The sequence below is a fragment of the Micavibrio aeruginosavorus ARL-13 genome, assembly GCF_000226315.1.
In the GTDB taxonomy this organism is placed as follows: Bacteria; Pseudomonadota; Alphaproteobacteria; order Micavibrionales; family Micavibrionaceae; genus Micavibrio; species Micavibrio aeruginosavorus_B.
Window position 1 is genome coordinate 2,355,349 of sequence record NC_016026.1, and the last position, 115,343, is coordinate 2,470,691.

104 protein-coding genes and 1 tRNA gene (2 of these 105 only partly in view) are annotated in these 115,343 nt (G+C 55.8%); 44 read left to right on the plus strand and 61 right to left on the minus strand.

Features of this window, described 5'->3' with window-relative positions; genetic code table 11:
- Positions 1 to 650, minus strand: partial view of a ribonucleoside-diphosphate reductase subunit alpha gene (locus MICA_RS11215; RefSeq protein WP_014103883.1) — the 5' portion only. The gene continues 1,183 nt to the left of window position 1, outside the view; only the first 650 of its 1,833 coding nucleotides appear in the window; its start codon is at positions 648 to 650; its stop codon lies beyond the left edge, outside the window.
- A 627-nt stretch (positions 651 to 1,277) separates the two neighbouring features.
- Here MICA_RS11215 and MICA_RS11225 point away from each other — a divergent pair.
- On the plus strand, positions 1,278 to 1,844 hold the full coding sequence (locus MICA_RS11225) for an AAA family ATPase (RefSeq protein WP_014103885.1): 567 nt from the start codon (positions 1,278 to 1,280) through the stop codon (positions 1,842 to 1,844).
- A gap of 80 nt (positions 1,845 to 1,924) precedes the next feature.
- Positions 1,925 to 3,364 (plus strand): pyruvate kinase, encoded by a 1,440-nt coding sequence (gene pyk, locus MICA_RS11230; RefSeq protein ID WP_014103886.1) that lies wholly within the window; start codon positions 1,925 to 1,927, stop codon positions 3,362 to 3,364.
- Positions 3,365 to 3,601: 237 nt separating this feature from the next.
- On the opposite strand, the gene MICA_RS12275 is transcribed toward pyk, so the two are convergent.
- Positions 3,602 to 3,766 carry a hypothetical protein gene (locus tag MICA_RS12275; protein ID WP_187287634.1) on the minus strand — a complete coding sequence of 55 codons (165 nt, stop codon included), beginning with the start codon at positions 3,764 to 3,766 and terminating at the stop codon, positions 3,602 to 3,604.
- Positions 3,767 to 3,841: 75 nt separating this feature from the next.
- Here MICA_RS12275 and MICA_RS11960 point away from each other — a divergent pair, with 75 nt between their 5' ends.
- The 4 genes from MICA_RS11960 to MICA_RS11250 all read left to right on the plus strand — a co-directional run bounded on the left by MICA_RS11960 (position 3,842) and on the right by MICA_RS11250 (position 10,219).
- A complete protein-coding gene (locus tag MICA_RS11960) occupies positions 3,842 to 6,364 on the plus strand; it encodes a tail fiber domain-containing protein (protein ID WP_014103887.1) in 2,523 nt (840 codons plus the stop codon).
- Positions 6,365 to 6,370: 6 nt separating this feature from the next.
- Positions 6,371 to 7,633 (plus strand): WD40/YVTN/BNR-like repeat-containing protein, encoded by a 1,263-nt coding sequence (locus MICA_RS11240; protein WP_014103888.1) that lies wholly within the window; start codon positions 6,371 to 6,373, stop codon positions 7,631 to 7,633.
- 194 nt (positions 7,634 to 7,827) lie between these two features.
- The gene (locus MICA_RS11245; protein WP_148260478.1) at positions 7,828 to 8,931 is read left to right on the plus strand and encodes a beta propeller repeat protein; all 1,104 of its coding nucleotides are present in this window, start codon (positions 7,828 to 7,830) and stop codon (positions 8,929 to 8,931) included.
- A 10-nt stretch (positions 8,932 to 8,941) separates the two neighbouring features.
- Positions 8,942 to 10,219 carry a hypothetical protein gene (locus MICA_RS11250; RefSeq protein ID WP_014103890.1) on the plus strand — a complete coding sequence of 426 codons (1,278 nt, stop codon included), beginning with the start codon at positions 8,942 to 8,944 and terminating at the stop codon, positions 10,217 to 10,219.
- Between the two features lie 3 nt (positions 10,220 to 10,222).
- On the opposite strand, the gene MICA_RS11255 is transcribed toward MICA_RS11250, so the two are convergent.
- Complete coding sequence (locus MICA_RS11255) at positions 10,223 to 11,083, minus strand: histidine phosphatase family protein (RefSeq protein WP_187287635.1); 861 nt, start codon at positions 11,081 to 11,083, stop codon at positions 10,223 to 10,225.
- Between the two features lie 251 nt (positions 11,084 to 11,334).
- On the opposite strand from MICA_RS11255, the gene MICA_RS11260 reads away from it, so the two are divergent.
- The 4 genes from MICA_RS11260 to MICA_RS11275 all read left to right on the plus strand — a co-directional run bounded on the left by MICA_RS11260 (position 11,335) and on the right by MICA_RS11275 (position 17,397).
- A complete protein-coding gene (locus tag MICA_RS11260) occupies positions 11,335 to 12,414 on the plus strand; it encodes a ribonucleotide-diphosphate reductase subunit beta (protein ID WP_041794101.1) in 1,080 nt (359 codons plus the stop codon).
- Positions 12,415 to 12,596: 182 nt separating this feature from the next.
- On the plus strand, positions 12,597 to 14,561 hold the full coding sequence (locus MICA_RS11265) for a tail fiber domain-containing protein (RefSeq protein ID WP_014103893.1): 1,965 nt from the start codon (positions 12,597 to 12,599) through the stop codon (positions 14,559 to 14,561).
- Between the two features lie 146 nt (positions 14,562 to 14,707).
- On the plus strand, positions 14,708 to 16,888 hold the full coding sequence (locus MICA_RS11270) for a tail fiber domain-containing protein (RefSeq protein WP_014103894.1): 2,181 nt from the start codon (positions 14,708 to 14,710) through the stop codon (positions 16,886 to 16,888).
- Positions 16,889 to 16,968: 80 nt separating this feature from the next.
- Positions 16,969 to 17,397, plus strand: a complete 429-nt coding sequence (locus MICA_RS11275; RefSeq protein WP_014103895.1) for a hypothetical protein — start codon at positions 16,969 to 16,971, stop codon at positions 17,395 to 17,397.
- 50 nt (positions 17,398 to 17,447) lie between these two features.
- On the opposite strand, the gene MICA_RS11280 is transcribed toward MICA_RS11275, so the two are convergent.
- On the minus strand, positions 17,448 to 18,083 hold the full coding sequence (locus MICA_RS11280; RefSeq protein ID WP_014103896.1) for a hypothetical protein: 636 nt from the start codon (positions 18,081 to 18,083) through the stop codon (positions 17,448 to 17,450).
- A gap of 387 nt (positions 18,084 to 18,470) precedes the next feature.
- Here MICA_RS11280 and MICA_RS11285 point away from each other — a divergent pair, with 387 nt between their 5' ends.
- Both MICA_RS11285 and MICA_RS11290 read left to right on the plus strand, forming a co-directional pair.
- Positions 18,471 to 19,229, plus strand: a complete 759-nt coding sequence (locus tag MICA_RS11285) for a PhoH family protein (protein WP_014103897.1) — start codon at positions 18,471 to 18,473, stop codon at positions 19,227 to 19,229.
- Between the two features lie 155 nt (positions 19,230 to 19,384).
- Complete coding sequence (locus MICA_RS11290) at positions 19,385 to 20,011, plus strand: SCO family protein (RefSeq protein WP_014103898.1); 627 nt, start codon at positions 19,385 to 19,387, stop codon at positions 20,009 to 20,011.
- Positions 20,012 to 20,037: 26 nt separating this feature from the next.
- Here the strand turns inward: MICA_RS11290 and MICA_RS11295 are convergent, their stop codons facing one another.
- A complete protein-coding gene (locus MICA_RS11295; RefSeq protein WP_236619906.1) occupies positions 20,038 to 20,307 on the minus strand; it encodes a hypothetical protein in 270 nt (89 codons plus the stop codon).
- A 269-nt stretch (positions 20,308 to 20,576) separates the two neighbouring features.
- On the opposite strand from MICA_RS11295, the gene MICA_RS11300 reads away from it, so the two are divergent.
- Positions 20,577 to 21,875 carry an OmpP1/FadL family transporter gene (locus MICA_RS11300; protein WP_014103900.1) on the plus strand — a complete coding sequence of 433 codons (1,299 nt, stop codon included), beginning with the start codon at positions 20,577 to 20,579 and terminating at the stop codon, positions 21,873 to 21,875.
- Between the two features lie 90 nt (positions 21,876 to 21,965).
- On the opposite strand, the gene MICA_RS11305 is transcribed toward MICA_RS11300, so the two are convergent.
- The 10 genes from MICA_RS11305 to MICA_RS11350 form a co-directional block, all read right to left on the minus strand.
- Complete coding sequence (locus MICA_RS11305; protein ID WP_014103901.1) at positions 21,966 to 22,523, minus strand: thioesterase family protein; 558 nt, start codon at positions 22,521 to 22,523, stop codon at positions 21,966 to 21,968.
- 3 nt (positions 22,524 to 22,526) lie between these two features.
- Positions 22,527 to 22,829, minus strand: coding sequence for an SCP2 sterol-binding domain-containing protein (locus MICA_RS11310; RefSeq protein ID WP_014103902.1), 303 nt, complete (start codon positions 22,827 to 22,829; stop codon positions 22,527 to 22,529).
- Between the two features lie 50 nt (positions 22,830 to 22,879).
- On the minus strand, positions 22,880 to 23,527 hold the full coding sequence (locus MICA_RS11315; protein WP_236619907.1) for a 2OG-Fe(II) oxygenase: 648 nt from the start codon (positions 23,525 to 23,527) through the stop codon (positions 22,880 to 22,882).
- Positions 23,528 to 23,694: 167 nt separating this feature from the next.
- Complete coding sequence (locus tag MICA_RS11320) at positions 23,695 to 25,488, minus strand: acyl-CoA dehydrogenase C-terminal domain-containing protein (protein WP_014103904.1); 1,794 nt, start codon at positions 25,486 to 25,488, stop codon at positions 23,695 to 23,697.
- 31 nt (positions 25,489 to 25,519) lie between these two features.
- On the minus strand, positions 25,520 to 26,533 hold the full coding sequence (locus MICA_RS11325; protein ID WP_014103905.1) for a cytidine deaminase family protein: 1,014 nt from the start codon (positions 26,531 to 26,533) through the stop codon (positions 25,520 to 25,522).
- 2 nt (positions 26,534 to 26,535) lie between these two features.
- A complete protein-coding gene (locus MICA_RS11330) occupies positions 26,536 to 26,835 on the minus strand; it encodes a hypothetical protein (RefSeq protein ID WP_014103906.1) in 300 nt (99 codons plus the stop codon).
- Positions 26,836 to 26,841: 6 nt separating this feature from the next.
- Positions 26,842 to 27,636, minus strand: a complete 795-nt coding sequence (locus MICA_RS11335; RefSeq protein ID WP_014103907.1) for a hypothetical protein — start codon at positions 27,634 to 27,636, stop codon at positions 26,842 to 26,844.
- Positions 27,637 to 27,651: 15 nt separating this feature from the next.
- Complete coding sequence (locus MICA_RS11340; RefSeq protein WP_236619908.1) at positions 27,652 to 30,060, minus strand: 3-hydroxyacyl-CoA dehydrogenase/enoyl-CoA hydratase family protein; 2,409 nt, start codon at positions 30,058 to 30,060, stop codon at positions 27,652 to 27,654.
- A gap of 330 nt (positions 30,061 to 30,390) precedes the next feature.
- Complete coding sequence (locus MICA_RS11345) at positions 30,391 to 31,689, minus strand: hypothetical protein (RefSeq protein WP_014103909.1); 1,299 nt, start codon at positions 31,687 to 31,689, stop codon at positions 30,391 to 30,393.
- 236 nt (positions 31,690 to 31,925) lie between these two features.
- Positions 31,926 to 33,053, minus strand: a complete 1,128-nt coding sequence (locus MICA_RS11350; RefSeq protein WP_014103910.1) for a thiolase family protein — start codon at positions 33,051 to 33,053, stop codon at positions 31,926 to 31,928.
- Positions 33,054 to 33,347: 294 nt separating this feature from the next.
- Between MICA_RS11350 and MICA_RS11355 the strand changes: the two genes are divergently transcribed.
- A complete protein-coding gene (locus MICA_RS11355) occupies positions 33,348 to 33,776 on the plus strand; it encodes a TIGR02300 family protein (RefSeq protein ID WP_014103912.1) in 429 nt (142 codons plus the stop codon).
- Positions 33,777 to 34,742, plus strand: coding sequence for a 50S ribosomal protein L11 methyltransferase (locus MICA_RS11360; RefSeq protein WP_014103913.1), 966 nt, complete (start codon positions 33,777 to 33,779; stop codon positions 34,740 to 34,742).
- A 200-nt stretch (positions 34,743 to 34,942) separates the two neighbouring features.
- On the opposite strand, the gene MICA_RS11365 is transcribed toward MICA_RS11360, so the two are convergent.
- The 9 genes from MICA_RS11365 to MICA_RS11405 form a co-directional block, all read right to left on the minus strand.
- Positions 34,943 to 39,757 carry a hypothetical protein gene (locus tag MICA_RS11365; protein ID WP_014103914.1) on the minus strand — a complete coding sequence of 1,605 codons (4,815 nt, stop codon included), beginning with the start codon at positions 39,755 to 39,757 and terminating at the stop codon, positions 34,943 to 34,945.
- 9 nt (positions 39,758 to 39,766) lie between these two features.
- A complete protein-coding gene (locus MICA_RS11370; RefSeq protein ID WP_014103915.1) occupies positions 39,767 to 40,558 on the minus strand; it encodes a hypothetical protein in 792 nt (263 codons plus the stop codon).
- A 219-nt stretch (positions 40,559 to 40,777) separates the two neighbouring features.
- Positions 40,778 to 41,434 carry a hypothetical protein gene (locus tag MICA_RS11375; protein WP_014103916.1) on the minus strand — a complete coding sequence of 219 codons (657 nt, stop codon included), beginning with the start codon at positions 41,432 to 41,434 and terminating at the stop codon, positions 40,778 to 40,780.
- Positions 41,435 to 41,588: 154 nt separating this feature from the next.
- Positions 41,589 to 43,979, minus strand: coding sequence for an ankyrin repeat domain-containing protein (locus tag MICA_RS11380; RefSeq protein ID WP_014103918.1), 2,391 nt, complete (start codon positions 43,977 to 43,979; stop codon positions 41,589 to 41,591).
- A gap of 167 nt (positions 43,980 to 44,146) precedes the next feature.
- A complete protein-coding gene (glmS, locus tag MICA_RS11385; RefSeq protein WP_014103919.1) occupies positions 44,147 to 45,976 on the minus strand; it encodes a glutamine--fructose-6-phosphate transaminase (isomerizing) in 1,830 nt (609 codons plus the stop codon).
- A 17-nt stretch (positions 45,977 to 45,993) separates the two neighbouring features.
- On the minus strand, positions 45,994 to 46,392 hold the full coding sequence (locus MICA_RS11390; protein WP_148260480.1) for a hypothetical protein: 399 nt from the start codon (positions 46,390 to 46,392) through the stop codon (positions 45,994 to 45,996).
- Positions 46,393 to 46,439: 47 nt separating this feature from the next.
- Positions 46,440 to 47,798, minus strand: a complete 1,359-nt coding sequence (gene glmU, locus MICA_RS11395) for a bifunctional UDP-N-acetylglucosamine diphosphorylase/glucosamine-1-phosphate N-acetyltransferase GlmU (RefSeq protein ID WP_014103921.1) — start codon at positions 47,796 to 47,798, stop codon at positions 46,440 to 46,442.
- Between the two features lie 195 nt (positions 47,799 to 47,993).
- Entirely contained in the window at positions 47,994 to 48,863 is an 870-nt protein-coding gene (locus MICA_RS11400; protein ID WP_014103923.1) for a DUF3108 domain-containing protein, read from the minus strand.
- Positions 48,856 to 49,821 (minus strand): GNAT family N-acetyltransferase, encoded by a 966-nt coding sequence (locus tag MICA_RS11405; RefSeq protein WP_014103924.1) that lies wholly within the window; start codon positions 49,819 to 49,821, stop codon positions 48,856 to 48,858. The genes MICA_RS11400 and MICA_RS11405 overlap by 8 nt, the downstream gene beginning before the upstream one ends.
- A gap of 30 nt (positions 49,822 to 49,851) precedes the next feature.
- On the opposite strand from MICA_RS11405, the gene dapD reads away from it, so the two are divergent.
- Both dapD and dapE read left to right on the plus strand, forming a co-directional pair.
- Complete coding sequence (gene dapD, locus MICA_RS11410; RefSeq protein ID WP_014103925.1) at positions 49,852 to 50,706, plus strand: 2,3,4,5-tetrahydropyridine-2,6-dicarboxylate N-succinyltransferase; 855 nt, start codon at positions 49,852 to 49,854, stop codon at positions 50,704 to 50,706.
- A 24-nt stretch (positions 50,707 to 50,730) separates the two neighbouring features.
- Positions 50,731 to 51,858, plus strand: a complete 1,128-nt coding sequence (dapE, locus tag MICA_RS11415; protein WP_014103926.1) for a succinyl-diaminopimelate desuccinylase — start codon at positions 50,731 to 50,733, stop codon at positions 51,856 to 51,858.
- On the opposite strand, the gene truA is transcribed toward dapE, so the two are convergent.
- Positions 51,855 to 52,625 (minus strand): tRNA pseudouridine(38-40) synthase TruA, encoded by a 771-nt coding sequence (gene truA, locus MICA_RS11420; protein WP_014103927.1) that lies wholly within the window; start codon positions 52,623 to 52,625, stop codon positions 51,855 to 51,857. The genes dapE and truA overlap by 4 nt on opposite strands.
- Before the next feature lie 91 nt (positions 52,626 to 52,716).
- Here truA and MICA_RS11425 point away from each other — a divergent pair, with 91 nt between their 5' ends.
- Together MICA_RS11425 and MICA_RS11430 are read left to right on the plus strand one after the other, a co-directional pair.
- Positions 52,717 to 53,457, plus strand: coding sequence for a hypothetical protein (locus tag MICA_RS11425; RefSeq protein ID WP_041794105.1), 741 nt, complete (start codon positions 52,717 to 52,719; stop codon positions 53,455 to 53,457).
- A complete protein-coding gene (locus MICA_RS11430; protein ID WP_014103929.1) occupies positions 53,454 to 54,203 on the plus strand; it encodes a hypothetical protein in 750 nt (249 codons plus the stop codon). The genes MICA_RS11425 and MICA_RS11430 overlap by 4 nt, the downstream gene beginning before the upstream one ends.
- Before the next feature lie 3 nt (positions 54,204 to 54,206).
- On the opposite strand, the gene fmt is transcribed toward MICA_RS11430, so the two are convergent.
- The 3 genes from fmt to rmuC are packed head-to-tail and all read right to left on the minus strand — an operon-like array spanning position 54,207 to position 56,961.
- Positions 54,207 to 55,163 carry a methionyl-tRNA formyltransferase gene (gene fmt, locus MICA_RS11435; protein ID WP_014103930.1) on the minus strand — a complete coding sequence of 319 codons (957 nt, stop codon included), beginning with the start codon at positions 55,161 to 55,163 and terminating at the stop codon, positions 54,207 to 54,209.
- 1 nt (position 55,164) lies between these two features.
- The gene (gene def, locus MICA_RS11440) at positions 55,165 to 55,698 is read right to left on the minus strand and encodes a peptide deformylase (protein ID WP_014103931.1); all 534 of its coding nucleotides are present in this window, start codon (positions 55,696 to 55,698) and stop codon (positions 55,165 to 55,167) included.
- Between the two features lie 51 nt (positions 55,699 to 55,749).
- Entirely contained in the window at positions 55,750 to 56,961 is a 1,212-nt protein-coding gene (gene rmuC / locus MICA_RS11445) for a DNA recombination protein RmuC (RefSeq protein ID WP_014103932.1), read from the minus strand.
- Positions 56,962 to 57,016: 55 nt separating this feature from the next.
- On the opposite strand from rmuC, the gene MICA_RS11450 reads away from it, so the two are divergent.
- Positions 57,017 to 57,721: a hypothetical protein gene (locus tag MICA_RS11450; RefSeq protein ID WP_014103933.1), complete on the plus strand. Its 705-nt coding sequence runs from the start codon at positions 57,017 to 57,019 to the stop codon at positions 57,719 to 57,721.
- Positions 57,722 to 57,724: 3 nt separating this feature from the next.
- Here MICA_RS11450 and yihA read toward each other — a convergent pair whose 3' ends face one another.
- The 5 genes from yihA to rpmH form a co-directional block, all read right to left on the minus strand.
- Positions 57,725 to 58,366, minus strand: a complete 642-nt coding sequence (yihA, locus tag MICA_RS11455) for a ribosome biogenesis GTP-binding protein YihA/YsxC (RefSeq protein ID WP_014103934.1) — start codon at positions 58,364 to 58,366, stop codon at positions 57,725 to 57,727.
- Positions 58,363 to 60,288, minus strand: a complete 1,926-nt coding sequence (yidC, locus tag MICA_RS11460; RefSeq protein WP_014103935.1) for a membrane protein insertase YidC — start codon at positions 60,286 to 60,288, stop codon at positions 58,363 to 58,365. Before yidC ends, yihA begins: the two co-directional genes overlap by 4 nt.
- Positions 60,289 to 60,482: 194 nt before the next feature.
- Positions 60,483 to 60,740, minus strand: coding sequence for a membrane protein insertion efficiency factor YidD (gene yidD / locus MICA_RS11465; RefSeq protein ID WP_014103936.1), 258 nt, complete (start codon positions 60,738 to 60,740; stop codon positions 60,483 to 60,485).
- A complete protein-coding gene (gene rnpA, locus MICA_RS11470; protein WP_014103937.1) occupies positions 60,737 to 61,144 on the minus strand; it encodes a ribonuclease P protein component in 408 nt (135 codons plus the stop codon). The genes yidD and rnpA overlap by 4 nt, the downstream gene beginning before the upstream one ends.
- 58 nt (positions 61,145 to 61,202) lie before the next feature.
- Positions 61,203 to 61,337: a 50S ribosomal protein L34 gene (gene rpmH / locus MICA_RS11475; RefSeq protein ID WP_014103938.1), complete on the minus strand. Its 135-nt coding sequence runs from the start codon at positions 61,335 to 61,337 to the stop codon at positions 61,203 to 61,205.
- Positions 61,338 to 61,677: 340 nt separating this feature from the next.
- Here rpmH and MICA_RS11480 point away from each other — a divergent pair, with 340 nt between their 5' ends.
- Positions 61,678 to 62,295 carry a hypothetical protein gene (locus MICA_RS11480; protein ID WP_014103939.1) on the plus strand — a complete coding sequence of 206 codons (618 nt, stop codon included), beginning with the start codon at positions 61,678 to 61,680 and terminating at the stop codon, positions 62,293 to 62,295.
- Positions 62,296 to 62,431: 136 nt separating this feature from the next.
- Positions 62,432 to 63,178, plus strand: coding sequence for an outer membrane protein (locus MICA_RS11485; RefSeq protein ID WP_014103940.1), 747 nt, complete (start codon positions 62,432 to 62,434; stop codon positions 63,176 to 63,178).
- Here MICA_RS11485 and MICA_RS11490 read toward each other — a convergent pair whose 3' ends face one another.
- Positions 63,179 to 63,529: a P-II family nitrogen regulator gene (locus MICA_RS11490; RefSeq protein ID WP_014103941.1), complete on the minus strand. Its 351-nt coding sequence runs from the start codon at positions 63,527 to 63,529 to the stop codon at positions 63,179 to 63,181.
- A gap of 83 nt (positions 63,530 to 63,612) precedes the next feature.
- Between MICA_RS11490 and MICA_RS11495 the strand changes: the two genes are divergently transcribed.
- On the plus strand, positions 63,613 to 64,911 hold the full coding sequence (locus MICA_RS11495; RefSeq protein ID WP_236619909.1) for a UbiH/UbiF/VisC/COQ6 family ubiquinone biosynthesis hydroxylase: 1,299 nt from the start codon (positions 63,613 to 63,615) through the stop codon (positions 64,909 to 64,911).
- Between the two features lie 6 nt (positions 64,912 to 64,917).
- Here MICA_RS11495 and MICA_RS11500 read toward each other — a convergent pair whose 3' ends face one another.
- The 11 genes from MICA_RS11500 to MICA_RS11550 form a co-directional block, all read right to left on the minus strand.
- Positions 64,918 to 66,042: a hypothetical protein gene (locus tag MICA_RS11500; protein WP_014103943.1), complete on the minus strand. Its 1,125-nt coding sequence runs from the start codon at positions 66,040 to 66,042 to the stop codon at positions 64,918 to 64,920.
- 21 nt (positions 66,043 to 66,063) lie between these two features.
- Positions 66,064 to 66,438: a hypothetical protein gene (locus MICA_RS11505; protein WP_014103944.1), complete on the minus strand. Its 375-nt coding sequence runs from the start codon at positions 66,436 to 66,438 to the stop codon at positions 66,064 to 66,066.
- Between the two features lie 118 nt (positions 66,439 to 66,556).
- The gene (locus tag MICA_RS11510) at positions 66,557 to 67,033 is read right to left on the minus strand and encodes a hypothetical protein (protein WP_014103945.1); all 477 of its coding nucleotides are present in this window, start codon (positions 67,031 to 67,033) and stop codon (positions 66,557 to 66,559) included.
- Entirely contained in the window at positions 67,033 to 70,023 is a 2,991-nt protein-coding gene (locus tag MICA_RS11515) for an icmB (protein ID WP_014103946.1), read from the minus strand. Before MICA_RS11515 ends, MICA_RS11510 begins: the two co-directional genes overlap by 1 nt.
- 214 nt (positions 70,024 to 70,237) lie before the next feature.
- Entirely contained in the window at positions 70,238 to 70,786 is a 549-nt protein-coding gene (locus MICA_RS11520) for a type IV secretion protein DotN (RefSeq protein WP_236619910.1), read from the minus strand.
- Positions 70,787 to 71,008: 222 nt separating this feature from the next.
- Positions 71,009 to 71,407, minus strand: coding sequence for a hypothetical protein (locus MICA_RS11525; protein WP_014103949.1), 399 nt, complete (start codon positions 71,405 to 71,407; stop codon positions 71,009 to 71,011).
- 37 nt (positions 71,408 to 71,444) lie between these two features.
- Entirely contained in the window at positions 71,445 to 72,536 is a 1,092-nt protein-coding gene (locus MICA_RS11530; RefSeq protein WP_041794639.1) for a hypothetical protein, read from the minus strand.
- Positions 72,537 to 72,788: 252 nt separating this feature from the next.
- Positions 72,789 to 74,072, minus strand: a complete 1,284-nt coding sequence (locus MICA_RS12435; protein ID WP_014103951.1) for a hypothetical protein — start codon at positions 74,070 to 74,072, stop codon at positions 72,789 to 72,791.
- Between the two features lie 105 nt (positions 74,073 to 74,177).
- Positions 74,178 to 75,587 carry a DotG/IcmE/VirB10 family protein gene (locus MICA_RS11540; RefSeq protein ID WP_014103952.1) on the minus strand — a complete coding sequence of 470 codons (1,410 nt, stop codon included), beginning with the start codon at positions 75,585 to 75,587 and terminating at the stop codon, positions 74,178 to 74,180.
- On the minus strand, positions 75,577 to 76,710 hold the full coding sequence (locus tag MICA_RS11545; protein WP_014103953.1) for a DotH/IcmK family type IV secretion protein: 1,134 nt from the start codon (positions 76,708 to 76,710) through the stop codon (positions 75,577 to 75,579). The genes MICA_RS11540 and MICA_RS11545 overlap by 11 nt, the downstream gene beginning before the upstream one ends.
- A gap of 161 nt (positions 76,711 to 76,871) precedes the next feature.
- Positions 76,872 to 77,651, minus strand: a complete 780-nt coding sequence (locus MICA_RS11550; protein WP_014103954.1) for a type IVB secretion system apparatus protein IcmL/DotI — start codon at positions 77,649 to 77,651, stop codon at positions 76,872 to 76,874.
- A 272-nt stretch (positions 77,652 to 77,923) separates the two neighbouring features.
- On the opposite strand from MICA_RS11550, the gene MICA_RS11555 reads away from it, so the two are divergent.
- The 4 genes from MICA_RS11555 to MICA_RS11570 all read left to right on the plus strand — a co-directional run bounded on the left by MICA_RS11555 (position 77,924) and on the right by MICA_RS11570 (position 83,984).
- Complete coding sequence (locus tag MICA_RS11555; protein WP_014103956.1) at positions 77,924 to 79,270, plus strand: hypothetical protein; 1,347 nt, start codon at positions 77,924 to 77,926, stop codon at positions 79,268 to 79,270.
- 11 nt (positions 79,271 to 79,281) lie between these two features.
- A complete protein-coding gene (locus MICA_RS11560) occupies positions 79,282 to 80,481 on the plus strand; it encodes a hypothetical protein (protein ID WP_014103957.1) in 1,200 nt (399 codons plus the stop codon).
- A gap of 168 nt (positions 80,482 to 80,649) precedes the next feature.
- Entirely contained in the window at positions 80,650 to 82,923 is a 2,274-nt protein-coding gene (gene flgK / locus MICA_RS11565) for a flagellar hook-associated protein FlgK (protein ID WP_014103958.1), read from the plus strand.
- A gap of 17 nt (positions 82,924 to 82,940) precedes the next feature.
- A complete protein-coding gene (locus MICA_RS11570; RefSeq protein WP_014103959.1) occupies positions 82,941 to 83,984 on the plus strand; it encodes a flagellin in 1,044 nt (347 codons plus the stop codon).
- Positions 83,985 to 84,032: 48 nt separating this feature from the next.
- Here the strand turns inward: MICA_RS11570 and MICA_RS11575 are convergent, their stop codons facing one another.
- The 8 genes from MICA_RS11575 to MICA_RS11610 form a co-directional block, all read right to left on the minus strand.
- Positions 84,033 to 85,469, minus strand: a complete 1,437-nt coding sequence (locus MICA_RS11575; RefSeq protein ID WP_014103960.1) for a toxin co-regulated pilus biosynthesis Q family protein — start codon at positions 85,467 to 85,469, stop codon at positions 84,033 to 84,035.
- Between the two features lie 195 nt (positions 85,470 to 85,664).
- Positions 85,665 to 85,967, minus strand: a complete 303-nt coding sequence (gene icmT / locus MICA_RS11580) for an IcmT/TraK family protein (protein ID WP_014103961.1) — start codon at positions 85,965 to 85,967, stop codon at positions 85,665 to 85,667.
- Between the two features lie 89 nt (positions 85,968 to 86,056).
- On the minus strand, positions 86,057 to 87,220 hold the full coding sequence (locus MICA_RS11585) for a type IV pilus twitching motility protein PilT (protein WP_014103962.1): 1,164 nt from the start codon (positions 87,218 to 87,220) through the stop codon (positions 86,057 to 86,059).
- Positions 87,199 to 88,044 (minus strand): type IV secretion system DotC family protein, encoded by an 846-nt coding sequence (locus tag MICA_RS11590; RefSeq protein ID WP_014103963.1) that lies wholly within the window; start codon positions 88,042 to 88,044, stop codon positions 87,199 to 87,201. Before MICA_RS11590 ends, MICA_RS11585 begins: the two co-directional genes overlap by 22 nt.
- 3 nt (positions 88,045 to 88,047) lie before the next feature.
- Positions 88,048 to 88,566: a DotD/TraH family lipoprotein gene (locus tag MICA_RS11595; RefSeq protein ID WP_014103964.1), complete on the minus strand. Its 519-nt coding sequence runs from the start codon at positions 88,564 to 88,566 to the stop codon at positions 88,048 to 88,050.
- A 202-nt stretch (positions 88,567 to 88,768) separates the two neighbouring features.
- Entirely contained in the window at positions 88,769 to 89,185 is a 417-nt protein-coding gene (locus tag MICA_RS11600; RefSeq protein ID WP_014103965.1) for a lytic transglycosylase domain-containing protein, read from the minus strand.
- A gap of 14 nt (positions 89,186 to 89,199) precedes the next feature.
- Complete coding sequence (locus MICA_RS11605) at positions 89,200 to 90,201, minus strand: hypothetical protein (RefSeq protein WP_014103966.1); 1,002 nt, start codon at positions 90,199 to 90,201, stop codon at positions 89,200 to 89,202.
- A gap of 352 nt (positions 90,202 to 90,553) precedes the next feature.
- The gene (locus tag MICA_RS11610; RefSeq protein ID WP_014103969.1) at positions 90,554 to 91,414 is read right to left on the minus strand and encodes a thioredoxin fold domain-containing protein; all 861 of its coding nucleotides are present in this window, start codon (positions 91,412 to 91,414) and stop codon (positions 90,554 to 90,556) included.
- A 163-nt stretch (positions 91,415 to 91,577) separates the two neighbouring features.
- On the opposite strand from MICA_RS11610, the gene MICA_RS11615 reads away from it, so the two are divergent.
- From MICA_RS11615 to MICA_RS12510, 9 genes are all read left to right on the plus strand, one after another.
- A complete protein-coding gene (locus MICA_RS11615) occupies positions 91,578 to 92,153 on the plus strand; it encodes a LemA family protein (protein ID WP_014103971.1) in 576 nt (191 codons plus the stop codon).
- Between the two features lie 12 nt (positions 92,154 to 92,165).
- The gene (locus MICA_RS11620; protein WP_014103972.1) at positions 92,166 to 93,200 is read left to right on the plus strand and encodes a M48 family metallopeptidase; all 1,035 of its coding nucleotides are present in this window, start codon (positions 92,166 to 92,168) and stop codon (positions 93,198 to 93,200) included.
- Between the two features lie 108 nt (positions 93,201 to 93,308).
- Complete coding sequence (locus tag MICA_RS11625; protein ID WP_014103973.1) at positions 93,309 to 94,022, plus strand: Bax inhibitor-1/YccA family protein; 714 nt, start codon at positions 93,309 to 93,311, stop codon at positions 94,020 to 94,022.
- 214 nt (positions 94,023 to 94,236) lie between these two features.
- On the plus strand, positions 94,237 to 95,889 hold the full coding sequence (locus MICA_RS11630; RefSeq protein WP_014103974.1) for a sigma-54-dependent transcriptional regulator: 1,653 nt from the start codon (positions 94,237 to 94,239) through the stop codon (positions 95,887 to 95,889).
- A 220-nt stretch (positions 95,890 to 96,109) separates the two neighbouring features.
- Positions 96,110 to 96,185, plus strand: a tRNA-Ala gene (locus MICA_RS11635).
- A gap of 164 nt (positions 96,186 to 96,349) precedes the next feature.
- Positions 96,350 to 97,588, plus strand: a complete 1,239-nt coding sequence (locus MICA_RS11640; RefSeq protein WP_014103975.1) for a tyrosine-type recombinase/integrase — start codon at positions 96,350 to 96,352, stop codon at positions 97,586 to 97,588.
- A complete protein-coding gene (locus tag MICA_RS11645; RefSeq protein ID WP_041794109.1) occupies positions 97,578 to 98,222 on the plus strand; it encodes a hypothetical protein in 645 nt (214 codons plus the stop codon). Before MICA_RS11640 ends, MICA_RS11645 begins: the two co-directional genes overlap by 11 nt.
- A gap of 103 nt (positions 98,223 to 98,325) precedes the next feature.
- Positions 98,326 to 98,502, plus strand: coding sequence for a helix-turn-helix domain-containing protein (locus tag MICA_RS12085; RefSeq protein WP_014103978.1), 177 nt, complete (start codon positions 98,326 to 98,328; stop codon positions 98,500 to 98,502).
- Positions 98,503 to 98,505: 3 nt separating this feature from the next.
- A complete protein-coding gene (locus tag MICA_RS12510) occupies positions 98,506 to 98,892 on the plus strand; it encodes a winged helix domain-containing protein (protein WP_407635801.1) in 387 nt (128 codons plus the stop codon).
- 818 nt (positions 98,893 to 99,710) lie between these two features.
- Here the strand turns inward: MICA_RS12510 and MICA_RS11665 are convergent.
- Together MICA_RS11665 and MICA_RS11670 are read right to left on the minus strand one after the other, a co-directional pair.
- A complete protein-coding gene (locus MICA_RS11665) occupies positions 99,711 to 100,055 on the minus strand; it encodes a S24 family peptidase (RefSeq protein WP_049782154.1) in 345 nt (114 codons plus the stop codon).
- Between the two features lie 67 nt (positions 100,056 to 100,122).
- Positions 100,123 to 100,464, minus strand: a complete 342-nt coding sequence (locus MICA_RS11670) for a hypothetical protein (RefSeq protein ID WP_041794111.1) — start codon at positions 100,462 to 100,464, stop codon at positions 100,123 to 100,125.
- Positions 100,465 to 100,569: 105 nt separating this feature from the next.
- Here MICA_RS11670 and MICA_RS11675 point away from each other — a divergent pair, with 105 nt between their 5' ends.
- Entirely contained in the window at positions 100,570 to 100,809 is a 240-nt protein-coding gene (locus MICA_RS11675) for a helix-turn-helix domain-containing protein (protein ID WP_014103979.1), read from the plus strand.
- Between the two features lie 124 nt (positions 100,810 to 100,933).
- Here MICA_RS11675 and MICA_RS11680 read toward each other — a convergent pair whose 3' ends face one another.
- Both MICA_RS11680 and MICA_RS11685 read right to left on the minus strand, forming a co-directional pair.
- A complete protein-coding gene (locus MICA_RS11680) occupies positions 100,934 to 104,650 on the minus strand; it encodes a LamG-like jellyroll fold domain-containing protein (protein WP_014103980.1) in 3,717 nt (1,238 codons plus the stop codon).
- A 299-nt stretch (positions 104,651 to 104,949) separates the two neighbouring features.
- Positions 104,950 to 105,441 (minus strand): DUF4402 domain-containing protein, encoded by a 492-nt coding sequence (locus tag MICA_RS11685; RefSeq protein WP_014103981.1) that lies wholly within the window; start codon positions 105,439 to 105,441, stop codon positions 104,950 to 104,952.
- A 258-nt stretch (positions 105,442 to 105,699) separates the two neighbouring features.
- Between MICA_RS11685 and MICA_RS11690 the strand changes: the two genes are divergently transcribed.
- From MICA_RS11690 to MICA_RS11710, 5 genes are all read left to right on the plus strand, one after another.
- Positions 105,700 to 105,828 carry an entericidin A/B family lipoprotein gene (locus tag MICA_RS11690; RefSeq protein WP_014103982.1) on the plus strand — a complete coding sequence of 43 codons (129 nt, stop codon included), beginning with the start codon at positions 105,700 to 105,702 and terminating at the stop codon, positions 105,826 to 105,828.
- Between the two features lie 73 nt (positions 105,829 to 105,901).
- Positions 105,902 to 106,258 (plus strand): hypothetical protein, encoded by a 357-nt coding sequence (locus tag MICA_RS11695; RefSeq protein ID WP_014103983.1) that lies wholly within the window; start codon positions 105,902 to 105,904, stop codon positions 106,256 to 106,258.
- Between the two features lie 165 nt (positions 106,259 to 106,423).
- Positions 106,424 to 107,704, plus strand: coding sequence for an O-antigen ligase family protein (locus MICA_RS11700; protein ID WP_041794647.1), 1,281 nt, complete (start codon positions 106,424 to 106,426; stop codon positions 107,702 to 107,704).
- A 92-nt stretch (positions 107,705 to 107,796) separates the two neighbouring features.
- Positions 107,797 to 108,231 (plus strand): SseB family protein, encoded by a 435-nt coding sequence (locus MICA_RS11705; RefSeq protein ID WP_014103985.1) that lies wholly within the window; start codon positions 107,797 to 107,799, stop codon positions 108,229 to 108,231.
- A complete protein-coding gene (locus tag MICA_RS11710) occupies positions 108,218 to 108,733 on the plus strand; it encodes a hypothetical protein (protein ID WP_236619911.1) in 516 nt (171 codons plus the stop codon). The genes MICA_RS11705 and MICA_RS11710 overlap by 14 nt, the downstream gene beginning before the upstream one ends.
- Positions 108,734 to 108,779: 46 nt before the next feature.
- Here the strand turns inward: MICA_RS11710 and MICA_RS11715 are convergent, their stop codons facing one another.
- From MICA_RS11715 to MICA_RS11725, 3 genes are read right to left on the minus strand one after another with little or no spacing between them, the layout of a single operon-like run.
- Complete coding sequence (locus MICA_RS11715) at positions 108,780 to 109,967, minus strand: PrnB family protein (RefSeq protein WP_014103987.1); 1,188 nt, start codon at positions 109,965 to 109,967, stop codon at positions 108,780 to 108,782.
- A 35-nt stretch (positions 109,968 to 110,002) separates the two neighbouring features.
- Complete coding sequence (gene mltA / locus MICA_RS11720; protein ID WP_014103988.1) at positions 110,003 to 111,226, minus strand: murein transglycosylase A; 1,224 nt, start codon at positions 111,224 to 111,226, stop codon at positions 110,003 to 110,005.
- Between the two features lie 53 nt (positions 111,227 to 111,279).
- Positions 111,280 to 112,050, minus strand: a complete 771-nt coding sequence (locus MICA_RS11725; RefSeq protein WP_014103989.1) for a Tim44/TimA family putative adaptor protein — start codon at positions 112,048 to 112,050, stop codon at positions 111,280 to 111,282.
- A gap of 151 nt (positions 112,051 to 112,201) precedes the next feature.
- Between MICA_RS11725 and MICA_RS11730 the strand changes: the two genes are divergently transcribed.
- The gene (locus MICA_RS11730) at positions 112,202 to 112,693 is read left to right on the plus strand and encodes an FxsA family protein (RefSeq protein WP_014103990.1); all 492 of its coding nucleotides are present in this window, start codon (positions 112,202 to 112,204) and stop codon (positions 112,691 to 112,693) included.
- 116 nt (positions 112,694 to 112,809) lie between these two features.
- Positions 112,810 to 113,319 carry a protein-export chaperone SecB gene (gene secB, locus MICA_RS11735; protein ID WP_014103991.1) on the plus strand — a complete coding sequence of 170 codons (510 nt, stop codon included), beginning with the start codon at positions 112,810 to 112,812 and terminating at the stop codon, positions 113,317 to 113,319.
- A gap of 182 nt (positions 113,320 to 113,501) precedes the next feature.
- Here the strand turns inward: secB and ftsH are convergent, their stop codons facing one another.
- A protein-coding gene (ftsH, locus tag MICA_RS11740) for an ATP-dependent zinc metalloprotease FtsH (RefSeq protein WP_014103992.1) crosses the window boundary here: on the minus strand, positions 113,502 to 115,343 show its 3' portion. 108 nt of this gene lie beyond the right edge of the window; 1,842 of the gene's 1,950 nt are visible here — the last part of the coding sequence; the start codon falls outside the window, past its right edge; its stop codon occupies positions 113,502 to 113,504.

A 115,343-nucleotide genomic window follows, 5' to 3' on the forward strand; every position in this document is an offset into this window, starting at 1 on the left:
TCCTTCTCAACAGCGTGCATAAAGCTGTTCGGGATGACGACAGCGTTGTGCATGTTCAACGCTTTGCGGTTCGGATCACCCCCGGTCGGACGGCGGATTTCGATGAACTCCTCGATCTCCGGGTGCCAGACGGGCAGATAGATCGCGGCGGAGCCACGACGCAAGGACCCTTGGGAAATGGCCTGAGTCAGAGAATCCTGCACCTTAATGAACGGAACGATCCCGGACGTTTTGCCATTGCGGCCCACTTTTTCACCAATGGAACGCACATTGCCCCAGTAGGAGCCAATACCGCCGCCACGGGCCGCCAGCCAGACGTTTTCATTCCACAACGCCACGATGTCTTCGAGGCTGTCGCCGGATTCGTTGAGGAAGCAGGAAATCGGCAAGCCGCGGCTGGTCCCGCCATTGGACAGGATCGGCGTCGCCGGCATAAACCACAGCTTTGAAATATAATCATAAATTCGCTGGGCGTGGGCGGAATCGTCACCGTAATACATGGCGACGCGCGCAAACAGGTCCTGGAAAGATTCTTCGGGCAGAAGGTAGCGGTCAACCAGCGTGGCCTTGCCGAAATCGGTCAGGTTGGCGTCCCGGGAACGGTCAATCTGGATACGGTTGCCTTGGGGCACTTGGGCGACGTCAAACATGGCATGCTACTCCTGTAAAATTTCAAAAACTCTCCCTCGGCCACCTTGGGGGTGGACACGGCGGGGCGGGCTGTCGGGGCTTGTTAGATAGTGTGGATAAAACCACTATCCATTGCGGTCATCACAAATACAGCCTACTACATGTCGTGGTTGCCACCAAGATGACAAAATTCCTAGTGTCCGCGACTGACCCCCGTAAACACACGCTAAAAACGCCCGTGGCCGTGTGAGTTCAAGTCCTAAAATGAGTCTTATGCAGAGTTTTTTTATCCCCAAAAACGAAATCATCTTTCACGAATATCGAAAGGCTGCATTCCATATCGGCACCACATCTTGTGTCCATCTGTGCCGCCAGCCACCTTCCGGAAAAAGACCCTGCCCGCGACAGCGCGGGCCGCATACCCCCGCAAATGACCGCTTAAGTCCCTGATCCACCACAGGGAAATCATGATTGATATGGGGTCAGACCGCCCCCCAATCCACCCCTGATTCGCCCCCGATTCGCGGGCAAAAACATCAATCTTTTCAATGCGATACAAAAGGCACGATTCGTATTTCTTGCCGGGGTCCGCGCCATGGGGGTAAGGTGCGGCCAGCATAAAACACTGAACGGAACGTGACTCGGCTATGGAAAAACACGGCTTTATGATTGCGATTGGCGGGCTGTCAGGATCAGGCAAATCGACGCTGGCCGGACGATTGGCGGCGGAAACCGGCGCGGTCTGGCTGCGGTCCGATTCCATTCGCAAGGAATTGTGGGGCGTGGACCCGCTGACCAAATTGCCGCCCGAGGCCTATAGCCGCGATTTCAGCACCAAGACCTACGAAACGCTGGCCAGCCGGATGGAAGAGAATTTGCGCGCCGGACGGATCGTGATTGTCGATATGAGCTTTGCCAAGCCCGTCGAGCGCCGGAGCTTCGCCAACCGGGCCACCGCCTGTGGCGCGGGATTCCACGGGATCTGGCTGGATGCCACACCCGATACGCTGAAAACCCGCGTCGATGCCCGGGTGGGGGATGTATCGGATGCCGATTCCACAATCGTGACCATGCAATTGGGCTTTGATCTGGGCACCATTGAATGGAGCCGGATCAACACCGACCGCCCGGCGGACAGCGTTTACCGTCTGGCTTGTGCCCTGCTGGGCGTGGACGGTCCCACCCCCATCCGCGCGATCAAGCTGGAACCATAAGATTTTTACGCCAATCGGGCCAAAACTTGATATAAAGCGGGCGTGATCTATCCCTGCACGAACCCCGTAAGGCTTTCGCTATGACCAGCACTGAAATCTGCCCCCTGATCCGTAAACGCCAGACCAAGATCGTCGCCACACTCGGCCCCGCATCGGCGAATATTGAGATGATCGAGAAACTGGTTCTGGCCGGGGTTGATGTGGTGCGGTTGAACTTCAGCCACGGCGAACACGCCGACCATGCCGCACGCGTGAAAATTATTCGCGGACTGGAAACCAAACTGGCCCGCCCCATCGCCATCATCGCCGATTTGCAGGGTCCGAAATTACGCGTTGGCCGATTTAAAGACGGGTCCATCACGCTGACCGCCGGGCAAAAACTGCGCCTCGATCTGGATAAAACCGAGGGCGATGACACCCGCGTCAATTTGCCGCACCCGGAAATCATCAACACGCTGAGCCCCGGCGCGTTCATCCTGTGCGATGACGGCAAGGTGCGGATGAAGATTATTGATAAGGGCGCGGATTTCCTGATCGCGGAAGTGGTCAGCGGCACGAAATTGTCGAACAACAAGGGCGTGAACGTACCCGGTGTGATTTTGCCCATTCCGGCCCTGACCGAAAAGGATCGCAAGGATCTGGTCGCAGCCCTTGATATGGGTGTGGATTGGGTCGCACAAAGCTTCGTGCAGCGCCCGGAAGATGTCGCCGAAGCCAAAAAACTGATCGGTGGTCGCGCCGCGTTGATGGCAAAGATTGAAAAGCCCTCCGCGATTGAATTGTTCGCCGGCATCCTCGATCTGGTCGATGGCATTATGCTGGCGCGTGGTGATCTGGGCGTTGAAATTCCGCCGGAAGAAGTGCCCGCCCTGCAGAAAAAAATCGTGCGGCAGGTACGCCAGTCCGGCAAGCCGATTATCGTCGCGACCCAGATGCTGGAATCCATGATTGAAAGCCCAGCCCCGACCCGGGCGGAGGCCAGTGACGTGGCCACCGCCGTGTATGACGGCACCGACGCCGTGATGCTGTCCGCCGAAACCGCCGCCGGGAAATATCCGATTGAATCCGTATCCATCATGGACCGTATTTGCCAGCACGTCGAAGCCGACGATCTGTACCGCCGCATTATGGATGCCGACCATCCGGATGCGGATACCGATGCGTCGGACGCGATCACCATTGCGGCCTGTCAGGTGGCACAGACAATCAACGCCGCCTGCATCACCAATTACACATCATCGGGATCGACCACGCTGCGTACCGCGCGCCAGCGCCCGGCGATGCCGATTTTGTGCTTGTCGCATTCGGCACAGACCACACGCCGTTTGATGCTGTCCTATGGCGTGCATGCCGTGTACACGCCGGACGTCACATCCTTCGCCGACGCGGTCAAGATGGCCACGGAACAGGCCGCGATTCAGGGGTTGGCAAAGAAAGGCCAACGCCTGGTCCTGACCGCCGGGGTGCCGTTCGGCACGCCGGGATCGACCAACGCGTTGCGTGTGGCCTGGGTTGAATAAGGGGGGTTGAATAAGGGCATTGAATGAGGACATTAACGCCTCATTAACCAAACCCGGAAAAATCCGCAGAATAAGACGGGTTTTTCCAAAGCCCCAATCCACCATTTCCGCACCGCGCATAAAAAAGCGCGGGATTCCCTGTAAATTTTGACAAAAACCAGACGGACCCGTACCATAGTATATGGTTTGCATGATGAGAATCATGTGATCCGGGGGGCACGGAAATCCCCGTTTGAATCAGCGGCTGGCATCGGTCGTGACTGGTTCCGCTTCCCGCGAAGCGTATACCAGAGATGCCCTCTCTTTTTTCTCGGGAGTGTTCTCGCGTATTTTTAAAAGGCCGGCCACTTTTTCTGTTCTTAACGTCTTCGGCCCATTTAAATCTGATTTCAAACGGATCATCAAAAACGACCTTTTCGCCCCCGCACGCGCTATGGCTTTTTGCCATGACGCATCACACCGGGGGGATATTTTTTGATGCAACGTCGTTTTGTGCTGCTTGCTTTGGCCAGTGCCGCGCTTTTCGTTCTGCCGCAATCCGCATACGCACAGGAAGCCCAGCCGGGCGATGCGTGTACCACCAACGGTGCGGTGCGATCGACCGGTGGCCCCGAACAAATGCCGCGCCGCATGTTGATTTGTAACGGCACAACGTGGCAAAGCGCACTGGAACAAACCACGGCCGGTGCCTCTCTCCTGCAAATTGGCAACGATACCGGATCGTGCACCACGGCCAAGCTGGGCCGGATGCGCTATAACGGCACATCGACATGGGAATATTGCAACGGATCGACATGGGCGGCATTGGGGAGCGGCGGGTCAGCCGCAGGCGCGGACCGGGAAATTCAATTTAATTCAGGGGGCGCGTTTGGTACATCCAGCACATTCAAATTGATGGCGGATGGTGATTTATTGTTGGCCGGACCATCCACCACGGGAATCGCAAGCGTTCCCGTATCCGGAAACGGAACGCGGATGTTCTTTGACTTCCAAACATCGGCATTCCGCGTGGGATCTGTAAGCGGCACACAATGGGATAATGCCAATATCGGAATCTTTAGTGTCGCGATGGGATTCGACGCAACAGCCAGCAACACTTTCGGTGTCGCAATGGGGGCTCAAACAACAGCCAGCGGCGTTTCCAGTACCGCCATGGGGTATAACACAATCGCCGCAGGCTCTCATAGCTTCGCCGCCGGCAGAGACGTCAACATAACCACGACAGGCAGTGGATCGTTTGGCTTTGGGCTAACAAACACAGCCCCAGCCATAAAACCGCAAGTATCCGGCGCGCAATCCTTTGGCATTTTCATGGGCAACCAGAACGCCGTGAATTTTTCCGCCGCAAACACGATGGGATTATTCGGCGGCAAGATGGTGATTGATTCTACCATTCCCGCCACCAATCTGGTCGCGGACACAGAACTGGAAATCGATGGCACATTGAAAATCGGCAGTGGCGGCGAAGCATGCGATGCCAGCCGCGAGGGATCGATTCAATATCTGGCCGCATCCGATACATTCCAGGTTTGCGCCACAGCCGGAAGCTGGACCGCGTTGGGCGGCGGCGGGTCAGCCGCAGGATCCGACCGAGAAATTCAGTTTAATAGCGGTGGACTGTTCGGAGCCAGCGCATCGTTAACATTCGATGGCACAGGTTTGTATAGCAAGGCTTTTTACGCAGACGCGACAGGAACAACGTACGATACTGCCGTCTCGGGGATAAGTGATGCTGACTATGGTGTAGGTATTTATGGCGAATTCGCGCACCCAACAAACTTAGGAACTGGCGTTCGCGGGAACGCCAGCAGCACCAATGGCAGAGGCGTCCAGGGCACAGCCTCAGCATCGACCGGACTGACCTACGGCGGCTATTTTGAAAGTGACAGTTCCACGGGCGTGGGCGTTTTCGGGATAGGGGGCGGGTATGGCATTAGAGGGGAGGCCACGAGCGCCACTGGATACGCAGGATATTTCTTCAACTCCGCCGATGGCTGGGGCGTCTATTCTGAGAATGATATGGGTCTGGCCTCCGGAAAATATCTCAACTGGGGATCGACGCGCGGTAGTACCGGTTACGGTATTCGCGACAACGCGGGAACGATCGAATGTAAAAATTCTGGTGGAGCATGGGCCGCGTGCGCAGGAAGTGGCGGTGCATCGCTGTCCGGTCTGACCGCGGCAACGGCGACCAACACAATCGCCAATGCCAACTTCACGCAAACATGGAACTGGGACACGCTGACAACGGGCAATGGTTTGGTGTTGAACTCAACATCATTGACGGATGGCAATATCCTGCGCGTTATCAACAGCAACACCACAGGCACCGGCGGTCCGATTTATGCCCAAACGAGCAGCACTGGCGCATTAAGCTACGGTGTAGGCGGCTTTGCGACCTCCACCACCGGCTTGAGCATAGGCCTTTACGGTTCCAGCACCAGTTCAAGCGGTAACGGTGTTCGTGGCAGTGCGGGATCAGGCACCGGCACAACATCTGGCGTTTACGGTAGCGCCTCCAGCACCAGCGGGCGCGGCGTATATGGCTGGGCCGCCGCTGCAACCGGCACAACATACGGCGTCTATGGCACATCCGCCAGCTCCGCCGGATATGGTGGATATTTCACCAATACGTCCACGGGCGTGGCCCTGCGGGCACAGGGTGATTTGGAATATACCGGGTCATTGCGTGACATGTCGGATATTCGGTTGAAGGACAATGTGAAGCCGTTGGATTCATCACTGGAAAAAATCACGCAACTGCAGGGTATTTCATTCACCATGAAGGACAGCAATACGCACGACACCGAATATGGTTTTTCGGCCCAGGATGTTCAAAAAATCTATCCCAACCTGGTCCACAAAGCCAACGATGAAGATGGCACATTGTCGATGAATTACACCGGATTGATCGCCCCGCTGGTCGAAGCCATCAAGGAACAGCAAAAAGAAATTGAAGTGCTGAAGGCCGAAATCGAAGCGTTGAAAGCCCGGGAATAAGGCGCGATGAAAAAAACGATCCTGTCCGTTGCTATCATGCTGTGCGTGCTGTCTTCCGCCAAGCCATCATGGGCCGCTGGGGAACAACCGGGTGATGCCTGCACCGTGGCCGGGGCGGTTGTGCGTGCCGCCGGACCCGATCAGGTGCCATATCTCACCTTGGTGTGCAACGGATCGACATGGGTATTGGCGGATGAACGCACAACAGCCGGGCGTAGCTTGTTCAGAGTTGGCAGCGACGCCACCGCCTGTGACGCCACAAAGGTGGGGCGAATAAGTTTTGTTGGGGGGGCGTGGACCTATTGCCACGATTCCAGCTGGAAAGCGATTGGGCTTCCGAATTGTGCAGCAGGGCAGGGTTTAACGCAGGGTGTGGCTGGTCCGGAATGTTGCCCGACAATGGGCTGGGCTGTGACCGCTCCGCCAGAGGCCAACAGCTGGTCCAATGTAACGTATGGAAACGGTTTGTTTGTTGCGGTTTCGACAAACGGTACAAACCGGATCATGACATCCCCCGATGGCGTTAATTGGACTGCGCGTGCAGCCCCAGAAAATTTGGCGTGGAATAGGATTTTTTTTGGTAACAATCTGTTCATTGTTACGACATCGTCCACCAGTAACCGGATCATGACGTCCCCTGATGGGGTGACGTGGACAGCGCGGACCGTTCCGCAAAGCAATAGTTGGCAAGGTGTAACGTATGGCAATGGTTTGTATGTTGCGGTTTCGTCAAATGGTACGAACCGTGTCATGACATCCCCCGATGGGGTGACATGGACGTTGCGGACGGCAGCCGCAGATAATGCGTGGATGGCGATTACCTATGGTGATGGATTGTTTGTTGCGACTTCGTCGAATGGGACAAACCGTGTCATGACATCCCCCAATGGGATTACATGGACATCCCGGTTTTTGCCGGGAACGGACCCGGCTGTATATTCTATAGCGTATGGCAATGGGCGTTTTGCGGGCGTCAGTTCTGGTGGTCGTGTTTTTACATCGACAGACGGGATAAACTGGTCACAGGCCACATTATCCGAAACGAATTTCCTTCGCTCGATTACCTTTAATGGGACTAAGTTTATTACCGTATCGAATAACGGAACCAGCAGGATTGCAACATCTGTGGATGGGGTAACGTGGCAATTGTATCAGGCCCCCGAAGCAAGCAATTGGATGTCTGTGACCAATGGTGGCGGAAAGGTTGTGGCCACGGCCACGTCCGGAACAAATACGATAATGTACTCCATTGATGTACCGTGTCCGTAATGGGAAAAGCGATGAAAATATTATTGCATGCTACGATGATAATAAGCCTTGCAGGATTTTCTTTGCACGCATACGCGCAGGAAGAACAGCCAGGATCCGCCTGCACACCATCAGGAAAAATTGTAGTAACCGGCGGCCCCGAACAAATGCCGCGCCGGGTGATGATTTGTAATGGATCAACATGGCGCACGTTTATGGAACAGAACACGGATGGAAAAAGCCTGTTCCAGGTGGACAATGACACCGGCAGCTGCACAGCGGCGAAGGAAGGCCGCCTGCGCTTTAACGACAGCACCAACCTCTGGTCCTATTGCCGCAGCGGATCATGGACCAACTTCACCACCCTGCCCACATGTGCGGTTGGGCAAGGATATGTCATGACCGGATCGGGTTGGGGATGTTGCCCAGAGGGCGGAACCACATGGACCAGCGGCAGCAATATTCCGGGCAGCAACGATCTTTTCCCGGGCGCGTTGACATACGGCAATGGATTATTTGTTTTGGTAGGGGAATCCTTTGTTGATTCCAATCATTTCAGAACCTCCCCTGATGGCATCACATGGACACCGCGCACAGCCCCGGATCCCGGCTGGGGCTGGCGCACCGTGACATACGGGAACGGGACATTCGTTGCCATTGGCGGATCATGGTCCGTGACCGACCTGACCAGTTCAACCGATGGCATTACATGGACGCCCCGAACATCACCCGCCAACAATTACTGGGCCGGCATCGCCCATGGCAACGGTTTGTTTGTTGCGGTTGGCTATAGCGGAGGAACCGAAGTGATCACATCCCCCGATGGCATCACATGGACAGAACGCACCGGAATCGCAGAGGAATGGATCGACGTGACCTATGGCAACGGCCTGTTCGTCGCCGTCGGGCGGACGGGAACCAACCGCGTCATGACATCGCCCGATGGGATTACATGGACCGCGCGCACAGCCGCAGAAAACAATGAATGGACATCGGTCACATATGGCGGCGGACAATTTGTGGCCGTCGCACAAACGGGAACCAACCGCGTCATGACATCCCCCGACGGCATCACATGGACCGCACGCACAATCGCCGCAGAGCAATGGCAAGACGTGACGTATGCCGCAGGGAAATTTATCACTGTGGCTTGGGCCGCCGGGCAAGAGATTGCGACATCAGAAGACGGTATTACATGGACCCTGCGCAACACACCAGGATACGAAGACTTTTTCCAAGTGGCCAGCAACAGTAGCACGCTTGTTTCAATTGGCCTGTATGGGGCCACAATGCGGTCCCCCATAGCGATTTGCCCATAAGGACAAGTTCATGAAATTAAAATTTTTTCACATCGCCCTGTTTTTGTCCGTGATCGGCGCCAGTACGTTCACTCAAGCCCAAGAAGCCCAACCCGGTGCCGCATGTTCCGGGGCGGGAACATCCACATGGACCGGCGGGCCGGAGCAAATTCCCGGACGATTGTTGATTTGCAATGGATCAACATGGCAAGCGGTGCAGGAAACGGCCAGCACAGGCCGCACATTGTTCCAGACCGATTACGATTCCGGCGCATGCGACAGCGCAAAAGAAGGCCGCCTGCGTTACGATAGCGCAAGCAATGCATGGAGCTATTGCTACAACAACGCGTGGGCGAACTTCGCCTCGGTGCCCACTTGCGCGATCGGTCAGGGATTAACCATGGCCGCCACAGGATGGAGTTGCTGTCCAAAAGTTGAATCAACATGGACCGGGCATTTATCAGCGGAAAACAACGCCTGGCGATCGGCCGTCTATGGTAACGGCATATTTGTGGCCGTAGCCAGTAGCGGCACAAACCGCGTCATGACATCGCCCGACGGCATAACATGGACCGCACGCGCAGCCGCAGAAGCCAACGTTTGGCGTAGCGTAACATACGGAAACGGATTGTTTGTCGCCGTAGCCAGCAGCGGTACAAACCGTGTCATGACATCACCCGACGGCATCACGTGGACCGCGCGCACGGCAGCGCAAGCAAATCAATGGTATAGCGTCACGTACGGAAATGGATTGTTTGTCGCCGTTTCCATCGACGGCACAAACCGCGTCATGACATCGCCCGACGGCATAACATGGACCGCGCGCAGCGCCGCGCAGGCGAACGTCTGGCTGTCTGTCACATATGGCGGGGGCACATTTGTCGCCGTTTCAAACGGCGGCACAAATCGTATCATGACGTCCACAAATGGAACAACGTGGACGTCCGGAAACGCACCTGGAAGCAGTTTATGGACATCCATCACCTATGGTAACGGAAGATTTGTAGCCGTTGCTCAAGCAAGCACGGCCGCTATGTACTCAACAAACGCCATCAGCTGGGCCGCTGGTACTTTGCCAGAATCCAACAACTGGCAAGGGTTGGCGTATGGGAATGGTATATTTGTAGCGGTTGCAGCAAACGGCACAAATCGCATCGCATCATCCATGGACGGCATTACATGGACATCGCATGCCGCCCCGGAAGCAACGTTCTGGGAGGATGTCAGTTTTGGCAACGGCGTGTTTGTTGGATTGTCATACGGCGGTACAAATCAAGTTATGAGATCGCCAGTTACATCCTGTAACTAATAATCAGCGCGAGCCGCCGTTCAGTCGATCCGGAAATTTTGGCAAACGCCCATCCGCAAATAACTTCACCTGTGACAACGGGTTGTTATTCGCGGCCATGCGGGATTCGCCGTCATAAATGCGGGTGATGGTCCAGTTGGGTTTTGTATTGGCGCCATTGCATTGGCAGGGGTCGGGTTTTTCGATCACGAACACATCGCAATTCCCCGGCGTTTTCAGATCATCATACGCCGATAACGGCAAATGGAACCACCGCATCATAAAGGCCTTGATCACGCCGCCATGCGCCACGATCATAATATCGTCGGTATCGTTTTTATCGTGGGCGCGATGCAAACTACCGATAAAGTCGGATGTGCGCATTTGCACCGCCATCGGTGATTCCCCAAAGGGGGGCGCGGACAGATAGGCGCTGTGCTTATGCACCTGGGTCGATAAGTGGGCCAGGGCCTGGGCAAATTTACGGCGCAAGAACCCCTTTTGCGCATCGATATAGGCCAGCGCGCCAAAACTGTGTTCCACCAAACGGGCATCTTCGCGAATTGTGTAATCCCCCGCCAGCGCATCATCCCCCATGCCGGTCAGAATGCCGGACAAGGTTTGCCGCGTGCGCAGGAAGGAACTGACATATATATGGGGCCATGACGGCGCATCGGGGGATTCGGACCCAACCCCGGAATGCCAAACATGCGGCCAGCGCCCCGGGCGGTTGCCGCGCGCCGGGTCATTGAACCAATCGCGCAGGAACACGCCCGCATCGCGGGCCTGGGTCCAGCCATTATCGGTCAATGACACTTGTGGGTCACCGATGCGGGAATAGGTGTTCCAATCCACGTTGCCTTCGGATTCGCCGTGTCTGATCAAAATGATACGCATGGCGGGCAGGATAATGGGTCAAAGACACTATGAAAAGCGCTATCATCTTATCCCCCGTTCTATCCCCGTCTTTTCCCCAGAATGTCTATATATAGTGTTTATCAATCAAAAAATTCACTATATATTGATTTTCGTGATGTTGTGGACGAGCGGGTGAAAAGACTCGGATTCCACGGCCAATCACGTCACAACTGTTTCTACGTCTTCTATCCAAACCGCCAGACCCAAGGAGTACCCTCATGGCCCAGAATGTTGCCACTCGCGCGCCCATTGACGATGTGACCAATGCCGCATCCCCGTTGTTGCAGGAACGCCATGTGTACAAACCGTTTTTGTACCCCTGGTGCTATGAGGCGTGGTTGACGCAGCAGCGCATCCACTGGATCCCGGAAGAGGTGCCGCTGGCCGAAGACGTGCGCGATTGGAAGAACAAACTGACCGCAGCGGAAAAAACCCTGCTGACCCAGATTTTCCGTTTCTTCACCCAATCCGACGTGGAAGTGAATAACTGCTATATGAAGCATTACAGCCAGGTGTTCGGCCCGGTTGAGGTGCAGATGATGCTGTCCGCCTTCTCCAACATTGAAACGGTGCACATTGCCGCATACTCCCACTTGCTGGACACCATCGGCATGCCGGAGATCGAATATTCCGCCTTCATGAAATACAAGGAAATGAAGGACAAATTCGATTACATGCAGGGCGCATCCATGGCATCCCGCCGCGACATCGCCAAAACCATGGCCATGTTCGGTGCCTTTACCGAAGGGCTGCAATTGTTTGCGTCTTTCGCGATCCTGATGAACTTCCCGCGCTTCAACAAAATGAAGGGCATGGGCCAGATCGTCACATGGTCGGTGCGTGATGAAACCCTGCACTGCCTGTCCATGATCAAATTGTTCAACGCGTTCATCGCGGAAAACAAAGATATCTGGGACGATGAATTGAAACGCGAAATCACCGAGTCCTGCAAAACCATTGTCGGGTTCGAAGATGCGTTCATCGACCTGGCGTTCGAGGGCGGCGAGATCGAAGGCCTGACCCCGCAGGAAGTGAAAAACTACATTCGCTATATCGGCGACCGCCGTTTGCAGCAGCTGAATCTGGACCCGGTCTTCGGGATTGAGAAAAACCCGCTGCCGTGGATGGACATTATGCTGAACGGGGCGGAGCACGCCAACTTCTTCGAAAACCGTGCGACGGAATATTCCCGCGCATCGACCGAAGGCGCATGGGAAGACGTGTTTGACGATTCCGTCTTCTCCGGCAATTACGGCAAGAAAATTGGCGGCAGCGACGGCGAAAGCTCCGCCGCGTAAGCCACACACAACACCATCGAACCCCCGCCCCACCCGGTGCGGGGGTTCTTTTTTGGCCCAAAATATCCTTAGGAACAGGCCGTAGGCGCTTGAAAAACACCCCTCTACCCTCCATTTCACTGAAACTGTCTAAAGTATAGTTCCCCTACGACCCGCCTCGAAAATGGGCCGCATGGAGTTTTATGAGTGTGTTTCGTTTATTTGTTCTGAGTACTCTTTCTGTTCTGGCGTTCTCGGTGCACGCCTCCCCCGCACACGCAGAGGCCCAACCGGGCGATGCCTGTACCATCAATGGCGCGGTTCAGGAAACCGGCGGCCCGGAACAGATGCCCCGCCGTACCCTGATCTGTAATGGCACCACATGGCAAAACGCGCTGGAGCAGACCACAGCAGGCGCGTCGCTCTTTCAAGTTGGCAATGATACCGGATCCTGCACAGCGGCCAAATTGGGCCGCATTCGCTATAACGGGTCGGCCACATGGGAATTTTGTAACGGGTCCAGCTGGATCAATATGGTTGGGGGAACGGCCCTGTCCGGCATAACATCCGCAACGGCGACCAACACCATTAACAACACCACCTACACCCAAAGCTGGGGTTGGAATGGGATTACCACACAAAACGGCCTGGAAATGGGATCCAACAGCCTGACCAGCGGTAGCCTGCTGGGCGTAGCCGTCACCAACAGCGCATCCACAGGCAATGCGATTGGTGTAGCCACAAACGCTACAGGTAATGGTGCCACAGCCATTCGCGCGATCAGCACGGGCACCAGCGGCGTCACCGCCGCCATATACGGCGAAAACGCCAGCACTGGTGGGGCTGGCATTTCCGGCCAAGCCACAGCCACATCAGGGACCAATTACGGCGGATATTTCCTGAACACCAGCAGCGGTGGATACGGGGTCTATGCCGCAAACACGGCAGCATCGGGGACCGCCTTCGGCATTCGCGGGGCCACCAGCAGCACAACGGGAATCGGTGTATCCGGCGCCGCCGTGGCCACCACGGGATTGAACTACGGCGTCCATGGAACCACCGCCAGCACAGGCGGACGCGGCGTGTTCGGCTCCGCAACGGCTACGACTGGGGCCACCTATGCCGTGTATGGCGTGAATCTCAGCACGGAGGGTCACGCCGTTGTGGGTCATTCAACAGCCACAACTGGCACGACATTTGGCGTCTATGGTGTGAATGAGAGCACCGACGGACGCGCCATTAACGGCACAGCCACCGCGACATCCGGTGTCAATTATGGCGTCCATGGGCGCAGTGACAGCGCCAGTGGCTTTGGCGGATATTTCGCCAACACGGCAAACGGCTGGGGACTATATTCGACCAACAATGTCGGATTGGGGGCCGGGATGTACCTCAACTGGGGCACGACACAAGGCACCGGTGGATATGGGTTACGTGACAATGCGGGCACCCTGCAATACAAAAACAGCGGCGGGGCGTGGACCAATATTGCCAGCGGCGGAGGGGGTGCGGCCCTGTCTGGATTGACGGCTGCCACAGCCGCAAATTCGATCAACAATGCCGCCTATGCACAGGCATGGGCGTGGAACAGTTTGGGAAATAACAACGGCCTGACCCTATCAACAACGGCAACCACAGGAACAGGGCGTTTATTATACATCAACGCATCGGGTTCCACCGGCCAAAACACTGCCTTGTACGCCCGAAATGCGGGCACGAATGGAGTCGCAATATTTTGTGATTCATATGATGATTATGGATGCCGCGCGACCGTCCAGTGGACATCCACATCTGACGCTCGCCTGAAAAAGAATATCGAACCCCTTAAAAACGAATATGGGCTGGATGCCATTATGCAGCTCAAGCCCGTCACCTATAACTGGAAAGAGAAACCGGACGATAGTAGAAAATCTCTCGGATTTATCGCGCAGGATGTAGAAAAAATCATCCCTGAAATCGTCGGTGAAGATTCCGCACCAAAAGAAATCACACTACCGGATGGATCGACAGAAACAATCGAAAACCCCAAAGCTGTTCAATACTCCGCCATAGTCGTCCCCTTGGTCAAAGCGGTACAGGAATTAAAGGCCGAAAACGACGCCCTGCACGCTCTCAATGCGGATTTGTTACGCCGGGTAGAGGCGTTGGAGGCCGCCGCGGAAAAATAGACAAACCAGACCTTTGGCCCACCAAACCTAACCCAAAGATCAGGCCCTAACACCTTGATTTCGACGAAAAACATATCATTTCAGTAAAGCATCTTTTTTGTGAATCCCTACAACCCGCCTCGAAAATGGGCCGCATGGAGTTGAGTGTGTTTCGTTTATTTGTTCTGAGTGCTGTTTCTGTTCTGGCGTTCTCGGTGCACGCCACCCCCGCACACGCCGAAGCCCAGCCGGGCGATGCCTGTACCATCAATGGCGCGGTTCAGGAAACCGGCGGGCCGGAACAGATGCCCCGCCGTACCCTGATCTGTAATGGCACCACATGGCAAAACGCGCTGGAACAAACCAGCGCGGGCGCGTCCTTGTTTCAGGTCGGGAACGACACAGGATCATGCACAGCGGCCAAGTTAGGCCGCATTCGCTATAACGGGTCCACCACGTGGGAATTTTGCAATGGGTCCAGCTGGATCAACATGGCCGCAGGCACGGCGATTTCCGGCCTGACATCCGCAACGGCGACCAAAACCATCAACAACACCACCTACACCCAAAGCTGGGGCTGGAACGGGATTACGACCCAGAACGGGTTGGAAATCGGGTCCAGCACACTGACCAGCGGAACCCTTTTGGGCGTATCGGTCAGCAACACATCATCCACTGGGCAAGCCCTGGGCGTTATTAACGCTGGCACCGGCACAAACGCCATGGCCATCTATGGTGAGGCCTCTGGATCCAGCGGCACCACATACGGTATTTATGGCCGCAGCAATAGCACGACCGGCCGGGGCGTCTATGGTGAAGCGGCCGCGACCACTGGTGCAAATTACGGCGTCTTTGGCACAACAGCAAGCACGTCCGGGACAGGCGTTCGGGGTTCAGCCACAGCCGCCACGGGCACAAATTACGGCGGACTTTTTGCAAGCGCAAGCACGACCGGATATGGAATTTTTGCCGAAACAACCGCCGCCACAGGCGCAAATTACGGCGGATATTTTTCGAACGCTAGCACAACCGGGTATGGTCTTTACGGCTTGGCCTACGCCACCACGGGCGCAAACTACGGTGTCTATGGCCGATCCGCGAGCTCCACCGGATATGGCGGATATTTCATCAACACGCACGCCAGTGGCGGATGGGGCGTATATTCCGCAGACGATATTGGCCTGGCCGCCAACATGTACCTCAACTGGGGCACCACGCGTGGCAGTGGCGGTTACGGTATTCGCGACAACGCCGGGACCATCGAATGTAAAAATTCCGGCGGAGCATGGGCGAACTGCGTCCAGACCAGCCTGGCCCTGAGCGCATTGACCGCCGCCACAGCAGCCAACACCATCAACAACGCCGCCAACACCCAGACATGGCAATGGAACAGCATGACCACGGGTGACGGGATGGTCATAACCTCCTCATCGGTAACCAGCGGTCAAGTGCTGACTGTATCCGCCACCAACACCGCCAATACAGGGCAGTCGATTTATGCATCCAACAACAGTACAGCCAACAACGCATCAGCCCTCTATGGATACGCGTCGGGCGCATCAGGGGCCCATAATGCCGTGGCTGGCGTGAATAACAGCACGACAGGGCGCGGCGTGGTCGGCAATGCCACCGCGACGTCCGGCGCGACAACGGGCGTCTATGGCGTTGTATCCAGCACGGCAGGCAAAGCCATTCACGGCAATGCGGTGGCGACAACCGGCGCAAATTATGGCGGCTATTTTGAATCGGACAGCACCGGCGGAACGGGCATTTTTGCATATGCCACAGCCACCAGCGGCGTGACCGCCGGCGGATCTTTCACCACGGCCAGCCCCCTCTCCCGCGCGGTGACCGCCAATGCGGCGGCAACGACGGGCGAGAATTACGGTGTGTATGGCCGGTCCGGCAGTTCATCCGGATTTGGCATTTATTGCGAAGCCGCCGCCAACGCCAATGGATGCGGTGGAAACCGGGCCTGGTATAACGCGTCGGATGAACGACTGAAAAAAGACATCGTCCCGTTGAGCGCCGATGAAGGTCTGGCCGCCATCATGCAACTCAATCCCGTGCATTATAAATGGCGTGATGCGCAGGCCGAAGATCAAAGCGAGATGGGTTTCATCGCGCAGGAGGTCGAGCAGGTTCTACCTGAGCTGGTCGGGATTGGACCGGATACCGAAATCACATCCGAAGACGGGGCCAAGGAAACCATCGAAGACGCCAAATCCATGAGCTATGCCACCGTGGTGGTGCCGCTGGTCAAGGCGGTGCAGGAATTGAAGGCCGAAAACGATGAATTGCGTGCCCGACTGGAAAAACTGGAAGCGCAGCAAGCCGCAACACCTTGATTTTCGGGCCTTTTAAACCCCGGCCGATCCTCACAAAAAAGTAAGAAATGCCCCCTATGATAACGGGGAAAGGATCTTGCATGCATCAGCACACCGATTTTAACCAGGTGGTCACACCGACACTACAAAGCCAGATGGGGCAATGGCGGATTTATCATTTGATGGATCACGGCCTGGAAGCCCATGTGTTCATCCCACGCGACAGCGACCATAAAGGCCTGCGCCCTGAACGCGTCGCTTTTGCCTCGACCGATGCCGGCCTGTCCGGGGGTAGCGAGGCGCATGATTTCAGCCACGATACGATGGACAAGGATGACCGTGTCTATCTGGCGCATAAAATGATGACGGCCATGCCGCAATCACGCGATCCGCTGGCCATTGTGTTTGTAAACGATCCATCCCGGTTTGATTTCGACAAAGATAAAACCGCACGTCTGATCAACGTTGAGCGCAGCATAGCCAAGAAAATCGCCGCCGGGGTGTATAAATTCTTTGCTCCACTAGGATAAAAACAAAAACCCCCGGATTGATCCGGGGGGTTTTTGTTGAATGTCACATTTTACGGCGCACGATTATAAAGCTGGGACACGATGGTATTTTGAACATGCTGGTTCAGCACATCGTCACTTAAGGTCCGGCCATCGGCACAATTTTTGAATTTCGATTGCAACAGCGACAGCGTATCCGACGCGGCCGGTACGGCACCGGCATTTTTTGCAATACCCGTTGTTTCACCAAATGTTTCAGCAATGCTGGTCAAATGGCATAAATCCGCATCATTCAAGCGCGCAACGCCATCGCGCCCCATGGATGCACCCATGGAAATCAATGCGCCATTGCGGTAAAAATCAATCTTGCTGTTGCTGCAGTCATTAAACGTGTCGGCATGGCGCCCTTCGTCGTTCAACGCATCGCCATTCATCAGTGCGTTCGCCTTCGCCACATGGCACACATCTTCCGGTGTCAATTTTTGTAACGCGTCGACGGAAAATTTTGTGCCCAGTGCGAGCAGGCCGAGCGCTTCGCGCCCCTGCGGCGTTTCTTTTTTCTGTTCGTTGAAAAAATGATCCGGCAGCAAAAAGCGGTCCAGCTTCGGCCCGGCGACATCATGGATCACATCGGTAAAGGAATACACCGACGCACCGAGCAAAATTGAACCCAGTACAGAACCCGCTTTTTTCAAGACACCCGCCATAACGCACACCTTAGTTATAAAGATCGTAGAGAGCCTCTGTTCCGAGGATAAAAGACCCTACCACACACTTTATAATTATGTCAAATAAATAATCTGTTTGGAGCCCGCTAAATCACTGATACCATAGATATTAAGGACCGAATCACCCCCCAGATAAGGAGGCCTATGCCCCGACTTCTGAATGGTTTCATTCCCGACCTGCCCCCGGCAAGCTCTCGCTTCGCCACAGACGGTTTCGGCCCTTTTTCCAAGTCCTTTTCTCCCCCCTTCACATCCCCCATTCCACCAATGCCCGATCAACCACGCTGTTGTTTCAACCGGGGTTGATTTTGCATGTCTTCTGCGTTTTCTCGTTCCCCCCACCTGAACCCCTGAAAGGAGTTCACCATGTCCAAGAAAGCCCGCAAAAACAGCAAACCCCACCTGCAGGCCATTAACAACGAAGGATACGGACACAAGAAAAATACCGCCGATATGGACTGGCACCCGCTGGATGAAGAAATCGACCGCGCGCGGGACAAAAAATTCGTCAAAAACGTCAAACCCCGATCTGCTGGCCAGGATGCATTGATGAAGGCCATTCAGGAAAAAAACCTGACTCTGGCCATCGGCCCTGCCGGAACGGGCAAAACCTATCTGGCGATTTGCGCTGCTGTTGATGCGCTGGAATCCGGTGCGGTGGAACGCATCGTCCTGTCCCGTCCCGCGATGGAGGCCGGTGAATCACTGGGGTTCCTGCCGGGTGACATGCACGAAAAAATGGCCCCGTACCTGCGTCCGCTGTATGACGCGTTGGGTGACCGCATGGGAGGCAAACGTGTGCGCCAGTTGATTCAGGACGGCACCATCGAAATTGCCCCGGTCGGTTTCATGCGCGGACGCACATTGAACAACGCGTTCGTGGTGATTGATGAAGCGCAGAACTGCACGTACTCGCAATTGAAAATGTTGCTGTCACGTTTGGGGTGGCATTCGACCATGGTGATTACCGGCGACCCCGACCAAAGCGATTTGCTGGACGGTATTTCAGGGTTGAAAGAAATTTCACACCGTCTGGAAGCCGTACCGAACATCAACGTTGTCCGATTACAGCAGGTGGATATCGTGCGCCACCCGCTGGTCGCAGAGATGCTGGACGTTCTGTAATACAATAACAGAACGCACCCACACCCCTTTCTGCGTTTCTAGCGTTGCTCGCGTTCGTGGCCCGGGAACCCCCTTCCCGGGCCACTTTTTATGGCTGATTGCTTGCATTTCAACGGTGGGCATGCTTTTTAAAATCACTGAAAAGGAGCCTGCTCATGTTGAAAAACCGCCTCGCCCGCCTTGCCCTGCTGTCCATCGCCGCCGTGGCGATTGGCGGTATCATTGCACTGATCCAGATCCAGAGTGCGCATGGCCCCACGCCGCAGGCCGCGGTAAAAAGTAACGGTGTGGCTGGCGCGGATATTGGTGGTCCCTTTGCCCTGACGGATCACAATGGTCAGCCCTTCACGGAAAAAAATCTGGCGGGCCACCCGACGCTGATTTATTTCGGCTTCACCTTCTGCCCGTCGATCTGTCCGACGGAATTGCAAAAGATGAGTGCGGCCCTGAAACTGGCGGATGCAGGCAAAGCTGAAAAAATTATGCCCGTCTTTATCACCATTGATCCGGATCGCGACACGGTCGCCGTCATGAAGAATTATGTTGCGCAATTTCATCCGCGCCTGATCGGATTGACCGGAACACAGGATGATATCAACACCGCCGCCCGCGCATGGCGCGTCTATGCGCAGAAGGTGCAGGATGAAACGATGAGCGAATACACCATGGACCATTCATCCTATATCTATCTGCAGGGGCCGGATGGCGGGTTGCAGGCGATTTTCGGCACGGACAGCACCGCCCGCCAAATTGCCGATGCCATCAATGCAAATGCGAAATAATTCACGCCTGTATTATCTGAGAGATTTTATGAATCCGAATCGTTCCCCGATTCGGATTCATTTTTTAAATCACACCGCACCCAGCACCAGGCCATATACAAAGCCAGCAAGATGGCCGCCGACACCATGTTTATGGCAACGACCAGCACCAGCACCGACCACATTGACAATGAATGCTTGATCGTGGCCAGCATCGTGTCATCCAGCGAAACAACAAACGCCGCGCAAAGCGCCAGCCCAAAAATCAACAAAACCGCGATTTTCAGCAAAGCGCGGCGCATACGATGGCGTTTCAAGGATGAAGGTGATGGCCCGTGTGATGTCATGACAGATGCAGTTTATCGCACATAAACCACGATGCAAAGCACGCACAATTTTCATATCGGCGCATGCCATAAATCTTGATGCGACGCCGCATAATCTATCCTGTTGCATGTGCAAAAAATCATTAGAATATATGAGTCTTCGACGCGTTTCGCGCCGTTTTGCACATCCGTCCGAATCGCTTATCCTGACATATCCGTTTTCGATATCCATGATTGTATAACAAGGGGAGCCCTAGACCATGTCACGTACAAAATTTTCGATCATCCGCACCGGCTTGATGGCCGCCGCCACATTGATTGTCGGCGCATCCGCCGCCAACGCGGCCGGTTTCTACATTCAGGAACAATCGGTTCGCGGTTTGGGTTCTGCCTTCTCTGGCTCCACCACAACATTGAACGACGCCAGCACGGTGTATTTCAACCCGGCCGGCATGACGCAATTGCCGGGCCTGCAGGCACAGGCGGGCGTGCACGTGATCATTCCCGATTCCAAAGTGAAGGACACAGGATCAACGGCTCCTCTAGGCATGACTCTGGGTGGATCAAGCGGCAATCCGTATGACCCAACACCAGTTCCGAATGGTTTTGTTTCCTATCAGGCAACTGATAATCTCTGGTTCGGTATTGGTGTAACAGCGCCGTTCGGTTTGGCAAGTGACTACGGCGATACATGGTTTGGCCGTTTTGACTCCACAAAAACAGAACTAGCCGTTATCGATGTGCAGCCGACTATTGCTTATAAAATCAATGAGATGTTTTCGATTGGTGCAGGCGTGAACATCCAGCACAGCGACGCAGATCTGCGTAACAGCGTGAACTTAGTGGGCCTCGGCTTAGGTGAAGGACAAAGCAAGCTAGAAGGAGATGATTTTGGGTATGGCTACAGCCTAGGAATTCAATTCCGCCCATGGGATCACACGACTTTTGGCCTGAGCTATAAATCCGAAGTTCACCATGAACTGGACGGCAAAATCGAGGTTAAACAGCTATCAACAGGCAACATTGTTGCATCACAAAGCAGCAATGGATCTGCAAAGCTCAACACACCGGACCACCTTACCTTCGGCGGATCTCATCAGCTAAATGATCGTTTGACCATTCAGGGGCAGGCCACTTGGTTCGGTTGGAGCAATTTTGACGCTATCACCGCCGTTCGTGACAGCGGTGCCGTTGCCTCAAGCGTTCAGCAAAACTATCAAAACACATGGGCGTTTGCCGTTGGTGCCGAATACATGGTCAACGACGCATGGACAGTACGTGGCGGTGTACAATTTGACGAAACACCAACCACAGACGAGTTTCGCACCAGTCGCACTCCAGATGGAGATCGCACATGGATTTCGGCCGGCGCAACCTATGCCCTGAATGAAAAAATCGATCTAGATATGGCTGGCACATATATCTTTGTTGAAGACGGAACCATCAACCTCCAACGTGGTGCAGCTAACCCAACCACAGGCGCTGGTGCAGGTAACATGCGCGCCAAAACAGAAGGCAGCGTCGGCATTCTGGCTCTCGGCATGACATACAAATTCTAATCCTTGAACGGATGATACATAAAAAGCCCCGGAAAAAATCCGGGGCTTTTTTAATGTCGGTTTTAATTTTACGACCGCATTACATTTTTATCATTCCGCCGTCACGCTGCGCAGGGCATCCTCAGCCTCAACCCAGCCACGCACATGATCGGGCATAGGCGGGCTTTTGAATTTCATGCCGATAATGCCCAGCAACTCTTCCGTAGGCACGGTGCGCTTGGCCACCTGATCATAAAACCCGCCTTTAACCAGTGCAATCGCGGCGACGGCTCCGGCCTTCTTCCCCTTGGTAATCACAAAACGCTGTTCCATATACACCCATTTCGGGTCCCAACAGATGACGCGCGTTTCCAGACGATAGGGTTCAAACGGAGCCAGTGAAATACGATAGCGCGTAGACACCGACGCCAGCACCGGGATAGCCTTGCGCTTGATCATCGCCCGCAACAGCCCGTTGCGCAGGATCAAATCAAACCGCCCCAGATCCATGATGGTCAGATAACGCCCATTGTTCATGTGCATATTGCTGTCCAGATCATTGGGCAGAACATTGAAGCGCAAGGATTGCACCGCCATCATATCCGTGATGCGCGGTTTAAAAAACAAACCACGAATAAGCAGAACCAGAAGACGGATATAAAGATTCATGATTTATCCCTCAAGCAGGGCATTCAGCTTCAGCGCCAGCCCCATCGACCCGGCCACTTTCAACTTGCCCATCATGAAGGCGATATTCGGGTCTTGTGATCCGTTCAAAAATCCGGCGAATGTCGCCAGCGCGCAGGTCAGCGTAACATCCGCGTCGGCATCATCATGGTTCACCACAGGCGGGCTTTGCGTTGTATCAACGAAAACAATCCCGTCATCGCCAAAATTAAATTTCACGCGGGCGTTCAGGCCCGGGGATTGGGCGATTTTTTGATTGATCTGATTGGTGGCTTCGTCGAGGTTCATGGCAGGCATCCATTTGCTAAAAAATGACAGATGCCCAATAAGATACGCTTTTACCGCAACGGATCAACCCGGTCTTCGCCGGATGGGTTGCACCGGAACCACCCGGCAATAGAATTACGCGGCCGCGCCGGGGGCAGGACTTCATGCGGGACATCCTCGCTCAAAAACACGGCCAGGGTTCCGGCCACAGGCAGCACCCGGGTGATTTCCCGGTCCTGATCCACCGCATCGTACAGCACCAGATGCCCGCCATCCGATTCCACCCAATCGGGGGTGAGATAGGTGACGGTGGAAACCACACGATTGCGTTCACCGTGCAGAGCGTCCACATGCTTGCGATAAAACCCGCCCGCATCATACCGGGCATAATGCGCTTCATATTCGAACAGACCCAAAATCAAACGGCGGTTCAAATCCAGCCGCAAACGCCCCATCAAATCCAGATAGGCCGCGGGCGCGAGATCGCGCCCGGCCAGCCACAACGTGCGGTCATTGCGGATCGCCGTTTCCACAGTTTGGGCCGCATCACGCCCGACAGCCGCCAAAGTCAGGCGCCCGGCTTCTTCCTGTGCGGCCAGATCGGCCAGAAGGGCCGTGCGTAAATTTTCGGGAACGTAATCGGGACATATGGACCAGCCTTGCACATAAAGGTCGTCCGCTATGCGGGCATTCAATGCCGCAATTTTATCATGATCCAATCGGAAAGCCGGTTCGGCATCGCCCAATTATAAAATTCCAATGACAAAATACTGGTCCACCCACGTGGACCGTTTTCATGAACATCATCACCACAGCGCCGGAAAAAGCGCAAGAGGCATAAAAAACCCGGGGTCGCGCCCCGGGTTCTTTCATTTATCGCGTTTTCTTAGAAGCCTGCGGCATCCAGCGCCATCACGCTATCCGCCCCGGCCATCGCCTGTTTAAAGCGGAAATCCGTTTCCGGCAGAATGCGGTCATAGAAGAACCGTGCGGTTTTCAATTTGCTGTCATAAAACTCCGCCTTATCACCTGCACCAGCGGCCAGTTTTTCGGTCGCAGCCTTGGCCATGCGAGCCCACATATAGGCCAGCGCGACGAGCGCAAACATCCGCAGATAATCCGATGCGGCAGCCCCCGCTTCGTTCGGGTTTTTCAGACCCTTTTGCGCCACCATCGCCGTGGCTTGCTGCAACTTGGCGAAAGCTTTGGCCAGCGGGAAGACAAAATCCTGCATCGCCGGATCGGCCTGGTTTTCTTCGATGAACTGACCCACCGGGTGGAAGAAGCGGCGCAAATAACGGCCGTAATTCGCGCTCATCTTCCGGCCGACCAGGTCCATGGCCTGAATGCCGTTGGTGCCTTCATACAGCAGGGAGATCCGCGCATCGCGCACATATTGTTCCACGCCATGTTCCCAGATATAGCCATGACCGCCATAAACCTGCACCGCCATGTTGGCGATTTCAAAGCCCATATCGGTTTGATACGCCTTCACAATCGGGGTCAGCAAAGCGACCAGATCATCGGCGGCTTCGCGTTGTGCCGGGTCCGGGTGGCGTTCGGCAATATCCAGATGCATGCCCGCCCAGTAGGCCAGCGCACGGCACCCCTCCGTCACGGCCTTGCCGGTCATCAGCATGCGGCGTACGTCCGGATGCACGATAATCGGATCCGCCGGTTTTTGCGGTTCCGCCGGACCCGTCAGCGCACGCATTTGCAGGCGTTCCTTGGCATAGTTCAGGGCGTTTTGATACGCGACCTCGGCAATGCCCAGACCCTGCATCCCAACACCCAGACGGGCGGTGTTCATCATGGTGAACATGGCGCGCATGCCCTTATGCGGTTCACCGACCAGCCAGCCGGTTGCGCCATCAAAGTTCATAACGCAGGTGGCCGAGCCCTTGATGCCCATTTTGTGTTCGATGGACCCGCAGGCCACGCCGTTGCGCGCACCAACATCGCCGTTATCCTTCGGCATAAATTTCGGCACGACGAACAGGGAAATGCCCTTCACCCCTTCCGGCGCATCCGGCAATTTCGCCAGAACCAGATGAATGATATTGCTGGTCAGATCATGTTCACCCGCGGAGATGAAAATTTTTGTCCCCGTAATCGCAAACGATCCATCAGAATTTGGAACAGCCTTGGTTTTGATCAGCCCCAGATCGGTGCCACAATGCGGTTCAGTCAAGCACATGGTGCCGGACCATTCCCCCGTGACCAATTTCGGCAGATAGGTCTGCTTCAACGCATCAGTGCCGTGCAAATGCAGGGCGTTATAGGCCCCTTCGGACAAGCCCGGGTACATGCCGAACGACATGTTGGCGGAACAGATCATTTCCTGCAAAACGAAATTCACGGTCGCGGGCATACCCATGCCGCCATAGGCCGGATCGGCGGCCAATGCAGTCCAGCCACCTTCGGTAAAGGCCTTGTACGCGTCCTTGAAACCGGAAGGCGTGCGCACAACGCCATTTTCGAATGTGCATCCCTCCTTGTCCCCCGACTGGTTCAACGGGAACAGGATATCCTGACAAATCGCGGCGCCGCCTTCGATGATCTGGTCGATCATGTCGGGTGTGGCTTCTTCATAGCCCGGCAGGGTAGAAAGTTTTTCAACCCCCAGAACATCGTTCAGAACAAAACGAATATTATCAAGCGGTGCGGTATAAACAGGCATTTCACAAGATCCTTCTCAGGTTAAAAACAAATCATGCCGCAGACAACAAAAGTCCGTTACGAATGCGGCGTGTTTCATGGTGCATACGCGGCGCTTCACGGCCCCAGTCGGCCAGCGTCAAGGTCAACCCATCCCCGTTCGCACAAAGATGCGTCACAGGAATAATGGATGACTTTGAAAATTCACTTAAAATTTGCAGGGCCGAAAGGGATAGCGGCATGATTTCATCATCGCGCAAAGGCCCCGCATCGCCGCCGCGTTCGGAAAACACGAATGCTTCGCTGACCGACCAGCCGGGTTTTTGCGATACATTGGCAATAGCCAAAGCGGCCTGCATTGCACTGAGGCCCGTAAAGACCGCATTTTCAACCTTGACCCCGGCGACATACGCCCCGTTATCGAGCGCCAGAATCACCGTTTGCGATGTATGGCTGGCATAATTCAGGGAGTTAAGATCAGCCGCCCAGGCGCGCAGAGCCGGAATGTCATGCGGGTCTTGACGCACCGCGCGGCGTGTAAGGCTGGCGACATCCTGATCCGGCGTAATTGTTGCAATCGCGCGAGATCGCAAGGCAGAAGATTCGGCGTTGAAATTATCAAAGCTGAATGAATCGGGCAGCAAATCATTCAGCGCCGTATCCACAACCCGACCCGACAGGGCGCAATTGCGCACGCGAATATCCGGTACACGCGCAATACCGGCCAATTGCTGGCGGCAATTGCCACAGCAATGCGCCACGATATCGCTTTCCGGCCCATCATGATCAACGCCACCAATAACCCAGGCAGATTCAATCGCCACATCCGGGCCCAGCGTGGTGATCAGGGCGGACAGCGCCCCTTCTTCTCCGTGAATGCTTAAACGATGTTCAATCGATTCCACATTCACGCCGGCAAAGCCCAAAAAACCGGACGATGTTTTAACGATCAGAATAGCCCCAACACGATAGCCGGATGACGGCGCATGCGCCTTCGTCCGCACATCGCGCAACCACGGCAGAATCGTTTTTTCATCCAGCGTCTGGAAAGACCGCACAAAATCCATGATCATTTATCCCGGTCGGCCAGCAGATCTTTGAGATGTTGCGCCACCCGATCCTTATCCATTTTCCGGATTTCATCGCGGGCTTTTTTACCGGCGGAACGATTTTTTTCTTCCAGCGCGGCGGCAATTTTTTGCAAGGTTTCTTCACCAATTTCGGCGCGGGCTTTGCGGGCGTTTTCCATCGCCTGTTCGCGCAATTTTATGCTTTCAGGGGACCGTTGCGGCGGCACACCGGGGGCCGATGGCGCATCACCGCCACCGCCTTTCTTGCCTTTGCTTTTGCCCTTCCTGAAGAAAACCATTGCGTATCAATAATCCACTTTGCGTAAAGCGCAGAGATTGGCGCGCGCCTGACAAAACGACAGCGCCGCCCCGTCCACACCCGTCACGGGCGCGGTGAGGGAGAATTGTTCGTTGTTCACAAACATCACCGGGTCAACCGGGTCATAGGCCACACCCAGAACGAAATACGTCATCATATCCTGCGGCGTCACGCCTGTTTGTGACACCAGCGCCCAATCGCATGTCGTCATGTTACAGGGCATAAAATTCTGCGCCCGATCGCGAACGATGGCCTCCAGCCCGGCCCGTTCGCGTTTTTGCGGGTTGGCCCAATACACATCGCGCGCCGGATCATGCAAGACCCACTGGCCGCTGGCCATATCCTTGGTTTCAACCATCGCGACAGAGGGAAAGCCAGGAGCATAACGGAACAATTCGACAATCCGCGCTTCAACCCCGGCCCGTTGCAGCATCAAACCCATCAGTTGGGCCGCAGTGGCCGGGTTGACCGCCGGGCGGATTTCACTTTTTTTATGGGCGTGCATTAACATGCCACCGATTGTGTCGACCCACGCCCCGCTATTGTCATTCAATGGTTTGGCCGGATCAATTTGCACATGGGCGGCAACAAATTGACGAATAATATCCGGCCACTGCGCGGGTGGGGTATCGGCGGGCATGGACGTTGCCATGAACAACGCATCCACGCCCTGATTCATACGTTCAGAATCCAGCTGCGCACCATAGCTTTTCAGCAGGATCAGCCCCAGCAGCGCCACCGCCCCGAGTATCAGCCCCCAAAAAATGATATGTTTTTTCATTCCTGGGCGCGATCCTTAGTTCCGAAGCGGCTTGCCAGTGGACAGCATGTGTTCAACACGGGCCTGTGTGCCCTCGTTCTTCACCAGCTTCATGAATTCATAAATTTCCAGTTTCAACAGATCCTGTTCACTGACCGGGGCGGTCCAATCAGCCTTGGCTCCACCGGACAACACCGCCGCAAGGTGATCGGACACGATCACATCATACGGTGTGGCCTTGCCCGATTTTTTGAAATCCGAAACAGCCATATCCAGCGCAACCTTGCCCGTCGGGCCCGGCAGACGGATGGATTCAACCGGCGTCGGTGCGGCGTAATTTTGTGCCATTTCCAAGGCCTTTTTCTTCGCATCGAACAACAAACGATCACGGTTCATGGTGATGCCATCGCGGTCGCGGAAATATCCGATTTCCTTGGCTTCGGTTGCGGATTTGGCCACGGTGGCCGTGCCAATCACCTCGAATGCTTTCCGCACCGCGCCCATCGGCGTGTTTTGCGGTGACATCCACAAACGGTCACCACCGCCAATGGCTTTCTTATACTGTTCGCGTTCCTTTTCCTGGAAGCGCAGGATCAATTCCTTGCATCCGCCCCAGCCGGGGATCAGGCCGACGCCAACTTCGACCAGACCGCAATAGGTTTCGGCATGCGCCTGCACATGATCGGCGTGCAGCAGGATTTCGCAACCCCCGCCCAGCGCCATACCACTCGGGGCCGCAACAACCGGGAACGGTGCGTATTTCAACGCCATATAGGCCTTCTGCCCGCCCGCGATCAGTTCCTCAATCTGCGGCCACAGACCGATATTCATGGCGAAGATTGCCAGACCAAGGTTTGCGCCAGCGGAGAAATGTGTGCCTTCGTTGTAAATAACCAAAGCTTTCCATTCACCTTTGCCATCGCCAATTTTTTTGATGGCGTGGTGGTACACATCGAATACATCATTATCCAGCGCGTTCATCTTGCCGGTAAATTCAACGCACAAAACGCCATCACCCACATCCCACAGGGCCGCGGACGATGATTTGTACAACGGTTTGGAATACAGCTTGATATCACGCAGCAACAAAACACCCTCGGCACGGACCACATCGTGATACGCCCCATCGGTGCCGAAATATTGCATCTTGCCGTTTTCAACGCGGTAGAACGACCCGCTGCCCACCTTCTGCACCAAGGCCGGAACGGTTTTTCCTTCGGCCTTCAGCGCATCGGCAAACCATTGCGCACCCAGCGCATCGATCATTTCAAACGGACCGAATTTCCAGTTATAGCCAAGGCGCATGGCTTCATCGACATCAGCGATGGAATCGGCAATATCCGGCACCAATGACGCGGCATAGGCCAGCGTATCGCGCAGCACAGCCCACGCATAACGCCCACCCGCATCATCGGTTGTGACAACGGCGCGCAAACCAGCTTTACCCGCATCGACGGAATCCAGACGCGGTTTATCGGATTTGTGGTAAGCGGATTCGCTGAAAGACGGCGCGGTGATATCGAATGCCTGTTTTTCTTTCTTCCCGCCTGCGGTGTCGAGGCGATAGAAACCACCCTTGCCCTTACGGCCCGTATAACCGGCGGCGATCATGCCCTTAATAAAATCAAAATCGCGTGCAATGCGACGATATTCATCACCCTCCGGCAACGTGGACAACAGCGATTGCGCCAGATGCGGCATCAAATCAATGCCGACCAGATCAATCAAACCGAACACACCCGTTTTCGGAATGCCCACCGGTTTCGACAACACGGCATCGGCCACTTCAACGCTGACCTTCTGATCCACAGCGTGGTTCAGGGACGCCTGCAGCCAGAATGTCCCAATCCGGTTGGCAATAAAGCCCGGCGTGTCGTGGCATTCCACAACGCCCTTGCCCAATTGGATATCGCAGAAATCGCGCACCAGTTTAATCGCGTCTTTACGCGTTTTCGGGCCCGTCACCAGTTCCAGCAAACGCATATAACGCGGCGGGTTGAAGAAGTGCGTGATCATAAAATCCTTCGCCAACGCATCACCAAACGGCTCCACCAGCAGATGCAGCGGAATGGTGGAGGTGTTGGAGGAAATAACGGAGCCCGGTTTGCGATGCGCCTGCAACTTTTCATAGGTTGCGTGTTTGATTTTCAAATCTTCCAGAACGACTTCGACGATCCAGTCGCAATCGGACAGCAGCGCAAGATCATCCTCCATATTCCCCGGCGTGATCAGCCTGGCATTGCGCTTGGACATAAACGGGGCCGGGTCGGCCTTCAGCATTTTGTCGATGGCGCCCTTGGCCAGCATAGACCGGTCCGCCGCATCTTTCGGGACGATGTCCAGCAACACCACCGGAATACCCGCATTGGCGATTTGCGCCGCGATGCCCGACCCCATAACACCCGATCCGATAACGGCCACTTTCTGGATGGAGGAATTGCTCATGATCTTGGTCCCTTTGGATGGATTGAGTTTCTTGAAAAAGCCAAACATGGTGTGCCGGTTCTGATGAAAAACGGTGGAAGGCGGGAGCGGCGCGAGAGATTCAAGCGCCGTGAATAAGATAGGCTGCGCCAGCCGGTTTGTACAGTCACGGCGCGCAAAAGACGTACGTCCTCTCGCTCTGAATATATTCCCTCCCCCAGAGGGGGAGGGTTTGGGTGGGGGGCGTGATGGTGGTTATTTTCCAGCAGTCGAGCCCCTCCCCCCGCCCCCTCCCTCTGGGAGGGGGAGAGGCAAGCTGGATGCAGAAATAGCTTACAAAAAAGCGGTTTTTTAGGACGCCGCGATGGATGATGCGGCAGATTGCGGAACGGTTGCCGATCCGGTTGCAGATGTATGGCCATCGGCCGCGTCATCCTCGCCTAAATCAGCCCCTTCAATCTCGATCTGTGCGACGTTTTTATGATAATCCCGTTGCAGGACACGGAACTCCTCGACCACCTTGGCACAGTCGCGCACAATCGTTGGCACCTCGCCAAAGAAGTTGTTTTGTAAATACCGGGTCCGGTTGATGACGGTCGATTCATATTCCCGCACCGCCCCCATATCCGCCAAAGGCCGGATCAACCCGGAGAGCATTTTCCGATAAAGCGTCATCAGGTTTTCCAGCGACCCAATCACCATCATCTTGTCACGCAAATGCGCCAGCGTCCCCAGCTTAAATTCCATATAGGGCAGGCTGTATTTCATAATGAATCCGTTGATTTTACGGATTTCCTGCGCCTGCGCCTCCATCACCAGCCCCAGTTCAGCCGCGCGCAGGAACAGGCGTTTTTCTTCATCCTGCAAATCCACCTGATGCTCATCATAAAAATTGATCAGGCGGGTCAGGGTCTGATCCAGCATTTGCCGGACGGCATCGGGCCGCTCGACCCCGAAACGCAATTTCCCTTCCTGCGCGGCCTTGGCCACGCTGCGGGCGCGCTTCATGTCGCCAATGCGTAAAGAGGCGCGCAAGGACCGTTCCATCGCCTCGGCCTCCACCGGACCGTACAGGGCATCCAACGACCGGGTCACAACAGCCCAGTCGCTTTCCATGCTGGCCAGTAAATCGCGGGCGGTGCCGAAACGCAGTTTATAGTCCAGCAATTCGGCTTTTCGCTTTTCGTACCGGGTCATCATCACCCCGGCATCCGCCGTCCATTTGATATTGCGGCCCGAAATATCCAGCGCTTTGGATTTATCGTTGCGGATCCCGTCCCGCACCAATGTGGTGAAACGGTTAATCTGCAGATAGGCGACGGCAAAATTGGTGATATTTCCCTGTAATCCGCGCAGGACGTTGCGCGCTTCGGCCTTCAGCCGGATGGCATCGGGATGGTCTTTGGCACGGCCGGGAATTTTCATCTGGGCCTTCACATCATGCGCGGCCCATTGCATGGCGTAATCGAAAAATTGCTGGAACAGGGTTTTGAGTTCTTGCTCCTGTGCTTTCACTTGCGCTTCGTCATAGCTTTCGGATGCCGTAGAGACGATGCTGTGCACTCGTTCCATAAAGCCCCGTTCAACCGCGTCAAAATCCGTTGCATCCGTCAAACCCAGAGATGTCAGCAATGTGACCACAGAACTCATACGCAGAAACCCCGCCTCTATCAGACATTTTCAAGCCCCCGCCCGCAGGGGGAGACGGGCCCTGTTGCACCGCCGCACTATTATGGTAAACGCTGGGTGTAAACATGATGTAAACGTTAACGCCGCGCCTTTGACTGAATTGTAAGGAAAACAGCCAAAAACAAGGCCGGAGGGTTGCCCCTCCGGCCTGAATTTTTGCATTTTGCATGCGCAAAAGGATAGGGTCGGATCTGGGCCTAGGCCGCTTCCAACACGATGGCCGTGCCCTGACCGCCACCGATACACATGGTGGCCAACCCGGTTTTGATGCCTTCACGTTGCATCAGGCTGGCCAGTTTGCCGGTGATCCGGGCACCGGATGCCCCCAGCGGGTGACCCAGCGCAATCGCGCCACCATCGATGTTCAGGCGGGATTGATCAATGCCCAGTTCCTTCACCACCGACAAGGATTGCGCGGCGAAGGCTTCGTTCAATTCAAACAGGCCAATATCCTTGATCGACAGGCCGGCACGGGCCAGCGCCTTTTGCGAGGACGGAACCGGACCGATACCCATGATTTCCGCCGCGCAACCGGATACGCCAATCGATTTGATCCGCGCCATAATCGGCAGGTTATGTTTGCGGGCATAGGATTCAGAGGTTACCAGCACCGCCGCAGCCCCGTCGGTCAACGGCGAAGACGTCCCCGCCGTCACCGTACCATCGGACAGGAAGGCCGGTTTCAGACCCGCCAGCACCTCAACCGTGGTTTCCGGACGGATAATACCGTCGGTTTTAATATCGCCAATCGGCACGATTTCCGCATCGAATTTGCCAGACGCAGCCGCAGCGGCGGCTTTCGCTTGCGAATTGGCAGCGAATTGATCCTGTTCACCACGGGTAATCTGGTACTTGCTGGCCAGGTTTTCGGCGGTTTCGCCCATGCTCATATAAGCCTGCGGGAAGGTTTTGGCCAAAGTCGGGTTCGGCATCGGGTTAAAGCCGCCCATCGGAATGCGTGTCATCGATTCAACACCGGCGCAGATGAAGACATCGCCAGCGCCCATGGCAATCGCCCCGGCAGCCATGTGGATCGCCGTCATGGACGAACCACAGAAACGGTTCATCGTTACACCACCCACCGACACCGGCAGACCGGCCAGCTGGACCACGATGCGCGCCAGGTTAAAGCCCTGTTCGGCCTCGGGGAAGGCGCAGCCCATGATCAGATCTTCGATATCTTCCGGCTTCACGCCCGTTTCTTTCACCAGCGCGCTGATCACGGCGGCGGCGATATCATCGGGACGCACTTTGGCCAGGGCGCCCTTGGTCGCCAGGTGCATCGGGCTGCGTTTAAAGCCACAAATTACGGCTGTTTCTGTCATGTTGTAACCCTCCGGATAGATGGGAAATGACCCCGGGAACCCGGAAACGGGTGGGGTGAGTCGGTTTGTCCGTCCCATACATTACAGGGATATAGGGCGTGAATCTACGGGTTTCGAGGGGGACGCATACACAACCTGTCCCATACTCAAATGGGGGGCGCTTTTCTCTTTGACATTCCGTTTGACTCCCGGGACAATTCCGGGCATCACCTATCCCTATCTGGGGAATACGGGAAATTACGAAAAAACCGCCCCGAACCCCGATCCGATTATTATTGAAGGAGACTGAAGTCAGTGGCCACAGCAACCGACAAAAAGGGCATGAAACGCATCTGCAACAGCTGCAGCGCCCGTTTTTATGATTTCAACAAACGTCCGGTGATCTGCCCGAATTGCGCGGCGGAATTTACCGGTGAAGTGAAGCTGAAGGCCCGCCGCAGCCGCGCCATCGCCAATGACGAAGGCCAAGTGAGCCCGGCCGCCGCCGCCGATGCGGATGATACAGCCGAAGAATTGGATGATGAGGACGAAATCGAACAGGAAGACGACACCGTCAGCCTGGACGAAGTCGAGGACATGGAAGAAGCCGACGCCGAAGATGTTGACGGCGACGATGAAGATATTGAGATCGATGACGATCTGGATATCGACGACGATCTGGACGATGATCTGGATGATGACGATTTCGATGACGACGATGAAGACGAGGACGACGAAGACTAAGTGTCTGACGCATCTCTTTATACCGTTACAATACGCCTTCCGGCTGGCCTGAGCGATGTTCAGGCCAGCCTTTTTGCTGATGAAGCCTTTGGCGGGGAACAGATTTCATCGTCGCTGGTTCGTGAAACCCCAGCATCGGAATCCGATCTGGGCGCTACGGCCTGGACCATGCAATGGTTGCTGGCGGGCATCGCCGACCCGGACGCATTGGCCACGCATTTGAACGATGCCGCCGCCATGTTTGATATGGCCGATATGATCAGTGTGACCCCGGCGGGTCTGGAGTGCGCAAGCGTTAATCCTGATACGAATTGGCTGGAACAATCCTATCGCGCGTTTCCGCCCTTTACCGTTGGTGGTTTTTATATTCATGGCAGCCATTCCACCGAACCCGCACCGGATGGGTTCCGCGCCCTGCAAATCGACGCCGCCACGGCGTTTGGGTCGGGTGAACATGGAACGACAGCCGGGTGCCTGTTGCTGCTGGAACACTTAAAGGCCGAAGGCATCACACCAAATCGCATTCTGGATATGGGATGCGGTTCGGGCATCTTGGGGATTGCCGCCTGGATGCTGTTTGATCGTCCGGTTATTGCCAGCGATATCGATCCCGAATGCATCCGCGTGACCGACCATCACGGCCAGATCAACCATGTCCCCGTATGGGATGAACAACCGACCACCACCGGCATGGCCACATGTGCGGGGGATGGATTCCGCTTGCCGCTGGTCCAAAACCACGCACCCTATACAATCGTGATTGCCAACATCCTGCCCGCACCGTTACTGGCCATGGCGAATGATCTGGTTGCGGCGATGGAAGACCATGGTTTCGTCATCCTGTCCGGGATTTTGAATGAGCAGGCGGATGAGGTTGAAGACGCCTATATCGCCCTCAATCTAAAACCCGTCACGCGCATGGTGCGCGGGGATTGGACGTCGTTGCTGATGCGGAAAAGTGTGTAATTCAAACCACGAATGAACACGAATCCACACGAATAAGAAGCTATAAAACCCCACAAATCGTCATTCCCGCGAACGCGGGAATCCATACGATCTATCCCCCTGGATACCGGCTTTCGCCGGCATGACGAAAACCAACATTTGTGTTTATTCGTGTCCATTCGTGGTTAAAAAAACGGGGCAAAAAATCACCCCGTTTTTCTTTATCCTAAATTCTGTTTCGGCGGCTTTGGTGTCCGCACCTTGGATTTGGCCAGCGGGCGCTGGTACGTGCCATAGGGGCGGTTATCATCCAGACCCAGCAGGCGGTAATCGTCCGCCGACAACGCCCAATCGGGATCATTGTTCGCGATTTTGGTCTTGATATCCTGAACCAGATTTTCGGTTTCTTTCAAGATTGCTTCGGCCAGCGCGCGGTCCTTTTTCGACTTACCGGCCATGCGCTCTTCCCAGTTTTCATGGGCGCGTTTGATTTGCATTTCCAGACGGCCCAGTGACACCGCATCCGTATCAATCAAACCATGAATACGGGCTTTTTCCTTGGCTTTTTCACGCGCCAGATCATCAGGGTGCAGATAGTTTTTGGTTTTGCCAAACAACTGCGCATGCTCGATTTGTGCGCGATACAGAACCGCGACATAACGCTCACGCACCTGAACCGAATGGAATTGATCCAGCGCATGGGCGCGTTCGCGGTTGATGCGGTCGGATTCCTTGGCGCTCGCAAATTCTTCGGCGCAGGGCACAAACAATTTTGCCAGTGCCTTGTCATGCGCGGACATCTCCATGAAGGCCGGGGAATAAACGCGCTCTTCCAATGTTTGTTTGCGATCAAAATCGGGGAAATGGCGGGCCATTTCCATCGCCCGCACCATATTCGCGGCCATTTCCGGGTTGCGTTCAATGAAGTGCTTGTTGGCCTTCATCTGCTCCAGCGACGCGCCACGGTTGGCACCGATGGCAATACCGCGTTCAACCGATGTCACCAGCGGCTGTTTGTTGATGCTGATAATTTCAAACGCTTTGTGCAGACGATGGTTCCGGTCGCTCATAATCTCGGCGATTTCCTGCGGCCCCATATGCATGAATTCTTTGGGATCGAAGTCGGACACGTTGAACAGCACCGCCTTGTTCGCATAGCGCCGTTCGGTGGACCGGCCCACATACACGCCGATATTTGCGCACGCCTTGTACGCCGTACGGTTGACGTAGGTCAGCAAATGGCGCGGATAGACCATGCCATTATGCGTACCGCCCAGGTATTTTTTCACCTCGGCCTTGTTCGCGTTCATGGTCATGCGGGTGTACAATTCCGGGTCAATTTCACGCATGAATTGATCCAGACGGCGTTCCATGATGACGTCGTTGCGCCCTTCGTGCGCCGCGCCGTCCTTCTTTGACACCAGATTGTTGGAAATCATCAACCCCTCGACCGTGAAATCCGGGAAGTCCGGATTTTCCGGCTTGCGGCGGACCTTGAACTTATCCGGGCGCAGATAGGCAAACATACGGGCCTTGTTGCGGATGTCGCTGCTGCGGATACCCCCGCTGCTCATCGGGAAATAGTTCAGATCCCCGGCGGCGAAGGCCAGTTGTTGCATCCACATATTGTCGGCGTTGAAGATGTTTGCGCCATCAACCATGGTTTTGATATGCACCACGCGCGGGGATTTCAATTCTTTCTTCTTCGTCGGGTCCAGAACATAATTGATTGTTTTCTGTTCATAGACATTCACGCCGTTATCACCCTTGGCCTTGCTGCGGCTGGCGTCTTCGGGTTTTTGTTCGGCATCGATGTACAGGCGCGACGTTGTAAACTCGTTGCCCTTCTCATCCTTGAACGAAACCTGTTTCGATTGTTCCAGGAATTCCTTGATCTTGAAATAGAACAGACGCGGCGGGAAAGCACCGTTCAGTTCGCCCGGATTGTTAAAGGCCCCTTTTGCATCGACCGGCGGCTTTTCATACAGCGCCGACGGCATCACATTGGTGGTCAGCAACGCGTCCAGATCCGGCAGGATCGTGCGCGGCAAAATCTGGTAATAGTTCGCCCATTTTTCATTGGCATCACCCAGCAGATCATACTGAACCGCAGCAAACTGGTGAATACCGGCATAACGGCCCAATTGGGTCGTTTCGGTATCGTAGGTAATGCCGCGCATAAAGCCATTCTGGATATAATAATCCGGCAGGGACATGGGCACGCGGCGTTGTTTCGGGTTCAAATTCGCCCCGTCGATATTCAGCACAGCATCATGTTGATCCCGTGCAGCGCGGCGCAGTTTCAGACGGTGTTTTTCATCACCATTATCTTCACGCGCGTCCGCGATTTCGCGGATCATGTCACCCACCGGGGTTTTGATTTCCGGCGGCACGATCTTGGTCAGATATTCAACATCTTCGCCACCACCAAAGTGCTGGTCCTTCGGACGCTTAATGGTGATGTAGGTCATCATTGATTTTTCCTGACCAATGATGGCGCAACCCTTTTCATCGGAAATCTGAATGACGTCCTGTTCGCTCGGGTTAATCGCGGTCATGCCGTGCTTGACCATCAGGGCGGCGCTGTGCGCCCGTTGCGGCACATCACCGTGCGTGGCCAGACCATACGGCGCACCGGCCATATCCATCATGCGTTCGACGTCTTCTTGCCCACCGTGGCCGGAGGCATGTTCAACCACATATTCGTAGCCACGGCGCTCCAGAAACTGGATCACTTCATTATAATGCTTTTCCGAACCCGGAATGCCCGTCTGGGACACAATGAATTTATAACGTTGCGGCGTGATGAAGCCGAGATTCTTCTGGTCCTTGTTCTCAATCAAACGGTTGAGAATGGACATTTGTTCGTTGTGCGTCCCGGTGACGACCAGACCATGGTGACGAATGTCGCCATTCAAGATCGCATTCACACCAACACCGGTCGGCGTGAAGTTCAAAATCCGGCGACCAAAGGCCTGACGCGCATGTTCTTTCAGGGTTTTGCCGTTTTTACGACCGATTTTTTCCAGCACTTTTTTGGTAAAGCGCAAGGACGCACCCAGCACAATCGTATCGCGATCGGTTTCGCCATAGGCGTCAGCGGTTGTCACCAAACGGGCCGCGTTCGTTCCGATATGCAGGGTGACGGGGGCCTTATCCGGTGATTCGTTGATAAATTTCACCATGCCTTTTTTCACGTCGTCTTCACGCTTGATCGGGCCGGTAAAGCTGGCGCGCGTGGAATCGACCGTGACCATCGTCGGCTTCAGCGCCGTGATGCGTTCGACATCGAACACCGGGTTGGATTCGACCGTCTGGTCGAACTTCGCGTCAGAATAATGGAACAACGAGCCCTTCGGCGTTTTTACGAATACCCAGTTGGTGGGCGCGGAGTGCGGGGTCCAGCCAAATTCGGCGGTGATGTGTTTGCTGATCTGCAATTCTTTTTTGCTGTCGATCAGGGAATCGATGACCGTCCATTTTTTCGGCATCCATTCCTTGGGCACATCGAGCTTTTTGCAAATATCTTCGATATGCATTTTCGTCGCGGCGTTGCAGATCACATGATCCATCACATACCCGGCCAACAACATATGTGGCACGCCGCCATTGTGGTCATAGTGCCAGTGCGTGATAAAGGTCGCCGCAGCCTGATATTTCGGTTTGTGTTTCGGGTTGTTGCGGTGGCGGTAATAATCGCCCGCGAACGCCATTTTCGCGTCATACCCGGTTTTATCGCGGTCCAGCGCCATAATCCCGACATCGCGCACCAGCGATTCGGTCACCAGCTTACCCTTGTCGTCGATATATTCGTAATGATCGGCGAAGCAGTTCGCACCCAAGCCGCGTTCACGGCCCGGCAAATGTTCGTTGGTCGGGTTGCCGCCCAGAATGCGCGTGGTGAAACGTGCGCCTTCTTCTTTCGTCAAGGCGGGCACGCCGCTGATGGCTTTTTGTGTGTTGGTGTAACCGATAATATCGCCCAGATCCGGTACAATACCATCCCGCACATCCAACATCGCGTCATGCGCGAAGTGCAGGATACGCACCATGTTTTTGTGATCGCTGACCCGTTGTTTACGGTCGCCAATCATCGCGGCGGACAATTCCACCAACCCCTTGCCCTTTTCACTGCGCACCGGGCGGAAGGACAATTTGACCAGGTTATGGTCCTGATAATCATGGCTGGCGGCCAAATCTTTCTTCGCCAGCGTCATTTCAACATTCGTATGATCGGCAGTTTCACCGCGCACCATTTCGGCCTGCAGGCTGTAGCGTACGGAATCCTTGTCGCCCCCGCTCACCGCGCCGCGTGTCGCCGCATGGAACAGCACCGGTTGACCCGGGCGAGCGGCATAACCCTGTTGGAAAAACCCGGTCACCGCCGGCACATATTGCGGCGGAATGCGTAAGGACCGCGTGATATTTTTGCGCCCTTCTTCATAGGCCAGACGGGCATTGCCATCCTTGTATGTGTTGGGCAAGGGTTTGATTTTCAAACCGGCATCCTTGGCAATATTGCCCAGCATCGGCATGCGTTGTTCCAGACGCAGCGTCTCCAAAACCTGCTGACAGGTTGTCACGGCGGCCGCCACCGCACGACGGTCATGCAGATTGATCGCCTCGCCCTGGACCACCAGTTCGGTGATCCGCATGACGTCCTTGCCCTTGTGCTTGGCCGGTTCGGCCTTCAGCGTCATAAAGGGGGTGGTGATGTTGTCACCGTTCGGGCGATGGACCCAATGTTCAATCGCGATGGCAATGGAACCATCCGTGGCCGGGTTCACATCAGCATGTACGCCGTGAATAGCCCCCTGTTCCGCATAGAACTTCACCCCGGCATAGCCGGACGGGCGGGATTCGTAATATTTCTGGGCATCAACACCGATTTCGATGGGGAAATAGCGCAGGTCAAAATCCGCCGCGCGTTCAAATATACGCCCCAAACTCATCACGGCCTTCGGAGTCTTTTTCACATCCCCGCTGTTCGCGTTGGGGATGTTGTCCTGATCCGGCGTGTTTGTGGTGTTGGTCATTGTTCCCGATTACTCCCCCAAGAAACGCTTGTCCCTGTGTATGCTTGTTATTTTTTCTGGCATACGGTCCTCGGATGCGGGTTGCCCCGTATCCATCACACATCCACCCGCCAATGTTCGTTCAGACAATCGCCGGTCCAGCATCTGTGTGCGGTTTGGGCGATCATACGCTGTTGCCAGTTTCGGCCCCAAAGTCGGGCGGCGCGACGGCACAGTCAGTTTTTTATTGTTCTGTTTCCCACCCGATCCCGATTCGCTGTCATTCAGGACATCATCCGACGTCCGGCGTAAATCGGGGTGCAGGCGGTGCAATTCCAAAATCCGTTCAAAATCAGGAACCTGATCCGCCTGGATCTGGTGCAGGAAGAATAGCGCGGCATTGACGGCGCGGGAAGAAATTTTTTCCGTAATTTTAATCGGCCGCGCCATGATTTTCAGGCTGACCACCGAGTGCGCAGGCACGGAAAACCGCCGCGCATCGAACACGATTTCCATAACCGGAAGGTCGGTCACCTGCCCCATCAAATCGTAATGCCACGAATCGATGCGCAACAGAACGGTGTTGGCCCCATCGCACGGCGCCCCGTTTTGATGCACGGCGTGACAGTTATGAATGGAATAGCCCAGACCCAGAATGGTGGATTCGGCAGAATCCCGCCGGGTCGCGGTGGCTTCAGGTTTTTGCAAAAACTCGAAGAGGGTCCACCCGGCAACCGGCCAATTCAGCCGCGCCGCAGGAATACAGATAGAATGGGCCTCACCCGTACCGGGCAGCGGCGTTATTTCGGTTCTGTAAGCCACTTTTACTCCTGCGCATCTTTTTGTTTTATTTATAAAAAGACGTGAAACCTGATGGCAGTGATAGGCATAAGAATTTTTTATTTCAAGACTGGTTTCCCACCCAATCTCGTGCAATAACTCTACCCTTCCCCCGACGCCCATACCATCCTGCGCCCGGTCTTATCCACAGGGCGGGATTTTGCATTTGCGTTATCGATGAATGGTTTATCGGGGAATGCGTTATCGCGGCAGGCGGCGATACAGGCCCAGCAGGTAGAGCAGCACGAAGTAATAGAAGCACAATTCCTGCATCTCACTCGTGCGTTCGAACAGATTGAGGCCCGCGCCTTCGACCACTTTATCCAGCAGATGCACACCAATCGCCAGCGCCGCCACCACCCACAGGGCCGATGACGGATAAAACGCATTGAAGCGCGCGGGCAAAGCCGCCGGACGAATTTTGCGCACCAGCGGAATAATCAAACCACCCACAGCCACACCAATCATCAGGATCAGACGCGGCTTCTGGTCCAGCCAGGCAGACGTGTTGTGCAGATTGGTTTCATTCTGGTCGTTCAGATGGGTCCAGAAATCCGGCGTGCCCCAGCCGACAAAATGCTGCCCCCAGCTGATTTCTTCACCCGCGACATAGACACAGCAAAATGCCGCAATCGCCACCCAGGCCGTCATCAGCAGATCCGCACGACGATCCATGCGCACAAAGGTCGCCAACGCCACCAGCACCGCGGCCACCAGCACCAGAAACTGCAAATTCTCATACAGCCCCAGTTCGCTATACATAAATTCCAGCGTCGGACGGTCCAGCAACCGCTCCGAAATAAACTGCCCCACGATCAGGACGGGGGGCAGGATGTAGAACCAGAATTTAGCGAGCATGGTGGGGAAACCTTCGTGCGGATCAGAGATATGCCATCTTAAAGAACAATACCGAACCGTTTCAACAGGAACGTCATGCCAAAATAAAGAATAATGGTCATAAAGCAGGATAAAACAGTCCTGCACAACTGGAGGCTACTGCGCGGTGAGCGCATTATTCCTTCTTATACTGACGAATAAGTGCACTAGCTCTTTTTTGCGCATTTTCCCAATTATGACCCTTTAATTCAGACGCAAGCCGCGTTTTTTCAGACTCATAGATTTCGCGCCGCCCATCGTCAGCCAAAATGGCAGCAACACTTACCCACGCATAAGCCTCCGCTGGATCTTTGATGTGACGGTAATATTCACTAAGATAAAAATACGCCATTATATATCCGTTAGCGCCCGCCTCTTTCAGCATTGATAATCCCTTCTCAGTTTGTGGGGCTCCACCATGTCCGCGAAAAAAATAATCAAAACCAAGCGTATAATACTTGCCAAGCAAGGCTGTAGCCGGCGCATATCCTTGCGCCGAAGACTTTTTCAGCCACTTCTCCACATGCTCGCCTCGATCCTTTAGGCTCTTCAAATTCAAATGTTGCAAATTTTGTTGATAAATCAGCTGATATTGGGCTTCCCTATCACCCGCTTCAGCCTTTTTCAACAAAGCTGTTAACTCTCCAGCGGACTGATTAAGTGGCTCTTTTCTTACGTCGAATTTCTTTACGTACTGTTCAATAACACGCGCATACTGATCGCGGTTCAAACTTTGAAACTCTAAAAAACGATCTGGTGAGACGCATACATCATCAGGAATGGAATCTGTAATGCTGTATCCTTTTTTACCATTACCAATAAGGCGCCACCTTGAATCATAGGCATACGGCGTATTTTGATCCCAGATAATAACATTCTCATATATTTTTTGTATCGTATCGGGATTATGCTCTGCATAAGGCTTGAACTGCTTAACAGAAAAATCAAAACTCAAAACATTCCAAGCAGATTCCTTATTCTTACAAATTAAAGAGTCGTATCGATTTCGCATATCAGCCACCATATACCAGAAGGCACCCGCCTTATCTTCCATGTGCGCGAAATATATTTTTGAAAGCGCCCTCAACGCCGCTGGGTTGTATGCAGATGGATTCGCCCGAATTTTATGCGCAATCCCGTTCTTCTCCTCGATTGAACCATTTGCAAGTATATGAATTGCCTCATCGCTCAATCTTTTATCGACCTCTGAAAACGTTCCCTTTACAATAGGATAAATTTCTTTTTCCTTCTGCTGCAAGCAAGTGGGGAAAGCGCATGATGGAGGTGCCAACGACACCTCCCGCCCATCCGGACAAAGTTTCTTTTCTCTCGAACACGCTTCCGGCTGATCACGATTCTTGTTAAATTTGTCATGCTTTTTTTGATGCACAGCACCCGCCTGCATCAATATCTCTGCAATCTTTTGATTCCGATTGGTCAAAGCGTAATACAGTGCGTCATAAGAAAACTCAGGAGGCCCATCATTTTCCACCGCATTGATGTCTGCACCTTTCTGCACCAAAGCGCGCACCAAATCGATATTTCCCAACCGGGACGCGTCCATTAATATGGAAGACCCTCGTTCATTTGAGGCGTTCACATTTGCCCCTGCTTCGATCAGTGCTAGCGCTACATTCGTGCGCTGAACCCTGCCACACTTGTACAACGCAGGAACCCCTTGCCCGTCCGTTGAGTTAGGATCGATCCCATTCCTCAACAGCAGACGCACCAAATCGGGATCATTGTTCTTAATAGCCATGAACAAAAAAGCCTCCTTGGGCGTGTAGCCACCCGTCAAAGCTCCACTGTCAATAAGCTTTTGCACACCAACAAGATCATAAGACGATTTATTTAAACCGATTTCGAATGCCAGCCGAGCGTTTGCTTTCGAAACACGATCCGCATTAGGATTAAATCCCAGTGTGGTTTTATCCATCATATCCGCAAAGGCATTCCTTTGCGCCATCGCCATTTCTTCAATAAATTTTTGATTTTCTTCATCAATTTTTTGAATTTTTGCAGGCGTAAGATGGGCTTTTATTTCAACAATAAAATCATCATAAGACGTCTTTGCACCCTGGGCCTTTCCCCTCGTTATCCAGTAATAAGCACGCTCATAGTCACGCTTAACAACCCGGCCCTCAGCATAATATTCAGCCATATTTTTAAATGCCAACGTGTTGCCACTCTCTGCGGCCTTTTTGAGCCAATAAAACGCTTTCTTTTCATCACTAATCGGAGATTTTCTTTTATACAAAAGGCCAAAACTACGGAAAGCTTCTTTTTGACACTGCGAACAAAGACCTTCTTTGCATTCAACATTCACAGCTTTCTCATACCATTCTATAGCCTTGGCATAATCTAAACGCGCACCTCCACTTCCATACGCATAATTATGGGCAATTTTGGCTTGAGCACAGACATCACCGCTCTCTGCTTTTGAAAGAAGCGGTGAATTATATATTTCCGCGTATCCAGAACTGGAAACTGTTAAAAAGAATAAGAATAAAATGACCAAACGCTTCATATCAAAACCACACGTATCACAGATTGGCGTAACTTCATCAAAAGACGAGCTATATTTTCATTCATAAATTGCATTGAAAGCAAGTTCATTATTTAAAATTGACAAAGCAAAGGCCGGGATGATCTTCAACACCCCAGCCCAAACTCAAATCAATAATATAATGTTGCTTATTCAACCGTCACCGATTTCGCCAAGTTACGCGGCTGGTCCACATCGGTGCCCTTGGCCACCGCGACGTGGTAGGCCAGCAATTGCACCGGAATGACGTACAGGATCGGGGCGACGAAGGCGTCGGAGACCGGCATCCGCACGGACCAGCGGCAACCGCGGCCCAGTTGGGTCAGGCCGTCACGATCGGTGAACAGCAAAACCTGGCCACCACGAGCGATGGTTTCCTGGACGTTCGATGCGGTTTTTTCGAACAATTTGTCATGCGGGGCCAGAACGACCACGGGGACCTTGTCATCAATCAGGGCGATGGGGCCGTGTTTCATTTCACCGGCGGCGTAACCTTCGGCGTGAATGTAGGAAATTTCCTTCAGCTTCAGCGCCCCTTCCAGTGCGATCGGGTACATCGCGCCACGGCCCAGATAGAGAACATCGCGGGCTTCGGCAATTTCCCGGGACAGTTTTTCGATGGTGACCGCCGTATCCTGCAATACGGAGTTTACGAGAGAGGGCAGTTGGCGCAGGGAGTCCGACATTGCGCCAACGGTTTTGGCATCAATCGCGCCCTTTTTCGCTGCGGCGGCCAGAACCAGACAGGCCAATGTGGTCAATTGCGTTGTAAACGCCTTGGTCGAGGCCACACCAATTTCCGGCCCGGCCAATGTGTGCAAAACCATATCGGATTCACGTTCAATCGTGCTTTCGATCGTGTTGACGATGGAAACGATTTTCTGGCCTTGGCGTTTGCAATAGCGCAACGCTTCCAGCGTATCGAGCGTTTCACCCGATTGCGACACGAACAACGCAACGCCACCTTCCGGCATCGGCGCTTCACGGTAGCGGAATTCGGAGGCCACATCAATTTCAACCGGAATGCGGGCGATTTGTTCGAACCAGTATTTCGCCACATGGCAGGCATAGAACGCCGTACCACACGCCACCAATGTCAAACGCGACGCTTTTGCCACCATCTCCACCAGATCGGCCGGCAAAGTGATTTCACGCGTGGCCGGATTGATGAAGGAGTTCAGCGTATCGCCAATCACGCTTGGCTGTTCAAAGATTTCTTTCAGCATGAAGTGGCGGTATTCACCTTTGCCCGTTGTTTCACCGGATTGCGCGGTGATACGGATCGGGCGGGACAATTCTTTGCCGTCACGGTTGTAAATGGTCACACCGCCCGCGTTCACACGAATGCGGTCACCATCCTCCAGGAAGCAGATTTTTTTGGTCAACGGCGCCAGCGCGTAGGAATCGGACGCCACATACATTTCACCATCGCCATAGCCAACAGCCAACGGCGTGCCCTGACGCACACCCACCATCAGATTATTTTCATTGGCGAAAATAACGGCCAGCGCATAGGCCCCTTCCAAACGGTCAAATGCCGCGTTGGCCGCCGTGATCGGGTCCATGCCCTGCTTCAAATGGTGATCGACCAGATGGGCCACAACTTCCGTATCGGTTTCGGTTTCGAAACGGCATTGATGTTGTTCCAGTTCAGCCTTCAACGCGGCGTAGTTTTCGATGATGCCGTTATGCACCACAGCCACGCGTTCGGTTGCGTGCGGGTGGGCGTTGCGTTCGGTCGGACCGCCATGGGTGGCCCACCGTGTGTGGCCAATACCAATGGGCCCACGTACCGGCGCTTTCTTCAAACGCTCATCCAGATTGATCAGCTTGCCCTCGGCCCGCAGACGTTCAATTTTGCCATTGTCCAGCGTGGCGATCCCGGCGCTGTCGTACCCGCGATATTCCAGACGGCGCAAGCCATCCACCAAACGCTGGGCCACATCACCCTTGCCAACAATACCAATAATTCCGCACATCTTCGTTTTCCTTTTCCCTAGTTTTTGCCGGACGGCATTAGTCCATGTTCTAACTTGGCCCATAAATCATCACTGATCTTGTGGCATCGTGTATTCACAATGACAGCGGGCCCATCAACACCCTTTTTCAGGATAATTTTTTTGTATTCGGACCCAACAACCAGCGGATCACCACCCGCATCAACGGCGCCATTGGACACGAAAACATCATTGGGCGCGATCGCCCCAAAATAGGTTTTGACAGGCTCCAAGTGATAGAGGGACGCGGGTTTGATCTGCGGCAAATCCCCATCCGTATTTACATGGTCAACGTTATTATCAATTGAAACAACACGAAAAATACCGGCAAAAATTGTGTTTTCCGGCAATGTTTCAACCACCTGTTCAACACACATCGTCGCCCATGCCTGAGACATCGGCAGGACACACGTCATTAGGAGTGCGAGCAGGAAAGAGCGCATAATTATTTCTTCTGCTTCTTCGCCCGGAACTTGGCCGCCCAGCCCGCCAGCATGCGGGGTTCGGCGCGTTCGACGTAGAGAGCGTCATCGGCGACATCTTTGGTTACCGTGGCGCCGGCGGCGATGTAGGCCCCCTTGCCAATGGTCACGGGGGCCACCAGCGTCACGTTGGAGCCGACCATGGCGTTATCACCAATCACGGTTTTGAATTTTTCAAAACCATCATAATTGGCCGTGATCGCGCCGCAGGAGAAATTGACGCCCGCCCCCACATCGGCATCACCGATATAGGCCAGATGGCTGGCCTTGGCGCCATCATGCAAATGGGCGTTTTTGGTTTCGACGAAATTGCCGATCTTGACCTTGGCCCCCAACTTCGTGCCGGGACGCAGGCGCGCAAACGGGCCAACCGTGCAACCGGTATCGATGCGCGCGCCTTCGATATGGCAGAAGGCTTCGATGGTCACGTTATCGCCCACCGTCACTCCGGGGCCGAACACCACATTCGGGCCAATCACAACATCGCGACCAATTTTCGTGTCGTAACAGAAAAAGACGGATGATGGGTCAATCAACGTGGCCCCGTTATCCATAGCCGCACGGCGCAGGTTTTTCTGGGCAATCGCTTCAACCACGGCCAGATCGGCGCGGGAATTCACACCCGCCACTTCATCGGCGTTGTACAGAATGCTGACGCGGGTTTTGACACCTTCGCGCGCCGCGATTTCGGGCAGGTCGGTGATGTAATATTCACCTTGCGCATTGTTGGTTTGCAACTTGTCCAGCCAGCCGGACAATTTCGTTCCATCAATACAAAACGCACCCGTGTTGCACAATTTGATCGCGCGTTGTTCGGGCGTGGCGTCCTTGTCCTCGACAATTTTGTTCAGCGTGCCATCGGCATTCATCACCAAACGGCCAAAGGCTGGCGGGTTTTTGTATTCAACACCTAAAACGGCAATACCCGTTTGCGCATCATGGCGGCGCGCTTCGATCAAACCCTGCATCATACCGGTGGACAGCAAGGGCATATCGCCCAGCAACACCAGAATATCGCCGTCAAACCCCTTTAATGCGGGCATGGCGGCACGTACGGCATCCCCCGTGCCCATCGGGATTTTTTGAATGGCGGTGTCGTGCGGGGCAACCGCATCGGCCACACCCGGCGCATCAGGGGCCGTGACCACAATGATTTTGTCCGGTGACAATTCCTCAACCGAGCGCAACAGCCAGTTGATCATCGGCCGTCCGGCAATTTCATGCAGCACTTTCGGTTTGGCCGATTTCATTCGCTTGCCTTGACCTGCGGTCAGGATCACACAGGCGAGTTTCGAAACGGATTGGGCGGAAGATGGGGTCATCGGACTTGAAAAACTCACTGATTTTAAAACAATGCGACCCTGTCTTTATTGCCCCGGTAGCGGCGCAAAACAAGTCACATCATGTTGCAAAGCATTTCACCAAATTCCCCAGAAACCGGACAGAAAACCGGGAAAGACCATTCGCCCCGGGCAAAGCCGGGGCGAATCGGTGTATTATTATTATATATCAAACATTTAGTCCTGCGCCTGAGCCAGGGTCGTCGCCCCGTCCGTATACCCCACCAGATGCATGAACATGGTGCCGTATTCAGATGTCACACGCACCTTCACCGGAACGGCGGGTTTGTCGGGCGATACTTTGGCGAACCAGACGGTGGGCAATTTCCCCTTCATGCGGCCCTGTTCTTGAATCGACATCCAGCCGCGCGGTTTTTTATGCCACTCGCCCGCAACCGGGGTCACCTCGACAACACAGCGTTGCGACGGGCCCCCATAGACGTTGTAACGTGACGCGTTCAGTTGCTCTTCGCCTTCCAGGCGGAATTTCATGGCGAAACGGCGCTTGCCATCAAACACCTCGGACGATGAATCACAGGATTGCCCGGCGGCAATATCCTTCATCACATCCAGCGTGGCGGTCAGGACATCAATCGTTCCCTGCGTCAGTTCAGCGGGTGGCAAGTCACGCTCCACCGTGCTGTCCGGGTCACGCACGGTATAACCGACGAAATCGCCGTTTTTATTGTAGCTATACTCCTTGACCTCCTCTTCCTCACGCCAGATGGCGGAGGAGCGGTGCAATTCCGGACGCACACCATCCTTCAACTGCCAGCCATGGGTTTCAAATGTGCCATCCCACGGCGCCAGTGCGCGCAGGAATCCCTTGGTTCCGGCACTGAACGATAATTTATATTCGCTGTCAGCCGGGGCATAGACCTGCAGGGTCGCCGCAACGGCATTCACGCCGCCGGCGTAAACTTCGTAGGTCAGCTGTTGTGTGCCGGGTTTAAAAACTGCGTTCTGGGCTGTTGCCGCCGCATTCACACCACCGGCCACAACCAGTACCACACCCGCCAGAGCGGACAGGACCAGACCCTTAATCATAAAATCCCGGGGTGCGGATAATCGTGCCGCCAAGACCTGTTTTGAAAATTGCCAGACCGTCTTTGTCATCGGAAATCCCTCCAAGGTCAAAATCCCGAACACCCCTTTGTTTCAGTATAACAGATGAATCCCACAAAAGAAGGTGGTGTGCGTGATATTCGCGCCCCGCATTCGTCGTCCACCCAACCTGATATGTGGCGGAAGTACCATGAATCAACACCATAACCATGGCGATGGTGTCATTGTGCACCCGCACCGACCCGACCAAAAGGTTATTTGTGGCAAAAAATTGGCGCGCCAGCGCCCGGACCATTTTGACCGATGGCCCCGGATATCCGCGCAGCGTCCGGTCCGCATGATAGCCAGCAATCACATCGTCGATGGTTTGGGGATTGGTCGTCCACGCAACATGCAGTGCGGTATTTTTTTGCGCCTTCGTCAATTCATTGCGCCAGCTTTTGCGCAGGCCCGCACGCCGCAGATCATCATCCGGATCCAGATCCAGCCAAATGGTTTGATAGGACGACCCGCGTGATCGCAGGCCCGCACGTTGCAAAACATCCCGCATATCGGGCGTATCGGATATTTCTGGAATGAAACGGCGGCGGCGGCCCAAACGGCGCGGCATCGCACGATTAAAGGCGGTAAAGAAAGCGGCCACATGATCCGGTGTACCAAAACCCGGCATCCACACCGGCCCCCGATCCAGATGCACGCCATGCAGAAGATGCCCCGGAAACGCCGTTTCCAGAATTTGCACAAGCCCCGCCACGGCCCCGCCCATCTCAATCACACCCCACCGCGCCGTCAGCCCCAGCAAGGGGCAGGCCGCGCGCGCATAATCATAGGATTGCAACAGGCTGGCCCGCCGCGCGGATGCGAAGCGTTCGTTCCATTGATCCAACGACAGCACATTCCATCGGATGAGACAGGCGGGCGGCGCAGTTTCGCCTTGCATTCACTTGGTCCTGAAGGTTTGATAGGCGGTATGACACACGATCCGAATCATACACAAATTAAAGCCCTTGTCGAACAGGGATGGGATGCGCGCGACACGCTGAACCCCGGCACCACGGGTGATGTTCGCAATGCTGTTGTTGAGACACTGGAGCTGCTGGACCACGGCAGCTTACGCGTGGCGGAACCCGTCGGTGGGGATTGGATCGTTCATCAATGGGTGAAGAAGGCTGTCCTGCTGTCCTTCCGCCTGAACCCCATGGCGTCCATTCCCGGTGGCCCCGGTGGCGCACATTGGTGGGACAAGGTGCCCAGCAAATTCCACGATTGGGACGCCGATGATTTTCATGCGGCCGGTTTCCGCGCCGTGCCGGGATCAATCGTCCGCCATTCCGCCCATATCGCCAAAAATGTCGTCCTGATGCCCAGCTTCGTCAATGTCGGCGCATTTGTGGATGAAGGAACCATGGTTGATACATGGACCACCATCGGATCGTGCGCACAGATTGGCAAGAACTGCCACATCTCGGGTGGTGTTGGTATTGGTGGCGTTCTGGAACCGTTGCAGGCCGACCCGGTGATTATCGAAGATAACGTTTTCATCGGCGCGCGCAGCGAAGTGGCCGAAGGTGTGCGCGTTGAAACCGGGGCCGTATTGTCCATGGGCGTGTTTCTGGGTGCATCAACCAAGATCATCGACCGCGACAGCGGTGAAATTTTTATGGGCCGCGTTCCCGCCTATAGCGTTGTCGTACCCGGCACCCTGCCCGGCAAGGCTCTGCCCGATGGCACACCGGGCCCGTCGCTGGCCTGTGCCGTCATTGTCAAACGGGTGGATGAACGCACCCGGTCGAAAACTGCCATCAATGAATTACTTCGCACATAGATTTTCAGCATAAGGATTTTTCCAATGACCGACGCTCTCGCCCTTGCCCGTGATCTGATCCGTTGCCCCAGCATCACGCCAAAGGACGAAGGGGCGCAGGATTTGCTGTCCCGCACCTTGGGCGGCCTTGGATTTACCTGCACCAATTTGCCCTTTGGTGATGTGAAAAATCTGTTCGCCCGTCGCGGTACAGATGGGCCGCATCTGTGCTTCGCCGGACATACCGATGTTGTCCCCGTCGGTGATGAAAAATCATGGTCGCACAGCCCGTTTGGTGGGACCGTCGCCGATGGAAAACTGTATGGCCGTGGTGCGGCGGACATGAAGGGCAATATTGCCGCCTTCATTGCCGCCACCGCTACGTTCGTTCACAACAACCCGGATCACAAGGGTTCGATCAGCCTGCTGATTACCGGGGATGAAGAAGGCCCCGCCGTGAATGGCACCGTGCGCGTATTGGAATGGATGGCAAAAAACGGCCATACACCCGATGTTTGCATCGTTGGCGAACCGTCCAACCCGAAAGAAATGGGCGACGAAATTAAAATTGGCCGCCGTGGATCGCTCAGCGCAACACTAACCGTCCATGGAAAGCAAGGCCATGTGGCATACCCGCATCTGGCCGACAACCCGGTGCCGAAACTGGCGCATTATCTGGTCGCGTTATCCGACACGGTTCTGGATGTGGGCAGCGCGCATTTCCCGGCCACATCATTGCAAGTCACCAATGTCGATATCGGCAACACAGCCGAAAACGTCATCCCGGCACGCGCCACCGCCATGTTCAACGTGCGGTTCAATGACCGGTGGGATTTTGAAACGCTGGAAAATAAAATTCGATCCATCCTCGACCGCGTTGGCCCGGATTACGATATCGTATTCCGCCGCGGTGCCCATGTGTTCATCACCGCCCCCGGTGAATGGACCGGATTGGTACGTCAGGCGGTCACCGACATCACCGGCAAAACCCCGGCGATGAGTACGGCGGGCGGCACATCCGATGCCCGCTTCGTCAGCCAATATTGCCCGGTGGTTGAATGCGGCCTGATCAACGAAACGATCCATCAGGTCGATGAACATGTCCGCATCACGGATTTGGAAACCCTGACCGCGATTTATGGCCGCGTGCTGGAAAAATATTTCCTGCGTTAATAATCAATCCGCACCAGATACAACCCATCCGGCGGAGCTGTCGGCCCCCCGGCGCGGCGATCGCGGGCTTCGAGGGCTTCGCGCACCTGATCGGATGTCCATTTGCCGTCACCGACCATGGCCAGCGTGCCGACCATGTTGCGCACCTGATGGTGCAGGAAGGATCGTCCCTCGACATGGAATTCAAGATCCTGGCCCGATCCGGCGACACACGGCTTGGCGATGATCTCCAAGCGGTCGAGCGTGCGCATCGGCGATTTCGCCTGACAATCGGTATCACGGAATGTTGTAAAATCATGGTGGCCCAGCAAATGCGCAGCCCCGGCCCGCATGGCATCCACATCCAACAGACGCCGCACATGCCAGACCAGACCCCGTTCAAACGCCGGCGGGGCCGGACGATTGAGCAGGCGGAAAATGTACAATTTATTGACCGCCGAAAACCGGGCGTGGAAATCTTCACCCACCGCCTCGGCATCCAAAATCACAACCGGCGTTTCACGCAAATGGGCATTCAGGGCCTTGGTCAAATCATAGCCCGTGAGCGCGCGATTTCCGTAATCCAAATCAAAGTGGGCCACCTGCCCCCGCGCATGCACCCCGGCATCGGTCCGGCCTGCGACATGGATGGTGATGTCCTGCTGGCAAAAGCTTTGGATGGCGGCCTCGATCGCGGCCTGCACGGACGGGATACCCGCTTCCTGCCGTTGCCAGCCGGAAAAGGGGCGCCCGTCATATTCAATGGTTAATTTCCAGCGTTGTTGCATCATTCGCCGCTTTCAGCCTAATCTAAACCCATCAACGACGCCCCGGCATAAAAAGAGGGCGCGTGACACAGGGAACTATCGCGTTTTGAGCATGAAAGTCAAAGATCTTCACATTCTGGACCGCCATTATTGCGTCCATGCCGATGCCTATCTGGTTATTGGCACGGCGAGGAATGGCGCGCGCCTGCCCGGCACCATCACCGCATGGCACGCCCGCGGGGACGAGCAACTGTATTACAAACGCCATTTCATTGATGCCGACAGCGCCCACATCCATTTCAACAACGAGATGACGGAAACCGACGTCATCGTTGACGCAATCTTCCGCGCCGATCACCAACAGCAAGCCGTTTACGATTGGGAGGACCGCGTCATCCTACCCCATGGGCACACCATCACGCCCAAACAAGCCCGCGCCATGATTGCCCTCGTCGCTGATGACAATGATATGCCCCGCCCCAAATTGGTATGGGAAGACCACACAAATCATTCCGAATATGATGAATGCGAAAATCGTATTCATTTCGGTCACCGCGATATCATCAGCTTGCTGCACGAGCTGGCGCATGCGGTGTATCACCATCGCCGCGACGGTGACCGTTATGCCGATCACTCCCCCGCGTTCGTCCTGACCGCGATTGAGCTGTATCACAATTATGCGAACATCGACCTGGACACATTGGTGACATCGGCCAATAAAATCGGTCTTCTGGGTGATATAAAATCCATTCACTACGTCACAGATATTGCCGACCACATTGTCACACATGCCGTCGCCAATGACGATGAAATCAAACCCGCAAAAATAAAACCAGCAGGGCCGCAGCCATGAACGCGAAAAAGGGCCAGTTGAAAAAGGCGTTCAACGCGCCCCGCCTGCATGTTCCGTCTGTCGAAGAAATTTTTTCATACACGCACCCGATCAGCGGTGCCAAATTGATCATGGGGCACATACAAAAACCCGCAACCGCCCCCAATGGCACGGTTTATGATGAGCCGTTCGTCGTGGCATGGGTGCCGCCGGGACGCGTGAATATTACGCAATTTTCGCTTTATAAACACGCATCCGTCGCGTTGAAGGGGTATACGCGCCTGCGCGCCAGCGCACAGGGCCCCGGAACACACAGCGCCTTCACCCGCGATTTTCAATGCGCGGCCGTTTACGCATGGGAAACCCGCATATTGGACCGTGGTAGCCCGCAACTGGATGACGAAGCCATTGAAAACATGATTTGGCGCGTGTCAGATGATTTCAACATGGCCGCACCAGCTGTAAAGGTCGACATCAACAACAAGCTGAAACACCCCAGCAGTTTTTATGTGCCCAGCAAACATCGCATCCGCATGCGTGACCGCAGTTTAAGCCACGTTTTGCACGAGGTCGCACACGCCATTGATATGACGGTCAACGACAATGAATGGGGGGCTCACGGCCCCAGTTTTGTGCGCACCTTGTTCGTTCTGGCCGAAAAATATCAAGGGTTTGATGCGATCGCGTTGGAAAAATCCGCGCGTAAGGCCGGCCTTCTGGTCGCCGATCTGGATGATTTGAAAAAATTGAAGATGCGTCTGGGCTAGGGTTCAGGCCGCGCCCAGAACAGTGCCAATGTTCAGAATACCGCCATTGATCGCGGCAAACGAATCCATCACCTTGCTATTTTCGGGATGCACCTGCATCAAGCGTAAAACGCGGCCATCCCCGCACGCAACGCGGCCATCCCGATCCATCAGCGTACCGGCAGATTCGTGGGACCGCATATCTTCCAATTGGGCATGAACGATTTTAATGCGGCGGGCATCGCCATTGGATGTCCACACCCCCGGCCACGGGTTCAGGGCACGAATTTGTTGGTCGATTTCGGCGGCTGTTTTCGTCCAATCCACGCGCCCGTCATCTTTTTTCAGCATCGGGGCATAGGTGGATTGCGCATCGTCCTGCGGCGTTACATCAATCCGCCCATCAATGGCCAGACGGTCCAGCACCGGCACAATCATATCCGCGCCCATGGCGGACAGCGCATCATGCAATTGCGGTGTGGTCGTTGTACCGTTCAGTTTCATGTCGCGCATGGCGATCACGGGACCGGTGTCCAGCCCCTCGCCCATCTGCATGATGGAGATACCCGTCGCATCATCCCCCGCCCAGATCGCGCGTTGAATGGGTGATGCCCCGCGCCAGCGCGGCAGCAAAGAGGCATGGATATTGATACAACCATATTTCGGCGCATCCAGAACATCACGTGGCAGGATCAGACCATAGGCCGCCACAACCGCCACATCCGCGCCCAACGCTTTAAACTGCGCGCGTGCAGCGTCATCCTTTTTCAGGGAGAGCGGGTTATAAACCGGAATCCCGGCATCCAGTGCGGCCGCATGAACGGGGGATGGTTGCACCTGTTGTCCGCGGCCCTTCGGGCGTGGGGGTTGGCTGTAAACCGCGATCACCTTGTGGTGTGAGTTTAAAATAGCCTTGAGCGCCGGAACGGAAAAATCCGGCGTGCCCATAAAGACCACTTTTAAACCTTCGCCACTGTTCATTTTATAAAACCTGCTGGCCTTTTTGCAGCTTGGCCAGTTTCTTCATGATCATATCGCGTTTCAATTTCGACAGATGGTCGATAAACAAAACGCCGTTCAGATGGTCGATTTCATGTTGCACGCAATGCGACAACAGGCCCGAGGCCTCCATCTCTTGCCCCTGACCGTTATAATCCAGATATTTCACGCGCACGATGGCCGGGCGTTGCACCAGTGCATATTGGCCGGGAATGGACAGGCATCCCTCTTCCATCTCGCTCGGCTCTTCGGATTTAAAAATAATCTCCGGGTTCACCATGTAGATGGGATTGCGCTTCGGTTCCACACCATCTTCAAGCCGTTCGGACAAATCCATGACCAGAACGCGGTTCAGCAACCCGATCTGGTTCGCGGCCAGACCAATGCCCGGCGCGTCATACATGGTGTCCAGCATGTTATCCATTTGGCGGCGCAGCGCATCGTCCACGGTTCCCACTTCGGTCGCGCGTTGTTTCAAAACCGGATCGGGAACGGTTACAATGGGTACAATCGTCATTTTTTATGTCACTTTCACTGCACTAAAGATGTATGTCGTATCGCGAACAGATCAAGAATTAACCGTGACCGTTAAACGGCGCGGCTGATCCTCAATCTCTTTCAATTCAGGCAGATCGCGGCCACCCGTTTGTACCTGTTTATCCTTCAATTTCCGCGCGGCGGGCAAGACCATGCGTTCCAGCGAGCCCACGGCATCGTTATAGCTGCCCAATGCGCCGGACAGGCCCTTGCCCACCTTCTCCAGATGTTCGCCAAATTTCGTGATGCGGGAAAACAGGTCACCACCCAGCGTCGCAATCTCCGCCGCGTTCTGGGCCAGATCGGCCTGCCGCCAGCTGAGCGACACCACGCGGATCAGCGACATCATCAGCGTCGGGGACGCGATGATCACATTGCGTCCGGCGGCAAAATCGACCATGCCCGGATCGGCGCGCAGCGCCATGGAGAAGAGATGTTCAGATGGCAGGAACAGCACCGTGAAATCGGCGTTGGTGCCATCGACATTTTCCCAATATCCCTTGCGCCCCAAGGCGACGATATGATCGCGCACACGTTTGGCGAGGTTCTGGATCACCGCATCATCATCGACATCGTTTCCGGCCAATTGATCGGCGATATCATTGATTGGCGCTTTCGCATCGACGATGATTTGCAAACCATCATGCAGGCGGATCACCGCATCCGGGCGTTGCCGCCCGCCATCATTGGTCGATACCGCCACCTGTGATTCAAAATGCACGCCGCGGATCAGGCCGGATTTTTCCAGCAGACCATCCAGAATATATTCGCCCCAACGCCCCTGTGCCGCCGGATCGCGCAATGCGCCAACCAAGCGCGCCGTTTCGCGCGACAGCGATTGCAAATCATTGCGCAGGGCGTTGTCCGTGCCCTTGATCTGTTCCACCGCGCCACCCAGCATTTCCAATTGTTTCTTGATCGGGTCCACCAAAGTGGAAATCGCCAGCTGGCGTTTTTCCAGATCATGCGCGGTATCGTTTTGCGCCTGTTTCAATTTTTCTTGCGCCAGAGTCAGGAATTGTGTTTGGGAATCCTTCAACGCTTCGGCGGCCAGAACGCGGAATGTATTCTCCATATTGACGCTCGCGCCCTGCGTCGCATCAATTTGCGCCTGCAATGTGGCGGCCTCTTTCTCCACCGTGGACAGGCGTTTCATCATCACCAGCGCGACAATGGCCGCACCCGCAAGGACGCCAGCCCCCGCGCCAATCAGAAACGCCATCATGTCGATGTTGGAAATCATTTCGCTCAATCCCTTTTGTATACTAGAATAATAGGCTGTAAGGATTATTCATACAATGCAAAACACTTTTAAAACGACCCATTTTCAATCCGGTAACGCCATGATTTACGTCCTGATCGTGGTGGCGCTGTTCGGGGCTTTGACCTTTGTCCTGTCGCGCCAGACGGATACGGACGAATCCAACACGCTGGCCCCGGATCGCGTGGCCATTCTGACCGGGCAAATCATGAATTATCCCTTCACCGTCAAACAGGTGCTGGACATGATGGAATCCACCGGGTCGGATGCGGACGAACTGGTCTTCACCCTGCCAACCGATGCGGGCTTTAACGATCCCATTCTGGCCAACAATGTGCACAAGGTGTACCACCAATCTGGCGGCGGATTAAACCCCACACAAATTCCACCTGAAGCGGTGGGAGAGGGTACGGGACTGCCCGCAGCGGGATGGTATCTGGGCCGGTTCAATAACTTCGAATGGTCCAATGACCCGGCGAAAAACGAAGTGGTTTTGGCCGCTTATAATATTCGTCAGGAAATTTGCGCCGCGATTAATCAAAAATTGCTGAACGACCCCACAATTCCGACCACATCCAACCCGCGCCAATATTTTGTTGAGGGCGTGCATTGGGGTGGCGGCACAAACGCCACACTGGAAATCGCCGATTGCCCGGAATGCGAAGACCATCTGCAAATGTGCGTCAGCGACGGGGGCAGCCCGGCCACCTACGTTTATTACTCATTGATGATCAATCAGTAAGATTTAGCCGCCGATCAATTCCAAAATCGCGACTTGCAGATCCGGAATTCCCGTACCCTTGTCCGAGCTGGTCGGCAGAACGAAGGGGAAGGCAGAGGGGTGTTTTTTCAACGCCGCTTCCACCTGTTCCGTGGTTTTTTTCAGCTCCTGGAATCCGGCCTTGTCCACCTTGGTCAGCACGATACGCGCCGACACGCCCGCCGCATCCAGCATTTTGATCAGATCCAGATCGACGTCTTTCAACCCATGACGGGAATCAATCAAGACAAAAACACTGCGCAACGAAGGCCGCCCGCGCAGATAGCTGAAGATCAGATTGTCCCATTCCTCGCGCATCTTTTTCGACACTTTGGCATAGCCATAGCCCGGCATATCCACCAGCCAGAACACACCGCCCAGATCAAAGAAATTCAGCTGTTGCGTCCGGCCCGGCGTGTTGGATGTGCGCGCCAGTGTTTTACGCGCCGTCAGCGCGTTGATCAGCGATGATTTGCCCACGTTTGACCGCCCGGCAAAGGCAATCTCCGGCGCCCCTTCGGGCGGCAAACCGTTCAAATCCATGACGCCCGCAAAAAATTCGCACGGTCCGGAAAAGAGCTTCCGGATCGTGGCGATTTGTTCAGGCGTCAGGTTTTTATCGCTCATTTCTTCTTTTTCTTTCGCGGGGTCACAGGCTTCGGCCCATCATTGTCATCATGGCCGAACAGGGCGTCTTCCACCTGTTCTTCCAGCAATTCGGCACCCGGGTGAACCACCGGACCTTCGGCAACCATCTTTTCCATCTTCTTTTCTTCCGGCGTGCGCTGGAAGAATTTCACCTCGATGCCCATGGACCGGTTGATGATGTATTGCTGCAGAATCGACAGCGCGTTGCTGAACGTCCAGTAAATCACCAGACCCGACGCAAAGCCCGCCATGATGTAGGTCATGAAATACGGCATGAACGCCAGCATTTTCGCCTGAATCGGATCCTGCGGCGGCGGGTTCATGGATTTCTGCAGGATCATGAAGAACAACATCAGGCACGGCCAGACACCGATCATCAGGAAATCAGGAACATTGTACGGCAACAGGCCGAACAGGTTGAACAAGGACGTCGGATCGCGCATCGACAAATCCTGAATCCAGCCAAAGAACGGCGCATGGCGCATTTCGATGGTGACCGACAACACCTTGTACAAGGCGAAGAAGATCGGGATCTGAATCAGGATCGGCAGGCATCCAGCCGCCGGGTTGACCTTTTCACGGCCATACAATGCCACCAGTTCCTTCTGGAGCTTTTCCTTGTCGTGGCCATATTCTTCACGCAAGGCCGTCATTTGCGGAGCCAATTGCTTCAGGCGCGCAAAGGACCGGAACGACGTGTTGGCCAGCGGGAACACAGCAGCGCGCAACAGCAATGTGAAAATCAAAATCGCCACACCAAAGTTGCCCGTCACATGGCCCAGCCAGGTGAGGAAATAGAAGAACGGTTTCGTCATGAAATAATACATGCCGAAATCCACCGCCAGATCGAAATGTGGTACATCCAGACGGTCTTCGTACAAATCAAGAATACGAACCTTCTTTGCGCCAGCATAGACATGCGACACAAATTCGGCTGTCTCGCCCGCGCCCACCACACGTTCGGTTCCCATCATATCAACCTGATAATGTGGCTTGGCGTTCGGCATCGTCGCGGGTGTGGATTTGAAGCTGTATTTCATCGCTTCGCCCTGCACCGGCAACAGGCTGGTCAGCCAGTATTTTTCGGTAATGCCGATCCACCCGGTCGGGGCGCTGTATGACATCTCATTCTTCTTGCCGAGGTCTTTGTACGTTACCTCATGCAATTCACCGCCAATGTGGCCAATCGGGCCTTCGTGGGCGATCCATGTGCCGGTGAAGTCTTCCGGCATGCCTTGCATCGCGACCAGATTGTACGGATACAAACGCGCCGTCGCACCGCCCTTGTTGATCACACGTTGGGTCAGGGTGATCACGAAATGGTCGTCAATGCTGTATTCACGTTCAAAGGTCAGGCCCGCACCGTTGTTCCAAGTCAACGTAACCGGCTTGTCCTTGGCCAATGTCGGCGTACCGCCACCCTTCACGCTCCAGCGCGTGTCCTTGCCCGGAACTTTCACACCGTCATTCGCGGCGATCCAGCCGGCTTCAGCATATTTCGGGTGCGGGGTGCCCGCCGGGCTCATCAACACGACATGGTCGGACCCGCCCAGCGTTTTGAAATAGTCAGTCAGGGAAATGTCATCAATGCGATTGCCCACCAGCGGCAACGTGCCAAAAATCTGACCGTTGTCGATTTTCAATCGGGTGGTTTCGCCAATCACGACATCGCGCGGGCGTTCAACCAGCGCCTCGATTGCGTTCGGCGCGCCATTCACAGCGGCGGCGCGGGCGGCTTCCTGTTGCGCGCGCATGGCTTCGACCTTCGGCTTCATCACGAAATGGTCGAAGGCGAAATACATGGCCAATGAAATGATCAGGAAGATCACCAAATTGCGGCGATCATCGGGGTGCATCTGATCGTTCGGGTTCATCATGTTCGGGCCGGAATTTTTTGCCATTTTGGTCTTTCGCGCGCACCCGTCTCGGGTGGCCTCCTTCATAGTCAAGAAAATCTACGCTGGTGCATGTTATGCAACGCTGGGGCGGTTATAGCCCAACAGCCCCCCTCAATCAAACATCCCCTGCCATTAAATACCCCTCCGCTGTCATTCCCGCGAAAGCGGGAATCCAGAAGACCGGGACGTTTAGAGCCTTATGGCTCTGGATTCCCGCTTTCGCGGGAATGACAATGATGATGGGACGGAACCGGGTCAATCGCGGGCCTGCGGCTCCACGGATGACAGGACGCAATCCGCCGGGCCGCCAGCCATCCGCCCTTCAACGGGCCAAACCGTTCAATCGCCTGCACGGCATAGGTGGAACAAGTGGGGTGAAACCGGCATTGCGGACCGCTTAAAGGGGATAAAATCCACTGATACCCCTTAATCAGGGCAATCATCACCCGTTTCATTGGGATTTTTCCGTCTGTTTCCCGCGCAAACGGCGCAAACACCACCGAATATCCTTCACCAATTGGTCAAACGGGGCGGTTTCGGCGGCCAAACGACCAATAACCACAATATCCGTGCGTTTCAGGTCGGCATGTTCCCCGGTCAGCGCACTGGCCATGGCGGCGCGCAGGCGGCGCTTGATCCGGTTGCGGCCCACGGCCGTCTTTTCCGTTTTTTTGGTGACGGTCAGGCCATAATTCGGGCCAGAAACCAAAGATTCAGCCCCAGATTCAGCAGGGGAATCCGCAATCTGGATAATCACGGTGGGCGACACCCATTTCTGGCCGCTGGCGCCCACGCGCAAAAAATCAGACCGCCTTTTCAGGCGGCCGATCATAGTCATGTCTTTGCGTTTCACCAGCATATCGCGGCGATCCCTTTCAAAGGATCCCCCCGCCACAGGCCTTCCACAAACGGGAAGATTAAGCGCTCAGGCGCTTGCGGCCCTTGGCGCGGCGGTTGTTCAAAATCAAACGGCCAGCTTTCGTGGCCATGCGGCTCAGGAAGCCGTGGCGACGCTTGCGGATCAGTTTGCTCGGTTGGTAGGTGCGCTTCATCGTCGGACGCTCCGGCTTGGGTGTTCAAATTCCATCAAAATCCCCGGAATTCCGTAAATATTTCCGTCCGGGAACGCGTTGTTATACAGACCCCACCCATGGCTGTCAACGACTTGTGTGGATAAGTTGCACCCCCGCCGGAGGTCTTTTGGATTAGCCATAATTAAAATACTGAAATGGCTATGAAAAAACACTTTCTTAACCCTTTCCGGCCTATGCTCTTTTTGAAAATCAGGGGCTTGCACCTTGCCACGTGTCTGGCATGATAGCTTCAGGTTTAACCTCAAATCTTCACCCGGCCATTCAGGTTGGGAAAAATTGCATAAAGGCCAAATACCTCATGTACAATGATAATAACTGGAACGCCGTGACCGGTGCCGAACTCGAAGGCTTTCTGGAGCAGGTCAACCCGATCGCCGGGAAATACCGTACGGCCGCCACCAGCACACAGGTCGCATGGCGCGCCCTGCCCTTCTATGACAATGTCGTGCTGATCCGGGTCAAGGATCCGTCCTGGCCGCCGTCCCTCTTTATCTATTACCTGACCGAACAGGGGAACCTGTACTGGTTGAACGGCACATCACCGCCGATCCATGAAGTGAACGCGAAGGCGCCGATCAAGCTGAACGAGGAAAACATCCTCGAATATCTGCGCTTCTTCTGCTTCTTCGTGCGTGGCGAGGAAGGTCCGTTCCTGATCGCAGAATCCATGGATGACCCGGATATGCCGCGCAATATGGACGCACAGACCCGGTCGGTGATCGAAGGGTCGATCCGTCCGGCAACGTATGAAGGCCGCAACGAACAAGGCTTCTATCTGTGCGACGCCGTGGTGTTCTATTCCAACGCTTTGTTCATCGCCAACTTTGCGGTTCAACCGACCGGCATGATCGAAATGCTGGACGACGAACCGATCGCGGGCGATTTGCCGATCCGCGTGGATGCGCCCGTCGCGTAACGCGCACATACCATAATCATGACAATCCCCCCTGTGGTGACGCAGGGGGTTTTGTTTTGTTCATGCGATTACCCATTCGATTGCAGGCCCACACGCTTTCCATTAAAATTTTATGGAACCGATTCGCGAAAGAACAATGAACAAACACACCGCGATAATCCTGACATTCATGACGATGGCCACCGTGCTGGGCAATGTGGCCCCCGCACGCGCTATGACAGAGAACGGCATTCCGTTCGCCGATTTCAAGGGACTCAGCACATCGGTTGCCAGCTTCCACCGCTGGATCGACAACCCGATGAATAAAACGCCGCCCACATATGCGGATCATTCAAGGGACATCCCCACAGACAACGCCGAACAGAATGCAGATGATGACTCACACCCGTTTGCTGAATCCATCGGGCTGCAACTGGGCACATGGTCGGTCACAGGGGAACACACCACGCGCAGCGCATCCTTTGCCGCGTCATCCGGTGGCGGCGACGTCCAAACCCAAATGGGCCTTGTCCAATTGTCCTATGATTTTAACCTGGGCCCGGATTCACGCGCCAAACCCTATGTCAGCGCCGGGGCCGGCGTTGCCACCCATGAAATATGGAAGGGGGGCATCAACACCAACGGGCTGGATGTCGATGACCGCGTTGTCACACCCGCATGGCAGGTGGGCGGGGGCATGAATTACCGCCTGACCGATCAGCTTTGGTTCAATGGGGATTACCGCTTTACCGGCACGCCGTCGCTGCGTGATGATGGATATAATCTGGGTGGGAATGATCACCAGATGCGGATGGGCGTAACCTATGAAATGTCCGCCGACCGCATCGTGGCCAGAACGCCGGGTGCGGCGGATCGTGCCCCGCCACCACCCTTTGCCGAGTAATTACAGCGCAGCTTCGTCTTTTTCCCCGGTACGAATGCGCACCGTGTGGGACAGGTCGTAGACGAAGATTTTTCCATCGCCGATACGGCCTGTATTCGCGGCCTTGGAAATCGCCTTGATCACCTTGTCTTCCAGGCCATCGGCAATCGCCACTTCGATTTTGACTTTGGACAGCAGGGTCGGGGCGGCTTCAGCCTTGGCCCCATCGGCAGATCCTTTGTCAGACTGGCCGCGCTGACGGCCATAGCCGCGCACTTCGGTTACGGTCATGCCTTCGACACCTATGGCCAGCAGGGCTTCGCGCACATCGTCCAGTTTGAACGGTTTGATTACGGCCATCACCATCTTCATGACAAAATCCTCAACTTCCTTTAAAAGGGTACACAGTTTACGCCATCTGGGTTTGAGCATAGCAGAGAGCCAAAATCAATCCCATGGCCCAGACACAGGAGCCACCCCCGATTATGCACAGCAATCAACGCCGCACTGCGAAAGGCCCAACCACAAACACCCACGACGTCATTATTATCGGCGGCGGGTTGGCGGGCGGAACACTGGCGGCCCTGCTTGGCACGCATGGCATCCATGTTGCCTGTATCGACCGGGATAACCCAAAGGCGACATTGGATGCCGGGTTTGATGGCCGCACCACCGCCATTTCGTGGGGATCGCAAAAAATCCTGCGCGCGGCCGGTGTGTGGGACGCATTAGAACCACACGGATGCGCGATCCGCGACATTGAAATTCTGGATGGGGACAGCCCGACCCTGTTGCATTTCGCCGCGGACGAAGTGGGCGGTGAAAGTTTCGGATGGATCATTGAAAACCGCTTGATCCGCTCCGCCTTGTTTGACCGCATGGCCGCCTTGAAGACGGTCGATCACATTGCACCGGCGGGAGCGCTGTCCTTTGAACGCGATGACGATTCAATTTCCATCATTTTGGATGATGGCCGCATGCTGAGCGCCGCTTTATTGATTGGTGCCGATGGGCGCGGATCAAAAACGCGCGAATGGATGGGCATCGAACAACGGTTCTGGGCCTATGACCAAACCGCAATTGTTTGCACCGCCCGTCACGAGGCTCCGCACAACCACATCGCCGTTGAACATTTCCGCAGTGAAGGCCCCTTCGCCATCCTGCCGATGCAGGATGATGCGGATGGTACACACCGTTCCTCCATCGTCTGGACTGTGCATGGCAAAGACGTGAACGATATTTTGGCCTATTCACAGGATGTGTTTGATGCCGCGCTGACCGCGCGCTTCCCGGACCGGTATGGATCGGTGCAACAGATGGGCAAGCGGTTTTCATTTCCCCTGACCCTGAACCATGCGCATGATTATATTGCGGACCGCATGGCGCTGGTCGCCGATGCGGGCCATGGCATTCATCCGATTGCGGGACAAGGGTTGAATTTAGGCCTGCGTGATATTGCGGTGCTGGCCGATTTGATCGTCGATGCGCACGCGGCCGGGGATGACATTGGACATGCCGATCTTCTGCAATCCTATCAACGGCAACGGCGCGCCGATAACATGGCCATGGCGGGAACGACGGATACGCTGAACAAATTGTTTTCGAACCGGTCCCGCACATTGTCGCTGGCGCGCAAGATTGGATTGCGCGCTGTATCACGCATCAAGCCCGTCAAAAATTTCTTTATGCATCAGGCCATGGGCGCGGCTGGATTGCTGCCCGATTTGATCCGGGATGCGCAACGGAAAATTTAAAAGGCGTTAACCCAGCATCGGGTTCATGCCGGGTTGTGCGCCCGGTTGCGATTGGGGTTGCGGCTGGCGCTGTTGTTGTTGCAAGGCGGCGTCAACTTCGGCGCTGGCCCCCGGAATGCGGTGCGGATCAGCGGGTTCAACGCCGCCGGTTTTCGGATCAACGACCGCCAACTGCCCGGAAAATCCTGTGGCCGCCATGGCCTGGCCCGCAACGGACCCACCGGGCGCGTTCATCGACAGCATTTGTCCCGACGCCCCCATCATGCCCATCACGGCATTCATCAGCCCCATAACCAAATTCATGATGCCACCAGCCAGACCGGACAGATCAAAATTTCCACCCTTGAACTGATCCATAAAGCCACCCAGCCCTTCGCTTAACTGGCTCATCATGCCTTGTCCCTGCATCGCCTGGTCCAGAATATTCATGGCGTTGCCCGGGTTGGCCGCGATTTGATCCGCGACGGCGCCAACCGCGTCGGGATTTTGATCAATCATCGTATTCAATTTCACAAAAAACTGCGGATCCGATTCCGCCCGCTGGGCCAGTTGTTCCAGACCAGAACCATTATTCGCACCGCCCAACGCCGTAACGGCGGCCGAGAGGCGTTCATTATTTTCAACACGCTCAATAAATTCCGCGGCCCCGGGCATGGCCATCATGCGGGTCAACCCGCCGTCATCCTGTGACGCGGCAGCCATCGGAAAAACGCCCGTTGTGTTTGCGGCGCTGGCCACCACACCAACGGGGGAAACATCAGTGGCGGATTGGTCCGGCTTTGTGCCATCCAGTTTTGGTGCGGCGGGCGCATTCACCTTGGCATTCAATTCAGCCACTTTTTGCGCCATCGTTGCAGGGTCTTGCATCATCCCCGGCACCGCATCCGCCAACAGGCCCGGATGATTGGTCGTCAGATTCTCAATCTGAATCCGGAACGTTGGATTCTGCATGTTCGTTTCCAACGCCTGCACACCCGTCCGACCACCCGCGGAAAACGCATCGGACAAACGTTGATAGTCCGGTGCACGGTCCATGTTCTGATCCCATGCCGCATCAACCTTTTGCATCAAGCCATAGGTCTTGGGTGCAAAATTACTGAGGTAAAATTCCTGCGCTGAATCTAAACGCATGGCGTGGTCCTTCTTCCCTTATCAGGAATGATAAATTCCGGTTTCGCGTACCATCAAAGGTAAAACGCCGACATCGGCGACCTGACGGTTTTTCATGTACACAGTGTGAATTTCCCGCGCTTTCAACAAATGCTTGCGAAAGGGCTTGTGAATGGGCATACCCAGATCGTGCAGGCGGCCCGATTGTGACATCAAAACCAGCGTTGCCGCATCCGCATCATATTCGGCCCACATCATGACATCGCCAAAGGGCTTGTCATGCGCGATCCAGACTTTCTGATTTTCATTGATCATCAGCGCAACGTCCATGCGTTGCGCCAGCGGCAAATCCATCGGTGAATCCGCAGACACCGCGCGCGGCGCAAAAATATCGTCGAAGGATGTGGTCTGGCTCATCGTTATCCGCCCCTTGGGAAAATGGGGCTTTTCCGCCCCTTTTTATCACCTTCAAAATACAGAAAAGGTGTTAAAAAACCCTTAGAAAGACGGATTTTCTTTTATTTTGAAGGGGTTGTTATTTTTTCGGGTCCTTCAGACCTTCCAGACCGTCCGAAAACGGCAAAGGCAGGACGAGGGATGGCGGATTGGCATTGATGGCCGGAATCGACAGGTTGAAACGGTTCAGCTCGACCTCTGGGACAGGCATGCCGTTGAATCGCGCCTCGGCCAGGGCCAATCCCACCTGCGGGTCGGGGCGGAACACGCAATCCAGCATACCTCTTGTATGATTGCCGAACGGATTCACTTCGGTGTAGTGCAGACGAATCAACGGTTCGCGAATTTCAACTTGGTTGATGCTCAACTCATGCGGATAGGACACGCGTTGTTCCAGAAAAACCCGGCACAGGCCAAAGGCGGGCGGCCCCTTCAGCGGCTGGAACCCCAGCCACATGATAAAGACAAAGAATGCAAAGCCGGCATAAGCGGCCATTTTCTTGCCGCTGATTTTCTTCTTCGGTTTTTTTTCAATGCCCGTGCCGGATTGTGCCATTACGTATTCACTTCGGATTTATCCAGTTTTTGCTTACCGGCGGCGACCAGTTCCTCGACGATTTCCTCCATCACGGCGGACATCAGGGCGGATTTAGCCTCACCTTTATCGGCGCGCATCATCACGCGGCGCTTGATTTCACTGCGTGCGCTGCCGCCGGGGAAGTTGGCGGCCAGCATTTGCCGTGCCCGGCCAGCGCCAAGGCGCGTATACAAACGGTTCCGGATCACCACGTCCTCTGCCGAGGTCGACAAGGCCCACAATTCTACCGGACCGAGCGTGTTGATCAGATGCTGTTCATAGCGCCCTTCGTTCGTGCCCAGAACGAACAGGGCCGGAGCCCCGCCCGCGCGCGGACCCGTCAACTTAAAGCGAATAATATTCTTCGCCGTATCCGACAGGCCGAAGCGATCACGAATATTATCAACCGCCGTTTCAGAAATGGCCGCACCCAGAACCCACACGCCGGTGGCCAGATCGATCATGTCGTCATCAAAGTCGTCCAGCAATTGCGACGCCAGTACGATCTGCACACCGCGTTTACGACCTTCGCGCACGTCACGGATCACCTGTCCACGCACGGCGGAGGAACTGGACGTCCGGTGGAATTCGTCATAGCACAGCCGTTTCGGCGTTTCGGCCAGATCCTGCAATTTTTGTTCGTGATACAGGCGATATTTTTCCGGGATGAATTGCAGAGAATCCATGCCCATCCACCAGCTGCGCACCAACACGTGACGCGCCAGCATGTACATGATGGAGGTCTGGCGATCGGCCGTTTCATCACCCTGCGGGCACACATCCATCAGGTCGAGCGAGCAGACGCGTGTGTTACTGATATCAAACTGAGTCACCGATGATAAAATCGGATATTCGCGCGTGGCGGAGGTAATCATCCGTTCAAACGCGTTGATCACGGTTTCCGAACTGAACCCCACGGATGTTTCTTCCAGCAGGGATCGGATTTGCGGGCGGCGGGACGCCGTGATCGCATCGGACAGGGTCGGAACGGCGTGACGCTGGGCCAGCGCGGCAATGTGGTATTGGCCGATATCAAACATCTTATCGACCACATCCCACCAATACGGATCGGCGGGCAGATGGATGTTGTACTTCTGGATCGCGTCATCGACTTCGTTATCCAGACGCGGCAGATAGGGGCGCGGTTCGGCATTCGCCGCGACATCATCGCGCCAGCGATACATTTCATCGACCACCATACCGGCCAATTGCTGAATCCCGTCATAGGGCTTTTCATGGCCCGGCGGCGTACACAGCAGGGTCAGCAATTCGACCAGATAGCTGCGCTCATCCATCAACGGCTGGCGGCAACCCAACTGGGTGTCAAACGGGTTGACCGCATATTGGTGCGCCATTTGCAGACGGTAATAGGCCGCTTCGTGCGCGCGGTTGGGTGGCAGAGCTTCCTTCACCAGCGAGATCAGACCGGATGACGACGGACCAATATCGATAACCGCAACATAAGGCAGTTTCGACAGACCCGGCGACAAGCAAGTGCCCAGGTTCAGCGTGTTGACCAGAACCGATTTACCCGCACCCGGCTGGGCGAAAATCAGATCGAACCAGGTGGTGGTCAGGTTTGTACCCGTTTGATACGGCCACGCCTTACCATCCGGCGTGCGGAACAGCATCGCACCAAATTCAAACGGGCTGGACGGGCGTTGCCATGGCAGCAATTTCATCACTTCGCGCATCGGCGCAACGGCCGGCGGTGCCGTACCGGCACAATGAATCCCCATAGCGGATGACATTACGCAATCCAGCGGATCGCCGGAAAATTCACTGACCTGACAATAGCCCCAGGATTCAACCGCCTGCACCAGCGTGGACAACCGATCCTGCACCAGATCCATCCGGTCCCGCGGCGCCCAGGTGGCAAAGGAGACACGCAAACGCACAACCGGTTCGTTGCGCGACATCGCCTCTAGTCCCTCGAGGGAGTATTTGATTTGCTTGTTCAGCGCATTGGTTACACCCAGAATGGTCGCCGCAAACGCGCGGAACGCCATCGCCTGTGCGCCACCCCCTTCGATCAAGAACGAAATGCGGTACGGAATCCCCGCATCGAACAGGCGGTTCAGCAACATCGGGAACGGGCTGGCTTCCATCGGGCCCAGCGTCATATCCGCCCCGGCCCACAGACTGTCGCCCATCTGCACGACGGATTCGTTGACAATCCGTGCATCACCCACCGCCAATTGCTGACGCAACGGGGGCCAAATCACATCGGACATATCCGCACTGCTCAGCGGCGCGCGCGGGGCGATTGGATCGCCGGGCAAACTGGCCCGCCATTTTTCATTGGCCTTGTCCGGATATAAATTGTCACGCACAGCGCGCAGGGCGTCATGCACCTCGAGCAACGTGCTCTTGATTCCCAATTCATCCAATGCGGATAAAATGGATGTCACATAACTTTTGTGACGGTTGCGCAAGGCATCCAGCGCAGCGAGCGGATTCTGGCCATAGCCCGCATTGATCCAGACTTTTTCCTTGGACTCTTTGCCCGCGCGTTCCATCTCCGTTTTGCTGAGCACGCTCGGGCGCGTCCACAAAACGAAATAGCATTCTTCATACGACAGATAGCGCGACATATGGCGCACGCGCTCATCAAACAGATCGTTCAAATCCAGATCGCTCGCCTCCGCCGTTTGACGGCTGGGGCGAATTTGGCGGTTGAGGTAAGGCACAACCCGGTCCGGATCGCGCACAAAGAAAACTTGTAATGCTTGGCCAGCGCGATCAAATCGCGCGCCGATTTTAATGGTCGCGGCATCGACCAGGAATTTATATTCCTCATCACCAATGACCTGACGGCTGCCATCCACCTTGACCACGGAAATCAGGGAGCCGTCTTCGGCCACCAGCGTGTATTCATCATCCGCCGTTTCCAGGCGAATGAAACTTTCAACTGATTTGCGCAGTGCCACCTGAAACGGCATCAGCAATTTTTGTAAATATGAAGCCATTGATACAAACGTATGTGTTGTGAAGCCCGGGAGCTGGGCAAGGCTGGTCCGCCCCGAATATGGGACACCATTATTTATACTGGATTTACGCCGCAGCCCAAAGCGCAGAAATACAAAAGTGTGAAATAGAAAAATCCGAAGGCCCACCGGCCAGCACATAAAGAAAGGGCACGATCAAACCCGCGCCCCAATTCTTTTTCCGGAACATTCCCGATTATGCTGCGGTGCGTATGTCCGCCAGCAAAGATGGCCATTGCGCCGGCAACCGCCCGGCAAACGGCCCGTCTTTCGACCGCCAATACGCCAGAATTTGCGGGAACTGGTTAAATTCCAGATCCGCTTCCTTGATAATCCGGCGGTCCAACGGGAACAGACGTACACCATCCAGTTTGGAGGCGCGCCCCTGATAATGGCGTTCGGTCAGATAATCCTTCATCACCTGCGCCAGAATGTAGGGATCATCGGTACCCAAACGGGCGCGCACATCTTCGCGCCGCTGCATAATCACGTCCAGCGCCTGGCGCGCGGCATTGGCCACGCCGCCCTGTGAAATACGCGCCACATAAATCGCCCGCGCCATATGGTGCAAGGCCGCCTGATCAATTTCCGGCAACCAGATAAGAACACCGGACCGCATGTCCGAGACCCGCTCCAGATCGAAACACTGGGCGCAGAAAATGCAGGCCGTCGTCAATTTGTCCGGATGTGCGTCACCAGGCGCCGCGTTTGTTCCCGGCACCGGAATCACATCCTGATATTTCATGGATTGAAAGCCACAGAACTGACACGTGTGCTGATCCCGCTCAAGCACGCGCGCTTTCACCTCGGGCGAAGCTTCTGTGTGTTTGAAAGAACTGCGTGGCCCATTGGCACGAACAATTCCCAATGTGATGGATTGCAACTGATTACCCAAGTTCGATCAGCCTTCTAAAAGAAATCAGGCCCGGACGGAGTTGTCCGCCGGGCCTGATTGAAACAAGACAGATTAGTTAACGCCCATCGAAATTGCGTTCAGCGTTGCTGCAGACGTGGCGGTACCATCAGCACCCACCGTGTTCAGCATCGCATCATAGACGATCGGCAGGGCAAACAGACCACCACCAGCAGCCAGACGAATTGCACCGTCTTTCAGGGCAACCTGACCCGGGTTTTCAACGTGGTCTTTAATCTTCAGAATACCCAGCACGCCCAGCAAAATACCGAACATATAGGCAATACCAGACAGCAGACCAGGCAAGTCTGCAATAGACTCGACAATGTTTTCAGCAATCGCGCTGAAGTTACTGCCAGCGCCGCCAGCATGTGCTTCGCCTGCACCAGCCAGCACCAGAACAGCCATCAATGCTGCCAGTTGGATCGTCTTTTTAGAGCTCAGTGTAATCATGGTTTAGTCCTCCTCTTACCGTTTTTTACGACTGCTTCTAGGTGAATAGTATACCATAGCCTGTAATCCCGAAAGTCTCTTGTACAGCATTCAGGACCGGGCCCAGATTGACCGCCAGCGCCCCACCCAGAACGTGGGTCATACCAGCCATCAGGGATGCCTGATGCGACCCTTCGGCCACATCGCGAATAATAAACCAGCCACGGATAAAACTGATCCAGCCGATAATCATCATAAACGCCAGAACCGAGCTGACAACCGTGTGGATGTGGTTCAGTTCGTCCGCGCTCATGCCGGAGTCAAAGTTCAGTTCGGCATAGGTGGTAATGGTGTCTGTCGCAAACAGGGATCCGGTAAACGCCCCCATGATTGCGTCAAATGACAGAAGCGTGCCGCCGACGATAAAGGTCATCATCGTCCCAAAGCCAGCCGGGCCGCGCGGACCTTCCTGCGCACTCTTCAGCAGGCGGGAAATCCCGATCAGGATAAAAACAATACCCGCGAGATAACAGAAGGCACCGAACAGCAAATGGATCGGGCCGGAAATATCCATAACCAACGCCGCAACCATGGCATCCAAACCGCCACCAACCGTCTGCGTGGCATTAAAGCCTGTCGCGGTGGGCGCAAAAATATCCTGCGCTACGGTATTGTAGGCCGCTTCCATCACCATGGGCAGAGCAAAGAACGCGCCACCAGCAATGAAACGCTTCATCGATTCTGACAAAGGTGTCTGGTTTGGATTCTCAACGTGGTCGCGCAATTTCAAAATGGCGATCACACCCAAATACAAGCCAAATAGATAAGCAAGCCCAGAAAGCAGACCAGGGATCAAATCCGTGGCTTCCCATACGTTACACATGACCGAACCAATGGTGTTGCCACCGCAACCGCCCTGGCCGAAAGAAATGGTAAAGCCGCCGGAGCCCCAGCCAATGCCGATGGTGCCCAGACCGGGAATGTTGATGGTTGCGCCGGAGCCGCCGATGGAACCGATGCCGGGAATGGAGAAGTTCGGGATACCGCCCAGCGCGTGAGCGTCCTTGGCCCCGAGGCCAAAGGTCAAAATCATCGCGACCAGCGCGATGGACAAAAATCGGAACGGTTTAAGCGCGTTCAGCCTTGTCATGATGCACACCCAATTCTTCACCTGCAGGAAGCGCAACCCCTTGCTTTTTCTTGGTTTTCTACAACAAGATCGCATTTGATCTAAATTGCGGAAACCTCAGCTTCCAGACTTACATTACCGTTATTCTGTTAATTTATAGTTTATGCGGCATCTCTTTTTTTCGGACCCGCTGTGGATATGTCTATCACAAAAAGGCCGCGAACGCGACATAAATGACGTTCACGGCCTCTTCTTTTGTTCAGCACGGCAGCCTTATTGGGAAATGCGGCCCTCACTGCCGGTCACGACCCAGCGCCCATTTTCATAGGCAATGGACGAAATACGGCCCACGCCCGGCAGGCTGTCGCCCACCTCAACCGTGCGCATTTCGCTTTCACCAGAACGCGACACCATGGCCCGACCCGGTTGTGCGCCTTTCAAAACCCATTGTACAGGCTGGGCCTGCCGCACGGCTGGTTTGGACTTCGGCTCCGCCTTCAGCGTCGTCGTCCGCGCCGCCGGAGTTTCTATCGTCGGGCTGGCCGGAGCTTGCGCCTGAGTGCTGAGCTTCTTCTCCAGCGCTTTCACCGCCGCCCGCAATTCTTCCACTTCCTCGGTTGCGGCAGCGGCACTTTCCTTACGCACCACAGACAAATCATCTTCGAGCTGGTCCAGGCGGGCTGCGATCAAATCAAGGCGGTCCAGCATTTGCGCGGTCATTTCCGCATCAACGGATGAGGAGGATACCGATTGATCCGCAGCCGGAGCCGCCAACGGCGCGTCGACCACAGCGCCCGGCAGGGACGCAGGTTCAGACACGGGGTCAGACACGGGGGCCGGTGTTGGTTCCGCAACAACCGGCGTCACATCGGCGGCCCCTGAGGGTTTCAACAAATCATTGGCTTTGGGCATCGCCACCGCTGACGCCGCAGGAGTCGGAAGCGGAGCCGCCGCCATAGGCGCATCCGGCATAGCCGGAGCATCACTAACCTCAACCGGGCGGGCATCTTGTCCCACATCCTGCAAGGCAGAATCGAGCGCCTGCGGGTCATTAAAAATGCCCTGGGCAGGCAACGCCTGATCCGGTTCGCGCGGCGTTTGCGCATCGGCAGGATCGGCACCATACGCCGGAAGGTCCGCAACCGGAGCAGGGGCAGGAGCGGGCGCCGGAAGCGGGGCCGGTGTCGGTGCAGAAACATCCGCCGGCATCGCCGCCATATCCGCAGGCGCGGCAGACGGTGCCACAGGCTGGGGCGCTTGCGCCGTGTTTTGTGGCGCGCCGCCCATCATGGTCATCACCATAACGCCGGCCCCGACCACAACAGCGGCCCCGATAATCAGTTTATTGGTCAGGGATGATTTCTTTTTCGCCGGAGCCTGTTGGGTGTCTTCGCCGGAACCATCATCAATGGCGTCCCATTCATCGTCCGCCAGATCGTCACCTGTGGTGTAATCGGCGTCATATGTGTCCGCTTCATCAAAACTGGTGTCTTGAAAATCATCGCCCTGGAAATCATCCCCGGGAAAGTCCAAATCATCTTGATTGTGATTGCTCATCTTTTTTCACTTTCTACACCGCGTCTATAACACTGAATGCGGTTTATAAAACCGCATTCAAATTCTTCTTGAACGATCCCGGCAAATCCGGACACCCGTCAGGCATCAATTCGTCGACGATGTGCCCGTTTCGGTCGATGCCGGTTGCGTCGCCGGAGCCGCCGTTCCCGGTTGCTGGGCCTGATTTTGCACCGGGATAAAGGCCGGGATCAGGTTTCCAAACGGATTCTGGTTGGATGTTTGCGACGCCACCGTTGGTTCGGCCTTGCTGGTGCTTTGCTGCACCGGCTTGACGAACAACAAAGCCATCGGCGTGCCGGCAGCAACGCGCAGCATCGGCTCGGCCTTGTCCGCCTCTTCATCCAGCATCTCACCGACCTTCTCGGCGGCTTCTTCAACCGCCTTGAAGAATTCCTGTTTGGTATCCAGGTCTTCGGTTGTTGAGGACGACGAGGAACCGCCTGTTGCGACCGTCAATGTGGTCGACCCGGTTTCGGCAATCGCCCCACCCAGGCCTTCGATAAAGGCCGCAGCCGCAGGCAGGATCACACGCGTAAAGTATTTTTTGTCAATCTCGGTGATCATGCCGGGATTGGCGGTTTTCGGATCCAGGGCAATCGCATCGGTGCCATAGGCAATGCCATCCACCACGACCGTGTTGAATTGCAGTGTGATATATTCATCGCTCGCTTTAAACGATCCGATCGCGCGGCTGCCCGCCAGCGGACCCGAAACGATCTGAGCCAGAACCGGGCCCGGCGCATCCGTGTTCGCTTCGGTCATCAGCTGGGCATATTCGATCGTCCCGGCCGGAAGCAAAATCACAACATCAGACGGCTGGTTTGCGCCTTCGGCCTCCAGACGTTCCTGTTCAAGCTTTTGTTGTTCTTCTTCACGCTTTTGCTGGATCCAGTCTGGAGAGCTGACCGATTCCTGTTCGGCGCCCTTGATGGTTTTGAAATCCAGAATGGATTCCATCTGACCGGCCATAGCCTTGGCCAACTGTTGCTTGACTTCAGCATTCGGATCAACCGGCGGAGCCTGCGGGCCCGCTTCCGGTGCGGCTTGCTTTTCTTTCTCGATCCGCTCGGCCTGCAGACGGCGCCAGCGTTCCAGCGGGTCTTCTTCGGACACCTTGGCTTGATCCAGCGGAATGACGCCACGCGTGGTACCCACCGGAACGGGCAGGGCACTTTGCCCCGTGCTTTGGGCCTGATCAATCTGGGCCTGGTTGAAATCCTGAATCTGTTCGCGATAGGTGTCGGATACTTCGTTGGCACCGGGTGCCTGGGTCAGATCCGACCCCGGACGCATCACGGATGTGCCGCCCGTTTGCTTTTCACCACCAAACAGAACGATACCGCCCACAATGGTCGCAATCGCCCCCAGAACAACACCGATCTTGACCATCGGGTTGTTGCGGAGCATGTCGCCCATCGACTGTTCGCCACCATCGAAATCTTCGAAACCGGCATCCTGACCCAGCGGGTCGTTGTCGAACTCGTTATTGCTCATTGCTATCGTCCTTTTCACTCAGATGCGCGCGCACCATGCGGCCCTTGTCGGACAAGAGCAAAACCGGCGCATCTTCAATTGTATAGACATTCATGCCATCCGCCGAACTGACCGATCCACTCCACCCGGGGGACAGCATGGTCAGCGGCGTCCGCACATAGACATTGCCCTTGAAACGATAGGCCGTCGTGCGGCCATCGACACCGGACACAACCAGTTTCTCGGCACTGTCCGGGATAATTCCATCCAGAATGCTCGCCTGGGCCGCATTGCCTGCGGCAATGGTAATGCCGCCATCAATGATCGGCGGTTTGGCATACGGGCCATATTCAGGAATGCGCGCATCCATGCGGTAATGCACGGTGTCGCGGCGCGTGTTCATCACGAACGTAATCGGGGTTTTCAATTCCAGCAATTTGACAGACAGGTTGCCATAGGCAAATTCCTGCATCGGCGTAACGCGCAGCACCCAGCCGCCCTCGCCCGGCTTCAGGATTTCAAAATCCCCGGCCCAGCTGACATCTTCGATCGGCCACGGCGCACCCGTCACGTCGACGAAGTTCAGCGTGGTCACGTGACCCACGGCCACCTTGATTTCAGACGGGCGAACACCCGGGTCCAGCGCCACGGTTTGTACGACCACTTCCGGTTCCGGATAGGGTTGCAGCGGCGTCTGCACCGCTTCCAGCGTTTGATCATAACGCTTCAGCAATTCACGAATTTCTTCCGGCCGCATCGGCAGAAGGCCGGTAATAGCGGCCTCAAAGGCATCTTCACGAATTTCGGCTTCGATATCTTCGGGCGACTTTTCGGCCAGATCCATGCCCATGCCCGCACCACCTTCAACCGGGGCCAGGCCGGCATCTTCCGGCAAGGCCAAACCCGGGGCGCGTTCCATCGCATCCATCGCCGGGGGCAGGGCGCTGTCATCCTGAGCCACCAGATCATCCGCCGGTGGTTCGGCATCCATTTGCGCGGCCAGACCCGGCGGCAAAGCGTCCTGGGCCACAGCCGGCAGCACCGACAACGCCGTTCCCGTCAAAAGCACGCACACAGCGCCCAATGCAACGGGGCGCACAGCGCCATGAAGACCTTGAAAATATCGATTGAATTTCGATGTCATGAATATTCTTTTTAGACCCCGGCTCTATTACCCCAGCGACACAACCCATCGCCGGGCAAGGATACAACGTGCCAATACGACTGTCACCACCCTATTACCCCGACTTTAATGACCCTGACCGATCAATCTGACCCATGAACCCGCCCCGTTAACCCGGCCCGTTAACCAGGCTGGGCGATCCACTGTTCAATCCCCACCCCGTTGGCGCTTTCCAGACGGGACACACGGACAATCACCATCGTCACCAGCCACGTATCGGACCGGGTTTTCGACCCCGCCTGATAGGTCAGGATCATCGGCAACTGGACCTGCCACTGGTAACGACCATTGACCAGCCCTTCAGACACCAGAATGGGCGCCCCCTTCGGCGCGGCAGTTATAACCTGTTGATATTCCTCAACACTTTCGATGATACGGGACCGTTGCAAGGCCTGGGTAAAGCTTTCCCAGCCCCGGCGGGTAAAGTTGCGGGATGCTTCCTGCAGACGGCGGCGGTAATCACTGAAACCAAAGGTCATGACTTCCGTCGCGGCCTGCGCCACCCAGGACATCAAAGCCGGGGCCGACAGGTTCGGCGCGTTCAGCGGCACCATCGGCACCAGACGCCCATCCTCAGTCGTCGCGAAATAGCGGTTTTCCGGCTGGTGCGTGTGAACCACAAAGAACATCGCCCCAATCAGTCCGACAATTACGATGCCCTGGATCAGCGCCAGACGCAGCAACGAGCGGTAGCCGTCTTTATAAAACTCATTGCGGACAATCACAGTCCCAAGGCCACTGGGCACGGTATGGCCCTCGGCAATCGCGCCCTTGACGGGCTTGCCGCCCTTTTTCACAGGCGCGGAACCACGTTGTTCGGTCGCGCGGATCCGGCGCGGATTGGGCGCATCGCCACCACCGGCAGAACCACCGGGTGCTTGCATATCGGGTGTTTGGGCCATGATTGCCACCTGAAAAAATATCTAAACTGTCTAAGGGCTGAAAGACCGGAGGGACCCCCGGCACGCACGTCTCCTCAAATGTACCAACAAAACAGCTTGATAACCAAGGGTTAAAATTTCCCTACCGCGCGCAGGAAAGGTGGCCGAAAGATCCCCGAACGAAAGATATTGCAATTTAGGGCCTCGCAGATTTGTACAACAGCCAAAAGAATATGGTAGACTATCCCCAGTTATAAGAAGACACCGGGACGAAATGCGGGGGTGACCGGGCCATGATCCATGTTCTGAAAAACAAACTATTCCTTGTTGCCTTGCTGGTCGCATTGTTCGCCGGCACGTTGAGCGGTGGCACATCGGTCAAACCGGCCTTTGCCCAGTTGGGCGGCGGGACATGCGGACCGGGCACGCCAGGCATGGGGGCCTATGTTTTCGGTGTTGTCGAATATGGCTTTGGCGTCATTGAAACATTCCCGATGGGGATTATTGCGACAGAAGACAACGTCAACTACACCCGCGAATGGATGGTCACCGATTTCTTCAACGGCTGTATCATCGACATCTTCTTCAAGGAACACATCCTGCCCGCCATGATGATGATGACGGAACAGCTGTCCGCCGTTGGCATGCAGCAGGTGGCCGCCATCGGCATGTTCATGGATGCCAAGCACCAGCAGGAAACACAACGCCTGTTCCAGGAATTGTCCGCCCAGGCGCATAAAGATTACCAGCCGAGCGAGGAACTGTGCTCCCTTGGTTCTGTCATGAAATCACTGGGCGCATCGGACCGCAATGCGGACCTGACCGCGTTGATGATGACGGAACGGTCCCTGAAGCGTCAGTTGGGGAACGCCAACTCCAACGCCTCCGAAGGACCGAAAGAAGACCGCGAGGGTCGTCTGGAGCAATTCCGTCGCCGTTATTGCGACCCGAATGACAACGACGGTGGTCTGGCCAGCATTTGTGTTTCTGGCGGCAACAACGCAACCAAGAACAAGGACGTGGATTACGCTCGCACCATGGCGTTCCCGCAAACACTGAACATCAATTTCTCCGACAACACACTGACCGATGATGAAGAAGATGTGATTGCACTGGCCTCGAACCTGTTCTCGCACGATGTCTTCACACGGATCGCGCCGGGCACTTTGGAAGTCGCCGCAAACCAGGACGAATATCTGAACGTTCGGTCCGTCATCGCGAAACGCAGCGTGGCCGAACATTCCTTCAACACCATTCTGGGGATGAAGACCGCCGGGTCCAACGCCGCCGGCACATCGCAGTACATGAGCGCGATGCTGCAGGAACTGGGCATGTCCGCCGCGGATGCGCAATCGCTGATCGGGGCCAACCCCAGCTATTACGCCCAGATGGAATTGCTGACCAAATCCATCTTCCAGCGCCCGGAATTTTTCGTCGGGCTGTATGACAAGCCGACCAACGTCGCCCGTAAGGGTGTGGCGTTGCAGGCTCTGGCCCTGATGCAGGATCGCGACACGTTCAAGAGCAACCTGCGCAGTGAAGCCATCTTGTCCGTCCTGCTGGAAATGGAAGTCATGAGATTGCAGGAAGACGTCCAAAACCGTCTGCCGCGTATGGTTGACAGTGGCCCGAAAAACTAAGGGACCGCAGAATGACAGCACACGGACACACGCCACAGCATAAAGGGCCGCGCCATGCGTTGCGGCGTTTTGTGCTGTCCGCGTGTGTCGCGGCGTTGCTGATCCCGGCGATGCCGTCATCTGCCCACGCAACGGCAGACATTCAGCTGATCCGCGATAACTGGGTCCGCGCCTTCATGATGATGACGGAACAACTGTCCGCCGTCATGATGCAACAGGTGGCCGCGATTGGCATGTTCATGGATGCCAAGCATCAGCAGGAAACGCAGCGCCTGTTCCAGGAAATGACCGCACAGGCGCACAAGGATTATCAACCCAGCGAAACCTTATGCATGATCGGCAGCGCCACACGGTCGCTGGGCGCAACGCAATCCAAAATCCGCGCCAACGCCGCCGCACTGGGCGCAGGGATGCGCCGCCGCGAATTGCTGAACAACAACATGGCGTCATCATGGGGTGCCTTTGCCGACCGGGCCGCCCGTTTGGCTCAGGTGCGCGCGGTCTATTGCGAAAAGGCCGACAACAACAACACCTTTCAGGACTTTTGCGCCTCCAACGGTACGGGCCGCACGAACAAGGACGTGAATTACGGTCGCACCGTGGACAAGGCCTGGACCCTGAACGTCGATTTCACCGATGACCAGCTGACCGACGATGAAACCGATGTCATCGCGCTGGCCCGGAACCTGTATTCCCATGACGTGTTCACCTACACGCCGGAAACATTGTTGCTGAACAGTGATTCCATCACCTTGTTCCAGGATACGCGTGCCGTCACCGCCGTGCGCAGTGTGGCCGCCCATTCCTATGCCACCATCACGGCAATGAAGGCCCCGGGCACGGGATTGTCGGCCAATAATATTCGCGACATGGCCCAGATGCTGGGGATGAGCGGGGATGACGTGAACAATGTCGTCGGCGCCAACCCCAGCTATTACGCCCAGATGGAAATTATGACCCAGAAATTGTACCAGAGCCCGGCGTTCTATGTCGGCCTGTACGATAAACCGGCCAACGTGGCCCGGATCGGGGTTGCGTTGCGGGCGATGCAAATCATGGCCGACCGCGACAAGTATGAGGCCAGCCTGCGTCGCGAGATGCTGGTATCCCTGTTGTTGGAGCTGAAACTGCGCCGCTATCAGGAAGAGGTCGAAAACCGCCTGACGGGCAAACTGCCCCGCACCGGACCGCGCGCGACCGCGACCCCGTAAAGCCGGATATTTTCATATAACGCCCTCAAAATCCTTTCTTTTTGCCGCCGCGCCCCCCGCGGCACGGTGGCACCGCATTTGCAAAGACTGTCCTGAGATATCGTCTCTGCCGGGCAAAACCTGCCCAGCGGGGGCCCGCTTTCAATCTTGTCGCAATGGAGCGAAAGAATGAGCATTTCAGGTCTGGATTCGGCCCTGTCCGGTTTGAAGATCGCCCAGCAACAGCTGAGCGTCATATCGAACAACGTCGCCAACGTATCAACGCCGGGATATTCCCGAAAAATCCTTCCGCAACAAACCGTTGCGATTGAGGGCCAGACCGTCGGCGTCAAGGCCAACGCCGTGGTCCGCAATGTCGATATGTACCTGGCCCGGGATTACTGGACCCAGGTCAGCGCGGTGACCTTCCAGGACACCACCGCCACTTACATGAACCAGATTCAGCAGTTCCACGGGGCGCCGGATGCGGAAACATCCATCTCGGCAAAAATTACCGCCCTGCAGGATGCGTTCCTGTCCCTGGCCAACCAACCCGACAGCGAAGTCGGCATGCAGGCTGCCGTCAGCGCCGCCCAAAGCACCGCGCGCAAATTCAACGATTACTCCAATTTGATGACCCAGATGCGGAATGACACGCAGCGCGAACTGAGCGAGGCGGTCAGTCAGGTCAACACGTTGCTGAACCAGGTGGCCAGCCTGAACAAGGAAATCAAAAGCAACATGGCCCAGGGGCGCACCGTTGCCCAGCAACAAGATCAACGCGACGCCGCGATTGAGGAATTGTCGGGCCTGATCGAAATCAGCTTCTTCACCCGCGGGGACGGCGTTCTGGTCGTCCAGACCAACGAGGGTTTGCAATTGGCCGATGACACGGTCAACCCGATGTATTTCAACCCGACACAGCAAACGACCCTGACTTATTACCCGGCCAGCGCCGCAGGCCTGTATGTCGGCGGCAATCCGAACGAAGTCCGTGTGTCGTTTGATATTACGCAGCGCGATCCGGGTGGCAAAATCGGCGCGTTGCTGGCCATGCGGGATGAAACATTACCGGCATATCAGGCCCAGCTAGACGAGCTGGCGCACAAAACGGCGCTGCGCCTGTCGGAGCAGGGACTGAACCTGTTCACCGATCAATTTGGCAACATCCCGGCCAACACCGATCCGGTCCCCAACCCGCCCGGTCCGCTGACCCCTGTGCCGTATGTCGGATTTTCCGCGATTATGCAGGTGAACCCGGCCATTTTGAACGACAACAGCCTGATCCGCTCCGGCACCGTGGTGGGCAGCGCCGTGCAGGAAGGTTCGAACGAAGTCCTGCGCCGGGTCGCGGAATTTGCCTTTGGCAACATCGCGTATCAGGAAGCGCAGGGGAACGTCGATATTCGCGTCGCCGGCATTCCCGATACATTGCAAAACATCTTTGGCCTGAACCCGCAGGCCCAGATGCGCGGTGATGTGAATATTCACAATCTGTCGCTGGGTGTGCCGCTCAACGCCGCGCCGGATCATCCGTTCCTGCCCATCAGCGGACCGCCTTTGCTGGATGATTTCACCATTCGTATTGACGAAGGCGGAGCCAACGACACGGGCGATATCACCATCGACCTGACCGCCGTGGACACCGCCTATCCCACGCCGCCCTCCACCAGCGGGGCGCAGGCGTTGGTTGATTATCTGAACAACGACGTGTTTCCGACCTTGGCTCCGCCATTGGACACCACCGTCACCGCATCCTTGAACCAGTTCGGGCAATTGATGATCAACGCCCAGCATGACATCGGGATCGGTGTGGGGAATATGGGTGAAGACGGGCTGGAATATCTGGGCTTGAAGGCTGGAACGACACAAGCCGTCGATCCGTATTTCACCGTACAGGTGGGGCAGGATGATCCAGTCCGTGTCAGCATTTCACCGGGTGACACCGAAACCGATTTGCTGACCAAACTGAACAACATCCCCGGTATTCAGGCCAGCATTGACCCGGCCACCGGTTTCCTGTCATTCCGACCCGGCCCGGGGTTCGGCGGTGATATTCGTATCGTTGACGGAACGATCCTCAGCGCAGGGGGCAACACGCCGAGTCTGGAATTGCTGGGCAGCGCCAGCCCGGTGGTCAGCGTCGCCCACGCCCCGTTCCGCGAAACCCAGTTGGGTGCCGGGTTACAGGTCAGTTCCGGTTTGCCGGGAACGCTGACGCTGGAGGAATATTCCCAGCGCATGATCAGCAACCAGGTGGCCGAGGTGAACGCCACTACCGCCAAACAGGCAGATGAAGCCAGCCTGCGCGATCTGTTAAACACGCAGTTGCTGAACGAATCCGGTGTCAATCTGGATGAAGAATTGTCGCACTTGATTGTGGTGCAATCGGCCTTTGCCGCCAGCGCCAAAACCATTACCGCCATTGATGAAATGTTCCAGCAATTGCTGAACGCTTTCTAAACTGAGAGGATAGACCCATGACCGCGATATCGACCTATGCACGATCCATGGCGCAGTCGCAGCAGATCAAACTGATGCAGATGCAGTTTTCCGATCTGCAAACGCAGCTGAACACGGGGAAAAAAACCCAGCTTCTGTCCGGTTTGGGCAGTGATGCCATCGTATCCAAACGGGCGCGCGCCGATTTCAACGAACTGCAAACCTATATCGACAACATCGACAAATCCCAAACCCGCATCAAAATGATGCTGAAGGCGGTTGAGGGCATCAAGGCCCAGGCCACCGCCGTCGCCGATGGCGTGATCAACCAGGTTCAGGAAGGCGAGATCAGTGAGCTGGGCGCCCTGCGCGATCTGGCCGAAAAATCATATGATTTCATCCTTGATCTGATGAACACCCGGGATGGCAACACCTATCTGTTCGCCGGATCGGATTCCGGATCACAGCCGATCACCGATGCCGGGACGCTGGATACCTATTTCGCCACGCTGAACGCGGAATGGGCGGCGGGCACATTGACCGTCAACCCACCCAACACGAACATTGCCGAGGAATATATCAGCCGTTACACCAACATTCCCGAAACCACGATGGGCATCAACGGATCGCTGGTTGATGCCAAGAAAGTGATGGTGCGCGCGGATACCACGGTTGAAGTGGATTACACCGTCATGGCGAACCAGCAGGGGTTCAAGGACATCCTGACCGCCGTATCCGCGCTGCGCAATCTGGGCGATCTGGAAGACGCGCCGGGGGCGACATACGAAGAGCAGCAGGAAAATTTCTATGCCGTGTTCAACAACATCGCCACCCAGCTGACCAACGCGCTGGACAAGATGGATGAATATGGCACGAAACTGAGCCTGGCCGAGGTTCGGATCAGCGAAGCAAAAGCCGATCACAAAATCGATCAAAACACACTGACAGCAACCATCGAGCGGATCGAAAACGCCCCGATTGAGGAAGTGTCTGTGAAAATCACCGCGCTGGCCACCCAGCTGAACGCCACCTATCAGGTCACGGCCATGGCCAGCCAGCTGAGTTTGGTCAACTTCATCTAAGCCAATAAAAAAGGGCCCAAACGGGCCCTTTTGATTTTATCCTGCTGCTTACAAAGGCTGGACATCCACCACCAAAACCGACGGCCCCTGGGGCAGGTTCGGGTGCAATCGTCCCAGCGGACGAGCATCCTGGTCATTAAAGGCGCTGAGCACACTCAAGACCGCATCGGTATAATTGCTTTTCATCGTGATTGATGCCGGCAATTTAAAATCCTGCGCGGAGTTCCAGACCAGTTCAACACCGGCGTCATACGACCATTGCAACAAAACATCCCGCAGGGACGCACCACGATCTGCATTCCATGTCTGGATCGCATCGGGATTAAAGCTGGTTTGTACAGCGTGATCCATCGCCACGGGTGCCACAGGAGCAGGAGCGGTCAGGGACGCATCGGACATCGTCATATCGTCAACCATCGCAACGTCACCGGGCGCGCGCGGCGTGGCCACCGGATCAATAAACCCGACATCTTCAACGCCCATCAGCGGGGTTGGGGCCTCAACCGCGACGGGGTCTTCCGACACAGGCGTGACCGCTTCCATCGGGGCAGGGGCTGCATCGCGGATCACCGGTTCGGCCTGTGTTTCGCCACGACGAATATAAACTTCACGGATGGGTTCGTGCGCCGGTTCATGGGCAGGCATCGCCGCCGGGGGCGTTACAGGGACCGGGGTGGCCACAGGAGCAGACACGGGGGCGGAAACCGGAGCCGCTGTCGCAGGACCAACCCAGACGCGCTTGGCATCATCCATTACCCGCACGGACAAACCATAGGCCGCAACGGCGTTTTCAAGAACAGTCGGCCAGGCTGCGCCCCCATCCCAATCCACGCGTTGTCCCTGATCCACGGCGGGATCAAATACATATCCGTAGCCAGCCGGAACGATCTGGCGCATCGCCAGAACCAGCGGCAGATCACGACCAAAGCCCTCGGCCATGGCGTGGTGCGATGCGGGTACAGCAGAGGATGGCGTAGCAGGCGCTGAAGCGTGAGGCGACGGCAGTGACGGCGCGGCCCCCTTGGATACAACCAGAGCCGGTTTCTGCCGGACGGGCTGGTGGTGTGTCGCATGGTCCGCTTGCGGAGCCCGCGGCGCCGGAGGGGCGTCCGCATGAACATGCGGGGCCTGTGTTGCGGGGGACAAGCGCATCATCGGCTTGGGCGCGGGGGCCGGCTCTTCGTCCATGACCGGCATCGGGCGCGGTGGTGGTGGCAGATCATCCATCACGGTGCCGGATGCGCCCATGTCCGTTGTTGTGCCATCCGTCATGGTGACGTCGATGATTTCAACTTCGCTCACGGGCACAGCGCTGACCGGCGGCATCACGCCATCCGTATCCTGCCCGGCATCGGTGGCCACGGCGGTGGCCGGTGGTGGCGTAAATTCAAAACCAGCCAGAGCCGGTGCGGCGAAAGACGTGGTCAGAACACACGCCGTCCCCAGCAGCAAAACACGGGACGAAAAAAGAGTGCGAGAGATCATGGTTTAAAAACCTTGTCGATTGTTGCCAGTCAAATATTGCAAGTCGGTCACAAAATGGCGCATCCACACAGGGAAGGCGCACAATGCAATAAAGCCCCCCGAAATTAGTCGCCGGGTGGCAAAATGACAAGGTAGAAATGGGGTTTAGGGCGCGATAGTCCCGTAAAATCGGGGCTTATTCAGCCCGGGCAACAATCAGCCGAAATCACGCATCCGCCGGCGGCGCAACGAAACCCAGGCCGGGCGGTTTTGCCCGACGATCCAGACCCGCAAGGCCCGCATGGCGGAGGAAAAGGTCAACCCCCGCCGCTCCAGCATCGAGAAAATCACAGTGATGATGATGGTGAGAACCAGGGTAATCGGCCGGGCATAAACCAGAAGGGCAAAGAACGGCAGCGCCGCCCGCGCATCGAGCGAGAAAAACCGCACCGGGCGCATGGTATTGCGCCAGTGCCAGTTTCGCTTCTCAATGAGGGCATCTTCGGTGCTTTGGGCCATTTCATCTGCCTAAGGGGCTGTAAACAATCATAGAATACCGTATCAGCAGAGTTTAAACAAACCGCTAACAGGCCGGACAGGACCCTTGGTTAACCACCAGCGCCCGTCGAGGAGGACAACAGCAGGTACCAGCGACGTTCGATCAAACCGGCCTCAAACGCCTTGCCTGCCGAGATCGCCATGCTCTGCCCATAGGTTGGCAGCATCCGTTGCAGGTTGGCCGGCCATTCGGTGAAATCCATATCCAGCAATTTTTCGCGCACTTCGTCCGGGAATTTCATCCATTCCCGCACACCCAGACGGCCACCGCCGACTTTGGGCACCAGCGCCTGGGTCACAATCATCCGCAATGTTTCCATCAGGGCATAGGCCCGTTCAGAGCGTTCATTGGCATCAAATGTGGCCACCATACGCTGGATGGTTGAGGCCACGCCCGTTGTGTGGGTCGTGGTGTACACGGCGTGACCGGTTTGCGCCGCTTCGATCGCGGCGGAAATGGTTTCACGGTCGCGGGCCTCACCCACCAGAATGATGTTCGGTTTACGGCGCAGGGCGTTGCGAACGCCGCGCGCGAAATCGGGCAGGTGACGCGGAATTTCCGTTTGGGCAACCAGCGAACGCGGGCTTTTGATCGCGTCATAAACATATTCGATCGGCGCTTCGTAGGTCAGCATTTTGCCGCACCCGTGCGCGCGTTCCAGCATCATGCGGTTGCCAGCGGCCAGCAATGTGGTTTTCCCCGAACCCGTCGGGCCGGTGATAATCACAACACCCTGACGCGGCGCCCAGTTCTTCACGATGTCTTCTTCGATATTCAAATCGAGCATCGTCGGCGGTTCGTTGGGCAGAACCCGCATGGTAATCTGCGCCGCGTCGCGCCCCTTGGACAGAACGGGCGTAATGTTCACACGGAAGCGGATCCGCGTATAACGATCCGGTTTCAGTTCATAGGACAGGTCAAGGTCCGTCCCCGACGCCAGACGGGCTTGTGCTTCCGGCCCGTAAATTTTTTGCAGCATGACGGCCATATCACCCGCATCCAGCGCGCGATAAGTCGCCGGATACAGAACGCCGTCAATTTCGTGGTAAATCTGCTTGTCGGACTGGAACGTAATATCGGATGCGTTGCGCTTCACCGACCAGAGCAGGAACGGATCGACATGTTCGTCCGTGAACCGGTTGGGTTCATCGGGCCATGTCTGGGCAACGTTATCCGCGCCCTTTACAAGACTTATCGGCTTGCGGGCAGCCATGTATCCGATCCCGGCTTGAGTTCAGGCTTGCCGGTGATTTGCACCGCGCGGTCGCCAACACGCATGACATCGCCACCGCCCGTCACGCCGCGATCAACATGCAGCGCATAGGGTTGCGAGACCATATCCTGAGCCAGCAGCATCCGGTACCGCACCATGCCCTGATAATCAGCAGACAGGGCTTGCAGGTCAGCCTGGAAAATTTCATCCGCCTGTTCAACGCCGCGTTCCCAGCCAATCTGGACCCAGTTGGCCCAGCGCTCTTTTTCCTCCGGTGTTTCGGGCAGCAAAACATCCGGCGGCGGGGCAACCTTGCCCCAGTCACGCTCCAGATAATTGCGCCAGACGCGCGCGGTCGCGACGATCTTTGCGTTCGCGCTGATGGAATAAACCCGGTCCGACACAGCGGCAGATTGGCCGCCAGCCTCAATCAACAGCGCATTTTCCTGTTCGGAAACAATCGGCGGTTCGATCAGCAGGCCCGACGGGGCCGCGATCAGCAATTGACGAAAATCAAACACCTTGTCCATGTAATCGGACGTGTTTTCCAGTTCGTTGCGAATTTCCCATGTGCGCCAGGCCAGACCGCCACGCGCGCCATAGGACAACGCCGCTTCCTTCATCGCATCAAAGCGAATATCCAGCGGCAAGCCCTCGGTCACACCGATACTGATCGCCGTATCGGTCCGCACCGGGTTTTGCAATTCAGCAATGGGCGGCGGCGGCGTGCGTTCGGCACGGGCCACGGGACCAGCAAACAACACCGCCCCGCAGGTCAGCGCCGTTAAAGTCAGGACACGGAAAAAAGATGGTGTGCGGATCACGTGTTAGCCCCCGACACCCGTCACAGGCGCGTAGTGGATTTCCACCATGCGGCGAACCCCATCCACACGAACATCGGCGCGTTGGCCCAGTTGCAGGCCCAGCGAGCGCAGAACATCAATCACCGGACGGTTTTCAACATTGATCGAAACAACAACAGGCACAGGCGGTTGTTCGCCCACAGACATAAAGGCATAACCGGCACGGTCGGCCAGCGTTTTGGCAATCGGTTCAACCGGGCCAACCCAGTTCACGGTGATGGCGCGTTTCAATTCCACCGGCGCATCGGCAATCGGCTCAACGGCCACACCGGGGCTGCGCGCCTGTTCAACGGCGGCCAGCGTTTCCAGCGCACCCGATGCACGATCGGCGGCTTCAGCCAGCATCAGGTTCACCTTCTCCGGTGACGCAACCAGTTGCGGATTGTTATTTTTTTGCACGGCCTGACCCGGCGCGCAGGCGGACAACGCCAGCGCAGCCACGCACAGAGTCAGCGAAACAACTTGTTTGCGAAAACGCATCATGACCACAAAACACCCTCAAAAATGCGAAACCCGAGAATGCCAAAAACCCGGGAAATGGGACGACCGGGACAGCAGGCCATGGTATGACCGAACACCCCCAAATCAGAACACTTCCACAAGTTACCTTGTCCCGCGCGGCGGAACAAGTCAGCTTTTTCGAAAAACCGGACAGTTCACCCGGCACAACGTGACACAGAGCCGTTTATTTGCGCAGCAGACCGTGGCGTTCCATCGAAGACACCACTTTTTTCTTATATTTCCCGCCAATTCCGGGGGTGCGGGAGTGATAATGGGCAATCGCCTTGGATAAATTGCCCGTATCGTTCAAATGGCGGCGCAAAATCCAGGCCGAAACGCCAACATTGGTGCATGGATCGTCGCGGACCCATTTGCGCGCGGTCGAGGGGCTGACCCCCCAGACGCCGGACAGTTCATCCAGCCAGAGCGTATTGATCTGCATCGGGCCCAGATCATAGGTGCCATTGTCGTTCGGGCCAACTTCCTGCCCGACCCGGCCACCCTCGACCTGATAAATCCCCAGCAAAACCGCCGGGGGAATAGAATAGGTTTGCGCCGCAATCAGGATGCACCCCGCCAGAATACCGGACATTGCGCTCATGACCGCACGCTCCCTTATTCCCCGGTGTCTTCGCCGCTGGCGGCTTTTTTGCCAGCGAAGAAGCCCATCGGGCTGCCTGTCGGGTTTGCGGGAGGCTCTGCCGGAGCTTTCACAGGGGCCGCTGCGGGGGCCGTTACGGGAGGAGTCATCACAGACGCTGACGGACGGGGGACAGACGCGCCACCAGAGGCCGCACCCGCACCCGGAACAACCGCTTCTGCCGTCAGGGTCAGCATCTCAGCCCCGCGATCAAACGCGGCCCAGACGGCATCCATCGGCACCTGGCCGCCGCTTTGCTGGATCATGGCGTTCCGGGACGCATCATCCATCATCATCAAACGGCTTGTTTCCATGGCATGACATTGCGCGTACAGCAGGCACAGGGCCCGTACGATCGACAATTCGGCCTTTTTCTTCTGGGCCAGCGTGGCGTTCGGCCCCAGCATCCGGCCACACATGGCCGTGGCCCGGTCCAGCACCGTCGCGGACACATCCTGCACCAGTTTCTTTTCCGGGCGGCCAAAGGAGTACACGCCAATCGCCTGGACCACAGGCACCAAGGCGAACAGCGCCTGAATATGGATTTGCGGCTCATCCGGCCCGCCGGTGTACGGTCCGGCTTCCAGCGCGTTCAGACGCGCGGTGGCATCCGCCGCCGGGGTGAAATTATCGGCAAAGGCCAACACCGCGCCAAGGGTGGAGGCCAGCCGGCCAATATCACCCTCCGCCGGAACATGGCCCGTCATTTCATAGGCCCCAGCCACCAACGGCGCGGACAGACCCGCCAGCGCCAGACGCAGACCATCGGCCTGCCCCTGATCGTCGCGAATGTCCATGGATTCAGACAGGGACACGGACATTTGCACCGTCCGGCTGATCAATTCGGCCAGACGCGTGGCATCCGCCCGCATATCCGGGGCCACGCCCATGCGTGCGGACACGGACCCAACCGCCGTCATCAACGGTACGCCCAGACGTTCCAGAACCTGTATTTGAAATTCAGCGCGCTGACTCATAATTCCATTATGTCAATAATGACGGTGCATGACCGCCTTGAACCCAATCGTAACCCCGTCTTTGTTATAGGGGGGAGCAGACAAAAACGGCAACCCTTTTTCGCCCTCCACCAAAGAGAACCCCCATAGCAACCGTCACCCCGCCCTTATTTCGCTCCTGCCCCAACTCGCTTTTATTCCCCCTCCCAGAGGGAGGGGGTTAGGGGGAGGGGATACAGTGTTACAAAATTACGACCACCCGATCCCGCCACCCCAGCCCTCCCCCTCTGGGGGAGGGTGTATGAAGAACAAAAAAACCCCCGGATCGCACAAAAGTGCGTCCGGGGTGATGATTTAAAAAAAGACGGTGGGATCAGAACAAATCGGCGGTAATTTCAGCCAGATCGCGCGGACGGCCCCGCACCATCTTAATCTCGCCCGTCTTGCTGCGGTAAAGCAGGATCGGTGTCGCATCCAGTTTCCAGTTCTGCATAATCAGCAAATTGCGTTCGACCCCCTGCTTGTTGATCGCCGGATCAACCGGCAGGGCTTTGGTGTCGCCATCCAGATGTTTATACCAGCGGTCTTCCGCATCCGGTGCGGCCAGCAGATACGCCGCCTGCGCCTTTGTTTCATCACGCAAGCCCACCGGAATCATTTTCATCTGGATTTGCCCGGTGGCCAGCAGGTCCTTGCGCAGATCATTCATCAACGCATGGCAATGCGGGCATTGCGGGTCCATGAAGGCATAAATCACCGGCGCATCCGCATTTTTGCCCAGCGTGATCATGTTTGAGGCTTCGACCTCTTTCATCAGGCGCTGGGACGGGCTCAGATTTTGCTGGGCGCGCAGTTCTTCCTGAATGGCCTGCAACGGGTCGACGGCGGGCGTCGCCGGTGTCGCCAGCGCATCCAGTGCGGTATCGCCGCTTTGCAATTTCGCGACTTGGTCAATGGTGACCGGGTGGCCGGATTTGTCGAACAGCAACCCCATGATGATCGCCTCGCCATCCGGTGTGACGTAGAAATATTGTTCCTGTCCCTGCAGGATCGTGGCCCAGCCATCCAGCCCCTTTTCCCGACCCAGATAGCGGATTTGCGCACCGCGCGTGCCGAGTTCTTTCAAAACCTCGGGCATCGGGGGCGTTTTTTCCGCCGTTTGTGCGGATACGGGCGACAGGCCCATCACACACACCAGCGCAGGAACCAGCAAAAGACGGAAGAAATTTTTCATGGCGCACAAAACCCTGTAAAATGGGACAGAGCCAAAGAGTACAGATCATTTATGGCGGCGTAAAGGCACGGGATGCCCCCTTGCCGGATCTGGCCTTGCCCCCGGGGGACGACCTGATACACTTGTCACCGCTTATTCAATTTTACAAAACGGAGAATGCGTGATGGATACCGGCCTTATCATTCTGATTGTTCTGGGTGTGATCGTTCTGGGTCTGATCATGATTTACAACCGTCTGGTCGCCCTGCGCCAGACGCGGAACAATGCGTTTTCCGACATCGACGTGCAATTGAAACAGCGTTTCGATCTGATCCCCAATCTGGTGGAAACGGTGAAGGGTTACGCCACGCATGAACAAAGCGTGTTCGAAAATGTGACGCAGGCCCGCGCGCAAGTGGGCCGCACATCCGGCGCCGGAACGGACCGTATTCAGGCCGAAGGCATGTTGGGCAGCGCACTGATGGGCCTGTTCGCCGTGGCGGAAAACTATCCGCAACTGAAAGCGGACCAGAATTTCCAGCGCCTGCAGGCGGAATTGAGCGACATTGAAAACAAGATCGCTGCCGCGCGTCGTTTCTTCAACAGCGCGACCAACGAATACAACACCGCGATTCAGCAATTCCCGGCCAATTTGATGGCGGGCATGTTCGGGTTCCACAACGAAGGCTTCTTCGAACTGGACCCGGCGCAGACAGAAGCCATCCGCAACGCGCCGCCCGAAGTGAAATTCGGCGGATAAGGCACGCACCCCATGGCTTTGGCCGCAGCGGGTTTAAAGACCCATATCTGGAACAACAATCTGCGCTCAATCATCCTGCTGGTCGGGTATCCATTCCTGATGGGCGCGATTGTCTGGGCTATGGCCGCTGCCATTGGATTTTTCATGGGGCAAAGTGCCGGGCCGAATGCCCCGCACGGTACAATAGCCACCAACTTCGCCAATGGGTTTATCGCACAATATTGGCCATTGATCGGCACCGCCGTGGCGATCTGGTTTATCATTGCGTGGTTTTTCAACACACGCATGGTGGCGATGTTATCGCACGCAAAACCGGTCACACGAGCCGAGGAGCCCGCGCTTTACAACCTGCTGGAAAATCTGTGCATCGCGCGCGGCTTGCCGATGCCGCACCTCAACATCATTGAAACCGATGCCCTGAATGCCTTCGCCAGCGGCGTGCAGCGCAGCGATTACACCGTAACCGTCACACGCGGATTGCTGAACACATTGCAGCCGGATGAGGTTGAGGGTGTTCTGGCGCACGAGCTGACGCACATTATCAACCATGATGTGCGCTTATTGATGGTGTGCATCATCTTCACCGGCATGATCGGGTTTGTCATGCAATTGGTATGGTCGTCGGTGCGGTACGGGCTGTATATGCCGCGCAGTGGGAATAATCGGAACAATGGTGGCACCATCATCATTGCGCTGGCCATTCTGCTGATCCTGGCGATTGGCTATGGGGCCAGCCTGTTGACCCGCTTTGCGTTGTCGCGCCGCCGGGAATATATGGCCGATGCGGGCGCCGTTGAACTGACCCGTAACCCGGATGCGATGATGCGGGCCCTGCAACGCATTTCCGGGCGCGACCATATTCCCGCCGTGCCGGATGATGTGGCGCTGATGTGTATTGAGAACGGTCACGCCTTTATGGGCCTGTTTGCCACACACCCGTCGATTGATGACCGCATCCGCGCCCTGTCCACCATGACCGGAACACCGATCCCGGGTGCATCTGGGACCGAAAAATCGGATAACCCATTGAATCCATGGGCGCGATAAGCGTCCGATTTCGGTTGAACCCTCTTCACGAATGCTTACAATACGCTATATGACTATCTGAGGCGGTCATGATGGCCGCCTTCGCTATCGAATGGAGAGAAGAAAGATATGCAACCCGATCGTTTTACGACGCAAACCACCACTGGCGCAGTTGCCTATGATGCTGGCCTGCGCGCCCACTTCCAGAAGGTGTACAACACCATGGGTCTGGGCCTGGCCGTCACGGGCGTCACCGCGTACGTTGTGTCCAGCATCGAGCCCGTTGCGAAAATTCTGTACACCACGCCGCTGGCCTATGTGCTGATGTTCCTGCCGCTGGTGTTCATGTTCTTTGGCTTTAACCAGCGCGCCTTGATGACCAAAAGCGCAGCCCAACTGACCAGCCTGTTCTACCTGTTCTCGGCGGCGTTTGGTTTGTCGCTGGGCGTAATCTTCCTGGCCTATACGGGCGTCAGCATCGCCAAGGTGTTTTTCATCACCGCGGGTATGTTCGCCGGTACATCCATTTTTGGTTACACAACCAAGAAAGATCTGAGCGGCCTGCAAGGTCTGCTGGTCATGGGTGTGATTGGCTTGCTGATCGCGATTGTGGTGAACCTGTTCCTGCAAAGCGCAATGATGGACTTCGTCATTTCGTGCGTTGGTGTTTTGATTTACACCGGCCTGATCGCGTTTGACACGCAGAACATCAAGGAAATGTACAGCGAAGCCCACGGGGCCGAAGCCAATGGCAAATCCGCCGTTATGGGGGCGCTCAGCCTGTATGTGAACTTCATCATGCTGTTCCAGTTCCTGCTGAGCCTGCTCGGCCAACGGGAATAGGTCACGCGAAAAGAGACGAATTCTTCAACGCAGAAGGATAGTCCCTTAAATAAATTTTTCGCACGCGTGCAGTGCAAAACGACTAAACGCCCGGTTGTCCGGGCGTTTTTTTATACTCGAATATTCTAATGCAATCACACCCCCGTAATCATCTTATGAATCCTTAAGCTTGGGCCTATATTCTGAATCCATGCATGGAGCAAAGGGGGGCAACATGGAACCGCACAAGACGCGTATACTTCTTGTCGACGATACGGCATCACTCGCCCGCACCTATGAAACATTTCTGAAAGCGCAGGGCTACGATGTACGGTGCGCCTATACCGGGCGCGACGCGATCGAGGATTTAAAGCGCTATGGGGCCGACCTGATGTTGCTGGATCTGGACCTGCCGGATTGTTCGGGTCTGGATGTGATGCAACAAACCAACGACATGCCCGAACACCCGCCGGTCATCATTATCACCGGAACCGATTTCGCCCCCGTGCGCGACGAAGCGATGCGCCGCGGCGCGCGATCCATCCTGACCAAACCGATCAGCATGGATCGCCTGTCCCACGCGGTCGCCGAAGAACTGGATAACGACTTCTCGAAAAAGGACGCTCTAGCCCCAAAGGATGAAAGCCAGATGAAATCCCAAAACCCGACATCAGATCGCGGAACAAACGAAACCGAAACCATGCCCGGAAACATCGCAGGATTTCAGCCTGACGGTTCACAACCCCAGAATGATTACGACATCAATCAGCCCCGCCGCGCCGATGGATACGACACGCAGCGCATTCTTCAGGGTACCGATTTCGGCGGCTTCATCGGCACATCGCCCGTGATGATGCGCCTGTACGACAATATTCAAAACGCCGCGCGGTCCAGCGCCACAGTGTTTATCACCGGAGAATCCGGCACCGGGAAAGAAGTCTGTGCCGAGGCCATTCACCGCCACTCCCCCCGGTCCAAGGGCCCGTTCGTGCCCCTGAACTGCGCCGCCATTCCGCGTGATTTGCTGGAAAGCGAATTGTTCGGTCACGTGCGCGGAGCCTTCACCGGCGCCATCAATGACCGCGAGGGCGCGGCGAAACTGGCCGATGGCGGGACATTGTTCCTCGACGAAATCGGCGACATGGACCCGAATATGCAGACGAAATTGCTGCGCTTCCTGCAGGATGGCACGTTCCAGCGTGTGGGTGGCAGCCGTCTGGAAAGCGTGGATGTGCGCATTATTTGCGCCACCAACCGCGACCCGTTGGATGATGTCCGCTCGGGCCGTTTCCGTGCCGACCTGTTTTATCGCCTGCACGTCCTGCCCATTTCGATGCCGCCGTTGCGGGCGCGGGGGGATGATGTCATCGACATCGCGCAAACCCTGTTGCTGCGCTACGCGGCGGAGGAGAAAAAGGCCTTCCACGGTTTCGATGCCGCCGCCGCCGATATCCTGCGGCACTATGAATGGCCGGGGAATATCCGCCAGTTGCAAAACATCATCCGCAATGTCGTGGTCATGCATGACGGCCCGATGGTCCAGGCCCAGATGCTGTCCGACCGTATCCTGCACAGCGCCGAGGCCCATGATATGGCCCTGAGCGGGCGCGGGCCGGTCCTGTCTTCACACGGGCTGACCCCACCCATGACGTTGGGGGATTTGAACAGCGGCCGTCACGACCCGCATCAGCACCATCATGCCGACACCATGGGCGGCACACCGGTTATCCAGCCTCTGGCCATCACGGAACGTGTGGCGATTGAGCAGGCCATCAACGTTTGCGGCGGCAACATTCCCCGGGCCGCCGCGTTGCTGGACATCTCGCCCTCGACCATCTACCGCAAAAAAGCGGTGTGGGACCAGGCGGATAAGCAGGGGCATAAATAGGCGAGCAACCCCGCCAGACCAAACCAGAGGCCCCGCTTGAACCCCGGACAACACCCTCTGGCGAACCCCTCAAAAAGCCAGCCGCAAAGACTGGCCCCCTGCGAAAAGACCCTGTTTCCGCCCACCCCCGGGCCAAACAGGGTCTTTTTCATGGTTTTCCGGATTTTGCGCTTGAAACGGCCGCAGAAGGCGGCTATTTTCCGCTCGTCTTTCAAAAGAAGGGCCCATAGCTCAGCTGGGAGAGCGCCTGCATGGCATGCAGGAGGTCGTCGGTTCGATCCCGATTGGGTCCACCATTTTTCTTATCACCACAATTCGTCACCGACCGCCACAAACCGTGAAACCCGCGCGTTTCTTCGGATATTCGTCCACTCCAGTTCCCTTTTGTTCTCCCTTGTTCGTTTACACCCGCATAATTTGGGGGTAGCGTTGGGGGTACAGTCGCGGATCTGGGGGTACGATGACGCTGACAAATACCACCTGCAAGAACGCCAAACCGAAGGAAAAGCCATACAAGCTGGCTGACGGTGGTGGATTGTATCTGCTGGTCAATCCCAATGGTGCAAAGCACTGGCGCCTCAAATACCGGTTTTTAGGCAAAGAAAAGCTGCTGGCCATCGGGCCATATCCCCTCACATCCTTGGCAGACGCCAGACAAGCCCGGGACGACGCAAAGAAGCTCATACAGTCCGGCGCCGACCCGGTAAGCCATAAACGCGAAGGAAAGCGCAATGCCCTACGCAACGCGCAAAATACATTCGAGGCCGTCGCTCTGGAGTGGGTTGAGAACCAGAAAGAACGATGGAGCCCCAAATACGCCGAGAAAGTCTTACGCGGCCTGACCGTGAACATCTTCCCGGAAATAGGACAGCGGCCCATTGCGCAAATTACGCCACCGGAACTTCTGGATGCTCTTCGCAAAATTGAGAAACGAGGTGCACTGGATATTGCCGGCCGCACCAAGCAGATTTGCGGCCAGGTCTTCCGTTACGGTATCCAGACAGGCAAATGCACGCGGGACGCCTCAGCAGACCTCCGTGGCGCGCTAAAAGGCAGGAAAGCTGAACACTTCGCCTCCATCGACCCGAAAGAACTCCCCGCATTCCTAAAAGCGCTGGGGCAAAACGATGCCCGTCTTTATGCCCGGACGCGCCGAGCCATCCATTTATCCATGCTGTGCTTCACCCGGCCGGGCGAGATACGGCAAGCCCAATGGTCAGAAATGGACTTTGAAGCTCGCCAGTGGGTCATCCCAGCAGAGCGCATGAAAATGCGCCGGGATCACATTGTTCCCCTTTCCATGCAGGCCATAGCCATTCTGGAAGCCCAGCGCGAAGAAACCGGAAAGCTCAATACGCCCTACGTCTTTCCCTCCCAGATCCAGCCCAGAAAGCCCATGAGCGATGGAACCGTCAATCAGGCCGTTAAGCGCCTTGGCTATACGGACCGCATGACCGCCCACGGATTCCGCGCACTGGCCCGCACTGCCATTCGCGAAGCGCTGGGATACGACAGTGAGATTATCGAGAAACAGCTCGCCCACCGCACATCCAACCCACTGGGTGAGGCTTACGACCGGACACAGTTTCTATCCCAGCGCAAAAAGATGATGCAGGATTGGGCAGACCACCTTGATTCCATTGCTCATACACATTTTCAAACAACCGCTTTAAAAATAGGCAACGGTCATGGTCGATAGAAAAATTAACACTCGCGACATTGCGACAACAACTTTTGATGAATACCTACCGCTTTTTACAAAGGGATTTCTGGCTATTTTAGAAAAAGCGAAAAGTCCTGATTCCAACCCTCATTTACTAATCCAAGAATACTTCGAGAGTGTGTTCATATACGCATTGATGATGGAAGCTAATTATACGCAGCATAAAAACGAGCTGTACGCATTAAGAAATACACTTGGAGAACTAGCAGAAACTCTACCCCACAAAGCTTTTGGACACATTCTTGAAACAAAGCGCGAAAATGATTTCTTTGGCTTCTTTGTCGATGGACTTGTTCACTATGGCTTGCCCAGAAAACCAGCAATCGAGCACGTAAGCTTGTGGATGACCAATGCTGGTTACAAAGCAAGTATTGTTAAGGTTAGAAAGGCGCATGAATTATACCGAAAAGAGTGTATTTCAAGTAATTTTTGGACGATTTCAAAATACTTCGATGACATCAAAGCTCACCGCATTATGTTTCCCAATTTCTCAATGCATAAACAAACCGCTATGAAAATATTTTCTACTGAAGAAATTTTTGCATTTTCACATCCCAAGGCAAAAACCGCACTTACAAAGTTTAAACAGTTGCTATTGGACATTGGGTGAGAAAAATTGACGTAGGTATATTTTTTCTACGTACTATCAGCATTTCGATATCATCCATACCTTTTGTGTTTGTACGAACAACGCAGAACACGAAAGGATGAAAATGTTACTCACGGTCCCAGAAGCCTGCCAAACACTGAAGATTGGGCGTACCCGTCTTTATGAAATTTTGGCCAATGGTGAAATCAAAGCCCGCAAATCCGGCAAAAAGACGCTGATTGAGAAATCAGAGCTAGAGCGCTGGGTTTCCACCCTCCCGAACTATCGGAAAGGGGCATAATCCATGACCTTAGAAACAAAAACCCCGCCGGGCAGCGGGGTCTTCGGTAAATCGGGTACAGACCTATACGCTATAGCAACAAGGCCTTTGCGACAAGGACGGCGGCTGGCTGTTAAATTCCAAGTCGAAAACCAGCCCAGCGCCGTGCACACAGTAAAGGGACAGGTTGCCCGCTCACTCGTGACCCTGATTGTCTCTGGAAACAAGGGTTGCACAGCACTGGAAATATCCTCCTGGGCACTCAGGTTTGCCGCTTACGTGCATGAACTCCGACAAATAGGCCTAGACATCTCCACCATCAGGGAAGAACACGATGGCGGCTGGCATGCGCGGTATATCCTGCATACTCCGGTTAGGATCCTGTACCCAACTGAATGGGCCACCCCTTAAAACACGCAGGGGCGGCGCTCTATGGGGCCCGCCCCCTTTTTCCGGGCAATCAAATGTCAAAAAACTATGCAAAGACCAAAGGCCGTAGCGGCCCCAGATTTGTCATGCTTCGTCACGACATGATGGATAGCCCAGCCTGGCGGTCACTAAGCGCGGAAGCACAGGCTCTCTGGTGTCATGTTCGCCGGCGCTATAGCGGGAGCAACAATGGCGAGATCCCACTCTCCTGCCGGGAAGCCGCGGCATTATTGAATATAAGCAAGAATACGGCCGCGCGCGCTTTTGAGGACCTTATTGGGCACGGGTTCCTGAAAGTAGGAGAATATTCCGATTTCCGCCTGAAGACACGTAAGTCCCGGCGCTGGGTTCTCACCCATGAGGCCAATGGAGACCGGGCTCCCACCAATGAATGGCGCGACTGGGGCAAGTCACAAGCCCGCGAAAATTTAGAACACGGTGTCACCAGAGGGACACACAGTCCCACTGGAGGGACAACACAAACAGTAGCGGACAGATAGAGCGCTCCACGGTATCTCCTATGGGACTGTAAACGCCTTTTCGCGCATTCCACAGTGTCACCAGAGATACAGTATATACATCTAGCCATAGGCTCCGTAGGAGCACCCGCGTAGCGTAGCTGCCCCACACAGCAAAGCGTAGCGTAGCGGGTGCGTCTCATCGAGGAAATGTGGTTCGAATAAAGCACAAACCCCCGCGAACCACGAAGGAGCGACCAACCGGTGAATTATCGGAGCCCATACGCGCGCGCGTATAGACAATCATGCCCCTTTACCTAATTGCACTTGGTCAAAGTAATTTTATTCATAACGCATAATTCCAATCACCCTGCCCACAATACAGATTGCGGAGGGATCCACCACGAAGGTCTTATATGTAGGGTTTTCACGAATTATCATGAGTTTTTTGAGGGCTGGTTTCCACTGAAGGCGGACAATATCCAGCTCACCCATCACTCTGAGCGCAAAGAGACCTTCAGGAGTGGGGAGAGTGAGCGTTGTATCAATCACAACACCATCCCCTGGCTTGATTTTGGGAGACATTGAATCCCCCTTCATAGAAACCGTCATGAGCTGAGAAAAATCTCGCTTAAAATTCTGAATGGGTGGAATTGTGGCGTTCGTCAAAGCTGAAGTTGCTGTCATTTTGGCTTCCTTTCAGTGTTGTGGGGAATTTACGCGCATTACGCGCGCGTAATGCGGCGAAAACCCTCTATGCGCCCAGCGCTCTTTCCAAATCTTTCACAAGCGAAGCCGTAACATTGTGCTCCCAGCTACCGGAGCTGTGCCAAAGCTCAATCTCATGCAAAAGAAAATTGGCCTTTTCTTTAAACCCAATTTTTGTCTGAGGTGAGTAAGCGGTTATCTCTTTTTCTACATCACACACTTGGTCAAAAAGAACTTCATTCATCCTGTCCGCCTCATGCCCTCCATACTGAGAGATATTTGTTTTGGTCTGCCCCAATAACTGAGAACGCCGCGCAAAGAGGTCAAACAAAGCTTGGTCCGCATTGTTGCTCTCAACGTAAAAACCTGATTGCTCGATAAGATTCATGATAAGCCGCACCTTTCATAAAAGTTTTATAGATGATACTATCTGTATCAAAGTTTACCCAGAAAGTAAACAAAAAGAACATGAAATGATACCAAAAGGATAAATATGATTACCGCCCCCCAGATCCGCGCCGCGCGAGCTTTTTTGAATTGGAGCCAAGATGAACTGGCCAAGCAAGCCGGTGTATCAGCGCCCACCATTAAGCGCGTGGAGCTGAAAGGCCCAGATTCATCCTCACTGGGAACCATCAAGGCCATCAAAGCCGCGCTCGAGGCTGGAGGAGTTTCCTTCAGTGATGAAGGCTGTGTTTGCCCCAGCGCAACGCCGTGCAAGAAGACGGCATAAAAACTATTGGGGGTACGATTAGGGGTATAGCACCCCAGCGCTGGGATAAAGACCATGCTTTATCAACGCCCTACCGTCTCAATCACAGAGGGATTGGGCCACCATTTCCCCTTAAAAACAAAATCTACACAATGATCTGTCCGGCATCGAACAGGTCCATCGCGTTTGTCACATTGGTGACCCCGGCGAAGTCGGCGATTTTAGTGTAATCCGTGTAGGCCCCGGTGGGGGAGACGTAGAGGCCGGTGGGGACGGCACCGTTGAAGGCGTTCAGGCCCGCCTGGTAGATGTGGTTGATGGACTGGCTGCCCATTTTGTAGTCATAGACGGCCACTTCGTCGATGTCGCCGTTCCAGTATTCGGCGTAGGTCGTGTTGCCGCCCGAATTTTCCGCGCCGACGATAAAGCGATAATCCGATCCCGTAATGGACGTGAAATTGGCGTTGGAATAGACCGCGACACCGTTGAAATACAGGGTCGCCCCACCCGCGCCGAAGGTAAAGGCGTAGAAATTCCAGTCATTCTGGTCCACGTCGTCCGCCGCGCCCATGGCGATGGGGTCGACATTGATGGTGTAGGTGGAGCCGCCAATTTGCAATTCGCCCGTGACATTGCCGTTCGATAAATTCGCCCCGAAATGAAATTGACCGTTGGTGGTGCCGGACCCGTGTTTGGATAAAATCGAATGCGTGCCCGTTCCGGTTTCGGATTTGGCCCACGCCATGAAGGTTCCGGCGGTCAGGTCAAAAATGGCGTTGTCATCAACACGGCCGCGTTCGTTGCTGCCGTTGAAATCGATGGACCCGTCACCAATCGCGGCGTTAAACGCCGTATTGTTTTTGCCCGGGTTGTTGTCATAGGTGCCGTTCAAAATCCCCATGGCATCGACCATCGTGCTGCCGTTCGCTTCGCCCATGCGGTAATAGAGTAGCGGATCATAATTCAGCGTGATGAATTGATAGAGGTCCGCACTGGTGCCGTCGCTTAAGGCCACGAAATCGGCGATCGCCTCGGTCACCGGATCGAACGCGGCCAGCAAATCGGATAAATCCAGCCCGTCGCCATCATTATAATCAAAATCATGGATCACATCATCGTCATTGGCCGCGCCAATCCAGTCAAACTGGAAAATGTCCGCGCCATCCGACCCATAAAGTTGATCCAGCCCATCACCCCCGGCCAGAACGGTCGGGTTGCCGGACGTTAAAATCTGGTCCGCTTCCCATTCGATCACGTAACCGCGCGTGGTGCTGGGCAGCTGGTCGTTCCAGACGCCGCCATTGTAAAATTCAAGGTGCGCTTCGAACCCGTTATAATCGTTGGGTTCGCCCGAACCCCAGTTGGTATAGGCCCCGCCAATCGCGGACCCGTTGGCCAGTCCCTGCCAGAATTGCGTGCCATCATCCGGTCCGCCGACCCAGCGCCATTCGCCGTTCACGGTCCCATCCGAACCGCCCAGCCAGAAATTGGCCGTGCCCGTAATCGCATCCAGATAGGCGTTTTCCGTCGCGGAATTGGAATGGGCCAGATGCCCGGCCACGCCATTGACCAGATAAGCCGTCGCCGCAGAATTGGCCGCCTCCCACGTCAGGGCCGTGGTAACATGCAGATAAAAACTGCCCGTCGTGGCATTGTACACCAGTCCCGGATACGCCGCGAGGATGGAGGCCGAGGTCACATTGGCCGTTGATCCGGAATAGAGCGTATCCGCCCCATCATTGCCATTCAGCGTATCCGTCCCGGCACTGCCATACAGCGTATCATTGCCATTGCCGCCATTCAGGATATTGGATACACCGTCATCACTGCCCGGATCGGTGCGAATGGCGATGTTGTCGAACCGGATGGTGGTGTCTTCATCCGCCGCATTTTTGCCCTCAACCAAACCGCCCAGCGTGATGGTGTGATTGCCCTGATACAACGTGCCCAGATCAATGCTGACCTGTCGCCATCCGGTGTCATAGGTGGGGTCGTTGCCATCGCTTTCCATGCGGACAATATGGTCGTTGCCGTTCAGGCCATAGCGCACGCCGTCAATTTCGACATAGACGAAACTGTCTTCGTCCGTTTCATAGGTGCCGGAGCGGATCACCTTGTACTGGAAGGTCAGCACCGTATCCTGCACATCTTCGGTCAAGGTGAAGGCGCGGCTGTGCCCGCCGGACATGGGACCGCTGGCTGTCGCGTTGGTGCCATCAAAGAACACTTCCAGCGACCCGTTGCCGTTGACGCCATCCCCGGTATTGCGGCTGCCACTGACATAGGCCCCGCCCGTGCCGCCAAAAACATTGTCGGCGTAAACAAAGCTTTCCGTGCCGCTGTTGAAATTGGTGGTAAAGACGGTCACCGGGGCCGACACGGCATAAAGCGTATCGCTACCATCCCCGCCATTGATCGTATCACCACCCAACCCGCCGGAAATAATGTTATTGCCCGTCGTTCCGGTCAGTGTATCGGCATAATCCGACCCCACCAGATGCAGGAAATTCGACAGCGTATCCGTGCCCGCACCGCCCGTGGCTGATCCCGTGGCCAGATTGACCGTTACGCCGGACGTTGCGCTTTGGTAAACAACCGTATTGGTTCCGGCGCCGCCATCCAGCATGTCGTTGCCCAGACCCCCATCAATCACATCATTGCCCAGCCCGCCGCTGATAATATTGGCCAGCGTGTTTCCGGTCAGCACGTCGGCATAATCCGAGCCGACCAGGTTTTCAAAATTGGAAATCGTGTCCGTTCCGGATCCGCCAGTATTCTGCGCCGTGGTCAGCAGCAGTGAAATCGTAATCCCCGCAGCGGCACTGGCATAGGTCAGGGTGTCTGTGCCCGCCCCGCCATTCATCACATCATCCCCGGCCCCGCCATCCAGCGTGTCGTTACCCAACCCGCCAATCAGCGTATCGTTGTCATTGTTGCCGTACAAAATATCATCGCCCGCCCCACCATTGAGCAAATCATCGCCCGCTTCACCGTAGAGCGTGTCATTTCCGGCATCGCCGTAGAGTTTATCATTGCCCAGGCCACCATAGAGCGTGTCATTATCCGCCCCGCCAGACAGCGTGTCCGCACCATCATCCCCGAACAGATGATCGTCGCCCGCCCCGCCGATCAGCATGTCATTGCCATCATCGCCGAACAGGATATCGGCCCCGGCTTCGCCGCTCAGCGTGTCGTTACCAACGCCGCCGTTGGCCACATCATTGCCCAGTCCGCCAACGATAATGTCATCCCCATCATCGCCGTAGAGAATGTCATCACCATCTTCACCATAGAGCCAGTCCGCGCCCGTCCCGCCGATCACAACATCATTGCCCGCCCCGGCAAAAATTTTATCGTCGCCCGCCCCGCCAAAAATGGCGTTGGCGGCATCGCGCCCGCGAATGCGGTCATGGCCATTTCCGGCATTGATGATATCGGGGTCGGTGTTGGACCCAACGATGCTGTCATCGCCGCCCGTGCCGTTGTTGGGTGTACCGGAAAAATCGCCTTCTGTCGGGGTCGTGCGGCCAAATAAATGATCCACCGCCGCCGCGTTCAATGTCGATGTCTGGGTCTGCAACAGGGTCAGCAGCGTGATGTAGCTGGTGTCGACTTGTGTCCCGTTGATGCGAACGGATGCGATCGAAATGCTACGCCCGCCTTCGCCCGAGGCATCATTGAAACGGAATTGCAGGCTGGATGGATAATCATTTTCAAAATCGAGCGTGAAGAAATAATCACCATTCGCGCCGGATGTAATCTGGGCCGATCCAACCACGACACCACCCACCAAAACCTCAAGCGTCGGCGCGTCGGCGCTGAACGATGCGCTGGCAACGATTTGCATGGTGAATGTGGACATCGGCAAAAGCCCTGGGTTTCATCTGTTACGGGAGCAAACGCAGAAACGCCAACGCGGAGGAGATAAGACGGGAGGCGGGGCCACCCGATCTGAGATCAAGACCCGGACAGAGTCGCTTTCTCAAATACTGGTCATGGGGGCCCCACCACCGTGCCTCTATTATGCAAGGGCGGGCTGATCCATTTCTTAATTTTAGAGGGGGTCAAAGTCGAAAAAGGTGTTTATTATCAAGCGCTTATGTTTACATAATATCAGCAATCCCACCAAAAAGGGAGGGGAAGTTTTTATAAATCAAGATGTTACTGGTAATTGGCGTTGATGGTGTAGCTGCCGCTATAGCTGCCCGCCGCCTGACCGGACTGAATGTTCAGACGGGCGCCAATCGGGGCGGTGGCGGCCCCGCCAGCAGTAACGGTGTATTGCACGCCGCCCGCATCGGTTCCGACATTGAACTGGTCTATGACCATGGTCGCCCCGCCCGGGCCGTTTAAAACCACCGATGCCGGGGCGCTGATCTGGACCATATCGGCCCCCGTGGCGCTGGACGACACGCTTTGCACAAGGCACACACCCCGGCTAAACGCCCCCGGAATGGCGGTGACGCACCCGGTCGTGCTGCGCCCGTTCGACGGCGTTACCGTCACCGACCCCGCCCCCGGACAAGACAGCAGGGTTCCAAACACCAAAGGCAAATTGCAGTCGATCGTCTGCGCCGCCGCGCGGAGCGGGGCGAGGGTCAGGCTCATCAACATACCGCCCGCCAGAAGCAGGGCTTTATCGCTTTTCATCATGGCTTGGTCCTGTCCCTGATTATAAGCGCTCAACGGCGCGTTGCAACCGCTTTCACCCCACCCAAACCTGAAGAAACCATTTATTTCCAGAGACTTGCGCCCAAAGCACGAAAGAGGGTGGATTGGGGGCCGATTGGGGCTATATTCCTCTCATAACCTGATGGCGGGACGTATTTCCGCCTTTCCCGGATGCTGTGGCTTTGCTACCTTTCGGAGGCTGTTTTTAAAAATCACACTTCTCGATAAGGGCTTTAAAAAATGCGCACAGGTTTGATGTTGGCCGTTTTAATTGTTCTGGCCGCCGGATCGCTTTCGGCATGCGGGAACACGATTGATGGCATGGGGCGTGACGTTGAACGCGCCGGCGAAAAGATCCAGTCCTGGTAAAAATTCAGGTTAAACCGGGGGGACACATCCCCGGCCAATCGGATCAATAACAATAAACACAGGGAGTTTAACCATGATCCATACCGGTATAATCCGCACCGGCCTGCTGAGCCTTATCCTCGCCTGCGGGGCGATGACGGCCCCGGCTTTGGCCGCGGATGATGGCTTTGGCGGGTATTTCACCGCCTCTGGCCCGCAAGCCTTGACCGACCCCACCGTCAACACCCCAGCGCTGGCCGCTGCCGATGACGAAGCCGCTGCCTTGAATGCGATTGCGCCGGCCGCCGGTGGTGACACCCCGGATGGAGCCACAACGATGGTCGACACCCCTGTGGCCAACACGGGCGATACGCTGAGCGATCCGCAAACCGCCATCGTCCCGGGCATGGAAGCCAACCCGACCCCGGTGCAAGGGGCCCTGCTGCCGTAACGACAGCCTAAGACACTGATTTTAAAAGCGCACCCGATGGCTCATCGCGGCGCGCTTTTTGCGATGTATGCGGTTTTCGTGAATCGGGGGCCTTTTGCGTGACTTGGGCCCGGGGGACATGCTAAAAACCCGCTCATGATAACGGCTTTTTTAAAATCATTGTCCATGGGGTCCACGCCTGATCAAGGGGCCCTCCTGTCACCGCGCCAAACCATGGTTTTACTGGGGGCGCTGACCCTGGTCCTGCTTGCCGCGTCCTTATTGCCGCGCACACTCTCCGCGATGCCGCTGGTGCTGGGGGCAGTGCCTGTGCTGATCTGGGCGGGATGGACCCGTACATGGCCCCCGGTTTATCCCGCCGCCCTGATGTGCACAGGGGTGATTGTGGCGCTGGCCGCCTGCAGCACGCTGTGGGCGATTGATCCCGCAGAAGCGGGCGAGCGCGCGGGCAAAATCGCCATGGTGCTGATCCCCGGTGCGTTGATGGTCGGGTTGTGCCGCGGTGCGGATCGCGACACGCTGGCCCGCATGGCCAAAATCATCCCGCTGGCCGTCATGGCCGGATGGAGCGTGATCGTCGGAGATTATTATACGGGCCAGCCGCTTTACCGCCTGACCCACGGTCTGGACGCCGACATCATCATCGGCACCTATGAAACCAACCGCGCGTGTATGACGCTGACCTTGTGCAGCCTGCCCGCCATGGTCATGGCGTTGCGCCTGTGGCCGGGTTTGGTGGGGTGGGGCATGGCCGCCGCGATTGTGGCGCTGGGCTTCGCCGCCATTCATACCAGCGACAGCCAGACCGCCTTGCTGGCCTTTATCATCGGGGTTGGCGTTCTGGTGGCGTTTCCCGTTGTGTCGATCTGGCCGCGCCGGATTTTGAAATGGATCATGCTGGCCGGAATTGCGACAGGCCCGTTTCTGGCCATCGCCATGTTCCGCCATCTGGCGACCCCCATGGAACCCATGTTTCTGGACAGTGCCGCCAATCCGCTGGAGCGCATGGAAATCTGGGATTTCGTCAGCCGCTACGCCCTGCAAAACCCGCTTACCGGGTTCGGGATTGAGGCCAGCCGGGTGATCACCGATTTCGACAACGCCAAAATCTATGAACCCGCCAGCACGATCATGCATCCCCATAATGGTGTGTTGCAGATCTGGATTGAATTTGGCGCGCTGGGTGCGGCCCTGACCATGGTGGCCGTGGCCGCCCTGTTCCGCCGCATTGACGGTTTGGGCCGGACCAACCGGCGTCTGGTTCTGGCCGTTTTTCTGGCCACCTGTTCGGTGAGCCTGACCGGATATGGGCTGTGGCAGGGCTGGTGGCTGGGGGCCTGTATGCTGATGATCGGGCTGACCGCGCTGACCCTGAAAATCCGGTCGGTTCCGGTCCGTTTTCCGCTATCCTTCAACCGTCCCGCTTGGCTCAGCCCCACGGCATGATATGATAGATACCAGACGCGCCACACGCCCCGGCCTTACCGGGCGCAGCGAGCGGGTCTTTTCGTACACCTTCAACATTTTAGGCCACGGCTATGAGCACCCCTGACTCCGATAACGCAAACGATAACGCCCCGCCGCTGGAAGAGCTGATGATGCTGGCCGCGCTGGATGAAAACGCGACCATGGCCTTTTACGACGCGCTGGTTGGCGCCACGGTTTTTGTGCCCGGTGCCGTCACCGGACAGACGGAGGACGGCCCGGAGCTGGAACTGCATGTCTGGCAGGCGGATGACGATTCATCCTTTATCCCTGTGTTCACCAGTGAAGCCCTGCTGGAGGAAGCGACCGAGGGAGACCCGGTTCCTTATCTGTCTTTTGTCATGCGGGATTTGCTGGCCGCGATTGACGATGCCGCCATCACCATCAATCCGGAAAGCGATATTTCGCTGACGCTGGAACCGGATGAAGTGCAGGAATTGCTGAACGCCATTATCGACGACAGCGAAGACGACGATGATGAGGAATAAGATCCGCGCCCTGATCCTGGTTCTGGCATGTGCGGTGATCGGCGCATCATCGGCCATGGCGCAACCAATCCAGAAACCGCAAAGCGGCACAGCGATCAGCGAGACCGCCATGCACTACACCAAAATGGTGGCGGTGGATTGCGCGACCAAGGCACATATGTGGACCACGGCCGGGTGCCTGCGCACCCTGTCGGAATCCAGCCGGGTGATGGTATCCAACTACATGGAAACGCTGGAACGCGAGGGCCAGACCAGCTTTGTCGAGCTGGTCAAAAATAATTGCGCCGCATCAACGGCCGCGGAACAGGGCACATACCCTGCCGCCGCCATGAAAAGCGCCTTTATCGAATGCGCCAACACCATCAGCGATGTTGCAGAAAACAGCCGCCTGGTTCCCGATCTGGCGCATTATGAATTGCTGGCTGGCCCCATCCTGTGCATGAGCAATGACAGACGATGCCGCCATGTCGAACATCGGCTGAAGCAGTTTTTGTACAAATAAAAAAATCCCCGGGCATCGTTCCGGGGATTTTTTATCCGCCCTGACTTTACGCCGATTTTTCCGGCGGCAACGGCAGCAAATGCTGACCGCTTTCGTCACGATGCTTCTTCAGATACTTCATAAACGGCGTGCCGCCGGTGCCGATATCCACCGGGTTGCCTTCGGAATCACGGGCCTGTTTGTTGATATAGCTGGCCGCATATTCCAGATGGCGCGTGCGGAAGGCCTGCACATGATTGACGATATCATTGTACAACCCAACCAGCTCCGCCGAGCCCGATGCCGCGACAAAATCGCGCAAATTCGAATTTTTCGCCACATCTTCGATAAATTTGCGGTGGCGCGGCGGGCGGTATTGATGCAGTTCATCCAGATATTCGCGCAGCGGATCATTTTCGTGCGCAATGCCCAGCAACGCGTCCATGGTCGGCACGATCGAGCTTTGCGATCCGGTTTGGCCGCGGAACGGTTGTGGTTTGCCGGCATATTTCGCCACGCCGTCATAAATCAAACCATCCGGCAAAGCGGGATTGCCTTTCCACCCGTGAATATAGGGACGGACACGGTGGTAATAGATATACGGATCACACCCCTCCGGCATGCGGTCAAACACAGGATTGATCTTTTCCCACGCAGCCAGAATGGTGCGCAGGCCCGTGGTTACACCAGCACCGTCCTTCGCGGCCAGCGCATCGAGCAGGCCGGGAATAGCGGCCAGTGCGGCACCCGCTTTCGCTTCAATCTCAACATGGACCAGGATGAACCAGTTTTCATCCAACCCGTCATAAAAATTTTGAATGACGTAAATGTTGTTGAGCGCCACATCGCCACGCGGATCCAGTTTTGCCCAGTTATCCAGCGTATAAGATGAATAGGGCAACAGCGGAAACTGTCCGATTTTATCGGCCAGAATGCAATACGGCACCGCCAGATTGCGGGGCAGGGTTTGGGCCGCTTCTTTTTCGCCCCAGACATAGGCTTGAACAATGAAGGAATAATGCACCATCAGACGGCGCAGTTGCGCATCGTTCAGATGATCGATATGCGCCGCCATATCAATTTCCGGCAACGCGTTCAGGAAGTGACGCACACGTCCCGTCAACATCAGATCGGACAAGTGCTTACCCGAGATCAGGATCGCATTGAAATCCGACGGCAACGTGACCTCATCCATCTCATAGGGGGCCAGAAAGCCGCGATCAGGCGTGATATCGTAATCGGAGAGTTTCAGCATTGAAGAATGTCCTTCCTGTGTATGGCTTTTCTAAATTATTGCGGGTCAAATGTGACCGATTTTGGAATGAAAAACCAGTAGCGGCCATCGGATTTCATCAGCCCGGCATTGTGCTCTGCCGCATCACCGAAACCGAAATACACATCGCCGCGCACCGCGCCGCGAATGGCACCGCCCGTATCCTGGGCCATCATCAGGCGACGAATGGGCGGCACGGTTTTATCCGTATCCGACCCCGGCCCGCCCGCATCCAGCCACAACGGCACGCCATAGGGGATTTTGCTGCGATCAATCGCCAATGACCGCCCCGCCGTCAGAGCAATATTCTCCCCGCCCAGCGGGCCTTCGCCCTCGATCAACTGGAAATAGACATAGGACGCATTCACGTTCATCAATTCATCCGCCTGATCTGGATGGGCTTCCAACCACGCGCGGATCGATTGCATCGACACTTCGTCCTTGGTCATGGCGCCGCGTTTGATCAGCTCGCGTCCGATCGCTGTATAGGGGTGGCCATTCTGTGCCGCATAACCCACCTGCAGCACCGACCCATCATCCATCTGCACGCGGCCCGAGCCCTGAATTTGCAGGAAGAATGCGTCCACCGGATTATCCACCCACGCCAGAACGGTCGCGTCATCATCTTTCAATGCGGGGGTTTGCGCTTCGATTTGTGTGCGCGATTCAAACGGTTTTAAATTCCCGTCGATCACGCGGCCTGCAATCCGCTGGCCTTTTAGACTGTCGCGGAATTGGCCTAGATCCACCATCACCAGATCCGCCGGACGCACGCGCAAGGGTGTTTGGTACACACCGTGCCGCGTGCGCGACCCGTTCAGTGACGCTTCGTAATAGCCGGTAAACAGGCCGTTTTCATGATCACCACGATCCGTATCTGCAACGGCCGCATAGACATTGAACCATTGGTTCATAAAGGCCCGCATATCGGTGGGCGGTGTTTGCGTCAGCGCGTTACACGGCATCTGCCAATCCGCCATGGTGCCAAAACGCGCATCAACGCCAAATGCCTTATCCGGTGCGGCCTTTAAAATGCGGGCGCAGGATTTTTGCAAGGCGGGTAAAACCTGTGACACATCATCTTCGTTCCAGCCCGGCAGGGCCGACACATCCGCCGCACGCAACACCAGCTTGGCATCATCAGGGGCAAGGCGGGACGGCTCTTCCGGCCCGGTGCCACACGCGGCCAGCGCAAAGGATAAAACCAGAACCAAAGAAAAGGGGCGCATGTTTTTCATCATGCGCCCATTCCATAGAAGCCCGTGCGGGCCGTCAAGCCCTATCCATCCGGCGTTCAGGCCACCGTTTCCGGCATGCCCTTCTTATCCGCATCTTCCTCACGCGTAGCCACCAGATACCAGGTTGGTTCGCGGGATTTCAACGGTTTGGCAAAGGTCCAGATATCGATGGTTTCCTTCACCCGATCCGGATTGCCGGAAATATATTCGCCGTCCTTGTTCTGAATTGTTGCGGTTTCATCGGCGACGAAGCGCACGGTCAGAAGGGCGCGTTTATCCTGTACCCGGGCATCAATGATTTCCAAGCGGCGAATAGCGTGAATTTCAGTCAGGGCGACTTCACCCCGCGCTTCACGCGCACTGATCGCGCCATCGAACGCCGCATACAGCGCCGGATCAAGCAGGTTTTTCAACAGGCCGCGATCATTGGCGGCAAAAGCCTCAACAATCATCACGAACGCATCCTGCGCGCCCTCCAGGAAATGCGTGGCGTTAAAGGAATGATCGGCGTTAGCGATTTCCTGCAGGCCAGCCTCGGCCCCTTTGGCCGCGCTCATATTCTTGCCCACCGGGATCACCACGCCGGGCAGGGGTTCGTCAATCCCGGGCAGGATGCCGGGCATGGCATCGCCGTTCAGCGCCCCATTATTCACGGGCGGGGTCGGGCGATGGGCCGGAGCGGATGCGTTGCGCGCCGGATCATTATCGGTACGGGCAAACGGGTTCGGGCGCTGGCGTTCATCGCCATGGCGCGTACCCAGCACGTTGCGAAGCCAGAACACCAAGCCTGCGGCAATCAAGGCATACAGTAGAAGATCAGCGGTCACGGAGATGGAATCCTTTGTTTTGCAGGGGATGCAACCATATTAACACAGGAGCGGAGCCATCGGGCTGGCTTTTCGCTCCCTCGGTCTGTAAAACCTAATGTAATTCACGCCAAACGCAAGACAAACGCGAGAAAGAGACCGCCGGACCGCCATGGTGTTTCTGATCCTTTTTATCCTTATCCCCCTGATTGAAATCGCCCTTTTCGCCGCCATCGGCGGGGAGATTGGCGTGCTGAACACGCTGTTGCTGTGCGTGGCCAGCGCAACGGCCGGGGTGATGATCCTGCAAAGGCAGGGTTTAAAGACGTTTTTCAACCTGAATGAGGCAAATAATCGCGGAGAAATCCCCATTCAGCAGATTTTCGACGGGTTTTGCCTGTTTATTGCCGGTATTTTGCTGATTATTCCGGGTTTTTTCACTGATTTCATCGCTTTTGCCCTGCTCATCCCACCCATTCGGGTTGTTTTGCGGCAATCGCTGGCCGGATGGGTTCAGGTGCACGGGTTCCCGGGCGGCCCCGGGGCACGGCCGGGCCAAGATGGCCCGAACGGACCATCATCGACCTACACCGCTCTGGATGTGGAGTATGAGGAGATCAGCGTCACCGACCCGGACGATGACACCAAGAAAATCGGATCGTAAACAAACATCCCCTCCCGCTCTGTAAAGCGGGGCCACCTTTTTGATTGCACTGTTGATCGCCGGGGCGAGACCCCCTAATCTCACCACACATGATGAACCTGTAAGGAATTTTTTTGATGACTGACGCGTCCACCCAATCCGCACCGCTTGATGTGCGCCCGATGCCCCTGACCATTCATGCGCAGTATGTGAAGGATGTGTCGTTCGAAAATCCGAACGCACCGCATTCCCTGCGCCCGAGCGCCGACAAGCCGGAAATCAAGGTCAACGTCAACATGGAACTGAACGGCCTGCCGGAAAATCCGGGCAGCCCCCAAATGTACGAGGTTTCTCTGCGCCTGCGCTGCGCCTCGAAACGCGGGGATACGACGTTGTTCGTAGCTGAAATCGAATACGCCGCCGCCGTATCGGCAGGCGAGGGCGTGGCGCAGGAAACGATGCACCCGCTGATGCTGATTGAAGTCCCGCGCCTGATCTTCCCGTTCGCGCGCCAAATTCTGGGCGACCTGACCCAACAGGCCGGGTACCCGCCGCTGTTGATCGGCCCGATTGATTTTCAGCAGCTGTACATCCAGCGTTTTGCCCCGGACCTGCAACAAAAGGCCGATGAGATGGCCCGCGCATAAGGCGGCCATACGTTCAATAAAAAAGCCCGGATCATTTGGTCCGGGCTTTTTCTTTTCCATCTTCATCCCCCCTCCCAGAGAGAGGGGGTTAGGGGGAGGGGTTTGAATTTTGGAATTTAAATCACAAATATTACCCCCTCACCCAACCCTCTCCCCATGGGAGAGGGCTTTATGAGGCCTTCTTACAGCGGCTTGGGCGGGCGCATATCGTTGCCCCCGTCATTTGCAGGCGTATCACCGAATGTTCCCGGGCCCTTCGGTGTTTCGTCCGGGGCCGGCTGCGACGGATCGCGTGTCAGCACGCCGCCATTCGCCACAATCTTGATTTCCGAACCGCTGAGCGTTTCGTATTTCAACAGGGCTTCGGCAATGTTTTCCAGCTGGCCCCGATGGTCGGTCAGGATTTGTTCCGCCATCACCTTGCCCATGTCAGTCAATTCGCGAATTTCCTGATCCAGCATCAGCGAGGTCACTTCGGAAATACTGCGCGACCGGCCCGTGGCCCCCATCGCCTGTTCCTGACGGCTGGAAGAATACAAAACCGCGCCCGCTTTATCGGACAGGCCCCATTCCTCAACCATTGCCCGCGCCATGGCCGTGGCGGATTGGATATCGCCGGATGCGCCCGTTGTCACCTTGTCCGCGCCGAAAATCATTTCTTCGGCGACACGGCCGCCATAGCACACAGCCAGACGGGCATGCGCCTGCTGACGGGTCAGGGATACGCGATCGCCTTCCGGCAATTGCATGACCATGCCCAAAGCCCCACCGCGCGGGATAATCGTGGCCTTGTGGATCGGGTCCGCCCCGGGGGCGTGGATCGCGCACAAGGCGTGGCCCGCTTCGTGATAGGCGGTCAGGCGTTTTTCCTGTTCCGTCATGATCATGGTTTTGCGTTCCGCACCCATCATGATGCGATCCGCGGCCCCTTCGAAATCGGCCTGGGTGATGGCGTTGTCGCCACGACGTGCGGCGAACAGGGCGGCCTCGTTGGCGAGGTTGGCCAGATCAGCGCCCGAAAACCCCGGCACGCCGCGTGCAATCACCTTTACATCCACATCCGGCGCAATCGGTTTGTTGCGCAGATGGGTTTCAAGAATACGGACACGGCCAGACAGATCGGGAAGGCCCACATGCACCTGACGGTCAAAACGGCCCGGGCGTTTCAGCGCCGCATCCAGAATATCGGCGCGGTTGGTTGCGGCCAGAATGATAATGCCTTCGGTTCCATCAAACCCGTCCATTTCGACCAGCAACTGGTTCAGCGTCTGTTCGCGTTCATCATTGCCACCGCCGACACCGCCGCCCCGCTGGCGACCCACAGCATCAATTTCGTCGATGAAGATAATGCACGGCGCGGATTTTTTGGCTTCTTCAAACAGCTCGCGCACGCGTGCGGCGCCACGGCCCACAAACATTTCAACGAATTCGGAACCGGATTGGGACAGGAACGGCACACCCGCTTCGCCCGCAACCGCTTTGGCCATCAGGGTTTTCCCCGTTCCCGGCGGACCGACCAACAACGCACCGCGCGGAATTTTTGCGCCCAGACGCGTATATTTTCCGGGGTGTTTCAGGAAATCGACCATTTCCATCAATTCTGATTTGGCTTCGTCAATCCCAGCCACGTCTTCAAAGCGCACATCGCAATCCCGGGCATTGAATTTCTTCACCATGGATTTGCCACTGAGCAAGCCGCCACCACCGCCACCACCCGGACCCTTCATGCCACCGCGCATCATGAACATAAAAAACCCAATCATCAGCGCCGCAGGCAGCAATGTCAGGAACAGACGAGACATAAACCCAGCTTCCTGCGGTTTGTCGCGGGCTGATAAATCAACCACATCAACACGCTCGCCATAGAGGCGGTTCATGATGTTTTCATTCACGGGGATACGCGAAACGATCAACGTGCCGTTGCCATCCAACGCCCGCACTTCGCGACCATCCTGGCCACGCAACTCAATCTCTTCGAAATCACCGCGCAGTGCCATGTCGATAAACTGTGTATAGGGCTTGTG

Excerpts from the sequence above, each read along its gene's own strand:
- MICA_RS11515 (WP_014103946.1), bottom strand. The coding sequence starts at position 70,023 with ATGGCTTCATATTTACAAAAATTGCTGATGCCGTTTCAGGTGGCACTG.
- MICA_RS11675 (WP_014103979.1), top strand. The coding sequence starts at position 100,570 with ATGATTACCGCCCCCCAGATCCGCGCCGCGCGAGCTTTTTTGAATTGG.
- MICA_RS11530 (WP_041794639.1), bottom strand. The coding sequence starts at position 72,536 with ATGACAAGGCTGAACGCGCTTAAACCGTTCCGATTTTTGTCCATCGCG.
- MICA_RS11510 (WP_014103945.1), bottom strand. The coding sequence starts at position 67,033 with ATGGCACAATCCGGCACGGGCATTGAAAAAAAACCGAAGAAGAAAATC.
- MICA_RS11550 (WP_014103954.1), bottom strand. The coding sequence starts at position 77,651 with ATGGCCCAAACACCCGATATGCAAGCACCCGGTGGTTCTGCCGGTGGT.
- MICA_RS11630 (WP_014103974.1), top strand. The coding sequence starts at position 94,237 with ATGGAACCGCACAAGACGCGTATACTTCTTGTCGACGATACGGCATCA.
- MICA_RS11645 (WP_041794109.1), top strand. The coding sequence starts at position 97,578 with ATGGTCGATAGAAAAATTAACACTCGCGACATTGCGACAACAACTTTT.
- MICA_RS11325 (WP_014103905.1), bottom strand. The coding sequence starts at position 26,533 with ATGGATTTTGTGCGGTCTTTCCAGACGCTGGATGAAAAAACGATTCTG.
- MICA_RS11310 (WP_014103902.1), bottom strand. The coding sequence starts at position 22,829 with ATGAACCTCGACGAAGCCACCAATCAGATCAATCAAAAAATCGCCCAA.
- MICA_RS11700 (WP_041794647.1), top strand. The coding sequence starts at position 106,424 with ATGGGGTCCACGCCTGATCAAGGGGCCCTCCTGTCACCGCGCCAAACC.
- rpmH (WP_014103938.1), bottom strand. The coding sequence starts at position 61,337 with ATGAAGCGCACCTACCAACCGAGCAAACTGATCCGCAAGCGTCGCCAC.
- MICA_RS11625 (WP_014103973.1), top strand. The coding sequence starts at position 93,309 with ATGCAACCCGATCGTTTTACGACGCAAACCACCACTGGCGCAGTTGCC.
- MICA_RS11485 (WP_014103940.1), top strand. The coding sequence starts at position 62,432 with ATGAACAAACACACCGCGATAATCCTGACATTCATGACGATGGCCACC.
- MICA_RS11365 (WP_014103914.1), bottom strand. The coding sequence starts at position 39,757 with ATGACCAACACCACAAACACGCCGGATCAGGACAACATCCCCAACGCG.
- MICA_RS11705 (WP_014103985.1), top strand. The coding sequence starts at position 107,797 with ATGAGCACCCCTGACTCCGATAACGCAAACGATAACGCCCCGCCGCTG.
- dapD (WP_014103925.1), top strand. The coding sequence starts at position 49,852 with ATGACACACGATCCGAATCATACACAAATTAAAGCCCTTGTCGAACAG.
- MICA_RS11425 (WP_041794105.1), top strand. The coding sequence starts at position 52,717 with ATGAAAGTCAAAGATCTTCACATTCTGGACCGCCATTATTGCGTCCAT.
- def (WP_014103931.1), bottom strand. The coding sequence starts at position 55,698 with ATGACGATTGTACCCATTGTAACCGTTCCCGATCCGGTTTTGAAACAA.
- MICA_RS11555 (WP_014103956.1), top strand. The coding sequence starts at position 77,924 with ATGATCCATGTTCTGAAAAACAAACTATTCCTTGTTGCCTTGCTGGTC.
- MICA_RS11495 (WP_236619909.1), top strand. The coding sequence starts at position 63,613 with ATGGCCCAGACACAGGAGCCACCCCCGATTATGCACAGCAATCAACGC.
- MICA_RS12085 (WP_014103978.1), top strand. The coding sequence starts at position 98,326 with ATGTTACTCACGGTCCCAGAAGCCTGCCAAACACTGAAGATTGGGCGT.
- MICA_RS11335 (WP_014103907.1), bottom strand. The coding sequence starts at position 27,636 with ATGAAAAAACATATCATTTTTTGGGGGCTGATACTCGGGGCGGTGGCG.
- MICA_RS11390 (WP_148260480.1), bottom strand. The coding sequence starts at position 46,392 with ATGTCTCAGGCATGGGCGACGATGTGTGTTGAACAGGTGGTTGAAACA.
- mltA (WP_014103988.1), bottom strand. The coding sequence starts at position 111,226 with ATGATGAAAAACATGCGCCCCTTTTCTTTGGTTCTGGTTTTATCCTTT.
- MICA_RS11500 (WP_014103943.1), bottom strand. The coding sequence starts at position 66,042 with ATGCGTTTAGATTCAGCGCAGGAATTTTACCTCAGTAATTTTGCACCC.
- MICA_RS11595 (WP_014103964.1), bottom strand. The coding sequence starts at position 88,566 with ATGATGCGTTTTCGCAAACAAGTTGTTTCGCTGACTCTGTGCGTGGCT.
- MICA_RS11340 (WP_236619908.1), bottom strand. The coding sequence starts at position 30,060 with ATGAGCAATTCCTCCATCCAGAAAGTGGCCGTTATCGGATCGGGTGTT.
- MICA_RS11260 (WP_041794101.1), top strand. The coding sequence starts at position 11,335 with ATGGCCCAGAATGTTGCCACTCGCGCGCCCATTGACGATGTGACCAAT.
- icmT (WP_014103961.1), bottom strand. The coding sequence starts at position 85,967 with ATGGCCCAAAGCACCGAAGATGCCCTCATTGAGAAGCGAAACTGGCAC.
- dapE (WP_014103926.1), top strand. The coding sequence starts at position 50,731 with ATGACCGACGCTCTCGCCCTTGCCCGTGATCTGATCCGTTGCCCCAGC.
- MICA_RS11320 (WP_014103904.1), bottom strand. The coding sequence starts at position 25,488 with ATGCCTGTTTATACCGCACCGCTTGATAATATTCGTTTTGTTCTGAAC.
- MICA_RS11575 (WP_014103960.1), bottom strand. The coding sequence starts at position 85,469 with ATGATCTCTCGCACTCTTTTTTCGTCCCGTGTTTTGCTGCTGGGGACG.
- MICA_RS11250 (WP_014103890.1), top strand. The coding sequence starts at position 8,942 with ATGAAATTAAAATTTTTTCACATCGCCCTGTTTTTGTCCGTGATCGGC.
- MICA_RS11605 (WP_014103966.1), bottom strand. The coding sequence starts at position 90,201 with ATGAGTCAGCGCGCTGAATTTCAAATACAGGTTCTGGAACGTCTGGGC.
- MICA_RS11350 (WP_014103910.1), bottom strand. The coding sequence starts at position 33,053 with ATGACAGAAACAGCCGTAATTTGTGGCTTTAAACGCAGCCCGATGCAC.
- MICA_RS11330 (WP_014103906.1), bottom strand. The coding sequence starts at position 26,835 with ATGGTTTTCTTCAGGAAGGGCAAAAGCAAAGGCAAGAAAGGCGGTGGC.
- MICA_RS12510 (WP_407635801.1), top strand. The coding sequence starts at position 98,506 with ATGACCTTAGAAACAAAAACCCCGCCGGGCAGCGGGGTCTTCGGTAAA.
- MICA_RS11545 (WP_014103953.1), bottom strand. The coding sequence starts at position 76,710 with ATGACATCGAAATTCAATCGATATTTTCAAGGTCTTCATGGCGCTGTG.
- MICA_RS11585 (WP_014103962.1), bottom strand. The coding sequence starts at position 87,220 with ATGGCTGCCCGCAAGCCGATAAGTCTTGTAAAGGGCGCGGATAACGTT.
- MICA_RS11280 (WP_014103896.1), bottom strand. The coding sequence starts at position 18,083 with ATGGCGGGTGTCTTGAAAAAAGCGGGTTCTGTACTGGGTTCAATTTTG.
- MICA_RS11520 (WP_236619910.1), bottom strand. The coding sequence starts at position 70,786 with ATGAAATATCAGGATGTGATTCCGGTGCCGGGAACAAACGCGGCGCCT.
- MICA_RS11570 (WP_014103959.1), top strand. The coding sequence starts at position 82,941 with ATGACCGCGATATCGACCTATGCACGATCCATGGCGCAGTCGCAGCAG.
- truA (WP_014103927.1), bottom strand. The coding sequence starts at position 52,625 with ATGCAACAACGCTGGAAATTAACCATTGAATATGACGGGCGCCCCTTT.
- MICA_RS11400 (WP_014103923.1), bottom strand. The coding sequence starts at position 48,863 with ATGATTAAGGGTCTGGTCCTGTCCGCTCTGGCGGGTGTGGTACTGGTT.
- yidC (WP_014103935.1), bottom strand. The coding sequence starts at position 60,288 with ATGGCAAAAAATTCCGGCCCGAACATGATGAACCCGAACGATCAGATG.
- yidD (WP_014103936.1), bottom strand. The coding sequence starts at position 60,740 with ATGAAACGGGTGATGATTGCCCTGATTAAGGGGTATCAGTGGATTTTA.
- glmS (WP_014103919.1), bottom strand. The coding sequence starts at position 45,976 with ATGTGCGGAATTATTGGTATTGTTGGCAAGGGTGATGTGGCCCAGCGT.
- pyk (WP_014103886.1), top strand. The coding sequence starts at position 1,925 with ATGACCAGCACTGAAATCTGCCCCCTGATCCGTAAACGCCAGACCAAG.
- MICA_RS11690 (WP_014103982.1), top strand. The coding sequence starts at position 105,700 with ATGCGCACAGGTTTGATGTTGGCCGTTTTAATTGTTCTGGCCGCCGGA.
- MICA_RS11680 (WP_014103980.1), bottom strand. The coding sequence starts at position 104,650 with ATGTCCACATTCACCATGCAAATCGTTGCCAGCGCATCGTTCAGCGCC.
- fmt (WP_014103930.1), bottom strand. The coding sequence starts at position 55,163 with ATGAACAGTGGCGAAGGTTTAAAAGTGGTCTTTATGGGCACGCCGGAT.
- MICA_RS11695 (WP_014103983.1), top strand. The coding sequence starts at position 105,902 with ATGATCCATACCGGTATAATCCGCACCGGCCTGCTGAGCCTTATCCTC.
- MICA_RS11560 (WP_014103957.1), top strand. The coding sequence starts at position 79,282 with ATGACAGCACACGGACACACGCCACAGCATAAAGGGCCGCGCCATGCG.
- MICA_RS11480 (WP_014103939.1), top strand. The coding sequence starts at position 61,678 with ATGTACAATGATAATAACTGGAACGCCGTGACCGGTGCCGAACTCGAA.
- MICA_RS11450 (WP_014103933.1), top strand. The coding sequence starts at position 57,017 with ATGCAAAACACTTTTAAAACGACCCATTTTCAATCCGGTAACGCCATG.
- MICA_RS11245 (WP_148260478.1), top strand. The coding sequence starts at position 7,828 with ATGGAACAGAACACGGATGGAAAAAGCCTGTTCCAGGTGGACAATGAC.
- MICA_RS12435 (WP_014103951.1), bottom strand. The coding sequence starts at position 74,072 with ATGAGCAATCACAATCAAGATGATTTGGACTTTCCCGGGGATGATTTC.
- MICA_RS11375 (WP_014103916.1), bottom strand. The coding sequence starts at position 41,434 with ATGCTCGCTAAATTCTGGTTCTACATCCTGCCCCCCGTCCTGATCGTG.
- MICA_RS11275 (WP_014103895.1), top strand. The coding sequence starts at position 16,969 with ATGCATCAGCACACCGATTTTAACCAGGTGGTCACACCGACACTACAA.
- MICA_RS12275 (WP_187287634.1), bottom strand. The coding sequence starts at position 3,766 with ATGATCCGTTTGAAATCAGATTTAAATGGGCCGAAGACGTTAAGAACA.
- MICA_RS11685 (WP_014103981.1), bottom strand. The coding sequence starts at position 105,441 with ATGATGAAAAGCGATAAAGCCCTGCTTCTGGCGGGCGGTATGTTGATG.
- MICA_RS11715 (WP_014103987.1), bottom strand. The coding sequence starts at position 109,967 with ATGCTGAAACTCTCCGATTACGATATCACGCCTGATCGCGGCTTTCTG.
- rnpA (WP_014103937.1), bottom strand. The coding sequence starts at position 61,144 with ATGCTGGTGAAACGCAAAGACATGACTATGATCGGCCGCCTGAAAAGG.
- MICA_RS11600 (WP_014103965.1), bottom strand. The coding sequence starts at position 89,185 with ATGAGCGCAATGTCCGGTATTCTGGCGGGGTGCATCCTGATTGCGGCG.
- MICA_RS11345 (WP_014103909.1), bottom strand. The coding sequence starts at position 31,689 with ATGAGTTCTGTGGTCACATTGCTGACATCTCTGGGTTTGACGGATGCA.
- MICA_RS11710 (WP_236619911.1), top strand. The coding sequence starts at position 108,218 with ATGATGAGGAATAAGATCCGCGCCCTGATCCTGGTTCTGGCATGTGCG.
- MICA_RS11305 (WP_014103901.1), bottom strand. The coding sequence starts at position 22,523 with ATGAATCTTTATATCCGTCTTCTGGTTCTGCTTATTCGTGGTTTGTTT.
- flgK (WP_014103958.1), top strand. The coding sequence starts at position 80,650 with ATGAGCATTTCAGGTCTGGATTCGGCCCTGTCCGGTTTGAAGATCGCC.
- MICA_RS11525 (WP_014103949.1), bottom strand. The coding sequence starts at position 71,407 with ATGATTACACTGAGCTCTAAAAAGACGATCCAACTGGCAGCATTGATG.
- MICA_RS11290 (WP_014103898.1), top strand. The coding sequence starts at position 19,385 with ATGTTGAAAAACCGCCTCGCCCGCCTTGCCCTGCTGTCCATCGCCGCC.
- MICA_RS11285 (WP_014103897.1), top strand. The coding sequence starts at position 18,471 with ATGTCCAAGAAAGCCCGCAAAAACAGCAAACCCCACCTGCAGGCCATT.
- MICA_RS11300 (WP_014103900.1), top strand. The coding sequence starts at position 20,577 with ATGTCACGTACAAAATTTTCGATCATCCGCACCGGCTTGATGGCCGCC.
- MICA_RS11430 (WP_014103929.1), top strand. The coding sequence starts at position 53,454 with ATGAACGCGAAAAAGGGCCAGTTGAAAAAGGCGTTCAACGCGCCCCGC.
- MICA_RS11610 (WP_014103969.1), bottom strand. The coding sequence starts at position 91,414 with ATGAAAAATTTCTTCCGTCTTTTGCTGGTTCCTGCGCTGGTGTGTGTG.
- MICA_RS11265 (WP_014103893.1), top strand. The coding sequence starts at position 12,597 with ATGAGTGTGTTTCGTTTATTTGTTCTGAGTACTCTTTCTGTTCTGGCG.
- MICA_RS11620 (WP_014103972.1), top strand. The coding sequence starts at position 92,166 with ATGGCTTTGGCCGCAGCGGGTTTAAAGACCCATATCTGGAACAACAAT.
- MICA_RS11960 (WP_014103887.1), top strand. The coding sequence starts at position 3,842 with ATGCAACGTCGTTTTGTGCTGCTTGCTTTGGCCAGTGCCGCGCTTTTC.
- MICA_RS11225 (WP_014103885.1), top strand. The coding sequence starts at position 1,278 with ATGGAAAAACACGGCTTTATGATTGCGATTGGCGGGCTGTCAGGATCA.
- MICA_RS11615 (WP_014103971.1), top strand. The coding sequence starts at position 91,578 with ATGGATACCGGCCTTATCATTCTGATTGTTCTGGGTGTGATCGTTCTG.
- MICA_RS11380 (WP_014103918.1), bottom strand. The coding sequence starts at position 43,979 with ATGAAGCGTTTGGTCATTTTATTCTTATTCTTTTTAACAGTTTCCAGT.
- glmU (WP_014103921.1), bottom strand. The coding sequence starts at position 47,798 with ATGACCCCATCTTCCGCCCAATCCGTTTCGAAACTCGCCTGTGTGATC.
- MICA_RS11730 (WP_014103990.1), top strand. The coding sequence starts at position 112,202 with ATGGTGTTTCTGATCCTTTTTATCCTTATCCCCCTGATTGAAATCGCC.
- MICA_RS11665 (WP_049782154.1), bottom strand. The coding sequence starts at position 100,055 with ATGACAGCAACTTCAGCTTTGACGAACGCCACAATTCCACCCATTCAG.
- secB (WP_014103991.1), top strand. The coding sequence starts at position 112,810 with ATGACTGACGCGTCCACCCAATCCGCACCGCTTGATGTGCGCCCGATG.
- MICA_RS11240 (WP_014103888.1), top strand. The coding sequence starts at position 6,371 with ATGAAAAAAACGATCCTGTCCGTTGCTATCATGCTGTGCGTGCTGTCT.
- MICA_RS11640 (WP_014103975.1), top strand. The coding sequence starts at position 96,350 with ATGACGCTGACAAATACCACCTGCAAGAACGCCAAACCGAAGGAAAAG.
- rmuC (WP_014103932.1), bottom strand. The coding sequence starts at position 56,961 with ATGATTTCCAACATCGACATGATGGCGTTTCTGATTGGCGCGGGGGCT.
- MICA_RS11405 (WP_014103924.1), bottom strand. The coding sequence starts at position 49,821 with ATGCAAGGCGAAACTGCGCCGCCCGCCTGTCTCATCCGATGGAATGTG.
- MICA_RS11490 (WP_014103941.1), bottom strand. The coding sequence starts at position 63,529 with ATGAAGATGGTGATGGCCGTAATCAAACCGTTCAAACTGGACGATGTG.
- MICA_RS11505 (WP_014103944.1), bottom strand. The coding sequence starts at position 66,438 with ATGAGCCAGACCACATCCTTCGACGATATTTTTGCGCCGCGCGCGGTG.
- yihA (WP_014103934.1), bottom strand. The coding sequence starts at position 58,366 with ATGAGCGATAAAAACCTGACGCCTGAACAAATCGCCACGATCCGGAAG.
- MICA_RS11670 (WP_041794111.1), bottom strand. The coding sequence starts at position 100,464 with ATGAATCTTATCGAGCAATCAGGTTTTTACGTTGAGAGCAACAATGCG.
- MICA_RS11540 (WP_014103952.1), bottom strand. The coding sequence starts at position 75,587 with ATGAGCAATAACGAGTTCGACAACGACCCGCTGGGTCAGGATGCCGGT.